61 protein-coding genes (2 of these 61 running past the window's edge) are annotated in these 115,343 nt (G+C 33.6%); 29 read left to right on the top strand and 32 right to left on the bottom strand.

Annotated elements, in window-relative coordinates; genetic code table 11:
• The 18 genes from ACP7AQ_RS05820 to ACP7AQ_RS05735 form a co-directional block, all read right to left on the bottom strand.
• Positions 1-188, bottom strand: partial view of an alpha/beta fold hydrolase gene (locus ACP7AQ_RS05820; RefSeq protein ID WP_426094753.1) — the start only. Its footprint begins 1,750 nt before the window's first position; only the first 188 of its 1,938 coding nucleotides appear in the window; the start codon lies at positions 186-188; its stop codon lies off the left edge, out of view.
• Between the two features lie 39 nt (positions 189-227).
• Positions 228-4,673, bottom strand: a complete 4,446-nt coding sequence (locus ACP7AQ_RS05815; protein ID WP_426094752.1) for an amino acid adenylation domain-containing protein — start codon at positions 4,671-4,673, stop codon at positions 228-230.
• An 89-nt stretch (positions 4,674-4,762) separates the two neighbouring features.
• Complete coding sequence (locus tag ACP7AQ_RS05810) at positions 4,763-6,400, bottom strand: cyclic peptide export ABC transporter (RefSeq protein ID WP_426094751.1); 1,638 nt, start codon at positions 6,398-6,400, stop codon at positions 4,763-4,765.
• Between the two features lie 12 nt (positions 6,401-6,412).
• Entirely contained in the window at positions 6,413-6,772 is a 360-nt protein-coding gene (locus tag ACP7AQ_RS05805; protein ID WP_426094750.1) for a hypothetical protein, read from the bottom strand.
• A gap of 58 nt (positions 6,773-6,830) precedes the next feature.
• The gene (locus ACP7AQ_RS05800) at positions 6,831-7,550 is read right to left on the bottom strand and encodes a thioesterase II family protein (protein WP_426094749.1); all 720 of its coding nucleotides are present in this window, start codon (positions 7,548-7,550) and stop codon (positions 6,831-6,833) included.
• 15 nt (positions 7,551-7,565) lie between these two features.
• Positions 7,566-9,950 carry an outer membrane beta-barrel protein gene (locus tag ACP7AQ_RS05795; protein WP_426094748.1) on the bottom strand — a complete coding sequence of 795 codons (2,385 nt, stop codon included), beginning with the start codon at positions 9,948-9,950 and terminating at the stop codon, positions 7,566-7,568.
• Between the two features lie 167 nt (positions 9,951-10,117).
• Entirely contained in the window at positions 10,118-16,117 is a 6,000-nt protein-coding gene (locus ACP7AQ_RS05790; protein ID WP_426094747.1) for an amino acid adenylation domain-containing protein, read from the bottom strand.
• A 37-nt stretch (positions 16,118-16,154) separates the two neighbouring features.
• Positions 16,155-17,783: an MBL fold metallo-hydrolase gene (locus tag ACP7AQ_RS05785; protein WP_426094746.1), complete on the bottom strand. Its 1,629-nt coding sequence runs from the start codon at positions 17,781-17,783 to the stop codon at positions 16,155-16,157.
• A 24-nt stretch (positions 17,784-17,807) separates the two neighbouring features.
• Positions 17,808-27,989 carry an amino acid adenylation domain-containing protein gene (locus tag ACP7AQ_RS05780; protein ID WP_426094745.1) on the bottom strand — a complete coding sequence of 3,394 codons (10,182 nt, stop codon included), beginning with the start codon at positions 27,987-27,989 and terminating at the stop codon, positions 17,808-17,810.
• A complete protein-coding gene (locus ACP7AQ_RS05775; protein ID WP_426094744.1) occupies positions 27,970-29,349 on the bottom strand; it encodes an aspartate aminotransferase family protein in 1,380 nt (459 codons plus the stop codon). The genes ACP7AQ_RS05780 and ACP7AQ_RS05775 overlap by 20 nt, the downstream gene beginning before the upstream one ends.
• A 59-nt stretch (positions 29,350-29,408) precedes the next feature.
• Complete coding sequence (locus ACP7AQ_RS05770; protein WP_426094743.1) at positions 29,409-36,647, bottom strand: amino acid adenylation domain-containing protein; 7,239 nt, start codon at positions 36,645-36,647, stop codon at positions 29,409-29,411.
• 371 nt (positions 36,648-37,018) lie between these two features.
• A complete protein-coding gene (locus tag ACP7AQ_RS05765) occupies positions 37,019-37,897 on the bottom strand; it encodes an IS3 family transposase (protein ID WP_426094742.1) in 879 nt (292 codons plus the stop codon).
• On the bottom strand, positions 37,894-38,193 hold the full coding sequence (locus ACP7AQ_RS05760; protein WP_426094741.1) for a transposase: 300 nt from the start codon (positions 38,191-38,193) through the stop codon (positions 37,894-37,896). Before ACP7AQ_RS05760 ends, ACP7AQ_RS05765 begins: the two co-directional genes overlap by 4 nt.
• Before the next feature lie 39 nt (positions 38,194-38,232).
• Positions 38,233-42,462, bottom strand: a complete 4,230-nt coding sequence (locus ACP7AQ_RS05755; protein WP_426094740.1) for an AMP-binding protein — start codon at positions 42,460-42,462, stop codon at positions 38,233-38,235.
• Between the two features lie 32 nt (positions 42,463-42,494).
• Entirely contained in the window at positions 42,495-43,271 is a 777-nt protein-coding gene (locus ACP7AQ_RS05750; protein WP_426094739.1) for an SDR family oxidoreductase, read from the bottom strand.
• A gap of 62 nt (positions 43,272-43,333) precedes the next feature.
• On the bottom strand, positions 43,334-48,058 hold the full coding sequence (locus tag ACP7AQ_RS05745; protein WP_426094738.1) for an amino acid adenylation domain-containing protein: 4,725 nt from the start codon (positions 48,056-48,058) through the stop codon (positions 43,334-43,336).
• A 6-nt stretch (positions 48,059-48,064) separates the two neighbouring features.
• Positions 48,065-57,628 carry an amino acid adenylation domain-containing protein gene (locus tag ACP7AQ_RS05740; RefSeq protein WP_426094737.1) on the bottom strand — a complete coding sequence of 3,188 codons (9,564 nt, stop codon included), beginning with the start codon at positions 57,626-57,628 and terminating at the stop codon, positions 48,065-48,067.
• Positions 57,629-57,707: 79 nt separating this feature from the next.
• Entirely contained in the window at positions 57,708-66,398 is an 8,691-nt protein-coding gene (locus tag ACP7AQ_RS05735; protein WP_426094736.1) for an amino acid adenylation domain-containing protein, read from the bottom strand.
• A gap of 567 nt (positions 66,399-66,965) precedes the next feature.
• Between ACP7AQ_RS05735 and ACP7AQ_RS05730 the strand changes: the two genes are divergently transcribed.
• Positions 66,966-67,112, top strand: a complete 147-nt coding sequence (locus ACP7AQ_RS05730) for a hypothetical protein (RefSeq protein ID WP_426094735.1) — start codon at positions 66,966-66,968, stop codon at positions 67,110-67,112.
• Between the two features lie 108 nt (positions 67,113-67,220).
• On the opposite strand, the gene ACP7AQ_RS05725 is transcribed toward ACP7AQ_RS05730, so the two are convergent.
• A complete protein-coding gene (locus ACP7AQ_RS05725; RefSeq protein ID WP_426094734.1) occupies positions 67,221-69,230 on the bottom strand; it encodes a tetratricopeptide repeat-containing sensor histidine kinase in 2,010 nt (669 codons plus the stop codon).
• 109 nt (positions 69,231-69,339) lie between these two features.
• A complete protein-coding gene (locus ACP7AQ_RS05720) occupies positions 69,340-69,579 on the bottom strand; it encodes a hypothetical protein (RefSeq protein WP_426094733.1) in 240 nt (79 codons plus the stop codon).
• 111 nt (positions 69,580-69,690) lie between these two features.
• Here ACP7AQ_RS05720 and ACP7AQ_RS05715 point away from each other — a divergent pair, with 111 nt between their 5' ends.
• The gene (locus ACP7AQ_RS05715; protein ID WP_426094732.1) at positions 69,691-70,365 is read left to right on the top strand and encodes a response regulator; all 675 of its coding nucleotides are present in this window, start codon (positions 69,691-69,693) and stop codon (positions 70,363-70,365) included.
• Between the two features lie 18 nt (positions 70,366-70,383).
• Here ACP7AQ_RS05715 and ACP7AQ_RS05710 read toward each other — a convergent pair whose 3' ends face one another.
• The 5 genes from ACP7AQ_RS05710 to ACP7AQ_RS05690 all read right to left on the bottom strand — a co-directional run bounded on the left by ACP7AQ_RS05710 (position 70,384) and on the right by ACP7AQ_RS05690 (position 78,336).
• Positions 70,384-71,391, bottom strand: a complete 1,008-nt coding sequence (locus ACP7AQ_RS05710; RefSeq protein ID WP_426094731.1) for an IS30 family transposase — start codon at positions 71,389-71,391, stop codon at positions 70,384-70,386.
• Between the two features lie 663 nt (positions 71,392-72,054).
• Positions 72,055-73,485, bottom strand: coding sequence for a TolC family protein (locus ACP7AQ_RS05705; RefSeq protein ID WP_426094730.1), 1,431 nt, complete (start codon positions 73,483-73,485; stop codon positions 72,055-72,057).
• Positions 73,463-76,648, bottom strand: a complete 3,186-nt coding sequence (locus ACP7AQ_RS05700; protein ID WP_426094729.1) for an efflux RND transporter permease subunit — start codon at positions 76,646-76,648, stop codon at positions 73,463-73,465. Before ACP7AQ_RS05700 ends, ACP7AQ_RS05705 begins: the two co-directional genes overlap by 23 nt.
• A 43-nt stretch (positions 76,649-76,691) precedes the next feature.
• On the bottom strand, positions 76,692-77,774 hold the full coding sequence (locus tag ACP7AQ_RS05695; RefSeq protein ID WP_426091436.1) for an efflux RND transporter periplasmic adaptor subunit: 1,083 nt from the start codon (positions 77,772-77,774) through the stop codon (positions 76,692-76,694).
• A gap of 166 nt (positions 77,775-77,940) precedes the next feature.
• The gene (locus ACP7AQ_RS05690; protein WP_426094728.1) at positions 77,941-78,336 is read right to left on the bottom strand and encodes a hypothetical protein; all 396 of its coding nucleotides are present in this window, start codon (positions 78,334-78,336) and stop codon (positions 77,941-77,943) included.
• Positions 78,337-79,508: 1,172 nt separating this feature from the next.
• Between ACP7AQ_RS05690 and ACP7AQ_RS05685 the strand changes: the two genes are divergently transcribed.
• From ACP7AQ_RS05685 to ACP7AQ_RS05595, 19 genes are all read left to right on the top strand, one after another.
• Entirely contained in the window at positions 79,509-80,306 is a 798-nt protein-coding gene (locus ACP7AQ_RS05685; RefSeq protein WP_426094727.1) for a sulfite exporter TauE/SafE family protein, read from the top strand.
• Positions 80,307-80,387: 81 nt separating this feature from the next.
• The gene (locus tag ACP7AQ_RS05680; RefSeq protein WP_426094726.1) at positions 80,388-81,662 is read left to right on the top strand and encodes an FAD/NAD(P)-binding oxidoreductase; all 1,275 of its coding nucleotides are present in this window, start codon (positions 80,388-80,390) and stop codon (positions 81,660-81,662) included.
• 160 nt (positions 81,663-81,822) lie between these two features.
• Complete coding sequence (locus ACP7AQ_RS05675) at positions 81,823-82,407, top strand: TetR/AcrR family transcriptional regulator (protein ID WP_426094725.1); 585 nt, start codon at positions 81,823-81,825, stop codon at positions 82,405-82,407.
• Positions 82,408-82,522: 115 nt separating this feature from the next.
• Entirely contained in the window at positions 82,523-83,062 is a 540-nt protein-coding gene (locus tag ACP7AQ_RS05670) for an ABC transporter permease (RefSeq protein WP_426094724.1), read from the top strand.
• Complete coding sequence (locus tag ACP7AQ_RS05665; RefSeq protein ID WP_426094723.1) at positions 83,059-83,739, top strand: ABC transporter ATP-binding protein; 681 nt, start codon at positions 83,059-83,061, stop codon at positions 83,737-83,739. Before ACP7AQ_RS05670 ends, ACP7AQ_RS05665 begins: the two co-directional genes overlap by 4 nt.
• A 281-nt stretch (positions 83,740-84,020) precedes the next feature.
• Complete coding sequence (locus ACP7AQ_RS05660) at positions 84,021-85,436, top strand: MBL fold metallo-hydrolase (protein WP_426094722.1); 1,416 nt, start codon at positions 84,021-84,023, stop codon at positions 85,434-85,436.
• Between the two features lie 135 nt (positions 85,437-85,571).
• A complete protein-coding gene (locus ACP7AQ_RS05655) occupies positions 85,572-86,240 on the top strand; it encodes a carbonic anhydrase (RefSeq protein WP_426094721.1) in 669 nt (222 codons plus the stop codon).
• Between the two features lie 82 nt (positions 86,241-86,322).
• Positions 86,323-87,723: an MBL fold metallo-hydrolase gene (locus ACP7AQ_RS05650; protein ID WP_426094720.1), complete on the top strand. Its 1,401-nt coding sequence runs from the start codon at positions 86,323-86,325 to the stop codon at positions 87,721-87,723.
• Positions 87,724-87,734: 11 nt separating this feature from the next.
• Complete coding sequence (locus ACP7AQ_RS05645) at positions 87,735-88,052, top strand: rhodanese-like domain-containing protein (RefSeq protein ID WP_426091425.1); 318 nt, start codon at positions 87,735-87,737, stop codon at positions 88,050-88,052.
• Between the two features lie 276 nt (positions 88,053-88,328).
• On the top strand, positions 88,329-88,637 hold the full coding sequence (locus ACP7AQ_RS05640) for a DUF202 domain-containing protein (protein WP_091205548.1): 309 nt from the start codon (positions 88,329-88,331) through the stop codon (positions 88,635-88,637).
• Between the two features lie 67 nt (positions 88,638-88,704).
• Positions 88,705-89,934: an MFS transporter gene (locus ACP7AQ_RS05635; protein WP_426094719.1), complete on the top strand. Its 1,230-nt coding sequence runs from the start codon at positions 88,705-88,707 to the stop codon at positions 89,932-89,934.
• Between the two features lie 10 nt (positions 89,935-89,944).
• Positions 89,945-90,265: a rhodanese-like domain-containing protein gene (locus ACP7AQ_RS05630; RefSeq protein ID WP_426094718.1), complete on the top strand. Its 321-nt coding sequence runs from the start codon at positions 89,945-89,947 to the stop codon at positions 90,263-90,265.
• Positions 90,266-90,328: 63 nt separating this feature from the next.
• Positions 90,329-90,898, top strand: a complete 570-nt coding sequence (locus ACP7AQ_RS05625) for a TlpA family protein disulfide reductase (protein ID WP_426094717.1) — start codon at positions 90,329-90,331, stop codon at positions 90,896-90,898.
• Positions 90,899-90,994: 96 nt separating this feature from the next.
• Complete coding sequence (locus tag ACP7AQ_RS05620) at positions 90,995-91,564, top strand: YeeE/YedE family protein (protein WP_426063946.1); 570 nt, start codon at positions 90,995-90,997, stop codon at positions 91,562-91,564.
• 10 nt (positions 91,565-91,574) lie between these two features.
• Positions 91,575-92,072, top strand: a complete 498-nt coding sequence (locus ACP7AQ_RS05615) for a DUF6691 family protein (protein WP_091205541.1) — start codon at positions 91,575-91,577, stop codon at positions 92,070-92,072.
• Positions 92,073-92,078: 6 nt separating this feature from the next.
• Entirely contained in the window at positions 92,079-93,152 is a 1,074-nt protein-coding gene (locus ACP7AQ_RS05610; protein WP_426094716.1) for a c-type cytochrome, read from the top strand.
• A 16-nt stretch (positions 93,153-93,168) separates the two neighbouring features.
• Positions 93,169-93,594 (top strand): DsrE family protein, encoded by a 426-nt coding sequence (locus ACP7AQ_RS05605; RefSeq protein ID WP_426063944.1) that lies wholly within the window; start codon positions 93,169-93,171, stop codon positions 93,592-93,594.
• Between the two features lie 103 nt (positions 93,595-93,697).
• On the top strand, positions 93,698-95,392 hold the full coding sequence (locus ACP7AQ_RS05600) for a bifunctional metallophosphatase/5'-nucleotidase (RefSeq protein ID WP_426094715.1): 1,695 nt from the start codon (positions 93,698-93,700) through the stop codon (positions 95,390-95,392).
• A 135-nt stretch (positions 95,393-95,527) separates the two neighbouring features.
• Positions 95,528-96,958 carry an OprD family outer membrane porin gene (locus ACP7AQ_RS05595; RefSeq protein WP_426094714.1) on the top strand — a complete coding sequence of 477 codons (1,431 nt, stop codon included), beginning with the start codon at positions 95,528-95,530 and terminating at the stop codon, positions 96,956-96,958.
• 373 nt (positions 96,959-97,331) lie between these two features.
• Here ACP7AQ_RS05595 and ACP7AQ_RS05590 read toward each other — a convergent pair whose 3' ends face one another.
• Entirely contained in the window at positions 97,332-98,912 is a 1,581-nt protein-coding gene (locus ACP7AQ_RS05590; RefSeq protein WP_426094713.1) for a GMC oxidoreductase, read from the bottom strand.
• Between the two features lie 263 nt (positions 98,913-99,175).
• On the bottom strand, positions 99,176-99,622 hold the full coding sequence (locus ACP7AQ_RS05585; protein ID WP_426094712.1) for a TerB family tellurite resistance protein: 447 nt from the start codon (positions 99,620-99,622) through the stop codon (positions 99,176-99,178).
• Positions 99,623-99,990: 368 nt separating this feature from the next.
• Between ACP7AQ_RS05585 and katG the strand changes: the two genes are divergently transcribed.
• Positions 99,991-102,243: a catalase/peroxidase HPI gene (gene katG / locus ACP7AQ_RS05580; RefSeq protein WP_426094711.1), complete on the top strand. Its 2,253-nt coding sequence runs from the start codon at positions 99,991-99,993 to the stop codon at positions 102,241-102,243.
• A 375-nt stretch (positions 102,244-102,618) separates the two neighbouring features.
• On the opposite strand, the gene ACP7AQ_RS05575 is transcribed toward katG, so the two are convergent.
• Entirely contained in the window at positions 102,619-104,199 is a 1,581-nt protein-coding gene (locus ACP7AQ_RS05575) for an NADP-dependent glyceraldehyde-3-phosphate dehydrogenase (RefSeq protein WP_426094710.1), read from the bottom strand.
• A 60-nt stretch (positions 104,200-104,259) separates the two neighbouring features.
• The gene (locus ACP7AQ_RS05570; RefSeq protein WP_426094709.1) at positions 104,260-104,571 is read right to left on the bottom strand and encodes a rhodanese-like domain-containing protein; all 312 of its coding nucleotides are present in this window, start codon (positions 104,569-104,571) and stop codon (positions 104,260-104,262) included.
• A gap of 283 nt (positions 104,572-104,854) precedes the next feature.
• Here ACP7AQ_RS05570 and ACP7AQ_RS05565 point away from each other — a divergent pair, with 283 nt between their 5' ends.
• The 7 genes from ACP7AQ_RS05565 (at position 104,855) to ACP7AQ_RS05535 (ending at position 109,705) form a co-directional block, all read left to right on the top strand.
• Positions 104,855-105,481: a Crp/Fnr family transcriptional regulator gene (locus ACP7AQ_RS05565; RefSeq protein ID WP_426063936.1), complete on the top strand. Its 627-nt coding sequence runs from the start codon at positions 104,855-104,857 to the stop codon at positions 105,479-105,481.
• Between the two features lie 310 nt (positions 105,482-105,791).
• Positions 105,792-107,207 (top strand): MBL fold metallo-hydrolase, encoded by a 1,416-nt coding sequence (locus ACP7AQ_RS05560; RefSeq protein WP_426094708.1) that lies wholly within the window; start codon positions 105,792-105,794, stop codon positions 107,205-107,207.
• 25 nt (positions 107,208-107,232) lie between these two features.
• On the top strand, positions 107,233-107,436 hold the full coding sequence (locus ACP7AQ_RS05555) for a YgaP family membrane protein (protein WP_426091411.1): 204 nt from the start codon (positions 107,233-107,235) through the stop codon (positions 107,434-107,436).
• 1 nt (position 107,437) lies between these two features.
• Entirely contained in the window at positions 107,438-108,274 is an 837-nt protein-coding gene (locus ACP7AQ_RS05550; RefSeq protein ID WP_426094707.1) for a methyltransferase domain-containing protein, read from the top strand.
• Positions 108,275-108,310: 36 nt separating this feature from the next.
• Positions 108,311-108,517 (top strand): hypothetical protein, encoded by a 207-nt coding sequence (locus ACP7AQ_RS05545; RefSeq protein WP_426094706.1) that lies wholly within the window; start codon positions 108,311-108,313, stop codon positions 108,515-108,517.
• A complete protein-coding gene (gene trxA / locus ACP7AQ_RS05540) occupies positions 108,510-108,812 on the top strand; it encodes a thioredoxin (RefSeq protein ID WP_426063931.1) in 303 nt (100 codons plus the stop codon). The genes ACP7AQ_RS05545 and trxA overlap by 8 nt, the downstream gene beginning before the upstream one ends.
• Positions 108,813-108,982: 170 nt before the next feature.
• A complete protein-coding gene (locus ACP7AQ_RS05535) occupies positions 108,983-109,705 on the top strand; it encodes a TIGR00730 family Rossman fold protein (protein WP_426094705.1) in 723 nt (240 codons plus the stop codon).
• 114 nt (positions 109,706-109,819) lie between these two features.
• Here ACP7AQ_RS05535 and ACP7AQ_RS05530 read toward each other — a convergent pair whose 3' ends face one another.
• From ACP7AQ_RS05530 to ACP7AQ_RS05520, 3 genes are all read right to left on the bottom strand, one after another.
• Positions 109,820-111,979 (bottom strand): response regulator, encoded by a 2,160-nt coding sequence (locus ACP7AQ_RS05530; RefSeq protein ID WP_426094704.1) that lies wholly within the window; start codon positions 111,977-111,979, stop codon positions 109,820-109,822.
• 66 nt (positions 111,980-112,045) lie between these two features.
• Positions 112,046-114,067 carry a chemotaxis protein CheB gene (locus ACP7AQ_RS05525; protein WP_426094703.1) on the bottom strand — a complete coding sequence of 674 codons (2,022 nt, stop codon included), beginning with the start codon at positions 114,065-114,067 and terminating at the stop codon, positions 112,046-112,048.
• Between the two features lie 429 nt (positions 114,068-114,496).
• Positions 114,497-115,343, bottom strand: partial view of a PAS domain S-box protein gene (locus ACP7AQ_RS05520; RefSeq protein WP_426094702.1) — the 3' portion only. It continues 4,790 nt past the right edge of the window; only the last 847 of its 5,637 coding nucleotides appear in the window; its start codon lies beyond the right edge, outside the window — the gene reads right to left on this strand; it ends in the stop codon at positions 114,497-114,499.

Here is a 115,343-nt window from a genome sequence, read left to right as displayed (position 1 = left end):
TTACCATCATTAACTCCCCATGTTTCAGGAACAGTGAGGTATCCCCAGCTAATTTTTTTTGGATCAGATTCTTTAAATTGAGGCATAAAAGCGGTTTTTTTCTCAAAAGTCACATTTTGTGCATTTAAATTTCCGATGAGGATTGCAAATAAAAAAGAAATAGTACTAATTGTTTTTCTTAATTTCATAATGGTTGTGTTATATTTTTTTCTGGTATTTATTCAAGTTTAAAAATTGAAACCTATGTCTATTGTTTTTTCTTTCTCAATAGCTAATTTAATGTCTATTGCTCTTAAAGATTGGTTGGCATTTTCTACAATTTCGCGAAGCAATTTCTCGTATTTTAATTTAATTAATTCTATTGTTGCTACTTCATACTTTGTGCTATTATAACTTATTGTTCCTGACAAATTTCCCTCGTTTACAACAAAGTTAATTAAGAAAGGAAGTCTGCTGTAAGAAGTGCTCAAAGGCGCTATTTTCAAATGCAGCTTTTCGTTGATCGGAATGTTTGTGTAGCTAAACGAAGGGTTTTGCAATACCAACAGTACGTCAAATCGCAATTTATTCTGTATGACTTCGGGAAGATCCTGATGCGCATCAATCTGTAACAGATTTTGGTGCGTTTCCTTTAGCAGTTCGCTAAGGCTGTTTTCTGCGTTTATACGATTTCTTAAGGGAACGGTTTTCGCAAACATTCCAAGCTGATTATGCAGTTCGGCGTGTGTTCTCCCCGAATTAATTGTTCCTATACAAAAATCTTCTTCTCCGTACATATTGTGCAGGAGCAAACTAAATGTACCTGCCAAAAGGGTATGAAGCGATATCTTTTGCTGCTGCGCAAACTCATGTAATTCTGAAAAGCTAATGGAGTTGCATACAAAATCATAATCTGTACCTGCATGTTTCTCTTCATAATCATCTGCATCAAAAGGGATGCTGTTTTTCCAGGAACATCCTTCCAGGTAGGCTTTCCAAAATTTTAAATTTGTCTCGGCTGTGTTTTTCTGTTGGTCCTGATGCCATGCGACATAATCCTTAAACTGAAACTTTAATTTGTGATCCTGTACGCTTTTCTGCTGCTCGATTTGTTTGTATTGGGCGACAAATTCCTTTACTAAAATTTCTAAAGACCAGCCGTCCATAATGATATGATGGGTACAAAACACCAAATAAGAGTCTCCGTTTTTTTGATGAAACAACGCCACTTTTAGCAACGTTTCGTTTTCTAAATCAAAGGCTTTGTTTATGTACTCTTGTATCGACTTGATTCGTTCTTTTTCTTCATAGGAGAATTCATCCACTGTTATCTTTGTTTGCTCTGCAGCAGTAATTTTTTGATTAGGGATCCCTTCGATCGCAATAAAATTTGTTCTTATGATTTCATACTTTTTCAGCAATTCTAACAGCACTTGCTCTAACACCCCTTTTTTTATCTGACCTTGTATTTTGAATACGGCCGACATATTGTAGGATATTGATTTTTCTTTCAGTTGCGATGCCAGCCATATGTTGTATTGAGAAGGCGTAATGGCATAATATAGGCTTTCGTCTGCAGGTTCAATAGCTTCATTTTGCTCAATCTCTTTATTTTCAAGATAGCCAGAAAGCGTTTGAATCGTAGGGTAGTCAAAAATGTCTTTTAGAGTTATTCTGTAATACAATTGCTCACTTATACGGTTAATTAATTTTACTGCATTTAATGAGTGTCCTCCTAATGCAAAAAAATTATCTGTAATACCAATTTCTACCTTTATTTCTAACACTTCTTTATAAAATTCATGAAGGTTAATTTGTAGTGTTGTTGTTGGCATTTCATGTAAATCTGTTGCTTTTGCAATAATTATTTTACGCAATGAAAGCTCTTTTCTATCTATTTTGTTATTTGGTGTTAATGGAAATTTGTCTACTTCCATTATTGCATGTGGTATCATATACTCAGGTAATTCTTGTCTCAGTGCGCTAATGATTTCAGCTGCACTAAATTCTTTATTTTCAACAACTACATAAGCAAGTAACAGCGCTTCATGCTCTTTAATTTTTTGAGCTACAACTACTGATGCCTTAATATTACTTATCTGATTTAATTTAGTTTCAATCTCACCGAGTTCTATGCGGTATCCTCTTATTTTTACCTGATTGTCATTACGACCCAGAAATTCTATTTCCCCTTTTTCATTCCAACATCCTAAATCTCCAGTATCATATATTTTTTGATTGGAATCAAACGGACTTTGAATAAATTTTTCATCAGTCAATTCTTGATTTTTAAAATATCCTTGTGCTAACCCATCACCACCAATATAAATAGTTCCTGCACTTCCAATAGGAAGAAGCTGCATACTTTTATCAAGGATATAAAGTTTTGTGTTATTGATGGGTTTACCAATATTAGAAGCTTCGTTTGCTTGTGTTATTTTTTTGCAACTAGACCAGATTGTTGTTTCTGTCGGTCCATACATATTCCATAATTCCCCATTTGTCTCTAACAATTTTTCTGATAATGTTTCGCTTAACAAATCACCACCACATAAAATCTTAATCAACTTATTTCCTTTCCATCCAGCATTGAAAAGCATTTGATAAAAGCTTGGTGTTGCCTGAATTATGGTTGGCTTTAATTCCTTTAATGCACCTACCATTGCCAAGGGATCTGATAAAAGTTCCTCGCTTGCAATATAAAGTCCAGCACCAGCAATTAATGGAGTGAAAAATTCAAGTATTGAGATATCAAAAGATTGTGTCGTAACAGAAAATAGATAGTCGTTCTCTTCGATTTTAGGTTCCTGTTGTATACTTAACAAAAAATTAAGTAATGATTTGTGGCTAATTGCTACTCCTTTAGGATTACCTGTTGATCCTGAAGTATAAATAATATAAGCCGTACTTTGTGAAAGAGGATTCTTTAATACATTCTTATTCAAATCAATTACTTCATTCGAAACTGACTCAATATCTATGATTTCCTTGTTTATTCCTACGCTCTGTTTTAGATCTTGAGTAGAAATAATTTGCTGTACTTCGCTGTGATCAATAATATATTCTAGACGGTCTTTAGGAAAGGATGGGTCTAATGGAATATAAGAACTCCCTGATTTTAAAACTCCCAATAAAGTAGCTACAAGATTTGCAGAACGATTCATCAAAACCGCAATTGGAGCCGGCTTCTCTTTATTCATCTTTTTTTGTAAATGAAAAGCAATCGTATCCGAAAACAAGTCCAGTTCTTGATAAGTAAACACTCTTTCCTGATCTTTTAACGCAATCTTATTTGGGTTTTGGCTTACTTGACCTTTAAAAGCATCTAATAATGTCGCTTCTGAATCATAATCAAATTGTGTCATATTGAATTTATCCAGTAACTGCTCTTTTTCTGTTGCTGTAATGTACTCGTAATCTAAAAGTATTTTTTTAGGATTACCGATTACCTCAAAAAGCAATGTTTCAAAGTGTTCTGCAATCCTTTCAATATCTGCCTGATTAAAATAATTAATGTTATAGTCAAAATCAATTTTTACATCTTCAAGCTGATCAAATTCACGAATATAAATAGCCAAAGCAACGCGCTCTGAATGATGTGATAATGGAATTACTTTTGTTTCGGTATTAATAAAATGATCTGCGTAATTCTGCTTTTCATAAGACAATGTAATATTAAATAGTCTTTGACTTTCCTGAAACAAGCCTAATTCTTTAATCAATTTCCCTAAAGGAAATCTTTGATGACGGTAATCCTGACGCAATTGCTGCCTGATATTTTTAATAAGATGTTCAAAATCATCTTCAATATTAAATTGTATGCGCAATGGCGACACTCCCATAAATAATCCCACCGTTTTCTTGAATATAGATTTGCCTCTGTTTAATACTGGAAGCCCAATAGTAAAATCTGTATTTTGGTGCTTTCTTCCAAAATAAAGATATAAGACTCCTAGTATGACATGAAAGGTTGTTGATCCTAAGTCTTTACTTACTTGCTCTAATTGATTGTAAACTGCACGTTTTATTGTAATTTCTTTTCTTTTACTTTGATTGGGTTTGGCTGTGTTTTCTATTTTTTCTAGTAACTGTTCTGGAAGTTCTTTAAATCTATCCTTCCAATAATTCTTGTCATTCTCATAATCTTCAGATGAAAAATAGATTTGATCATCTATAGAAAAATCCTTATATGTATATGGATAACTCGAAGTTACACCTCCAGTTATCGCAATTTCATTGTAGTTTTTAACTAATCGCTGAAACATTAAAGAAGTTCCCCATCCGTCTGTAATAATGTGATGATACACAGAAAATAAATAATGTTGTGTTTCGCTTACTTTTATCAAAATAAACTTGTGCAGTAACTCTTTCGTGTTCAACTTTATGGAAACCTGAAATTTTTGTTGCATGAATTCATTTGCTTCTATATCGACATTCTCACCAAAGGAAAAATCCATATATTCTAAAAACGAATCATGCTTTTCTATTGTATGGATTACAACCTGTTCTCCAGATTGATTTATAATGCTTCTATAAGAATCATGTTGGTTAATCAGTGCTATATAGGCCTGATTTAATACTTCATATGAAATATCTCCATTAATAGAAATCTTTGCTCCTATGTTATAAACAGGATCACCAGGATACATAAGTTGCTCAAAATAAACATCTTGTTGAGGAAGTGTAAGTTTCATTTTAATAAAAATTAAGGATAAGAATCCCCAGCAAACTTCTAATAAATTAAGTTTGTAAGAGTAATCTCCGGTTAAAGAATTTACTTAAATTAGGCCCAAATGTTTTCGATCAATTCTTCTTTGTTAGTAGTTTTTATTTCTTTGACAATAGTACCATAATCGAATTTTATGATTCGATCTGCCAAATGGAAATAGGAATCATCATGGGTTACTGCTATTATTGTCTTGCCTTCATCTTTAAATTTGGGCAAAAGAAATTCATAAAAATACTTTCTAAAATGTGGATCCTGATCAGCAGCCCATTCATCCAAAACCATAACTGGTTTATTCTCCAATAAATTAAATATCAAGGACATTCGCTTACTTTGTCCCTTAGAGAATTTTCTTCTGATAGAAGCATCCTTATCATCTGAGATAATTCGATCCATCTCCATCGTTTTTAATAATTCGATGTATTCTTTATTGTTTTCTAAAGTATAATTATCATAATTCTTGGAGAACAAGTGATTGTCTGTAAATACAGCTGCAATCAAATCCTGTATGTTCACTCCTTTGTTACCACTTAGTTTATTTTCGTCTATAATTATTTCTCCTGCCGTCGGTTTATAGAGTCCGGTAAGTAAATTTATAAATGTACTTTTGCCTGATCCATTGCCCCCCACTATAAAAATAGTTTCTCCTTTTAGGATATTTAGGTTTATTGGTCCTAATTCAAAAGCAGTATCTTCGTCTTTACTTGGATAAGAAAAACCAACATTGTTAAAATTCAAAGATTCGAAATCATGCAGAGCGACTTTTTTAGATTCCAATTCTTCATCTTCAACTTCAAAATCTTTCATGAAATTTGAAATCCTAGTATTTGCAACAAAAAATCGAGTATAGAGTTGTTGCAGATTAATAATATTATTGATTGGCCCAGATATAAATAAAATAATCACCACATAAGAAATAACATCCTCTCGTGAAAGTAAGCCAAATACTGGCAATACAAATAAAATTACTGCTACAACAAAATACAATCCGTACTGACTAATTAAGTTTATGGACAGGAAAACATAATTTATATTGAAATCCAAATTCATTGCTTCATCCCTGTTTGGTACAATAAATTTGTTCATCAGGTTATCCCTTCTTAAAAAATTAATTTTCAATTCTTTAAAACCTCTTATGACGTCATCCACAGATTTATAATATCCATCATTATATTCCCTTAATTGATTTACTTTTTTAGACATCGTATTCATTACAATAAAATAACAGGCGCCTACCAGAGCAATCAGGGTTATTACTATCAGAGCAGATACTAACGAAAGTGTAAACATATAAATTAGACACAAAACAAGCATGAGCATCGAATTAATGGTATGTGTAACAGTATAGGGCAATAAGGAAAAAGTCCTTAAATCTTCTACAACTGTGTAAAATCGCTGCGATCCGTACTGTTCCAGTTTTAACAATGGCACACTTAGTATCTGTTTAAAAATTTTCTTTTCGTTTTCATAGAGCAAATTGAATGAAAACTTATTAAGTTTTTTTTGAAAGATAACATTGAGCAGATAAGTATACACAAGAATAGAAGTAAATACAATTCCCATATAATCTTTAAGAAAAGCCTTATCCCCAGCCATGACATTATTTATGATATATACTATCGTAAATGTCAATAAGGTATTTGGAATGGCATATAACAGTAAATAAAGAATTTCACTTTTTTTTATTTTTAGCATGGTCATTTACGTTTATGTTAATTTTAGTTTTAATTCGACCCTTTCTTCGTCAATTTGATAAATTCTTTCTTCAATATCTGTCGACTCGATATTGCCTTCAAAAGTTTCAATAATTTTTAACAACAACTTTACTATTTTTACTGCTAAGGACTGTTCTTTCTCAATATTGTGGCTTGCTGACAGCGTTTCATTAAACATAAAATTAAGACTTCCTAAGATATACCTGACCTTCATCGACAGGTTTTCTGAAATTAGGATGTCATTGATGATGATAGGTTGGAGGTCGTCTATATTCTGAATTGTAGTCTTTATACCAAATATATAAACATACCCGCCTGCAACACAATACACTTCTCTTATATTATTATCCATATTTTTTTTAAAATTTTAATTACTAAAGTTTATATGCTAGGAAAGCGGAATTTGCTTTTTAAATTTCCAATAAATTCTTTTTGTTCACTGAAAAAGACTTTTTTAATACTCTTGCTATTTCCTCTGGATGATGATAGATAAAAAAATGATTCCCGTTTAGAACACAGTATTTAAAATCAGAATCTGTAAATTTGCTCCAGTTTTTAATTTCATGGCAAGTCTCTTCTCCAGTTCCCATCATGGCATAAATTGGGGTATTAATTATAATTCCTTTTTCTGAGAAGGAATCCTTTTCAAGACATTCGAAATCAGCGCGTATTATTGGTGCGAAAAAATCATACAATTCATCATCTTTCAGCACTTCTTCGGGGATTCCGCCCAATTCCCTCAATTCTTCTTTAAATTCAGGATCACTTAACAAATAGCGCATAAAATTTTTTTTCTTTTTTATTCCCGGACCAGCGTTTCCTGAAACTATGAGCTGTTCTGGAAAATGGCCCATTTTTTCCAACCGTGAAACCACACTCAATCCTAATGTTGCTCCCATACTATGTCCATATATAACAAAGGGAGCTCCATTTCTTAACTTCACAATTTGATCGCAATAATCATCTATCGCCTCTTCTTTTGACCTGATAAGTTTTTCATCCATTCTTTTGCCTCTTCCCGGTAATTCAAGAGCAATAGACGTGAAATTGTAATCCAATTTCTTTCTAAGAAAATCGAACGAAAATGAACTGCCTCCTGCAAAATGCAAAAGAAATAACTGGTTTTTCATAAAAATCATATTAAATTAATTGCTTCTTTTTCTTTCTTCTTCATTTCCAAAATTCCTTTTTAGAGATTTAATCTTATCATTTCCGAACATATAATTCAGAGAAATCCTAAAATATCTATTGCTTGGATATGAAATGTAATTTTGATGTATACCGTTAACCTCTGAAAACATCTTTCTGACACTGGAGTTAAAAATGTCGAAAATACCGGCAGAAAGATTCAAATTCCTGTATATCGATTTGTATGTAAGAGCAATATCTACAGATGATGCCTGAGAATATTTAAAAAGGTTATCATTATAAGGTGAATTGTACCAAAAATTAACTTCTCCCAGAACTTTTCCATTTTTGTCCAATGTAAAAAGGTTGTTGACAGAACTATAAAATTCCAGACCATTTCTAACCGATGCATTAATATCATTATTTGTCTTATCAGAAACCGAGTAATTAAAGAATATCGTGTTATCTGTTTTCCACCATGAAAAAATTGGTAATTGATAATTTTCGGTTAGAGAAAAACTATAGTTTGTATAAAAATTTTCCTGAGTTACTATTTGCTCCTGTGTTTCCTCATTCAGAATAAAAACAACTCCATAAGCATTGGTCTTTGAAGTAAATGAAATTTTAGTATTTAAATTATCTTTATAAGTATGAGATAATTCAAAGTTATCTATGAAAGCTGGTTGCAAATTAGGATTCCCTTGAGAAGATACACTACTATTAACAAAATAACGCAATGGATTTAACAACGAATAACTAGGTCTTTGGATTCTTTTTCCATAATTAAAACTATAAACATTGTTATCGTTTTTTTGATACGATAAAAATAAAGTTGGAAAAAATTTAAAATATTCATTTCGATTAATCTGATCTAATTTTTTAGATTCTCCCCTGGTTTGAGTATATTCTGTTCTTAATCCAAGCTGAATTTCAATTTTTTGGTTGATTTTTTTATTCCCAGTTCCGTATATTGCCTGAATATTTTCCTGATAATTAAACTGGTCTGAAAGTAAAGGATCAAAAACCGGACTGCCCGTTATAAGGTCTAAATATATATTGTTATTTTCTGTATTAATAAAACTTACTTTAGTACCGTATTGAAAATTCGCAAATTTAGATGGGTGTTCAACATCTATTTTTAAATTATAATTGTCTATAGTTTGATCTACATTTGAGTTATTTGCAAAATCGTTATTCAAAAATTCATTATTTGAATTGTATTTTTTTGATAACAAAAAGCTTTCTACATTTCTGTCGAAATTCAAAGAATCGAAGTTAAAAAGAATCTTTTTTCCAAGTGTATCCAGTTTCTTTTCATAAAATAAATTCACTGAATGATTGTTTTTATTGGCATTTAAATCACCATTAGCCCGCAGATAATAATCAATTTCATCAGCGTTATTAAAAACTCTAGTCTCAATATTGTCTTTTAAATTGGATTTTATAAATGATCCTGAATACTGAATTCCTAACTTATCTTTCTCTGTAATAGCATAATCAAATAAAAATCTTGTAGAAAGGTTGTTCTCATTCTGTGTTTGAATAGTTTTTAACTTAAGAGGAGAATCTGTAAAATAGATTTCCATACGCTGATCGATGTATGTATCACCAAAATCATATCCTGTGCTCAGGGACAAATTGACTTTATCCTTTCTATAACTAAAATTATTATTGATAGACTGTTTCCCAAGTCTCGCCTGGATTTTTGTCCAGGAAATATTGTCACTCCATGAATTCTTTTTTAATCTTTTAAAAATGATATTAACAATCCCGCTATTTCCCTCTGCTTCATATTTAGAAGATGGATTCGAAATTATTTCAACTTCCTTAATATCTGTCGCAGATAGGGTCTTTAAGAAATTTTTTAAATCCTCCCCTGTCAGCTCCACCATTTTTCCTTCGACCATTATTCTAACACCACTTTTACCTAACATCGTAATTTCATCATTTTTCAAAGTCAAGCCTGGAGTTCTCTTTAAAGCATCAAATCCATTACCTGTACTTGCAATTGGACTGTTTTGTACAGAAAAAACAGTTTTATCTAGTTTTCTTTTTATTAGTTTAGCTGAGCTTTTAACCACTACTTCTCCCAATATATTTGCTTTCTTTTCCAAAACAATCCCATTCAGTTCTGTGTCACTTTCTACTGTAAATTCTTTTACATAAGACTCATAATTTGGATGGTTAGCTGTTAATATGTAAGTACCTTTGGAAATTACAAACTCAAAAAAACCATCTTGACCTGTAGTCAATTTTTTAACAATTTGATTGTTATTATCTGACAAAACGATATTTACATTAGCTACCAAACCAGCCTCATCTTTTATGGCTCCATTTATCTTTATTTGAGAAAAAGAATAAAATGGCATTATAATTATAAATATTAATAGTATATTTTTCATCTTATATTTTATTAAGCTTCTCCATAATTGCTATTATACAATGTAACCGGTGAACCTTTGTTAATTTTGCTTTTAGTTAACAGTATCGATTTGTAAAAAGTAGTCCATGCCGTTTCTGTTTAAAAAAACAGCATGGATCTTAATTACCGTAATAGGCCTTTAATAAGTTATAAAGTATTGATTTCGGACTTCTGATTAATTTCAAGCCCTTCTAATAAATCTTGTATAAAGCTGCATAAAGAAATTAAATCTCTCTTTTTTTCATAAATGTCTTTTGGACATATTAATTTTAAGTAAACTCCGTCTTGATAGATTTCACACTCCAGATTGATTCCATAAAAATCTAAGAATTTTTCATCATAAATTTCTCTATCATTAACACCTTTCTTTGAATTTATAAAACCATCTCTTATGAATAAATTTAGATAGCCGCTCATATTTTCATCTATATCATATCCGGTAGATTTCATTATATCTTCTCTTATAATTTCATACGGTATTCTTTGGTAGGTTCTATTTTCAAGATACTTGATATAGGTTTCTAAAATTGATGGCAAATCCAATAAAGAATTATCTTTTTTATATGCAATTGGCAAAGCATTATCAGTAACTCCTAATACTTGATTTACATCCATTCCTTCTATTTCCTGTTCTCTTCCGTTTACTAAAAAACTATAGAGCATTTTTTTATCCATATTGACAGTATTCAATATCATCTCGTAAAAACCAATGAAAAAAGCACTTAATGGAAGGTTATTCTTTTTGGCTGCTTTTTTAATACTTATAAATCTATCATCCGAGATAACTGTTTCCTGTATAACGTTTATAGTTTCTTCATTTTGATTGATTTCACTACTATATAAGGTGGTATTTTGCAATGCAACTTTCCAGTATTCCCTTTCTGTTAGCCCTTCATCAGACAACAAAAATTCTTTCTTCTTAATTATAAAATCAAATGGATGGCAATAATAATTATTTAGTCTTCCGTCTCCTTGAAAATAATTACAAAGCTCTGAATAAACTCTGTTTACTGAATACTGATCTAAAAGTGAATGATGTATCTTTAAAGTTATACTTGCATTATTACTAAATTCGCCTTCTTGTAAAACCAAGCATCTAATAAGCCCTTCATTTATTAGATCGTAAGGTCTTCCTAAAAATTCATTCTCTATTTTTAAAATCTGTTTCTCATCTATTAAAGAAATATCCTGAATTAATATCTCCAATTCCACGTCATTAGGATTAATATATCTTTGATAGATTTTATTATCAATCGTTTCGAGTTTCATAGATAAAGCAGGGATACCTAAAAGGAACTCTCTAAAATCGTTTTCAAAAGAATTTCTATTAAAATTAGACATCGTTTCTTTTATGGTAACACAAGCGTATTGTGATTTATAAAATCTCAATTGATTTGGAGATAATTCCATTAAATCACCAAATGACCATTCAGTATCTATTTTTTTGTATGGTAAAACAGTCGCGGTTTGTTTTTTATCTCCCGATTTTAAAGCAAGCGTTTCAATTAAATATTCTAAGTTTTTTTCAAAAGAATAAAGAAGTCTTGCGATTGTTTTCTCAGAAAATTTCTCGGTTGAATATCCTATTGTCATGCTCAATGAACCAGAAACCAGCATTCCGGACACGTCCAGTAAATTTGTACTTCCTGTATTGGCAACATCTACTGAAGAACCTATACTTTCAGATGCAAATTCAAACATAACTTCATCACCTGATCCTCCGGCATTTGCACCAAAATCTCCTAGGTAATTGAATTGAATACTTGGAACTAATACCTGCTCAAATCGTTTATCTAAATAATTTAAAATACCGTAACCAATCCCTTTGTTAGGAATTTTGCGCAATGCATTTTTTACAGCTACAAGTTCAAATACATCCTGATTCGAAATATCCAGTACAAAAGGATATACACTTGTAAACCACCCCAGGGTTCTTCCTATATCAACTCCGTCAATAATTTCTTCTCTGCCGTGTCCCTCCATTTTTATAACGCTCTTGTCAACTCCAAAAACTTCTTTGATAGCCAAGCCTAATCCTGTTAATAAAATATCGTTTATCTCTGTATTATATACATCATGAACCTGAGTCTGCAGCTTTTCGGTTATCGCTTTATCTAATATAAAACGATTTCTTTTATCAATAAGTGAAGCTTTAGTTGTTTTAGTATGATCAGATGGTAATAAAGGAATTGACTCTCTACTAATTTTTTCCCAATATTGTCTCTCCAATTGCATTTTCTCACCTTTTGCATAATCATTCTGCAAGTCAGCCCATCGTTTAAATGAATCTGTTTTTAATGGCAGTTTAGGTTCATTTTCTGCTTTAAAGGAAATATATAAGTTGGATAAATCTTCTAACAAAATACGCCACGATACGCCATCAATTACTAAATGGTGAATGATTAAGGCTAATCGGTCTCCATCTGACATTCTAAAATGTCCTACATGAAATAAATCTCCTGAACTAATATCAAATGATGATTGCAACTCATTTCCAAGCGTATTTAAAGCTGTTAATTCATCGGCTTCTTCTGTCAAATCATAAAAATCAATTTTATAATGAATTCCGGATGTGTCTTTATTATACTGCGTCCATCTATTGTCAATGTGTTTATATACCATTCTCAATGCATCATGATGTGTCACTAAGGAATCAATAGCATTTTTTAATACTGATGAATCCAGAGCTTCTTTGCTTTTTAACAATACAGACTGATTGTAATGATTTTTATTTGGTATTGTTTCACTCTCAAAAAAGTAATGCTGAATAGGTGTTAATATAACTTCGCCTTCAACTTCTTCTTGGTCTATCGCTATGGTATTTATTTCAACCAGTTTGGCTAAATTTTCTAATACCGGCTGACGTAATATTTGTTCGACTTTTATTACATATCCCTGTTGTTTTAAACGAGAAATCAACAATATAGATTTTATCGAATCTCCTCCTAAATTAAAAAAGCTGTCTTTTACTCCTATTTTATCATATTTTAAGACTTCAGACCATACTGCTGCCAAAACTTTTTCTTCTACAGTTCTTGGAGCAATATATTCTTCTTTTATTAAATCATTTTCAACAACATCCGGAAGTAATTTTCTATCTACTTTTGCACTTGTTGATAAAGGAATTGTTTCTAATTGCACGTAATACTTAGGTATCATATAGTCCGGCAATACCTTACTTAAACCAGCTTGCAATTCTTTTTTATCTAATTCAGCATCAGCAACATAATAAGCAACTAAATATTTATCTCCATCGCTTTCCTTAACGATTACTACAGATTGATTCACGCCATCCTGCAAAGAAAGATTTTTTTCTATTTCTTCTAATTCAATGCGATAACCTCTTATTTTTACCTGCTCGTCTATTCTTCCTGTATATTCAATAGTACCATCTGGCAGCCATCTTCCTAAATCTCCTGTTTTATACATTAATTCGCCATCTTTATAGCTATTAGGTATAAATTTTTCTGCTGTTAATTCCGGACGATTCAAATATCCTTTTGCCAATCCTGCACCTGATATATGCATTTCTCCAATAACTCCTTCCGGTAATAAATTACAATACTGATCCAGAATATAAATTTCAGTATTCGCTACCGGACCACCAATTGGTATAATTTCAGATGTTAATTGAGTGTCTTTTTCTATTTTAAAGATTGTTCCTATAATAGATACTTCTGTTGGTCCATAAGCATTGTAATAGGTTCCATATTGTAAAAATTCTGAAACTTTGTCATATACAGCAGACTCTCCTCCTGTTATTAGGGCCTTAAATCCTTTTAAGCACTGAACATCTAACATTTTTAAAAATGCCGGAGGTAAAATAGCAATATCAACCTCATTGTCGGCTATGTATTTCTCAAACAGTCTTAGATCTTTTCGTGTTTTTTCATTCAAAATATACAACGAATATCCTCCTAAAAGTGAAATGAAAATTTCATAAACTGAAGCATCAAATGAGTAGGAAGAAAATTGCAGCCATTTTGAAGCACCGTGCACTTTAAAAAGTTCTACTTGAGAAACTATCGAATTCATGATACCGCCATGCTTAATCATTACTCCTTTAGGGTTTCCTGTTGATCCTGAAGTGTAAATAACATAGGCAAGATCAGTTGGCAGCAACTCTGAATTTTGATAACCGGTAAGCTTAGGATTAAAATCTAACTCTACATCTATTGAAAAAATATCTCCCTCATAAAAATCCAGATCAAAAATAAAGGTAGTTTCAGTAATCAGCAGTTTTAAATCAGCATCCTGAGCGATATAAAGTTTTCTGTTACCTGGCAATTCAGTATCAATTGGTACATAAACACCTCCTGCTTTTAAGATACCCAAAATAGAAATAACAGACAATTCGCTTCTGGTTAAATGAACTCCGACAAAATCATTTTTTTTGATATCAAAATTATTCTGTAAAGTCTGCGCAAGGGAATTTGATAACAAATCTAATTCTCTGTATGTTAACTTTTTCTCATCAAAGAAAACTGCAATACTATCCGGTGTTTTCTCCACTTTTTCAGAGAACAATTGAACCATTGTTTTTTCAGTTGGATAATCAGCTTTTGAAAGATTGAAATCATGTAGTAATTTTTGATTTTCTTCTTCTGATAAAAAACTAATATCCTTAATTAAAGTATCAGGAGAATTTGAAATTTCAGACAAAATACTACTGTAATGAGCCATGAATCTTTTTATCATTTCAGGTTCATAAACATCTGTATTAAAATTCATTGAGAAAGAAACATAGTCATCCACTTCCTCAAAATGAAATTCAATATCATGCTTACATTTTCCTTTTCCTAAACTTTTAATTGCACCGTATTCTACTTCTGTATTTTTAACCTGCTCTTTTAAATGGCTATCATGAAATGTAAATGAGATATCATAAACAGGTGTTCTGCCCGGATCATGATTTAATTTTAAATCGCTAACCATTGCATCAAACGGATAATCCTGATGTTTAAAAGATGATAATGTATTTTTTTTCAATTCCTTAAAAAAGCCAACAAAACTAGTTTCCGGATCTAAATTATTGCGCAGCACTAATGTTTTGATATAGAACCCAATTTGATTTTCGAGTTCATAATCTTGTCTGTTAGCCATTGGAAAACCAATTGTTATATTTTTTTCATTTGTATATTTATATAAAAGGATTTTTAAAACAGAGAGTAATCCCATGAACAAACTGCCTTCTTCATTTTGAATTATTCCTTTTAATTTTTTTACACTTTTTGCTGCTATATTGGTTTGAAAATGGTCCCCATTATAGGTTTTAAATTTTGGCCTTTTTTTAGTTGACGGTAAATTGAGAACCGTCAACTCATCAGATAAATTCTTTTTCCAGAACTCTCTGTGTTCGTCCATTTCATTGCTCACTAATAAAGCATTTTCCCAAACAGAGTAATCTTTGTATTGAATTTGCAATTCAGGCAAACCTGTCGCAGTATCTGTAAGGTAAGTTTGATAATAGTCAAGAACTTCTTTTTCTAATATACCCATTGACCATTCGTCACTGATGATATGATGCATGTTGTAATAAAAAAAGTATTTTTCATCTGAGATTTGCAAAAGAGCAACTCTCAACAATGGTCCGTTAACCAGATCAAATGGCTTAAATGAATCTGCTTTTAAATAATCTGTAATTTTAGAGTGACTATTACAATCATTCCTAAAATCTTTATAATCAACTTTAAAATTCAGGCTTTTTGAGTCTAAAACAACTTGTTTTAACACGCCGTCTTCTTCTTCCTTAAAAACGGTTCTTAATATTTCGTGTCTCTCTATAACTGAATCTATTGCTTTAAATAGATTTAATTTATCTTTTACTCCATCTAAAATTTTAGACGATGGCATATTAAATGAAATTGACGCCTCTTCATTTTGACAAACAATCCACAGCCTTCTTTGTGCTGAAGAGACTGCGTAACTATCTGATAGCTGAACTTTTTCTATTTTACTACGAGATTCTTTAGTTAAAGATTTTAGAAAAAGAATGATTTCTTCTTTATTATTCTTTATTTCATGAATCATTTCAGAGGGAATTTTACCCTGATCAGCGACAACCTCAATATTACCTTCATTATTTAATTTTAGATATATGTGTTGTTCCTTTAATTTATTAAGCAGATTATTTATATGATTTTTCACGATAAACTTGTTTTAAGGTTAATTTTTAAGGTTAATTTTAAAAAGCATATTCTACTTTTCCGCTATACTCAATGGTTTTTTCTCCAAACAACCTTTCAGCATCAATTCCCCTTTTTATACATTCGTTAACTAGTATATTAGATTCGATAATAGGTCTGGACTCATCTGTATATTTAATTGAACTAATAAATACCAGCCATGGCTCTAATCCCATTGCGTAAACAAATACATTTCGAGGATTAAAAATATCAACAAGCGATAGTCCCTGGTCACTATCACATCCGGCTAATCTTCGTGATAAATCTTTGTCGCGATCTAATTTCTCAGGCATTAAAGGTCCGTAAAGCCATGAAAGAGGAGCTCCTTCGCATTCCATACCTAAAAATAAAACATCAACATCTCCTATAACATCATGAACTCTTTGATATATTTTAGACTCAATATTGCACGAATCAGCTGTAAATAAAATTTTCAAATCATTATGCAATGCAATATGATAACACAGCTTACTTCTAATATCAATATCTGAATGCTCTCCTAAAAACGGAAGTCCTGTAATGGCACAACCTTCCATCTCAATGTTTTCCATTTCGTCTAACTGGATAACATTATTAAACCCAATAGCGTTGAACATCATTTTTATACTTGGATCCTGTAAATTTCCTTTTCCGTTACTTGGCACGATGATATGCTTAATTCTATGTCTTAATTGCAATAATGTTTCAAGTAAAATATGATCCTGATGGTTGTGCGTTATTAACACATAATCAATTTGTTCCGGCAAATCACTAATGGTATACCTGTTGACTTCTTTTTCATAACCGTCATAGCTGATAACAGGATCAACCAGAATAGAAATTTCATTTGTTTCCACTAAAACACATGCATGTCCAAAATATCTTGTTCTAACGCCAGTACCATCATATTTTTTAAACTTAGGCGGCGCTTCTTTTGTGAAAAATTGCTGAAACAATCCTTCCTGTTCAGTACTTATGCCTAAAAGATTTTTTATGGTATCATAATCATTGGGCGTCTCTTTCATTTTAAAGAGTTCATCGATAACACTTGATCTGAATGGTATGTCTAAATGAATCAAATTATCATCATTTAATCTTGGCGTACTTAGAACGAAAGAGCGTGAATCATCAGCCTCAACTAATTGTAATGAAATAGATTGAGCCGTTTCATCGTAATATTTACTTTTATACAATAAATATTCAAAAAACCTGAAATTTGCGTTATTGTTCAAGTCATAATACAACTCAACAAAACCTTTTAGAACATGAGGAACTTTAGCGTATAACTCGTTTAGGGAATATCCTTTTGCTTCTCTTTTTAATATGCCGTTCAGCTCAATAATTGCTTCTCTTAACTCCAGTAAATCTGCTCTTTTTGCTAAAGTTTCTTCATATAAAAACTTTATTTCGTCAACTCTTTTCCCCTTATAATCTATAAATGGACCTCCTAACATTTTAGGATTTTCAACGGCTGCAGCATGTACATTAGGATTCTTTATATAGGATTCCATAATTTTTAAATGCCTGTCTTTTATATTCATTGCCGCAGTTGCAGGTGATATAACGTGTGACCATGCGTACCATTTATCAACTAATGATTCAATTGCTACATTTAATTTCAAGTAATATTCATTTTTATTAAGTTCCATTTTAATTCGATTTTATAGTTTATGTTAAATAATTATTTTATCAGATATGTTTTCCTCGTTCAACTGGTGTTCGTACCATGTTTTATTTGATATTTCCTGAGCAATAGCTTTAATTGTAGGGTTGTAAAAAAACACTTCCAGATCTATTTTTGCATCTAGCATTTTATTAATTCCTCCAATTATCATCATTGCCTTAATACTATTTCCGCCTAAAGCGAAAAAGTTATCATTGACCCCAATTTTGTCAATATCTAAAACCCTGTTCCAGATTTCAAATACCCTCAATTCTTCCGAAGTACCTGGAGCTACGTATTCTTCTCTTATTATGTCATATTCTTCAACATCAGGAAGAGATTTTCTATCTACTTTGTCGTTTGTTGTTAAAGGAATAGAGTCTAATTGCACATAATAACTAGGTATCATGTAATCTGGTAATATTTTACTCAGGTTTGCCGGCAATTCTCTTTTATCCAATTCAACTTCAGAAACATAATAGGCTACTAAATATTTTTCGCCTTTAATTTCTTTGACAATTACAACAGATTGCTTAACTCCTTCTTGTGAAGAAAGATGCTTTTCGATTTCTCCTAATTCTATTCTGAATCCACGAATCTTTACTTGTCCGTCTACCCTTCCAATAAATTGAATATTACCATCCGGTAACCAACGAGCGAGATCGCCTGTTTTATACATTTTTTGACCTGACAGAAATGGATTTTCAATAAATTTTTCATTCGTTAAAGCAATATTGTTCCAATATCCTGTAGAGATTCCGTCACCGGAAATACACAGTTCTCCAATTACGCCAATAGGCTGAACATTTAATTCATTATTTAAAATGTATACCTGAACATTTGAAATTGGTTTACCTATCGGAATGTTTTTATTGAATTTTGACTGACAATCATAATAAGTAGCTACTACTGTATTTTCGGTAGGACCATAATTGTTGTAAATCTTCAGATCACTTTCTTTTGAATAAACTAAAGCTTCTCCTCCTGTCAATAATTTGGTTTCTAATCCATATACATTTTCTTCTATTAAATCCTGACAAATTTTTGACGGAATATAAGAGTGCGTTATCTGGTTCGTTTTCAAAAATGCAATCAGGTTGTCGAGCTGAAATCTCACCTCATCCTTTTGAATAGGAAACAATGCAGCACCAGAAATGAGGTAAGGGAAAATTTCCCAAACAGAAGCATCAAAAGCCACTCCTGCAAACAAAGTACCTCGACTTTGAGCACTAACCTCATACACATCGTTATGCCAGAAACATAAATTAACCAAGCTTTTGTTAGTAATCATTACGCCTTTTGGAACGCCTGTAGAGCCCGAAGTGTAAATTACATACGCTAAGTCTTCACTTGATCTTTCAATAGTTGGCACTTGTGTTGGCAAAGTTTCTTTTGCGTTATTGAAATCACTTATAAATTGCTCGTCTATTATCAGTCTGGCTTTTGTTTCGTCAAGAATAGTATTGATTCTGTTTTCCGGATAATTAATATCTACAGGAACATAAGCTGCTCCGGTTTTTAATACTGCCAAGATGGATACAATCAAATATTCGCTTCTTTCCAGTTTGATTGCTACTAATTCTCCTCTTTCTATTTGCAGATTCGTAAGAAGGAAATTGGACATTTTGCCTACCAAATCATCCAATTTCCTATACGTTAGGTTACAGTCGTTAAAAGATATCGCAATATTATCAGGAGTTTCTTTAACCTGTTCTTCAAATAATTCTATTATTGTTTTATCCTTTGGAAATTCAAGTCCGGTATCATTAAAATCAAATAATATCTTTTGCTTTTCCTCTTCTGTCACATAGTCGATTTCTCCTAATTTTACTTCATCATCTTTAGTAAATTGCTCTACTATTTTTAAAAAATGATGCGAAAGAGTTTCTATAGATTCTTCATCAAAAACCCCTGAATTGTAACTAAAATCAACCTTTAATTCAACATTAGATGGATTTACAATTATTGTAAAATCGTAATTTGTCTGTTCAAAAGTTTTTACCTCCTCTACGCTTATCCTTTGTTTATCCTGTTCTTCAACACTATTTTCATTAGCTTCTTTAACAAAATAATTTTCGAATACCATTAAATTTTTTATCATTTCTCCTCCTAATGTACTTTGAGACTGAACGTCGGATAAATTCATGTAATGATGTGAAACACTTTTTATTGCTTCAGATTGAATTTGTTTCAATAATGATTTTGGCGTATCATCATTTATGTATTGCAGCCTTACCGGTATGGTATTTATAAATAAACCTACCATATCTTCAACTCCTGATAATTCACCAGGGCGACCTGAAACCACTGATCCAAAAACTACATCTTGCGTATTATTATATCTTGACAATAAATAACCCCATGCACCTTGCATAAACGTATTAGGGGTTATACCAATTTCTTGACATAATTGCGTAACTTTTTGATATAGTTCGTCTTTTATTTCAAAATTCCAATGTTTAACTTCGAATTTTGTTGATTGTTCTTTCTTTAAAGGAATATCTATAATTGTTTCCAGTCCATCTAAATAATTTTTCCAGTACTCTAATGATTCTTCTTTATCTACTTTTGACAACCATTTTATGTACTCAGAATATTTTATTGGGTTAGGGAGATTGATTAACTTATCTGTAGAAATAGATTGCAGGATATTTCCAAAATCATTAATCAAAATACTCATACACCAGCCATCCATCAAAATATGATGATGACTCCACATAAATATATATTGGCCAGCTTCCAGTTCTAAAACTTTCAATCTCATCAAAGATGGTTCTTCAAAATCAAATCCGATTTCTCTATCTTCTGTCTTCTTTCTTTCTATCCAATCTTCAATAGTCTCATTTTCATTTTTTGTTATTTTTTCATATGAGAAATTGCCTTCTACAGATTTGTATACAACTTGTAATGGTAATTCTGATAAATTATTTCTAAAGGCTGTTCTCAAAACAGAATATCTGGAAATTAATTCATTAAAAGCCTTTTTAACAGATTCAATAGACAAACCTTCTGCATTCAAACTATAAGACATTTGCTCAAAATACATGTGGCTGGAATTATCTATTAACCAATGATAATACAAACCTTGCTGAAGCGGAGATAACTCATAAATATCTTCAACATTATTATCTTTATTTATTTGAAGTAATTCTTCAAAAGATAAATTCCTATAAGTTAGATCTGAAGGGGATAACTGAGATTGTTTTATCTCTGAAACCTCTGTAATAAGTTCCCTCAGTTTATTTTCATAAACATACATTAGTTTATCTATGGTTTCTTTTGAATATTTTTCACCGGAATAACCTATCGAAATATTCAACTCTCCTGCGACCATCATACCTGAAATATCAAGTAAAATAGTGCTCTGCGAATTATTGACATCTACAGAAGATCCCATGTTTTCTGAAGTAAATTCGAATATGCCTTCATCTCCTGATCCTCCTGCATTTGAGCCAAAATCTCCCAGATAATTGAATTGGATGCTTGGAACTAAAGAAGACTCAAACGGTGTGTCCAGATAATTTAAAATACCGTAACCAATACCTTTATTTGGAATTTTACGTAAAGATTCCTTTACCGAAACTAATGCATGATCTCCTGAAACATCTAGGATAAACGGATAAATACTTGTAAACCAGCCCACGGTACGGCCAATATCAACTCCGTCAATGATTTCCTCACGACCATGACCTTCCATTTTTACGGCAGTTTTGCTAACATCAAAAACTTCCTGAATTGCTAACCCTAATCCTGTCAATAAAACATCATTTATCTCTGTATTATAGATATTATGAACCTGAGTTTGTAATTTGTCTGTTAACGTTTTATCTAATAGAAAACCACTTCTTTTATCTATTGTTACGGTTGTTGATTCTGGATTATAATCTGAAGATAATTGCGGAATTGACTCTTTCGAAATTTCTTCCCAATACCCTCTTTCTGCCTGCATTTCTTTCCCTTTTGCAAAATCTTTCTGTAAGGAAGCCCATCGTTTAAATGAATCTGTTTTTGCCGGTAATTTAGCTTCGTTTTCTGATTTATAGGAAGAATATAAGTTTGATAAATCCTCTAATAAAATACGCCACGACACGCCATCAATAACTAAATGGTGAATGATTAATACCAGACGATCTCCATCAGACATTCTAAAATGTCCTACATGAAATAAATCTCCTGAACCAATATCAAATGTTGACTGTAACTCATTCCCTATTGTATTTAAAGCTGTTAATTCATCAGCGTCTTCTGTTAAATCATAAAAATTAATTTTATAATGAATTCCTGAAGTGTTTTTATTAAACTGACTCCATCTGTTATCGATATGTTTATAGACCATTCTCAATGCATCATGATGCGTCACTAACGAATCAATAGAACTATTTAATACTGACGGTTCAAGTGCTTCTTTGCTTTTTAATATTACCGCCTGGTTGTAATAATTCTTATTTGGTATTGTTTCGCTCTCAAAAAAGTAACGTTGAATTGGAGTTAATGCAGCTTCACCTTCTACTTCTTTCTGGTCAATAACATTTGTAGTTACTACAATAAATCTGGCAAGATCTTCTAATACAGGATTTCTCAATATTTGATCAATCTTCAATGTATAGCCAAGTTGTCTTAGACGAGAAATTATAAGTATGGATTTTATAGAGTCTCCTCCTAAATTATAAAAACTGTCTTTGACCCCAATTTTTTCATACTTCAATATATCTGACCATACTGAGGCTAATACTTTTTCCTCTTCACTACGCGGCGCAACATATTCTGTTTTTATTAAATCATTTTCTTCAACATTTGGAAGTAATTTTCTATCGACTTTACCATTTCCTGTTAACGGAATTGCATCCATTGCAACAAAGAAATTCGGAACCATGTAATCCGGTAAACGCTGTTGTAAATAATGACGAAGTGATGATTTATCAACATCAACATCAGACACATAATAAGCAACCAGATATTCATTGCCATTTACGTCACAAACATCTACTACAAACTGTTTTATTTCAGAGGAATAACTTAACAAAACGGTTTCTATTTCTCCAAGTTCGATACGATGACCTCTAATTTTTACCTGATTATCTTTTCTGCCAATATATTCTATGTTTCCATCTGGCAGCCATCTTCCAAGATCTCCTGTTTTATAAAGTCTGCCTTCTGTTTTAAACGGATTCGATATAAACTTTTCCTCAGTTAAATCCGGACGATTCAAATATCCTCTTGCCAAACCTGAACCTCCTACGTGAATTTCACCAATAACTCCTACCGGAACTATATTTTTAAATTCATCTAAAATCAAACAACTCAGTGTTGGTATAGGTTTACCGATATTTGATTGCCCTAAATCTATTTCATTCTTTCCTATTTCCTTGTATGTAACGTGAACCGTAGTTTCTGTAATACCATACATGTTTATCAATTTTGGTTCGGGATATTTATTGAACCAACTTGACAACATAACAGGATTTAAAGCTTCTCCTCCAAAAATTACATACCTTAATTTAACATCTCGTTTTTGGCAAAGTTTATCACATTCTATAAAATTATAAAATGCAGGAGGAGTCTGGTTTAATACCGTTACAGATTCATTATATACTAATTCTAAAAATTCCGGAGTATTTTGGGCTAATGCTTTTGGGATTACTATTAATTTACCTCCATAAAGCAATGCACCATAAATTTCCCATACAGAAAAATCAAAACTATAGGAATGGAACATTGTCCAAACATCATTTTCATTAAAATCAAACAAAGGTTTATCTGTAAAAAATAATCGAACAACATTTTTATGTTCTAATAATGATCCTTTAGGATTACCTGTTGTACCTGATGTATATATTACATAAGCTAAATTATCAGGACTGATTTTTTTATTGACATTAACGTTTAGGTAATTATTTTTTTCTGAATAAAAGTTTTCTAATTCATTTTCATCAATTATAACTTTACAATTGCTATCCTTTTCAATATATTCTTTTCTGCTTTCAGGATAACTTGGATCTATAGGCACATAAGCTCCTCCAGACTTTAAAACACCTAAAATAGAAACAATTAATTGCTCACTTCTTTCTAACTTTATTCCCAATAAATCATCAGGTTGAATATCATATTTATCTGCCAGATAATTTCCTAATTGATTTGCTTGCTCGTTAAGTTCTCTGTATGTTAATTTTTTACCTTCAAAAACAAGAGCAATATTATCAGGAGTTTTCAAAACCTGCTCTTCAAATAAATCTACGATCGTTTTATACTCAGGGTATTCAACTTTATCATCATTAAAATCAAATAATATCAGGTTTTTTTCTTCCTCTGATAAATAATCAGCGGCTTGAATCTCTTTCTCCGGTTCATCTATCAGTATTGAAAGTAATCTTTCAAAATGAACAAATATTTTTTCTATAAAAATTTTATCGTAGATATCTGTATTATATTCAATACCAAATAACAAACTCTCCGTTTCCATAAAGGCAAAGATCAAATCAAATTGAGCTTTTTTATGAATTACTTCCTGCTCATTAATTTCAAGTCCAATCAATTTATCATTGTTAGAAGTATTTAGTTTCGACTGGCTTTGCAAAACGACCATAATATCAAACAAAGCTGATCTGCTGCTATCTCGTTTTAATTCAAGTTTGTCTACCAATTCATCAAACGGATAACCCTGATGCTCATAACCACTCAGGATTACTTCTTTTTGATGGCTTAATAAATCTAAGAAATTGAAATCTTTGTATATTTGTGTACGGAAAGCCAATGTATTAATGTAAATTCCAATTTGATTTTCTAAATCAGAATGTTCTCTTCCGGCAATTGGAGAGCCTATAATAATATCCTGTTGTCCTGTATATCGGTTTAATAAAGCATTCACACCAGACATTAATGTCATAAATAAAGTGACATCATTTTTTTGAGAAAAAGCGGTTAGTTTTTCTGCAAATTCTTTGGAGAATTCATAACTAAGGTATTTTCCATTATAAGTCTTCACCAACGGACGTTTGTTAAATCCTGGTAATTCCATTACAGGAAGTGAACCTGAGAATTGATTTAACCAATACGTTTCTGATGTTTTATAATGTTGCTGTTGCGCTTCCTGGCTTAACCATCCTGCATAATCTTTATACTGGATTCTAAGTTCCGGTAAGTTTACTTCTTCTGACTGAACCAAAGAATTATAAATTGTTACCATTTCTCTATACAAAACTACAGATGACCAGCCATCTCCAATTATATGGTGCATTGTCATGAAGAAAACATATTCCTGATCTCCTGATTTTATCACCGAAACACGAAGTAATGGTGCTTTTTCTAAATTGAATGAAATCGCGTTTTCTTTTACCAGATAAGCTTCTATAGCTGTTTCTTTATCAGTATTTAAACTGAAATCATTATAGTTAAGGCTAAAATCCAAATCATCCATTGAAGTGATAAACTGACGTGCCTGACCGTTTTCATCCAATTTAAAAGAAGTTCTCAAAGCTTCATGTCTGTTGATTAAGAAACTGAAAGATTCTTCTAATTTTAATACATCTAATTCTCCTTTGAATTTAAGAGGCATCGATAGATTATAGGCTAACGCTGCATCTCCAACCTGACTCAATACCCAAAATCTACGTTGTGAAGCCGTTAAAGGATAAGAATTTTGTAATGCTAATTTTTCAATTGGAATGTATTGTGCTTCTTTTAATTGATTGGACAAGGATAAAATAGTTGGATTTTCAAAGAATGTTTTTACCGAAGTATTTAAACCTAATTCTTTTTTAATCCTGTTAATGGTTCTAACTGCTAACAAACTATGACCTCCTAATTCGAAGAAATTATCTGTTGTTCCTATCTTGTCAACTTTTAATACTTCCTGCCAGATAACAGCCAATTTTTCTTCGGTCTCATTTTGTGGTGCAACATATTCTTTTGTCGCTAAGTCTTCTAATGTGACAGTTGGAAGTTGGTTTTTGTCAATTTTACCATTTTTAGTTAATGGAAAACTTGACATATGAATGAATGCCGATGGAATCATATATTTTGGAAGCTTTTTTAAAAGTTGCTCTTCCATAAAAGCTTTATTAATTTCAGAATCAGAAACATAATATAAAACGATCATTTGCTTATCTGTATGAGCAATCGCTTTAACACTCTTAACTCCTTTAACCTCAGCAGTAATATTTTCTATCGCATCTAATTCAATTCTATGTCCCAGTATTTTAACCTGATTGTCATTTCTGCCTATGAATTCCATAGTTCCGTTGGGCATATATCTTCCCAAGTCGCCTGTTTTATATATTCTTTCCTGTTTTGTGATTCCTTCTATCGGACCTTTCAGAAAAGCTTCTTTTGTACGTTTTTCATCATTAAAATAACCTCTTCCTACGCAAGGACTTGCCAGATAGATTTCTCCCTTAACTCCAACAGGAACTCTTTTTCTGTTTCCATCCAGAATATGAACTTCAAAATTTTGTATTGGTTGTTTCATTACCGGAACAGAATAGCTTTTAGGAACATCGTGCATAATAAAATGCGACATATCATCTGAAACTTCTGTAGCTCCATAAGTATTTACAATCGGTATATTTGCATAGGCATCCAACCACCTTTTAACCATCCCTTTGGTTAAGGTCTCAGCATTTAAGATCAATATATCCAGAGTCAATGCTACTTTTTCGTCTTCACCTTCTATATAATTTAGCATTTCCAGTAAATAGGAAGGTACTAGTTCTAACAGTGTAACTTTATTTTCAGCAATACAGGTTACAAATTCATTTATCTCCAGAATTGTATTTTCATCGTATATTATACTGGTACCACCAGCTACTAATGGTGCAAAAAATTGCCAGACTGAGATGTCAAAAGTATGAGGTGCATTTTGAGCAACCACACTGTCCTGGTTTATACCCATTTCTGTAATTTTAGCCAAAATATGATTTAACATTCCATAATGTTCAATCATGGCACCTTTTGGTTTACCGGTAGATCCGCTGGTATAAATTACATACGCAAGATCCTCTGCTCCAATGATTACACTTAAAGGAAGGTCTGATAAATCTTTTATGAACTGATCAATAGCATTTAAATCAATTACCGGAATTTCAATAGATAATCCTCTTAATTGCTTTACAACGTTAGCATCATCTGTAATTACGGCTTTCAGGTTTGAATTCTCAATAATATGCTGAAGTGCATCATCACCCAGATTTGTTGCAACTGGTACATAAGCGCTTCCGGTTTTCCAGACAGAAAAGATTCCGCTAACCATATTGATAGATCTGGACAACATTATACCAAAAAGATCGTCTTCGCCGGCTGAAAACTCATTTTGAATATATCGCGCCAGTTTATTGGTCTGTTGATCTAATTGTTTGTATGTAATTGTTTGGTTATTGTTGGAAATTGCAATTTTATCGCTTTGGTTCTCGCATTGTTCAACAAGCAATTCAACAATATTTTTATCTAATGAAAAATTAGTTTCCCACTGATTTACCTGATTTAAAACACTTTGTTCTTTATCTCCCTTAAATTCTAAATTACTTATAGGTTCATATAAATTTTGAAGTGTTTCATTCAGTAATTTATTAAAATTATCACCAAAAATATACAATAGCTCATTATCGATAATTTCTCCTTTACAGATTATTTCCAGTGATGGCAAATTGCTTTTAAAATCAAAAACAAACAGCGTTTTTACAATATTACGAATATCGCTGCTTGTTTCTTTTATAGTTATTCCAAATGAAATTTTATTTTTGAAGTCTTCAAAGTTTAAAAAAGAATCTTTAAAAATTTCCAGATCAAAATTATTATCCAGTGATTCCAGTAAAGTATCTTTACTGGCTGAGAAAAGGCTTTTGAAATTTTCAGCCTTATCCAATTGATGTTGTAAAACAAAAAGCTGGTTATGGCTTTCTGCATACTCCTCAAATTGGGATAAAGGCGAAATGAAAAGAGAAGTTTCCTCATATTTATGAAGTAAAATACTTAACGCACAGCAATAAAAGTTATATATCAGGATATCAGATCCGTTACATATTTCTTGTATTTTCTGTAGATCTTTTATCTCCAGATGTAATTTTACATGAGATCCGTTCTCTTCATTTTTTAAATGTACTCCTTCAAAAAATGTATTTGAAGTAGCATTTTTATTTTCATTTAAAAAACGATTTAAAAATTCTTCTGTTTTAGCTTTCTTAAGACTCAATATTTTCATAGCTCAGTGTAGTTTTTTTAATTTCAGACATTACTTCTTTTAAACATTGTTTTAAAACATCAACGATTTCATCTAATTGTCCCTCATTGATTACCAATGGTGGCGAAATTTGAATATGATCTCCTAAAACACCATCAACAGAACCTCTTCCAGGATATAAAACAACTCCTTTTTGAATTGCTTTTTCTCCTATTTTTTTTGAAATAGCCACAGAAACCGGGAATGGTTCTTTTGTATATTGATTTTGTACAAGTTCAATACCGCATAATAAACCAACACCTCGAACGTCGCCTACGATTTCGAATTCCTTCAATACTTCTAGTTTTTTAAGAAACAGATTGCCCATTTTTTGAGCATTTGCAATAATATTTTCTCTTTCTAAAATGTCCATTACCGTATTTCCAACAGCGCAGCCAACCGGATTACAGGCAAAAGTATACCCGCCCAAAAATGGTGTTTTTGTATCTATAAAAGCTTGTGCAACATATGCTGATGCAATTACTGCTGACAAAGGAAAATAACCACCGCTCATTCCCTTTCCTGATGCAATGATATCCGGTACAACATCAAAATTATCCATACCGAAATTTTTACCAGTTCTTCCAAAACCTGTTAAGATTTCATCTGTTATAAATAAGATTCCGTATTTTTTACAGATTCTCGAAATCCCGGCAAAATAATTTGCAGGAGGCGGAACTGCTCCCATAGCAGAAGCAATAACCGGTTCAGCGATAAATGCCGCTATAGATTCCGGTCCTTCTTCGACTATAGTTGTTTCAAATTCCACAAGTAAATTTTGAACAAATTCTTCTTCGCTTAGTCCTGCGGGTTTTCTGTAATTATAAGCCGGTGAAATGTGAGGAAAATTATTAAGCCATTGGCTGTATAACTCACGTCTTATTTTCATTCCTCCAACATCAAGCATAAAAACAGAATTACCATGATAAGTATTCCATCTTGAAATGATTTTATAACGACTAAAATCTCCTCTTATCTGATGAAATTGCAAGGCCAGTTTAACGGCACTTTCTACTGCTTCCGTCCCACTCATAACCGTCCACGCTTTGCTAAATCCTGCCGGAGCAAAAGAAACAAGGCGGTCTAAGTAATTTTCGACTACTTCTGAGTTAAAAGCGTGTGTTGGTAAAACAGATATTTTAGAAACCTGTTGGTAAATTACATCTGCGATTTCGCTTCGGCCATGTCCTATATTCGAAACTGCGGACGATCCTGATGAAGCATCTAAATATTTTTTGCCGCTTTGGTCGTATATATAGACCCCTTTACCGTACTCAATTTTAGGATAAACTTTATTCATATCCGGGCATACTGCCATAGAATGTATTAATGACTTAATCATATCGTTTTATATTTAATGGTTAATTAATATTGCTGTTTTTTAAGATTGGCAAGATTTAGCTAGAAGTTTTCTTCCAGTACAATTTTGTTTTTTGTTTCTTGCTTTTTGTTTTGTAAATCAAAACGAATACTGCTCGTACTGAACTCTTTAAACAGCTCCTGATTATCTATAATCTGATTGATGACCGTGTTGAATCTTTCTATAAAAAGCATAATTTGATTTTTATCATACTTACTGTTATCATACATAAAAACACAGGTAACACCGGATTCGTTATCGTAAAAATCGAATGACATATCATATATAATGCTCACCTCATCTGTAAAAATCGCGTTTGCTATAAACTCTTTTTCTTCTGTTTTTTCGGAATACAAAGCATCTGTATGAGCATGATTATTATGATAATTATATTTTATGCCAAAAACCGTTTCGCTATGATTATAAAAAGTATTGGCTGCTTTTTCGGCTATTTGAAAACCTGCAAAAAGATTATCTTCTATCGTTGTTATCTCACAGTTTAGCCCTTTGTAAACATCCTGTAGCAATTGTTCATTATTAATACGGGTAACAATTGGGAAATAAAGATTGTTCCATTCATTAGGTCTTTCTTCTGGGAAAGAAACGCTCAGGGCAACCAGCTCATTATCAATATATTTTCGGATCGTAATTTTTAATAAGAATAATAATGATGTAAAAAGGCTGCTGTTATTAGATATTGAGAATTTTTTAAGTCGCTTTTTCAGTTTGTTATCGATGCTAAATTGAAACTGAGATCCTGATTTTTCTGATTTTTCTAATTTACCTAATACTTGTTTCTCAAAAGGAAATACAACGGTTGGAATTTCATTTTTAAACAAGTTTTTCCAGTAATTAGCCAATAGTATTTCTTTTTTATCTTTTTGAGAAAGGAATTCTATAGCTGCCAATTTTGTTTCCGGCTTTGCTATTAGTTCTGAAACCAATTTCTCAAAATGAATAAATATTTTTTCTATGAATGATTTTTCATAAATATCTGTATTGTAATTGATGTCGAGATACAAAGCTTCATTGTCTGAAAAACGGAATGACAAATCAAACTGAGATGTTTTATCGTTTGATTCATAAGGTGCGATGCATAGATCTACCAGTTTTTCTTCTTCAAATTTATTTAACTTTGCCTGATTGTGTAAAACAACCACTATATCAAACAGCAACGACCTACTCGTGTCTCTTTTCAGTTGCAACTTGTTAATTAGTTCATCAAATGGGTAAACCTGATGTTCAAAGGCTTCTAAAATTACCTCCTTTTCATGAACCAGCAGTTGCACGAAATTGTATTCCTTATCTGTTCTGGTTCTTAAAGCCAAAGTGTTCAGGTAAAGTCCAATTTGATTTTCTAAATCAGGATGTTCTCTTCCCGCTACAGGAGTTCCAATAATAATATCATCCTGACCTGTATACCTGCTTAACAGCGTGTTGATTCCTGCTGTTAAAACCATAAATAAGGAAACATTATTTTGATTGGAAAAATCATTTAATTTCTTTGTAAACACTTCTGAAAACTCATAGCCTAAATTATCCCCATTATACGTTTTTAATAAAGGTCTTTTTTTTGACCCTGGCAATTCTAATACCGGAAGCTTTCCTGAAAATTGGTTTAACCAGTATTGCTCTGAGATTTTATATCCGTCTTTTTGAACTTCGCTGTTAAGCCATGTGGCATAATCTTTATATTGAATTCTCAGTTCAGGCAAATCTACTTTTCTATCCTGAACAAGAGAATTATAAATAGATACGACTTCACCCACTAACAATTCCGAAGACCATCCATCTCCAATAATGTGATGCATTGATATAAAGAATACAAATTTACCTTCTCCTACCTTAATCAATGAAGTACGCACAAGAGGGGCATTTTCTAAATCAAATCTAATAGCGTTTTCTTTCAAAACATAAGCAGCTACATCTTCTTCTGTTGATTCATTAAGACTAAAATCAACATAATTAATGCTAAAATCCAAATCTTCAATTGGCACTATAAATTGTCTTAATTCTTCTTCTTCATTTAACTTAAAATATGTCCTTAAGCTCTCGTGTCTGTCCATAAGAAAAGTAAAAGACTCTTTATACTTTGGAATTATCAAATCACCTTCAAGTCTAAACACGGTTGACATGTTATAAGCCAGCGAAGCATCTTCAAATTGACTTATTAACCAAAACATATTTTGTGAAGGAGTTACTGGATAGGATTCCGATTCTATTACTTTTTCAATAAAAAAAGACTCCGATTTTTTATCTTTTAACTGCTCCGATAAAGCCTCTATTGTCGGATTTTCAAAAAATGTTTTTACAGATATGTTTAATCCTAATTCTTTTTTAATCTGATTAATAATCCTAACAACCAATAAACTATGCCCTCCTAAATTAAAGAAATTGTCTGTTATCCCTATTATGCCCACTTTCAGTATTTCCTGCCAGATTTGGGCTAATTTTTCTTCCGTTTTATTTCTTGGTGCTACATATTCTTTTCGGATAATATCTTTTTCAGATATTTCAGGTAATGCTTTTCTGTTTATTTTTCCATTAGAAGTTAAAGGCAAACTCTCTAATTCTACATAATGAGACGGAATCATATATTCCGGTAATACGGCAAAGAGATTCGACTGAATTTCATTTTTATCCAGATGTGTTTCAGAAACATAGTAAGCTGCCAAGAACTTTTCTCCGTCTTTTTGCTTCACCACTACAACTGACTGGCTTATGCCTGGAATTAAAGAAAGATTTCTTCCTATTTCTCCTAATTCAATACGGTGTCCTCTTATTTTTACCTGATCGTCAAATCGTCCTTTATATTCTATACTACCGTCCGGACGCTGGATTACTTTATCTCCGGTTTTATAAAGTTTTTTGCCGGTTTTAAGGAAAGTGTCATCTACAAATTGTGCTTCTGTTAATTCTGCATTATTCAGATAACCGTTTGATACACCATCTCCGCCAATGACTAATTCTCCTTCAACTCCTACAGGACAAAGCAAAAAGTTTTTATCTGCAACAAATAAATTTGTGTTTGAAAAAGCTTTTCCAATCGGAATGCGATCGTATGAATTCTTCAGCTCCACTACATGAAGCAATTTTCCTATCGTTGTTTCAGTAGGTCCGTAATGGTTAACAATTGTTATATCCGGTTTTCTGGTTTTGATTTGCTCTACAACATCAATTGTAAGCTCTTCTCCTCCAAAAATAATCATCTTGTTAGGCGATTGTCCTTTTAGGTTTAACGATTTCCAAAAACTTGGTACAATTTTTATACAATCGATACTATTATTTTCAAAATAGTTTTCGATGTAGTTTACATCTATTAAACTGTCTTTAGAAAATAAATGCAACACTTTTCCGGTAAGCAAAGAACCATATAACACTGTATTTCCTAAATCTGTAGCGATGGTAGACATCAGGGCAAAAGAGTCATTATTACTGATTTGAATCTTCGCTGATAAACCAAAAACATAATCGTTTATATTTTGATGACTAACCAGTACACCTTTTGGATTTCCGGTAGAACCTGAAGTATAAATTACATAAGCATTGTCTGAAATCGCTACTTTTTCATGAGTTATGTCAAAAATATTTCCAGATGCTTCAATTTCATCCAATACTATTAAATCGACATCAATTTCATTAAATATAAGAGCATCAATACTGTTTGTAATTACTGTTTTGGCATTGGCATCCTGAATGATAAAATTGATTCTTTCTATTGGATAATCAGAATCTACTGGAACATACACTACTCCTGTTTTTAATATTCCCAATATTCCTGCAATTGCTTTTTCCAGATGACTGTTGAAACAAATTACAACCTTATCTCCTTTTTTTATTTTTCTTTCAAAAAGCTGTGCTGCTACTGAATTTACCTGATTATACAATTCACCATAAGAAACTTTTTTACCTTCAAATACAACTGCCGTCGCATGAGGATTATTAGTTACCTGTTCTTCAAACAGATCAACAATAGTTTTGTCTTTTGGATACTCTACTGCTGAGTCGTTATAATCAAATAACAATTGATTTTTTTCAGTTTCTGTCAGGTAATCTGCTTTATCAATAGCAACAGCAGGCTGAGATATAAGCTGTGTTAACAGATTTTCGAAATGAGGAAATATTCTCTGTACCAAGAACTGATCATAAATATCTGTATTATAAGTAATTGAAAGATTTAAATTTTCTGTTTCGACGAAAGTAAATGTCAAATCAAACTTTGAAAAATTATTTTCAAAATCTACTGATTCTATTTTTATACCGCTTAATTCTTCTGTTGTATCCAGGTTTGTAACTTGGTTTTGGTTTTGCAATACCACTAAAACATCAAACAAAAATGAGCGGCTGTTATCCTGTTGCAGGCTTAATTTCCACACTAATTCATCTAAAGGATAATTTTGATGCTCGTAAGAATCCAGTAATAATTGTCTTTCTTTTGTCAATAAAGAAGCAAAACTTTCGTTCTCATCAAATTTTGTGCGAATGGCAACTGTATTCAAGTAAGGACCTATCTGATTTTCCAGACTCGGGTGTTCTCTTCCGGCAACAGGCGTTCCCACAATAATATCATCCTGTCCTGAATATCTGGCTAATAGTGTATTTATTCCGGCCATTAAGGTCATGAATAAAGTAACATTTTGGGTTTCTGAAAATAATTTTAATTTTTTGGTAAATGCTGCTGAATAAACATGTTCTATCTTATTACCATTATTGGTTTTCGTTAAAGGGCGCTTTTTAAAACTCGGTAATTCCAATGCAGGCAATTCTCCTGAAAACTGGTCAAGCCAATAGGTTTCAGAAACTTTATTTTTTTCTGTATGTGTTTCATTTTGTGACCACAACACATAATCTTTAAATTGAACACTTAAATCCGATAATTCTGATTTTTCGTTATTCAAAAAGCTGTTGTAGGTATTTATTATTTCTTTAAACAAGATCAATGACGACCATCCATCTCCAATAATATGATGCATTGTAAAGAAAAATACATGCTCATTTTCATTTACTTTAATTAAATAAGCTCTTACAAGAGGTGATTTTTCCAGATTAAATGGTTTTGCATTTAAGCTGATCAGATATGGTTTTATTTCTTCTAATGAATTACTATTTGTAAAATCCTTCTCGATAATATCAAATACTACTTCATTTGCTGGTTTGATATATTGGTGAACTTCCCCTTCTTGATTGGTCTTGAAAGAAGTTCGTAAAATTTCATGACGTTCAATTATAGTTCTAAAAGAGTCATTAAATTTTAAAGTGTCTATTGCTCCTTTAAAAAGAAAAGCGTTAGGCATATTATAAGCAACAGAACTGCTTTCAATTTGTGACAAAACCCACATTCTATATTGCGTAGAAGATAAATCATAATATTCCTGAGTATCTGCTTTGGCAATTTGCTCAAAAATTGATTTTTTTGATTCTGCGATTAGTTTTGCCTGTTCTTTTAAAACAGCATTGCTGAACAAATCAAAAATGCTAAGCTCGACATCAAATTTTTGCTGAATTCTAAGTCTTAACTGGATCAGCTTAATACTGTTTCCTCCTAAAAACAGATAATTGTCATCTAACCTGATGCGTTCTACATTTAATATTTCTTTCCAGATCTGGATTAGTTTTTTCTCTGTTTCATTGGCTTCATTTTCGTCTGTAGGTTCGTTACTGCGGGCTTTTAATGTATCGTCAATTATTTTTTTCAAAACAACCGGATCAATTTTACCATTCGCATTAATTGGCACCTCATCAAGAGCTATAAAACGAGAAGGAATTTCATATTGTGATAAATATTCCAGACAATGTTTACGAATTTCATTTTCATCAATACTGGCTGATTTGTAAAAACATACTAAAATAACACTGAGTAAATCCTGTTGATAAGTCAGGCATTTTACCATGCCCACTTCTTTTAACTTCAATATGGTCTGCTCAATTGTATTAATGTCAATTCGAACTCCGTTGATTTTTACAAGCCCATCTTCCCTTCCGGTAACAAAAGTGTTTCTTTGAGCGTCGTACTTTCCGTAATCCCCTGTTTTATAAATAATATCTGTTGAAGCAGTTAACGGATTTTGAATAAATTTCTCTGTCGTAAGCTCCGGGTTTTTATAATATCCTTTTGTTAAAAATGGAGTTTTTATGTAAATACTTCCAACTTCGCCAATTTTGCAAAGTTTATTTTCTTTATTTAAAATTAGTATTACGGTGTTTGATATAGGTTGTCCAACACAAAACACATCTGATAATTCTCCCTGAAATTCCGGTTCTATTCTATAAAATGTGCTAAGTATTGTGGCTTCTGTAGTTCCGTAAAAATTGATAATTTCCGTGTTGCAGCCATGGCATTCTCTCCAGTTTACAACATCTTTCTGGTACAGTTTTTCTCCAGCCAATAATATATATTTCAAATCCGGAAAAGAAAGATTATTGATTTTTCCTTCAGAATAAGTACTCAAAATTCTAAACAATGTTGGTACCATATGTAGTACCGTAACCTTATAATTTCTGATCCAGTTTTGCAATTGGATAATATCTTCTTTCGTTTCAGAATTAATCAGGCAAAGCGTGCTTCCGTTAATTAATGCCATAAAAATAGCCTGGATAGATGCATCAAATGAGAACGAAGGCAGTAAACCAACTTTATCAGATTCTTTTATACCCAGTTCTTTACATTCCCAGTGTACAAAATGACCAAGGCTTTTATGACATCCTAGAACTGCTTTAGGATTTCCGGTTGAGCCTGATGTAAAATAAATATAATTAGAATCATTATCTTCTAATTGAATCTCCGGATTTTCATCAGACAAATGTCCTTTACGTGTAATATCTACGTAAGCTTCATTTGTATGTTTGTATAATTTATGATTTAACGTTCCGTGGCTATCAATTGATAATGTGATGATGAATGGAATATTATATTCGAAAGAATCACTAAATTGGAAAAGTAAAGTTAGATCTTCTGAGGCTGTGATAAAAACTTTGGGTTGTATTGTCTGATACAATTCCTCCCAATGGTTTCTTTTATACTTTTTGTCAATTGGTAAATATATGGCGCCAGACTTGAATGCACCAAGTAATGAGATTACCTGTAGTCTCGGATCAGAGAAATACACAGTCGCTATATCATTTTTTGAAATTTCTGTGTTTAGCAAAAGATGGGCAAGCTTATTTGAATATTGATTTAGTTCGCCATATGATATATTTCCTTTATCACCTTGTAAAGCAATATTGTTACCCTGATTTTCTACTATATTTTCAAACACGGTGTGAATGATCTTTTTATTCATATGTATATAATTTAATTATTAAAGAAACCCTGTTACACAACTCTGAAATGCCGTTTCTATTAAATCACCTAAATATTTACCAATAGATTTTATTCAAAAATAGCAGTAACATCCATCTGGATATTACGGATTTTTCGTAAAAAAATTACGGGCTTTTAAATACTACAGATATGGGAGAAAGTATATAACGAGAGATTTAGTGTATTGAAAATACCTGAAGTTGTGCACGATTAGCGATGTCCGGAATTTTGAATATAAAGAAAGGGTTCAACTTTAGTTAAAAAGTCAAACCCTTATTTTTCAATTAATGTATGTTTAGATTTGTTAGTAAATACTAACTCTGGATCTGCAAATAAAAGGTGCACATTAAGTTAAGCTACATTTTTGTAATTAATTTGATTGTTAAATTCTTCAATAGTTGCATAATTCAAAGCAGAATGTCTCCTTTTTCTGTTGTACCAAATTTCAATGTATTCAAAGATTTCCAGTTTCATTTGTTCTTTAGAAATCAGTTTGTTTCCATAAATCAATTCAGTTTTAAAGGATTTAAAAAAGCTTTCCGCTACTGCATTGTCCCAACAATTTCCTTTGCGGCTCATACTACGGGTTATTTTTTTATAGGAATCAAGAACATTTACAAACTTTTTGCTGGCATATTGAACACCTCTGTCGGAATGAAAAATCAAACCTTCCTCAATATTTCGGTTTTTAACCGCCATTTTCCAAGCCTTAAGCGAGGTTTCATCTGTACTCATTCCATCGCTTAAACTCCAACCTATGATTTTTCTATCGTACAAATCCATAATAGTTGTCAGGTATACAAATCCCTCTTTGGTTTGAATATAGGTGATATCAGAAACCCAAGCTTTTGAAGGTGTTTTTACAATAAACCCTCTGTTTAATATATTTTCAACGATTAAATAATTATGATTTGAGTTGGTCGTTACTTTGAATTTCTTGCTTAATTTACTTCGTAAACCTAGCTGTTTCATATATTTTGCTACTGTAATTCTTGAAATTTTATAACCAATACTCCAAAGTTCTAAGGTTATTCTAGGACTTCCGTATCGTTGTTTGGATTCAAAATAAATCAATGTTATCTTTTCTTTTATGGTGATTTTTCGTTGCTGTCTTGCAGTGATTGTTTGTTTTTTCCATCGGTAATAACTGCCACTACTCACTTGTAGAACTTTGCACATTTTTTCAATCGGGAATACTTGTTCATTGTTTTTAATGAAACCATAAATCATCGACCGCTCTTGGAAAAAATGCCGATTGCTTTTTTTAATATATCACGCTCTAACTCGGCATCTTTGAGTCTTTTCTCCAATTCGTAAATTTTTTCTTGTTCAGGACTTAGTTTTAAATTCCCTTTTCCAGGAAAACTTCCCTCTCCAAACTCCTCGAACTCTTTGCGCCATTTGTACAACTGTGGTGCTGTTACTCCCAGCTCTCTGGCCAGTTCTGATACGTTGGTTCTCTCATAACTCAATTGGACGGCTTTTTCTTTGAAAGCTTTGTCATAAACTTTGCGGACTTGTTTCATAGGTTAAAATTAAGATTATTTCTTAACTTTCTGTGATGGCTAAGTTAGCATGTCCACTCCTTCAATATTTTCAGATTGTAACTGTCCGATAATTAAATTTTTAAGCCAGTAACTTGATAATTTAGGGAAAATGATTCCGTATTTGCTGAAAATTTCATTTGATTCAATACTCAGATACCTGACATTTCTTTTTTGTGAGAGATACCTGTTTACCCAGATATTATAACCATAAATACATTCGTATTCTTTCTCTGAACCTTTGAAGTAAAGTACGGCATTTTTAAAAGTAACGTCATCAACTATTTTGCATGGATAGCCAATTTGATTCATCATGGACGCTATTTCTTTAATAGAGAAATAAGCAGTGTTTTCTAAATGAATACAATCTAAGTCACAAACTATTTTTTGCAGCGCCATTGATGATATTATATTTGAAATAACATCGACATAAGAAAAAGATATTTTTTCATTATAAGAAGCAGGAATTTGATGTAAGGCCATAATTCCCTTTAATACCTGTATGACTCTGTTGTCCTTTCCATTTTTTTGGAATTTACCGGTTACGGAATGCGCACCTATATGCCCTACCCTATAAACCTTACCTTTTAATCCCTGATCAAAAGCAGTTCTGACCATTTTTTCGGCCTGAAACTTTGATTTTTCATATCCTGAAAGGAATTTTTGATCAATATCAAAATGATGTTCTGAAAAATCCTGCCCCGAAGTTGTGGTATAACCGCTTACCGCTAATGTTGAAATATAATGCAGCGTTTTTGGTTTACCTTCTTTGGCAAAAGAAATAATTTGCTGTGTTCCAAATACATTAGTATCATTTAATTCTTCACATGATTTTACAAGATTAACATTGGCTCCGCAATGAATAACAACATCAATATGATTGGTGAGATAAGTGTAGTCCTCCAGATCTAAATGTTTTTTTGATAAATCTCCCAGTATGATGGTATCACTGACTTTCTCTGCCAGCATTTCTCCCGGGAAATAATAATCAAGCGTGTCTTTTAATTTTTGTTTTGCTTTATATAAGTTTTCTGATTTTACCAGGCAAAACACTTCTGCTTCTTCTAAAATTAAATCTCTTAAAACACTGGATCCTAAAAATCCAGTTGCTCCGGTTAACAAAACTGTTTTGTTGCGCTTTTTAGTTTTTTTATGGATTGGAAAATTCAGCATTGTTTTACCAACCGTGCAAACATTATTATAATACAGTTTTGCAAGATCAGCCAATCCATTATTTTTTTCTAAATTAGTATGAACTGCCAAATGACTTAAAAAAAGATTTGCCAGTTTATGTATTTCAGAACTGGTAAAATAACCTGTGTTAAATTGAATATCAAAAATCAGATTATTGCCAATGAATCTTCCTGTAAAAAACAATTTATATTCGCTGTTGTTTTTATCAGATCTTGTTGGTGCTGTGGTATAATGGGACGGAGTTAATTTAAGAGAGGTATTTTCAAAAGATTCTGAAAATTTCCCTAAATAATTAAAACGAATATCAGCTTTAAGTTTTTTAGTATTTGAAAAAATATCCCTGTGCGAATTGATATTGTTTGCATAATTGGCAATAGGAGTCATAAACTCTTTTAACTTCTGAACGGATCTGTGGTTTTCATCAAAAGCAACCGGAATAGTAGTTGACCACCATGAAACAGATCTGCTCAAATCAATTCCTGCATTTTCATCCGGTCTTCCGTGAAATTCAATATCTACAGAACATTCATCAATATTGTAAAAATCAAAAACAGAACTGACAAAGCCACTTAATAAAAAATCCTGTAATTTTAAATGACTTTCTGACATCATTTCCAATTGCTTCAGTTTTTCAGAATATTCATTAGAAACAACGATGGAAACTACAGAATTAGAGCATTCTGAATTGCTTTGATTTATTGGAATCTTTTTAATTTCATTAGTAATCCCAAAAGGCTTATGCAAATATTTCTCACTTTCTGCTACTATTTCATTTTTTTTATAAAAATGATTTTGAATTTGTTCTTTGCCCACAGGCAATAATTTTCCCTGATATAAAGATTCGTATCTCCATAAAATTTCTTCTAATAAAGTATTCCAGGAAATAGCATCAGTGATTAGATGATGGCTCACGAAAAATAGATAATTAAGATTTTTTCCGGTATCTGTAATCAAGGCTGATTTAAACAAAATACCATCTTCTATAGAAATGCTGTTAACCAAATCATTGGTAATTTGCAATAATTGATCTGTAAATAATTTTTCTGAGTATAAATTATACACCAATAAAGGAGGAGCCGGATTTAAATTGTTTTCCGGAAAGAAACTACCATTTACATTTACAAATTTAAGGTTATAGCTTTCATGGGATTTTAAGGATTCTTCGATGGCTTTGCCAAGTAATTTAATATTAAGTTCACCTTCTATATTAAACAATAATGTTTGTGTATAAGAGTTTAAGTCAAGCGATTTATTTTTTAAGAATGATAATTGAGAACTTGTAAACTTCAAATCAGATGACTCAATGGAATTGTTTAGCGAATGGTTTTTCTGCAATTTGTTTAACGCTACAAAATGTTCAAAAGATGGATTATCGTATAAATCTGTTAAGTTCACATCAAATCCGTTTAATTGCAATTTGCCTATAAACTTGATAGCACTTAGAGAATCTCCTCCAGAATCTAAAAAATGGGTATTAGTGCTTTCCATACCAAATACTTCCTGCCAGCAATACAAAACGTTATCCTCCCAGCTGTTTAGATCTAAATCTTTAAAAAGTTTTGCGTTTTTAGCCAAATGTTCTTTTCTTAATGTTTTAAAATCTATTTTTCCGTTTCCGGTATATATAATTTCATTTTGAATATAAATATGACTTGGAATTTTATAGTCCGGCAGTAATTTTTTCAGCCATAATAAAAGGTCTTCTTTTTTAAGCGTTTCCTCTTCAACAACTTTTATAAAACATTCTATAGAAGCGGTCTCGTTTTCATAAAATGTATTTAATCTGCTGTAAAGTATTTTTGGGTTTTTATTTATCGTTGATTCTATTTCATCCAACTCGACACGATGTCCTCTTATTTTAATCTGATTGTCATCTCTTCTTAAGAATACAAAATTCCCGTCGTCTGACATGCTGCAGATATCTCCGGTTTTATAGCCTCGGTTGTTGGTTTCTTCATTAAAAAAGAACTTTTTGCGTGTTTCATCATCATCATTAAAGTAGCCAATTCCAACGCCCGGGCCTTCAATATACAATTCGCCGGTTCCGTTATTTTCATTCACTAAATAAGCTTTTCCGTTTCCGATAGGTTTTCCAATAGGAACACTATTTTCTGTTCCTAATATTTCTGTGATAGGATATACCAAAGCGCCAACAGTTGTTTCGCTAGGACCATAATGATTTAAAATACTGGAAAATAGTTTTAAATCCTTGATTTGTCTGACTAATTTCAATGGGAGTTTTTCACCGCCCAGTATAAGAAAATCTATTTTATACTCCTTGCCAAAATCTAAAAACGGAAGCATAACTTCTATATGAGACGGAGTCGTTTTAATAAAACTAATTTGTTCTCTTTTTAAGATGGAATTAAAAACAAAAGGATCTCTTGATTCATTTTTGTTAAAAATGTAAAGCATACCTCCTGATATTAAAGCCAATAAGAAATTAGTATGCCCTAAATCTGTCGAAAAATTAGTAACATGTGCAACGTTTAAATGTTCCGGTTTCTTTAAAAGTTCATACAGATTAGTTACATAATGCATCACATTAGCATGCGAGATTTCAATCACTTTAGGAATTCCTGTTGTTCCGCTCGTGGTAATCATATAGCAGACTTCGGCTATTTGACACGATTTTAACGGTTCTTCATTTTCAAGTGAATCAATCAGCTCCGACTCATGAAGAATTTGGGTTGCAGATAGCATTTCTTCTTTATCCTTATCCCAATCTCTTACAATAATATACGATGGCTGCGAAGACTTTAGCTTATTTTTAAGTACCAAAATTTCGTCTTCATCGTCTAATAGTATTGGTATTCCTCCGGCATAAGAAATAGCCCAAAATAACAATATAGTATTGGTATCTTTTTTGGTTAAAAGGCCTATTCTGTCATTTACTTTTACTCCTTCTTTCTTTAATCTTGCAGCCAGTTTAAGCCCAGAATTCTGCAATTCAGAATAAGTATAATGATTACTGTTATCCTTAACCGCAATGCGATCAGAATGATTATTTGCTATATGCCCAAATAAATCGGTTAATTTTTTTTGCGTTTGTATCATTTTAAAAAGAGTCAAATGAATAATTAGTTGAATTATGGATAGGACTGTCTGGTTGGCCTAATCGAAATATTATCTAAGTGCACATTTTCAGGCATTTGAACTAAAAACTGTATCACTTTTGCTACATCGTCACCTATTAATACAGGTCCAATTTCCTCGCAGTAGTTTTCAAACCAATCCATATCGTAACCGGCAGATTCCTGAAAATTGGTAGCAACCAGTCCTGGCTCGATAAGTGTAACGCGTATACCTTTAGGTCCTAACTCTCTTCTTAGCGCTTCGGTTAAACCATGGGTTGCAAATTTTGTAGCTCCGTAAACAGAGTTAAACGGAGAAACATTTCGGCCTATTGTTGAGCCTAATACTACAATATCTGAAGGCGTTTTATTTTCCGGATCATTTTCTCTCGAGGCTATCATAACCTGAGAAATTGCTTTTAATTGATGCTGCAGACCCAGTACATTTATACGCCATAAATTTTCCCATTGCATTTCATCAGAAGTAATTAATGTTCCTGGTAATCCTCTTCCTGCGCAAGCTATAAAAAGACTCGGGCTTAAACCCCAATGTGTCTGACAAGCTTCTATACATTTTTCGAGTGTTTTTTTATCAGTAACATCTCCGGCAACGACTATCGCTATTTCTGCTCCTGCATGTGTATTAATTTCCTGTTTCAGCAAATCCAGTTCCTTTTCATTCCTGCCGTTTAAAACAATTTTAAACCCATCAGAAGCGATACGCAATGCTGTATTTTTACCTATGCCTGAACTTGCACCGGTTATAATTCCTACTCTATTAAAATTTTTCATTTCTATTTTTTTTTGTTTAGTAATCATTAAACTTTATCCCAATTTTTTTTTGGTTAAATTGTTTAAAATTCTTCGCTTATTTCTGAAGTTATGGCATTTAAAAAATCTTCCTGTTCTAAAAATTCCTCTTCACTTATAATTAAATTCAGGCAATCATTCAGTGTCAGGGATTGATCTTCTGATACATTTTCCAGTAATTTTTTAAAACCTGTAATTACGTCTTCAATATCGTTTTTATCAAATAAATCGATATTATAGGTAAAACGGCATTGCAGGTTATTTTGAAACAAATCAAATTCAAATAAAAGATCGTATTTACTGGTTGCATCTTCTTCTGTATATTGGCCATCTTTGATTACATTCTCATTGATTTCTTCATATTCATTCAAAGTAAGCATCACATCAAAAAGCGGACTTCTGGACAAATCTCTTCCTGCATTCAAATCTTCTAATAAAACATCAAATGGATAAGACTGATTATCAAAACAAGCCAAAGTGGTTTCTTTAATTGTTTCAACAAAATGCTGATACGGTTGATCTTCTTCTAAAGATATACTCAATGGTAGCGTATTAACATAAAAACCAACCTGATGATCCAAATCCGGATGAATCCTTCCTGAAACAGGACTTCCTATAATAATCTCTTTTTGAAGAGAATTTCTGTATAAAACCATTGCTGCAATACCCAGCAGATTCAGGAAAGGAGTTGTTCCTGTAGTCTTTGATAATTTTATAAAATTTTCAAACGCATTCCCATCAATGAGATACGTCAGCATCGATCCGTTGTATGTTTTAAGATTAGGTCGCTTGTTTGTAAAATTCAGCTCCAACTGTGGTATTTCGCCCTGAAACTGATTTTTCCAAAAAGTTTTCTGCTTCTGGTAATCATCTCCCTTAACTGTTTTTAGCTGCCAGATTGTAAAGTCTTTGTATTGAATGCGCAAATCCGGAAGCATTGGTTTTTCTGAATTTAGAAAAGCATTGTAAAAAGCCATTACATCACTTTTAAGAACTTTGTAAGACCATCCGTCAAAAATGATGTGGTGCAGATTACTATAAAAAACAAAAGTCTTTTCTTCAACTTTCAGCAAAGTAAATCGTACCAATGGCCCATTTTTTATATCAAACGGCTTAAACGAATCTTTATAAACATAATCAAATACTTCGTTATAAGGATTTTTGCTTTGGGTAAAATCATAAGAACTTATTTTAAGATCTAATACTTCAGACGTTTTAACACGCTGGCTGAAATTTCCATCGTAATCTTCTTCAAATACCGTTCTTAAAATTTCATGTCTTTCTACTACTGCATGCAAAGCCTGAATAAAGAAATCCGGATCGTAACCATCTTTCAGTACTAATGTGGTTGGAATATTGTAAGCCACAGAACTTTCTTTTATCTGGCTTAATGGCAATAATCTCCTTTGCGCAAATGAAACCGGATAACCTGACTGCTCGGGAAATACCGGAATCTTATTATTTAAATCAACTTCCAGAGAAGTAATATACTGTGCTTGCGCTAACAATGTAGGTTTGGTGAAAATTTCGCTTATTTTAAAATTAACCTCAAATTCTTCTTTTATTTTTGTAATCAATTTCATAGCCTTAATACTATGTCCCCCTATTTCAAAAAAATTATCGCTTGCTCCTACTTTATCAATTGCCAGAACTTCTTTCCAGATAGCTGCTAGTTTAATTTCGATTTCAGTTTCCGGTGCTACATATTCCGTTTCAATCAAATCCGTATAGGTTATCGCAGGAAGGGCATTTTTATCTGCTTTTCCGTTTGAAGTTAAAGGAATCGAATCAATCTGCATATAATAACCGGGCAACATATAATCAGGCAGTTTTTTTGATATAAATTCCTGAATTTGTTTTTTGTCTGTTTTTTGGTCTGCCACATAATAAGCAACAATATATTTATCGCCTTCCTTTTCATTTATAACGACAACTGATTGTCTTATTCCTTTAAGATCAGCAATATTTCTTTCAATCTCTCCCAATTCTATTCTGTGTCCTCTAATTTTTACCTGGTCATCATTTCTTCCCAAATAGATTACATCTCCGTTGGGCAGCCATTTTCCTAAATCGCCGGTATTGTACATTATTGTCCCGGAAACAAAAGGATTTTCGATGAATTTTTCAGCTGTTAATTCCGGTTTGTTCAGATATCCTCTTGACAAACCGTCGCCTGCTACATATAAAGTTCCTGCAACCCCAACCGGCACCGGCTTAAGATATTCGTCTAAAATATAAGCAGTACTGTTTTCAATAGGTTTTCCTATAGGAATTGAAGTTGTTTCGCTATTTTTAATTTCATGCGTTAAAGAAAATGTGGTGTTTTCTGTAGGTCCATATCCATTTGTTATTTTTATACCTTCAAAAGCACTGAATAGTTTTTGGGTATGTACGGGAGATACCACATCGCCTCCTGCGATCAGATGGTCAATGGTTTCAAAAACACTAATGTCGCTGTCTGTAACCTGACTAAACCATGAAGCTGTCATCCAGAGACAATTGACTTTATTTTTTTTTATGATGGCTTTTAAACTTGTTATTTCTAAAAGGTCATCTTGTTTTGCAATTATTAGTTTCGCCCCATTTAATAAGGTGCCAAAAAACTCTATTATGGTTGCATCAAAAGAAATTGCTCCAGTACTTAAAAGCGTTCTGTTTTCATTCAATGGAAAATAAGCAACCGGTTTTACCAGTCTCACTACACTTTTGTGTTCTACCATTACGCCTTTAGGATTTCCTGTAGTTCCTGAGGTATAAATTACATATGCTAAATCATCAGAGGAATTTACTAATGGCAAATTGTCTTTTGTATTTTCTTTTTTTATGGCTTTAAAAAGATTCCATTCAGCAGTATCAACAATTATTTTGCAACGCGTATCTTCTTCAATGTATTTTATTCTGTCTTCAGGATAATTGGTATCAATAGGTACATAGGCACCTCCGGATTTTAAGATTCCCAGGATAGCAATAATTAATTCTTCACTCCTTCCCAATTTTATTCCAACAAAATCATCCGGCTTAACCTGATAATTATCTCTTAAATAATGCCCAAGTTCATTTGCCTGCTCATTCAGCTCTTTGTATGTAAGTTCTTTATCCTCAAAAACAACGGCAATATGACCCGGTGTTTTGGAAACTTGTTCTTCAAATAATGCTATTATCGATTTATCTCCTGGATATACAACATCTGTGTTATTAAAATCAACTAAAATCTGCTGTTTTTCTTGAGGACTTAAATAATCAATCTGTTGAATTTTAGTTTCGGGGTGCTCTATCATTGCACATAATAGCTTCTCAAAATGAGTTGCTATTTTTTCTACAAAAGATAAGTCGTAAATATCTGTGTTGTAATTGATTTCTAAAGACAAATAATCCGTTTCTGTGAAAGAGAAAACAAAATCAAATTTTGATGTTTTATCCGTTAATTGATACTCTTTAAACTCCAATCCTTCTAACTTACCGCTTTTAAAATTATTAAGTTTCGACTGGCTCTGAAGCACCACAATAACATCAAACAAGGCTGATCTGCTATTGTCACGTTTTAGTTCCAGTTTATCTACCAGTTCATCAAACGGGTAACCCTGATGTTCATAACTGTCCAATATCACTTCTTTTTCATGATGCAATAAATCCAAGAAACTGAAATCCTTATCCATTTTTGTACGCAAAGCCAAAGTATTCAGGTAAAGCCCAATCTGGTTCTCTAAATCCGGATGTTCTCTCCCTGCAATTGGCGAACCAATTATTATATCCTGTTGTCCGGTATATCGGTTCAATAGTGTATTGATTCCGGCCATCAGGGTCATGAATAAAGTAGCATCGTGTTTTTGTGAAAAAGCTGTTAATTTCCCTAAAAACGCATTGGAGAATTGGTAATTCAGAAAATCTCCGATATACGTTTTTACCAATGGACGTTTTTTATAGCCCGGCAATTCGAGTACAGGAAGCGAACCTGAAAACTGATTTAACCAATAATTTTCAGATGCCTTATAACGTTCTTGCTGCGATTCCTGGTTTAACCATCCCGCATAATCTTTATACTGGATTCTTAATTCCGGTAAGTTTATTTCTTTTGACTGGACCAGGGAATTGTAAATTGTTACTATTTCCCTAACCAATAATTCTGATGACCAGCCGTCTCCTATAATATGGTGCATCGTCATGAAAAACACATAGTCCTGATCTGCTGATTTAATCAATGAAACTCTAAGTAAAGGTGCTTGTTCCAAATTAAAAGCAATCGCATTTTGTCTGGCTAGATAATTGGCTACAGCTGTTTCTTTTTCGGTGTCCAGACTGAAATCAATATAGTTTAGGTTAAAGTTTAACTCTTCCGCAGAAGTGATAAACTGATGTACCTCACCGTTTTCATTTAACCGGAATGAAGTGCGCAAAATCTCATGTCTGTTGATTAAGAAAAGGAAAGATTCTTCGAATTTTGACACCTCCAGATCTCCTTTAAGCTTTAAAGCAACAGGCATATTATAGGCCAACGAAGTACCTTCGAGCTGATTTACTACCCAAAATCTGTTTTGTGAAGCCGTTAACGGATAAGAAGCTGCCTCTTTTACTAGTGGAATTTCATTACCGCTGTTTTTTGATAAAATAGCTGAAAAATAAGCGATAATATCCTGTTTGTGTTTTTTGAGTAATTCAAGGGTTTCATCCTCAATATGATTATTGAGCAAAACAATTTCGAGCTGATCATTGTTCAGCTTCAGCGTTACACCTTCTTCTCTTAATCTTTTAATAAATAAACGAACTTCCATATGTTTTTATATAAAAATTTTTGTCGCAGAGTCTTCTAAAACAGCTTCTTCAAACCATTTTGCATTTTCTATGTTTAAGGCAAGAATTTCAATTGTAGGAGACATAAAAATCTCTTTTATGTTAATCAATACATCAAACTGTTTGTTAATTCGATTAATGAGCTGCCCAACAATCAGACTATGTCCGCCTAATTCAAAGAAATTATCAGTTATTCCAATTTTATCAACTTTCAATACTTCTTTCCAGATTTCTACCAGCTTCTCTTCTGTTTCATTTCTTGGTGCTACGTATTCTTTCTTTATAACATCTTCACCTGATATGCCTGGCAATGCTTTTCGGTCTATCTTACCATTCGGAGTCAGCGGCATACTTTCTAATTGCACATAATAACCAGGAATCATAAACTCGGGCAGAACAGCCTGAAGATAATTTCTCAACTTTCCTTTATCAATGTCTTCTGAAGCTACATAATAAGCAGCCAATGCCTGGGTTGATTTTATTTCTTTGGCTTCTAAAATAACCTGTTTTACTGATTCTGAATATTTGGAAATAGTCGTTTCAATTTCACCCAATTCAATTCTATAGCCACGTATCTTGACCTGATGGTCTTTTCTTCCTATAAATTCTATTTTACCATCTGGCAGCCAGTATCCTAAATCACCAGTATCATACATGATACCTCCTTCCATAAAAGGATTGGCTATAAATTTTTCTGCTGTCAGTTCCGCTTTATTCAAATATCCTCTTGTCACTCCTTTTCCTGAAAGATATATTTTACCGGTTACGCCAGTTGGTACAGGAGAAAGCGATTCATTCAGTATCCATGCCTGTGTATTGGTGATAGGACGCCCTATAGAAATAGTTCTGTGATTTTTTGAAGTAATCAAATAACTGGTACTGTACGTAGTATCTTCAGTTGGTCCATAAAGATTTCTAACTTCTATCGATTCTAACGGTAATTGATCTACAATATCCGTAGGCAATATTTCTCCGGCCATATTAAGTACTTTAATATTCCCTAAAGAAATTTTATCTTCTAATAATTTTCTGATTACCGATGGAACTGTATTCAATAACACATTCTTATCACTATGGGAATAAGTGGCTATATCTAATGCATTTTTTAATACTCGTAACGTTCTTCCTGTAGTTAAAGTGAAGAAAAATTCATAAACAGATAAATCAAAACAGTACGAGGTAACGGCATAAACCATATCAAATGAGCTTTGAGCATATTCATCTTTTGACCAGTCAATCAATGCAACAGCATTGCTGTGCTCCACCATTACTCCTTTAGGATTTCCGGTAGTACCGGAGGTATAAATCACATAGGCCAGATTATTTGGTGTATTGTTTTTTTGGATATTCAATGGCGAATATTGCTGCTGTTCCTGATAAAACAATTCCAAAACTGCCTCATCAATAATCAGTTTGCTGTTGCTGTCCTTTTCAATATAGTCAATTCTGGACTGCGGATAGGTAAGATCGATAGGGACATATGCCCCTCCGGATTTCAGGATTCCAAATATGGCTACCATCATACGTTCGCTTCGCTCCAGTTTGATCCCGATAAGGTCATCAGGCTCAATGGCATAATGTTTTCTCAAATACCCTGCAAGCTGGTTGGACTGCTCGTTCAGCGAACGATAGCTCAGTTCCTTGTCCTCAAAAACAACAGCAATTTGATCCGGTGTTTTTTCCGTCTGTTCTTCAAACAGATCGATAATCGTCCTGTCTTTGGAATATTCCGCAAAGGTATCGTTGAATGTTTCTGTTACCTGAAGTTGCTCCTCAGCGGTAATATAGGACAGTTCTTCTACCGTAAGGGACGTTTCTTCCATTGCCTGGGTCATTAAAAGTTCCCGGTGGGCAAACATTCTCTCTATAAGCAAACTATCGTAAAGATCTGTATTGTACTGTATCGTTAGGGATAAACCTTCTTCTCTTTCTATAAAAACAAAGCTTACGTCAAACTGTGAGGTTTTGCTTTTAAACTCGTAATTCCTGATTTCCAATCCTGTCAGTCCATCACCGTTTACCAGATTTTTCAGCTGGCCCTGATTTTGCAGCACCACCATCACATCAAAAAGTGCAGAACGGCTCATGTCCCTTTTCAGGTTCAGGTTTCCGATCAGGTCATCAAATGGATAATTCTGATGCTGGTAGGCTTCCAGTAAGGTCTGTTTTTCCTGGTTTAAGACTTGCCAGAAATTTACTTTCTCCCCAAATTGGGTTCTCACGGCAAGTGTATTAAGGTAAAGTCCTGCCTGATTCTCCAGATCAGGATGCTCCCTTCCGGCTATTGGCGTACCGATGATAATATCATTCTGGCCCGTATATCGGTAAAGAAGTGTTTTTACCCCTGCCATCAAAGTCATAAACAATGTGGCGTCCTGGGTTTTTGAATAGGTTTTTAGCTTATCGGAGAAGGACTGTGAAAAAGTACGGTTGACACTGTCTCCTTTATAGCTTTGTGTTAAAGGGCGTTTGCTGAAACTCGGAAGGTCCAATACGGGAATTTCCCCTGAGAACTGAGACAGCCAGAATTCTTTGGATTGCTGGTGTTTTTCCTGCTGCAGTTCCTGGTTAAGCCAAACGGCATAATCTTTATACTGAATATTTAATACCGGAAGGTCAATTTCGAATCCATAGTTTAAACCATTATAGATTTGTACGACTTCTGAAACCAGTAATTCCAAAGACCAGCCGTCTCCGATAATATGGTGCATCGATAAAAAGAAAACGTGTTTCTGCTTATCAAGAGCCAAAAGTCCGGCGCGAAGCAAAGGTGCCTGCTCCAGGTCAAAGGCAATATTGCCTTGGTTCTGAAGGTAATCCGATACTGTTTGCTCTTTATTATTAACTAAACTGAAATCTTCATGGATCAGTTTAAAAGCAACGGAGTTTGCAGGTAAAATATGCTGGCGTACCAATCCTGAGTCATCGGCTTTGAAACCCGTTCTTAGTATTTCATGTCGTTCGATTACTTTTTGGAAAGAAGCTTCGAATTTTTCCTTATCCAAATGACCTGATAATTCAAGGGCAAACGGAATATTATAGGCCAGTGAACCCCCGTCAAGCTGGCTTAAAAGCCAAAGCCTGTTCTGGGAAGCCGTTACAGGATAACTGTCCTGCAAAGGAGCCTTTTCTATGGATACATAACCTTCTTCTTCTTTGAGTTGCTGTCCAAGACCTTCGATGGTAGGATTTGAAAAGAAATCACTGAAGTAAACTTTTCGGTTTAATTGTTTCTGGATTCGGTTTATAACCTGAGCGGCAACAAGACTGTGGCCTCCAAGTTCAAAAAAGTTATCGGTGATTCCTACTTGGTCCAGTGAAAGAACTTCCTGCCAGATTGCGGCAAGTTCCTGTTCTGTTGCATTTCGGGGTGCCGCATATTCTTTTCGGATTAAGTCTTCTCCGCTGATGCCCGGAAGTGCCTTGCGGTCTGTTTTTCCGTTTGGGGTCAGGGGAAGAGTCTCCAATGCAATATAAAATCCCGGAACCATATATTCGGGTAATTTTCCCTGAAGGTATTTTCGAACAGAAGATTTGTCAAGTTCTTGCGTGCTCACGTAATAAGCAACCAGCACTTTCTCGCCATTGACTTCTTTTACCGCTACGACTGTTTGTTTCAAATCGGAAGTATATTGCAGTAAGGCCGTTTCGATCTCGCCAAGTTCAATCCTGAAACCGCGAACCTTAACCTGATGGTCGATTCTGCCCATGTATTCTATATTACCGTCTGCACGCCAGTAAGCTAAATCGCCTGTATCATACATTCTTTCACCTTCGATAAAAGGATTGTTCACGAATTTCTCTGTTGTCAGTTCCGGTTGATTTACATAACCTCTCGCTAAACCTACTCCTGAAATATATAATCTTCCAACAATTCCAACTGGAAGTGGCTGTAAATCATTATTTAAAACAAACAATTGAATATTTTCAATTGGTTTTCCGATAGGAACCGATAACAGATTTTCTGAACAATTGAAATAGCTCACATCAATTGTAGCTTCAGTCGGGCCGTATAGATTTACTAATGAGACATTTGGTAATTGAATAAAGAAACTGCGGTTTTGGTCAACCGTTAAGGCTTCTCCACTTGCAAATACTGTTTTAAGGCTTTTTAAATTTTGGATTTCATTTTTGTTTTCTTCTAAATAATCTAAAAACAGATTTAACATGGAAGGCACAAAATGAAGGACTGAGACTTTATATTTTTTAATATGGTCAATAATTTCTTTTGGACTTTTTTGTCCGTCAGGTTTTAATACACATAATTTAGATCCTGTAAATGAAAACCAGAATAATTCCCATACAGAAACATCAAATGAATAACTTGTTTTTTGTAGAATAACATCATCTTCAGTATTTGGATAAAAATTTTGCATCCACTCCAAACGATTTACTAAAGCGGTATGCTCCACCATTACTCCTTTAGGATTTCCGGTAGTACCGGAGGTATAAATCACATAGGCCAGATTATTTGGTGTATTGTTTTTTTGGATATTCAATGGCGAATATTGCTGCTGTTCCTGATAAAACAATTCCAAAACTGCCTCATCAATAATCAGTTTGCTGTTGCTGTCCTTTTCAATATAGTCAATTCTGGACTGCGGATAGGTAAGATCGATAGGGACATATGCCCCTCCGGATTTCAGGATTCCAAATATGGCTACCATCATACGTTCGCTTCGCTCCAGTTTGATCCCGATAAGGTCATCAGGCTCAATGGCATAATGTTTTCTCAAATACCCTGCAAGCTGGTTGGACTGCTCGTTCAGCGAACGATAGCTCAGTTCCTTGTCCTCAAAAACAACAGCAATTTGATCCGGTGTTTTTTCCGTCTGTTCTTCAAACAGATCGATAATCGTCCTGTCTTTGGAATATTCCGCAAAGGTATCGTTGAATGTTTCTGTTACCTGAAGTTGCTCCTCAGCGGTAATATAGGACAGTTCTTCTACCGTAAGGGACGTTTCTTCCATTGCCTGGGTCATTAAAAGTTCCAGGTGGGCAAACATTCTCTCTATAAGCAAACTATCGTAAAGATCTGTATTGTACTGTATCGTTAGGGATAAACCTTCTTCTCTTTCTATAAAAACAAAGCTTACGTCAAACTGTGAGGTTTTGCTTTTAAACTCGTAATTCCTGATTTCCAATCCTGTCAGTCCATCACCGTTTACCAGATTTTTCAGCTGGCCCTGATTTTGCAGCACCACCATCACATCAAAAAGTGCAGAACGGCTCATGTCCCTTTTCAGGTTCAGGTTTCCGATCAGGTCATCAAATGGATAATTCTGATGCTGGTAGGCTTCCAGTAAGGTCTGTTTTTCCTGGTTTAAGACTTGCCAGAAATTTACTTTCTCCCCAAATTGGGTTCTCACGGCAAGTGTATTAAGGTAAAGTCCTGCCTGATTCTCCAGATCAGGATGCTCCCTTCCGGCTATTGGCGTACCGATGATAATATCATTCTGGCCCGTATATCGGTAAAGAAGTGTTTTTACCCCTGCCATCAAAGTCATAAACAATGTGGCGTCCTGGGTTTTTGAATAGGTTTTTAGCTTATCGGAGAAGGACTGTGAAAAAGTACGGTTGACACTGTCTCCTTTATAGCTTTGTGTTAAAGGGCGTTTGCTGAAACTCGGAAGGTCCAATACGGGAATTTCCCCTGAGAACTGAGACAGCCAGAATTCTTTGGATTGCTGGTGTTTTTCCTGCTGCAGTTCCTGGTTAAGCCAAACGGCATAATCTTTATACTGAATATTTAATACCGGAAGGTCAATTTCGAATCCATAGTTTAAACCATTATAGATTTGTACGACTTCTGAAACCAGTAATTCCAAAGACCAGCCGTCTCCGATAATATGGTGCATCGATAAAAAGAAAACGTGTTTCTGCTTATCAAGAGCCAAAAGTCCGGCGCGAAGCAAAGGTGCCTGCTCCAGGTCAAAGGCAATATTGCCTTGGTTCTGAAGGTAATCCGATACTGTTTGCTCTTTATTATTAACTAAACTGAAATCTTCATGGATCAGTTTAAAAGCAACGGAGTTTGCAGGTAAAATATGCTGGCGTACCAATCCTGAGTCATCGGCTTTGAAACCCGTTCTTAGTATTTCATGTCGTTCGATTACTTTTTGGAAAGAAGCTTCGAATTTTTCCTTATCCAAATGACCTGATAATTCAAGGGCAAACGGAATATTATAGGCCAGTGAACCCCCGTCAAGCTGGCTTAAAAGCCAAAGCCTGTTCTGGGAAGCCGTTACAGGATAACTGTCCTGCAAAGGAGCCTTTTCTATGGATACATAACCTTCTTCTTCTTTGAGTTGCTGTCCAAGACCTTCGATGGTAGGATTTGAAAAGAAATCCCTGAAGGAAACTTTTCGGTTTAATTGTTTCTGGATTCGGTTTATAACCTGAGCGGCAACAAGACTGTGGCCTCCAAGTTCAAAAAAGTTATCGGTGATTCCTACTTGGTCCAGTGAAAGAACTTCCTGCCAGATTGCGGCAAGTTCCTGTTCTGTTGCATTTCGGGGTGCCGCATATTCTTTTCGGATTAAGTCTTCTCCGCTGATGCCCGGAAGTGCCTTGCGGTCTGTTTTTCCGTTTGGGGTCAGGGGAAGAGTCTCCAATGCAATATAAAATCCCGGAACCATATATTCGGGTAATTTTCCCTGAAGGTATTTTCGAACAGAAGATTTGTCAAGTTCTTGCGTGCTCACGTAATAAGCAACCAGCACTTTCTCGCCATTGACTTCTTTTACCGCTACGACTGTTTGTTTCAAATCGGAAGTATATTGCAGTAAGGCCGTTTCGATCTCGCCAAGTTCAATCCTGAAACCGCGAACCTTAACCTGATGGTCGATTCTGCCCATGTATTCTATATTACCGTCTGCACGCCAGTAAGCTAAATCGCCTGTACGATACATTTTTTCACCTTCAAAAAAAGGATTGTTCACGAATTTCTCTGCTGTCAGTTCCGGTTGATTCAAATAACCTACAGAAAGTCCTTTCCCGCTTATGCAAAGTTCTCCCAAAACTCCTACAGGAGCTAATTGGTTGCTTTCCGGTTCTATAATATATACTTGTCTGTTAGAAACAGGCTTTCCGATTGGAATGGCATTTTGTTGTTCTGTTACGAGATAATAAGTAGCACAAACTGTACTTTCTGTTGGGCCGTAGGTATTGTACACAGCAATGTTTTTCCACAAATTGCTTATGTAATCCGGTTGTAAAACGTCTCCACCACTAATTAGTGTTCTAATTTTAAGATCATATTGTTGATGAGTTCCGTTTAAGTGTTGCAATGCATACGGATTTGTACTCAGAACGGTTATATTTCGGCGTTCACAAAGACGGAATAATGTTTCGAAATCACCTTTTCCTTCATATATCGTCAGAGTTCCTCCACTAATAAGGATCGGAAATATTTCTTCTATCGAAGTATCAAAAGAAATACTGGCCTGTTGCAGGATGCTGTCTTCTGATGACAATTGAAAGTAATCTTTAAAAGTTATTGCATAATCTGCCAAAGAAGCATGGGTTATTTGCACTCCTTTCGGGTTTCCTGTCGATCCGGAAGTGTAAATTACATAAGCTAAATCTTTTAGAGTTATGTCAGATGTGTATGTTCCGCTATAGGTATGGGACGTATTTTTAAATTCTTCCAATACGGCATCAGTGATCGTCAGCTTGCAGCCACTATCCTGTTGTATGTAACTTTTTCTTTCTTCAGGATACGCCGGATCTATTGGTATATATATGGCACCTGTTTTTAATACAGCTAAGATTGTAATTATAGTCCAGGAATTTCTTTCTAACGCAATTCCGATAAAATCACCTTTTTTGACATGAAGTTGTTGTTCCAGATGATTTGCAAGTCTATTGCTGTATTCTTCTAAAAGCGTATAACTTATTTCTTCTTCCTGATAAAGGAGTGCTGTCTGGTTTGGGTTTTCAGCAGCTGCTGATTTTATAAGATCAAGTATTAACGATTTTTCATAAGAAACATTCTTCTTATTAAATTCGGTAAGTATTTTATTTTTTTCTGCCCAAGTTACAATCTCAATTGCATTTATCCCCTGATTTGGTTTTTGCAAACCTGATTTTACAAATCGTTCAAAATGATCCAAAAGACCTGTTATAAAACTTTGGTTATAAATGTCTGTATTGTATTCTACACTTAACGACAGGCCATCTTCTTTTTCTACAAAAACAAAACTGATATCAAGCTGGCTGACTCCTCTTTCGATTTCATTATATTCAGAAGCAACTACTCCATTTATTCCTTTTTGATCATTGATTTCAAGTCCCTGATGATTTTGCAATAAAACCATAATATCAAACAAGGCTGATCTGCTTTGATCTTTAGGAATTGTTAAGTGGTTGACTAACGCTGTAAAAGGATATTCTTTATTTTCGTATGCTTTTAAAAGTGTTTCTTTTTGTTTGTGCATCAAATGCAGGAAACTATCTTCTTTTTCAAACTGAGTACGTATTGGTAAGGCATTAGAATAAAGTCCTATTTGGTGCTCAAAATCAGCATGTTCTCTTCCGGCAACAGTAGTTCCTAGTGTGATGTCGCTCTGACCTGTATATTTGGAAAACAATCCGTTCAGTCCACCCATTAGCAACATGAACAGCGTCATTTGCTGCTCTTTGGCGAATGCATTTAACTCCCCTAAAAACTGTTTAGAAAATTCATGATTGTGTATACGTCCATTATAGGTTTTGATAGCCGGACGTTTTTCCTTAATCAAATCCAGCACAGGAGATTTTGTTTGAAACAGTTGTTTCCAGTATTGTAATTTTACTATATATTCAGGACTTGCAAGCTTTTCATTAAGCCATTCGCTGTAGTCTTTGTATTGTACAGAAAGTTCGGGTAATTCTATTGCCTGCGCACTTGCCAGACTGTTGTAAATAAGCATGACTTCTCTGGTCAGTAATTGCAATGACCAGCCATCTCCTATTATATGATGCAATATAAACAACAGAATATGTTCCTCTTCACTGCTTTTTAATAAGGTAGCACTTAACAAAAGGTCTTTTTCTAAATCAAAAGCTTTTTGGTATTCTTGTTTAATTTGATTGTGAAGTTGCTCAACTGAAAAATGCTGAAACGTTACAGTTTGTAGCTTAAACTCGGTTTTTTCCTTTGTTAGGATATACTGTTGTATTTCTTCTTTTTCATTTTTTCTAAAAATGGTTCTGAGTGATTCGTGGCGTGCTATAACCTGCTGGAATGCTTTTTCAAGAAGCATTTCATTTAGTCTTCCTTGCAGCTTCAATGTTGAAGTAATATTATATGCTCTGTCTCCTCCAAGATATTCATGGGTAAACCACATAAAATATTGCGTTGGAGTTAATGCATAGCTTTCCTTTACCTCAGCTTTAGGAATGGATATACTGATAGATATTAGATTCATTAAATACGCCTTGTGTTCTTTAATCTCTTCTAATAATTCTTTTGTCAATACGCCTTTAGGCGCATTAACTTTAAGGTTACCATCAGTTATTTTCAGCTGAACTCCAAACGAAAGAAGTTTATGTAGAATGTCATTTTTCATAAAAAATTGTTTAACCTGGTATTCCCAGATTTGTATTTTTATTTTTTTTAATGATTAGATTTTCTTTTAAAAAAAATCTTTATAGAACGATTTCGTCTTGATCTTCTTCCTGAAGTATCATATCAAATTCGTTTTTTTGAATTATATAGAAGTTCAGCAAGACTGATAAACCCCGTATATTTAAGGTTTCGTATAGATTTGTTATAGAAAACATTGTATTATATATTTTGTTTATTTTATTAATCAGAACGACAGCCTGTAAACTATTCCCTCCCAATTCAAAGAAATTATCTTCAGTTCCTACTATCTCAGGCTCGAGTTTCAGAACTTCAGCCCAAATATTTACCAATTCACTTTCTATATCGTTTTTAGGAGCTACATAAGGCACCGTTTTCAAATCGGATACATTAGGATTTGGCAATGCTTTTCTTTCTATTTTTCCGGTTCGTGTCAACGGAAATTCTTCCATGGTTATATAAATCGTCGGAATCATATATTTAGGTAATATTTGTCCTAAAAGCATTTTTATTTTAGTCACATCTAAAACTTCCGTTAACCTTATGTATGCCGTTATATAGTTATTTCCCTGTAATTCTTTAAGCAAAACCACTGCCTCTTTTATAAACTCAATTTGCTCCAGTTGATATTCAATTTCGGATAGTTCTATTCGCAATCCATTGATTTTTACCTGAGAATCTTTTCGTTGCAAAAATTCAATTTCCCCGGTAGGAAGCATCTTTCCTATATCACCAGATTTATAAACCCTGCCTTCTCCTGTTATCGGATCTGTTATAAAGACGTTATCTGTTAATTCCTGCATGTTTAAATACCCTAATGAGAGATAGTCGCTTTTGAAAACAATTTCTCCCGTTTGGTAAACACCTCTCGGTCGATTGTTTTCATCTAATAAGAAGATACCAGTTTCCTTTACTGCTTTACCTAGAGGTATATTGTTTCTGGTTAATTGAGACGTGTGCTTTAAGAATTTTTGACTTACAATAGTAGATTCTGTTGGTCCATAATCGTTTACTAAAAAAGCACCTTCAATGAAATGTTTTTTAAATAAATCCAAATCTGACTTATGACATGATTCTCCTCCTAAATCAATTAATCTTACTGTAGGTAACACTAGACCTTCTTCCAGTCCTTTTAAAAAATTCCTGTAGATTGTTGGCACCATATGTATAATTGAAATATTTTGAACGAGCAGCCATTCTGAAAGTTGGTCAAGCCCGTTTTCAACTATATCATAGAAACTAACTTTAGCGCCGTTTAAAATAGCTCCATAAATATCTTTTACGGAAGCATCAAAAGTATAGGTAGAAAAAACACTTAAATTATCATTTTCTGCAATGTGAATATTATTAGTATATACTCTTATAAAATGGAGTACATTTTTTTGATTTTGTAAAACCCCTTTTGGCATTCCTGTAGATCCGGAAGTATATAAAACATAAGCTTCTGCTCCAGCATTTAAACTATTCTCCGGGTTTGGAGTTTCAGGAAGATCATAATTTTCAGATAGCTTTATAACTGATAATTGTGGTAATACTTCCTGTAGCTGTAATGCTTTTTCAATTGTTGTAGTATTACATACCAGCTCATTACATCCTGAATCTTCGATGATATACTGAATCCTGCTCAAAGGACTGTTCGCATCTATAGGAACATATCCGTATCCTGCTTTAAGTACACCCAGCATTCCTATTACACAAGTTTCATTGTGGTTTAAAAGCAGTGCTATTCGTTTCGTTTCCGGATTCGCTTTTTCGTTAATTTGTTGGGCTAAATGGTTGGCGCAATTATTAAGAACTTTGTAAGTAAGTACGGTTTGATTTGATATTACAGCTTCATGATTTGGGAATAACGCTACTTGTTTTTCAAATCGTTGTGCTATACTTTGCTGGATTTCATTTTCTTGAAAAAAACTAAAATCATTAACTGGTTTTAAATCATCTTCATGAGAAATAAAATCTTCAAATACTTGTATGGTTTGTATTTGTTTTTCGTCATTTTCAAGTACCTGATCGATAATAGATAAATAAGCATCTATCCAATATTCAATGGTTCCTTTTTTAAAGAGTTCATGATCGTACACGCAGTTTATACTATATCCGTTTGCAAAACTTTTTATGTAACATTCTACATCAAATTTTGGTGTTGCATCCAAGACTTCATGATTTGGACTAAATTCCGTTATTGTGTCCAGTGTTTTTGAATCAAAATCAACCATGTTTAAAAAAACAGGACTTAGTGGAAAACGATTGTCGTTTTGTGGAACATCGATTAATTCTAATAACTGTTCAAATGGAAAATTTTGATGTGTTAAAGCGGCTATAAGCGTTTCATTAACGTTTTGCAACCATGCTTGGAAGGATATATTTTTACTGATTTTGTCACGCAACATCACCGTATTAATAAAACAACCTACCAGATCTTTTACCTGATAATGATTTCGGTTTGCCACAGGAATTCCGACAACAATATCTTCTTCTGAAGTAAGTCTAAACAATAGTATTTTTAGTGTTGCTACAAATACGGCAAATACGCTTATACCATTTTTACCTGATAATTCTTCTATCTTTTTCTTCTTATCTTCAGTAATGTATATTGTATACGAAGAAGAAGCTTGTGCTTTTTTTAATTTTGAAATATAATCTGATGGCAATTGCAGATATGCTAAAGGTCCTGCAAATTGTTCTTTCCAATAATTGACCTGAACTTCTGACAACTGCAATACTTTATTTTGCCATTGTGCATACTCTTTGTATTGTATTGACAATTGTGGCAGTTCTGCCGTTTTTCCGGCTATTAATGCCGTATAAATAGCCATTAAATCTCTGGAAATAATTCTCATAGACCAACCGTCGCCTATACTGTGATGCATGTTAAAATACAATCTGTAAGTTGCGTTTTGTTTTAAAATGGCTATTTTAAATAACGGTTGTGATTCCAGATCAAACTCATGTTCAAAAACCTCTTTTTTAATAGCTTTTTCCGATTCGAAATATGGGATTGATATCTGTAAATTCGATAGTACTTTTTGTTTCGGAATACCTGCTTCTTCAGCAAATATGCTTCTTAAAATCTCATGTCGCTGTAAAAGTGCATTAAACGCAGACTCAAAAGCGGTAACATCCAAATTAGCCGGTAAATCAAACGTACTGTAAATATTAAATTCTCTGGATTTGCCCTGTATTTTATAAAGCAGCCAATATCGCATTTGCGAAGGCGATAAATCATAATATTCCTGAGAAGCTAATTTTTCAATCTCATATACTTCCTCTGCTGAATCATTTAAAAGCAACGCATGGCTTTTGAGGCTTGTATTGGTATAAAGTGTCTTAAGATCGAGTGCTATTTTAAATGTTTTCTGATATTCGTTTAATAATTTAGTCAATAACAAACTATGTCCGCCAAGTTCAAAAAAATCATCGGTAACACCTATTGTCTGATGTCCTAAAAGGTCTTGCCAGATTTCGGCAATTTTTGTTTCCGCTTCGTTTTCTGGAGCCACATATTCTTTTTTCAGTATATCATCTTCAGAAATTGTTGGCAGTTTTGAAAGATCTACTTTACCGTTTGCATTCAATGGTAATGTTTCCAGCGCGATGTAATAACTGGGCACCATATAATCTGACAACCTCTCTTTTAAGTAATCTCTAAGTGATTTTTTTTCTATAGATACCGCCGCAGTGTAATAGGCTATGATGGCCAGCTCTTTGTTTATTTCTTTTACTAACACCAAGGCGTTAGATATTGTAGGCTCATACTCCCTAATAGCATGCTCTATTTCTCCCAATTCAACCCTATTGCCTCGTATTTTTACCTGATTATCTTTTCTCCCTATGAATTCAAGATTCCCATCAGGCAACCATCGGGCTAAATCCCCAGTTTTATATAGTTTTCCTTCTACTGTAAATGGGTTTTGAATAAATTTCTCTGCCGTAAGTTCCGGTTGATGCAAATAGCCTTTTGAAAGTCCTATTCCCGAAATACACAATTCTCCAATAACTCCAATCGGTTGTAATTTTAAGTTTTCAGAGAGGATGTAAACTTTGGCATTAGTTATTGGTTTTCCAATGGATACCTTTTCTTTTAAAGCTTCTTTACAATCATAATAAGTCGTTACAACTGTATTTTCCGTTGGACCATAGTTATTGTATACCTGCAAGGAAGTATTTATCGAATAATTTAAACGCTCTCCCCCAGTAAGTATTGTAGTGGATAATTCTAAGCTGTCATCTGCCATTATATCCTGACAGATTTTTGAAGGCAAGTACGCATGGGTAATCTCATTTTCTTGCAAAAAGGACACTAACATTTGTGTTTCCAGGCGTATTTCTTCTTTTTGGATGGGATAAAGTGTTGCTCCTGATATCAGATAAGGATATATTTCCCAAACTGACGCATCAAATGCAACCCCAGAAAACAAAGTCCCTTTACTGGTTTCATTAACGCCATAGGTTTCTTTATGCCAAAAACACAAGTTTGCCAAACTTTTATGCGTAATCATAACACCTTTTGGTTTTCCTGTAGATCCAGAGGTATAAATTACGTAAGCCAAGTCCATACTTTCGTTTTTTATTTTAGGTTGAATAGAAGATAACTGTTCTTGACAATAAAAGTCATCCAAAAAAGTATCGTCTATTACTACCTTGGCTGCAACTTCATCCAAGATATCCTTAATCCTTTTTTCAGGATAGTTCGAATCTATTGGTACATAGGCAGCTCCCGTTTTTAAAACTCCCAGTAACGATATCAGTAGGCGTTCTCCTCTCCCCAATTTAACAACTACCAAATCATACTTAGCGATCTTATAATTTTGAATAAGATAATTCGCCAATCTATTGGATAATTCATCTAATTCTGTATAACTTAAAGCCTCATCATTTGCTATTACAGCCTTATTTTGAGGTGTCTTCGCTACTTGTTCCAAAAACAAATCTATTATTGTTTTTTCAGTATCAAAATCTACACTAGTATTGTTAAATGTATGTAATAAGGTTTCTTTTTCACTTTCGGAAACTAAATCTATTTCTTCCAGAAGTATTTCAGGTTTTGTGACTACCTGATAGAAGAGATTCTCTAGATGCTTAATTATTCCCTGAATAAAATCGGAGGTATAAAGATCTGAATTGTAAAGAATTTCTAAGTGAAGTGCTTCTTTTTCTGTAAAAGTAAAAACAATATCAAACGGAGCTACATTTCTCTCTATTTCAAATTCTTCTATAGCAATATCAGAAGAAAATTTATTTTTAAAGTTTGATACCTGATACTGATTCTGCAAAACAACCATAATATCAAACAAAGGTGATCTTGAAGTATCTCTGGAAATTTTTAATTGTTCTACTAAAGCATCAAATGGAAAATTCTGATGCTCATAAGCTTCTAAAAGTTGTTTACCTTCTCTTTGAAGTAATCTCGAAAATCCTTCTTTTGGGTTTATTAATGTTCGTATTGCAAGCGTGTTTATATACAAACCTATCTGATGTTCCAAATCCGGATGCTCTCGTCCGGCTATTGGAGTTCCTATAACAATATCGTTCTGGTTGCTATATCTTGATAACAATGTTTTTACTCCTGTTATCAACACCGCAAATAGTGTTACCTGAGAACTTTTAGAAAGGTTTTTTAATTCGGTAAGTAATTCTGTTGCGAAAGTACAACGAAACTGACTTCCGGTATATGTTTTTACAACTGGACGGTTAGTATAGCCTGGTAATTGAAGCACTGGTATTGTTTCTTCAAATTGTTTGAGCCAAAATTGTTTTGCAATTTGATATCGTTCTTTTTTCTGCTCTTCGAATTGCCATATTGCATAATCTTTAAATTGAACAGAATTTTCGGACCAAGTGATTGTTTCTCCTGTTTGTAAAGCATCATAACATTCTAAAACCTGAGAAGTCATTACTTTTAGAGACCATCCGTCACTTATAAGGTGATGAATTGATAAATAGAAGACAAAAGCATCATCAGATGTTTTTAACAATAAAGCTCTAAATAAAGGCGCTTCAGTAAGATTATAAGTCAGTTTGTCTTTTTCTGCAATATAATCTTGTACATGATGATAAGGTGATTTCTCAGGAGAAAAATCTTTGGTTTCTATCGCAAAATGAAATTCGTTATTTGGAACAATAAATTGCTCCACAACGCCGTTTTCATCTTTCTTAAAGAAGGTTCTCAGAATTTCGTGACGTTCAACAATCTGATTGAATGCTTTAGTAAAGTTAACGACATCAACATTTCCTTTTAGTGTTACCGCTCCTGAAATCTGATAAGCTTCATTTCCGCCTTCCAATTGGCTTAATAACCACAATCGGTTTTGTGAATGTGTCAATGGATATGATTCTGAATAAGGAGCCAAAGGGATTGCTAAATATTCCTGATTCTTCAATACTTTTCTTAAATCACTGAGAGTAGGATTGGTATAAAATACTTTATACGGAACACTCTTATGAAGTTTTTTGTAGATGGCATTAATGATTTGCGAAATCATTAGACTATGGCCTCCCAATTCAAAGAAATGATCGTTCATACCTATGGGCGAAATTTCCAAGGTTTGTTCCCAAATTTGAACCAATACTTTTTCTACAGCATCGACAGCTGCTACATATTCTTTTTTAACAATAGTAGTATCTGCTATTTCAGGAAGGGCATTCTTGTTTACTTTTCCGTTAGGAGTTAGTGGAACCTCCTCTACTTTTATGAAGTATGAGGGAATCATGTAAGCTGGGAGCTGTTTTTCTAAGTAAGCTCTTAAATGTGTTTTATCTACGGTGGTGTTTTCAATATAATACCCCACTAAAGCATCTTTGCCCTTATTCTTTTTAACGGCAACAACTGCTTGTAGTATGTTTTCAGAAAACGAAAACATAACATTTTCTATTTCTCCAAGTTCAATGCGATAGCCTCTGAGTTTTATTTGATGGTCTTTTCTCCCTAAAAAGGCAAGATTTCCATCAGGCATCCATTTTGCCAAATCACCTGTATCATACATCTTTTCACCTTCTTCAAAAGGATTTTCTATAAACTTTGCTAAGGTTAGTTCAGGCTGATTGAGATAACCTTTGGCAATTCCATCTCCCGAAAGATATAATTTCCCCATAATACCCACTGGCACTAATTGCAACTCTTCATCTAAAATATAAGCTTGTGTATTGGTAATAGGTTTACCAATAGGAATGGTCTGATATATCTTTTCTGAAGACAACTGGTAACAGGTACTATAAGTTGTATCTTCTGATGGACCGTATAAGTTTCTGATTTCGGCATTGGTTTGTAACAGCTTTTTAGCTATATCTACCGGAAAGGGCTCTCCTGCAAGATTAATTACAGTAACGTTTTCAAGAGAAAAACCTTCCTCTAAAATATTTCGAATACTCGAAGGAACTGTATTCAATAAAATCTTATGATCTTTGGCTAATTCTGTCCCAATCTCTAAAGCATTATTTAATATTTTTATTTTTTTTCCAATAGAAAGCGGATAAAACATCTCATATACAGAGAGATCAAAACAATGTGATGTAGCAACATAAACAATATCAAAACTTTCCGTATTGAATTCCTCTTGTGCCCAATGAATTAAAGCTACGGCATTTTGATGCGTTATCATCACGCCTTTAGGATTACCTGTAGTACCCGAAGTGTAGATAATATAAGCCAGATCACCTGATTTTCTGTTTGATGATGGATTTTCTTTAGAGTATTTAACTTGGTTTTCCTGAAAATCACTGTATACTGCAACATCAATAACCAGCTTGGACTTAATGTCTATTTCTATGTAGGCAATTCTTTCTTCTGGATAATTAACATCTATTGGAACATAAGTAGCTCCCGCCTTTAAAACAGCCAATATAGCTATAAGCAGTTTTTCGCTTCTTTCCATTTTAACCCCAACAAAATCACCTTCGGAAATGCCATGCTCTTTAATAAAATAATGGGAAAGCTGGTTTGCCTGTTCATTAAGTGATTCATAAGTCAGTGACGTTTCCTTACAGACAACAGCAATATTTTGAGGTGTTTTATTTGCTTGTCTTTCTACAATTCCAGCTAGCGTTATAGTGCAGTCGTATTCGCATTTCGCACCATTCAACGTATGCAATAGGACTCTTTCTTCCTCTTTGGAAATTAAAGGAATCTTAGATGCCGATACATTAATATTTTCTTCTAATTCTTCAAGCCAGCTTTTAAAATTCTTTAAAAAATGTAGGGCAATATTACTTTCTGCAAATTTCTCAGAATAATGTAATGAAATCCTTAAATCTTTATTTTTAAGCCTTTCAATATGAAATGACAATCCGTAGTACGATTCATGAGGTCCATTATCCACTCCATAATTAAACTGAAAAGGAATATAATTTACACTGGATATTTGTTCAATAAGACGGTCTTCAAAATAATTAGCATATTTATATACCTCTTGAACTTCTTTTTTAGCTTCTTGGATAAACTCCTTTATTGTTTTTTGACCAATCGATTGAAACTCATAACACAACAGCACTTGTTGAGAAGACGAAAATGATTTTGAAGACATAACATTACAATCTTCAAAATACCGCTGAAGCAGCATATTATAAAGTGCAATTAAAACAGTAAATTCTGCAACGGTATTTTCCGCTGTCAATTTGTAGAAGTAAGAAAGTTCACGGGCATCAACTATAATAAAATCTATAGAAGAACTTCCTGAAAAACCTTCTATAGAATGAACAATCCTACTGTTTTTTTTATACCAATAATCTTTAGCTATTTTGTCGTTGATGTGATTCATTTTATTGTAATTATTTTATACCATTAGTTTATTAAACAAGCACCTAGACGAGATAGTCGCGGTTATGTTTTGTTGCAAAGATTCTATATGAGCAATGATTTCATATTCATTATATACTTTTACAACTTTGCAATTCAAGCCGCAAAGCGATTAAAGCACAATAGATTTTGTGCTAAAATAGCAGTAACATTCATCTAAAAATTACGGGCTTTTGATATAAAAATTACGGACTTTTCCGCACAAGAAACAAACCATTAATAATGTACTGAATAAATACACGGATTATTATTTTAAAACATTTTCTTCCTTTAAAACCCATAAAAAAGAACATCACTAAGTCTTGTTAAATAAATACATATGTTTATGCCGTTTCGACTCAGATATCTTTCGAGAGCTGAGGTAAGGTCTTTTGGATTTTAATAAGTTTGGATCAAATACTAAAACACATATGCAGTTACAACTCCCCTCCTATGATGTATTAAGGCAGGATCATATAATGTGAATTTATTTGTGCTTTTTTTTGGGATCTAAATCGAATGGATTGAAAAATTATATTAGTCACAAAAAATGGCAACAAAATTATTTTTTCAAGAGTTGGATATTCCGGATCTAACTGGAAAATCGAGTAAAAGTTTAATTGGAAAATTAGGAAATAAAACATGCATCGAAAATACTATTTCAAAAAAATTACATGAGATTGGAAAATGTATTTGAAAGATCGATTTGAACTTTATAAAAATATAAAGAAATACTAATGAAGCGTAAAATATTGTCAATCCTCTGTAAACGCATCTTCAATCTATCCATTTTTGAATAGTTTATTTAGGTTGGTGTCTGAAAATAAAATATAACTTCAATTTTTGTTCCTTCTCCAATTTTTGATTCGATATTCAATTGACCTTTTAAAGAATTCGCCCTTTCTTTCATATTGTTTAATCCAATGCCCCTTTTTTTATTTTTAATATCAAATCCTTCCCCGTTATCACTAATGCTTAGTTTCAAAAGATTATCATTCTTCTTCTGAATTCTTATTTCACAATTTTTTGCATTTGAATATTTATTAATATTTAAAATAGCCTCTTGAATTATGCGATATACATTTATCTTATATATATTTTGAATAGTTGCCCATTCAAACATTTCATCATTTAAATATGTAAACTGAGTACTACTTATATCTTTTTGATTTTCAATTAAACTTGATAACAACACATTAAAATCATTGCCGTCAAAAAAAGAACTTCGATTTAAGTCATGTGATATAGTTCTTATCTCATTCTCAATATTTTGTAATTCAAAAATATATTCTTTCCTTTTCTCAATTATTTTTGCGCCAATTTTAGAATTGAAAAAACCTAAATTCATTCGAACACCATAAATTTTATTCATTACGCCATCATGCAATTCTTTTGCTATTTTAGTTTTCTCGCTCTCCTTTGCAATATCAATTTTTTTATGTTGCTCAGTCAACAGTTGGTATATTTCTTCATTAGCTTTTTGCTGTTGCTGCAAAAACTGTAACTCTTTATTTTTATACTTTAAATATCTTAAAACAATAATTAGTACTAGTAATAAAATTAGTCCAAATGAAATAATTAAAATATAAAAGTTATTATTGGTCAAAACTTTATTTTCATCCTCTATCTTAGACGTTTCATATTCAATTCTTGCATACTTATTATGAGTATTTTTTTGAACTTTATTAGTACTGTCACTTACTTTAATATATTCATTTGCATAAAAAAACTTGTTCTTTTTATCAACTTTGGAGAGTAATTTTAATGAAGTTAAAATTTCATTACCGTTCTTAATTTTAATTGCTAATTGATTCGCTTGTTTTAAACTTTGAATTGATTTTATTGTATCCTTCTGAGTCAAAAAATATTCCCCAATATGTATCTTTTTGTATAAAATATCAGTCTCTATTCCAATACTATCAACAATTTTCAAGGATTCAAAAAACATTGATTGAACATTTTTGTAGTCTCCATTTTTCATCTTGGAATAAGCCAAATTACTTAAGACATTGGCATATAATCTAGGCCATTTTTTTTTTAAATCTTCTGATAATAAACCTCGTAAATCTTTTATAGACTTCGAAAACTCTCCTTTTAAATCATATAAATTACAAATATTAATAATAGAAGTTACATTGTAATTATTTATTTCATCTTTATCATTATCATTAATTTTCATTTTTTCAATTTCACTCAATGCTAATTTGTGATACAGTAATGCTTCATCATAATTAGCCAATTTCTCTAAACAAATACCCATTAAATTATTACAAGTATAAATCAAATAATAATTTTTAGATTTTTTTAAATACTGTAATGCTTTAGAAACTTCAACTTCACATTCTATATAATTCCCCTCATAAAACAAAACATAGGCTTTATTGAATAGCATTCGGCCAACATTGTCATAGTCATGAATTTTTGCGTATACTTTTTGAGCCTGCAGATAATAAAAGTAAGCACTATCTTTTTTTGAATTTTCATAAGAATCACCCACGTAATATAATGACTTCGCCATTCTAATACTATCATTTGATTGTTTTGATAATTGCAAAGATTGCAAACTAATATTTAAAGATTTTTTAGAATTATTGATGTAATAATACTCCGAAGCTACCTTTAAATATAAATCCCTGATAATGGAATCATTTTCTTTAGATTTTAATAAATTAACTATTGAATCTAAATATTTCTCTTTTTTATTTACCGATAAATCATTAATATGACTCTTATCAAATAAAACGGTTACGTTTTTTTTACAGGAAAAAAGAAAAAACAGTAGAAAGAAGCCAACAATTTTAGTAGGAGTAATCAAAATGTAATTATTATTTTATAATTTCAAATATAGTATTTTGAAACAAAGAAGACTATGTAATTACAAATAATTCACATAGCCTATCTTTAAATAATTAAGGTATCAACAGTTAGCCTTTCGGTGGTTTTGGAATACTTGGATCTCCTTCAATAGTGTTTACTTCAATACTAAAAATTACTTTAGTTGAATCAATTGTTTTTTCTTTTAATTCATTTTTCAAACCAGCCTGAGGTGTAATTTTAAAATTATTGTTTTTAACTTCTGGCATTTCAAAATCATTATCATTTGAACATGAGTAAGTTAATAAAGAAATAGAAACAAGTCCTGCAATATATAATTTGCTTTTCATAAAAAATTAATTTAGTTTAATTTTATTTAGTGCAAAAAAACAGTTATGATTTGTTTCAATTGTACGGTATATCCGTAATATTTAATTAGTTTTGTGTGAAATTGGATAAAAATGAATACCTGCCTTAATATTTTGATAGTCGATGATCACCCAATGACAGTTGATAGTTATATTAACCTGCTATCTGATACCGATTTTCAAAAAAACGACCCGACTTTTATAAAGAGCTATAATTGTGAAGATGCTTACAACAAAATAAATTTTCAACTAAAACAAAATATAAAAATTGATTTTGCTTTATTAGATATTAGTCTTCCTCCTTATATAGACTTTAATATTAATAATGGCATTGATTTGGCTATACTCATTAGAGAAAAATTCGCAAATTGTAAAATAGTTCTTCTTACAATGCATAGTGAACCCTTAATTGTAGATAAAATCATTAAACAAATAAAACCTGAAGGATTCATTTCAAAAAGTGACATTAACTTTGAATTATTCCCGATCATTTGTAAAAAAATTATTGAAGGAGATATATTCCGAAGTAATACAATAATAGAATCTCAAAGAGCATTATTTAAAAAAAATACAAATTGGGATAATCATGACAATCAAATTTTAATCTTAATTTCTCAAGGAGTTAAAACTGTTAATCTTCCAAATTACATTCCGCTTTCTATGAGTGCTATAGAAAAAAGAAAAGCAAACATAAAAGATCAGCTTTTAAAAGGAAAAGGCAGTGATAAAGATCTAATTGGTAAAGCTAAAAAATTAGGATTATTATAAATTATAAAAAAGCTGTGTTCAACTCATAAGTGCAACAAACTTATTCTTTAGAGTTTCAATAGGATTAAGGTAATTGAATTTTCTAATGGGTCTGTTATTAATTGATAATTCTACTTGTTTAATTTTTTCATTAGTTACAATTCGTAAACCAGTTTTCTTTGGAAAAAATCTTCTAATTACACCAATTCTATTTTCTACAGTTCTTTTTTCTTGCGAAGTATATGGTGTTGTAAAATAGGTTTTTAGCTTAAATTTATTGGCAATTTCAGTACGTCCAGCAAACTCTTTTCCGTTGTCAAAAGTGATTGTTTTGACGTAGCTGGAGTTAAATCTGGAAAGCCTTTCAATTATTTTCTGTGTGACTTCTAATGATGTTTTTCCCTGCAACTTATCTATCATGGTAATTAATGTAGTTCTATCTGTAAGGACTAGCAATGCTGATTTATGGTCTTTTCCCATCATTAAATCGGCTTCTAAATCTCCGATTCTTTTTCTTTGTTCAATAACAGCTGGCCTCTCACTTATATGTTTACGATTCAGAATTGCTCCTCGAGTGTCTTTTATATTCCCTCTTTTTTGTCTCCTTTTACCATGTTTCAATTCTTGGTAAAGTGTCTTAAAAGGTTTATTCTCTATCCTGTTGGTGTGCTTAGATTCCCATATCCATTTGTAAATTGTTTCATGACTAACTATTGCTTTGCCTTCTAATTTCCAACGTTCTGAAATTAACTCCGGACTCCATTTGTCCAAGGTCATTTTATCGAAGATAGCTTGCTTCAAATCAGGTGTTAATAAAACTATTTTATACTTTTCTTTATGACGATTACTTGTTTTTCGCTGTGCGTTTAAAGCACAGTATTCTCCAGAACCTCTTCCTCTTTTTGGTATAGATCGTTTCAGTTCTCTACCAATAGTACTGCGATGAACACCTAACTGATCTGCAATTTTCGTTTGATTAAAACCAGCTTGTATAAGAGCTTCGATTTGGTATCTTTGTTCTACGGTTAATTGTTTATATTTTTTCATGCAAGACAAATTTAGGCTTTTGACCTTAAACACTTGGGGGATAACTCCAAGTGTTTTTAATTTATCTGTTGCACTTATAACTTGAACTTACATAAGAAAAAAAAGCTTAACAAATCATTTTTTTTGGCTTTTGACTTAATATTTAAAATCATAATTTCAAGCTCTCAAAAAAAGTTAATATCGGAATTAGGTGTTCGATTGTGATCCCGCTCAGTCCACAAAAAACCCTGTAATCATTTGATTTACAAGGTTTTTTTTATGCCTAAATCCCAATACAACCAAAGCTTGACGAGGGGTTAGATTGCAAAAAATAAATTTTACAAAAACAAACATAAATACTTCATATTAAAATAGTTACATACTAAAAAATGATTATGGTCACAGTGAAAGTCGAACAGTTTTTATTGAATTATAAGGTTAAAATCATACAAATACAACTTACCCTAAATAAAAACCACTCCTCTCATAAATTCTAAATTATATTTTAATGGCTCCTTTTTAGATTCCGAAAAAAAGACCTTTAAGATGATAGCGGGATCAAAACCAAATTTAAATCTGTTCTTATAAAATAAAAAAACAGTAGTAAACTTGTGCTCACTACTGTCTAAAAATGTTTTTTATATTTAATTCGTAACGTACGATTTTTTAGAAACTCAAATTAATTTATTTCCAACCGCCACCTAAATCCTTGTAAATATGAACTACTGCGTTGAGTTGCTCTTTTTTGGTCTCTAAGAGTTCGAGTTTGGATTCCAAAGCATCGCGCTGAGTCATCAAAACTTCAAAATAATCCACTCTGGCGGACTTGAATAAATCACCTGCTACCGCAATCGAACGATTCAAAGCATCTACTTGCTGCGCTTTCAGTTGATACTTTTTTTCCAAATTATTAATTTTAGAAAGCTGACTGGAAACCTCGAGATACGCTTTAAGAATCGTACGCTCATAGTTATACAATGCCTGAATTTGTCTGGCATTCGCAGAACTATACTCCGCTTTTATTGCATTCCGGTTAATCAACGGTGCTGCAAAATCTCCCGCTAATGAATACAATAACGATTCTGGAAATGTAAACAAGTAAGTAGCTTTAAAAGCATTAACCCCAACCATTGCTTTAATATCTAATGAAGGATAAAACTCAGCACGCGCTACTTTTACATCTAATTTTGCTCCCTCCAATTCCATTTCGGCTTGTTTAATATCAGGGCGATTCGCTAATAATTGAGAGGGAATTCCGGTATGAATTACCGAAGGCAACCTACTAGTGAAATTTGTTTTATCTCTCCTTATTTCCTGCGGGTATTGCCCTAACAAGAAATTGATTTTATTCTCCGTTTCTTTTATATTTTGAAGAATCTCAAACTCCATACTTTTCGAAGCCATTACCTCAGCCTGGAATTTTTGAACAGCCAATTCAGTCGATCTAGCCGCTTCTTTCTGAATTTTTACAATTTCCAAAGCGGTGCTTTGCAAGGCAATATTCTGTGTAACAATATCCAATTGGTTATCCAAGGCCAGCAATTCGTAATACGAATCAGCAACCTCAGCGATAAGATTGGTTATTACAAAATTCTTTCCTTCAACGGTTGATAAATATCTACTTACGGCTGCTTTCTTAGAATTCCGTAATTTTTTCCATATGTCTACTTCCCAATTGGCATAAGCGGCTATTTTCAAATCGCCTAATGGTTCCGGCATTTCTAGGCCGGGTCTTATTTCAGTGGAAGCATCTCCGGCACCCTGGCTGGTATATCTGCCCACTTTTTCAACCCCTGCACCTGCGCCGATACCAACTTTTGGCAAGAGAGCTCCTTTACGGACACGAATATCGTTTTTAGCAATTTCAATTTCCTGCAAAGTAATCTGTAATTCCTGATTGTTTTTTAAAGCAATTTCAATCAGGTTTATCAAATTAGGATCTTTAAAATAAGTTCGCCAAGGCGTCCCGGCTATATTGGTAGTATCCGTACTCTTGTCGAAAGATTCTGGAACTGCTTTGGTTTCAACCAAAGGCGCTAACGCTGGAGCACAACTTGCCAACGCCAGACAAATACTTAGCGGGACAATATATTTATAATTCTTTATTTTTTGCATGATTATTATCAAATTCTTCGGTTAATGGATTCTCTTTTTCATTTTTTACCAGTTTGTATTTTTCAGCAATTCTGCCAAAAATATAATAAAGACCAGGGATAACAAATACTCCGCAAATAGTTCCGATCAGCATTCCTCCTGCCGCCGCTGTACCAATAGTTCGGTTACCTATTTTACCGGGACCCGTAGCAAATACCAGTGGAATTAAGCCTGCAATAAACGCAAATGAGGTCATCAAAATAGGACGGAATCTGGCTTTTGCGCCTTCCATTGCTGCTTCAAGCACGGTTCTTCCGGCGGCATGCCTTTGAATTGCAAATTCGACAATCAAAACTGCATTTTTACCCAGTAAACCTATCAGCATCACCATGGCTACCTGTGCGTAAATATTGTTTTCTAAACCTGTTAATTTCAATAAAAGGAAGGCTCCAAAAATACCTGCTGGTAAAGAGAGTATTACTGATAACGGGAGAATGAAACTTTCGTACTGTGCTGCTAAAACAAGATATACAAAACCTAAACAGATTAGGAAAACCCAAACGGCTTGATTTCCTTGTGAAACCTCATCAGCAGAAATACCCGCCCAATCAATACCAAAACCTCGGGGTAATTTTGACTCTGCTACTTCCTGTACAGCTTTAATAGCGGCTCCACTACTGTATCCTGGCGCAGCTGATCCACTAATTTCAGAAGAATTATACATATTATGTCGGGTGATTTCCGATAGTCCATACACTTTTTCCAACTTCATAAAAGCGGAGAAAGGCACCATTTCTTCCCGACTGTTCTTGACATATAATTTCAAAATATCTTCAGGTAGGGCACGATATTCAGGAGCGGCCTGTACAATAACTTTGTAATTAAACCCGTATTTGATAAAACTGATTTCGTAATTACTACCCACCAATGTTGATAAAGTGTTCATGGCGTTTTCAATGGAAACCCCTTTCTGTTGTGCCAAATCATTGTCGACTTTCATCATATACTGGGGGAAACTAGCACTGTAAAAACTAAACACGGATGCTAATTCCGGACGTTTATTCAATTCCTTGACAAAATCATTATTAACGCTTTCCATTTTCTTGTAATCTCCTGACCCTGCTTTATCCAGCAGACGAAGTTCAAAACCTCCTGCGGCTCCATATCCTGGCACCGCTGGCGGTTGGAAAAACTCAATATTGGCACCCGGAATATCTTTGGTTTTCTCTTCTAATTCGGTCATTATTTCCTGTACAGAATGCTTTCGCTCGCTCCATTCTTTAAGATTAATCAAACAAGTTCCCGCATTGGCTCCCGTACCTTCCGTAAGAATTTCATACCCTGCCAAAGCTGATACCGATTGCACACCGTCTATAGTTTCCGCAATTTTCTGCAATTTTTCAGCAATATTATCTGTTCTTTCTAAGGAAGAACCAGGAGGCGTTTGGATGATAGCATAAAACATTCCTTGATCTTCATTAGGAATAAATCCTGAAGGAACAGTACTGCTGATAAACCAAGTTCCCGTGCAAAAACCTATAAGCGCAATAAAAGTGATGGTTCTTCGGCTTACAATGCGACTTAAAACGCTTTGATATTTCTCAGCAGTACTATTAAACGTAGAATTAAAACCATCTAAGAAGCGATTTATTGGCGTTCTTTTTCTAGGTTTGCCATGATTGCTTTTCAACATCATCGCACAAAGTGCCGGCGTAAGCGTTAGTGCCACAATACCCGAAAGAATAATAGCAGTTGCCATTGTAATCGAGAATTGACGATAAAAAATCCCTACGGGTCCAGACATGAATGCCACCGGAACAAATACTGCTGCCATCAAGAAAGTAATCGCTATAATAGCACCCGCTATTTCATGCATTGCTTTTTTAGTAGCTTTTAAAGGTGAGAGATGTTCTTCCTCCATCTTAGCATGAACGGCTTCAATGACTACAATAGCATCATCGACGACTACTCCAATGGCTAATACTAGTGCAAATAAAGTAATAAGATTTAGTGTAATCCCGAATAATTGCATGAACATAAAGGTTCCAATAAGGGAAACAGGAACGGCAATCGCCGGTATAATAGTTGACCTCCAATCGCCCAAGAAAAGAAATACTACTAAACCCACTAAAATAAAGGCTTCGACCAGAGTATGAATTACTTTTTCGATGGAAGCATCCAGAAATTTAGACACATCATAACTGATTTCATAATCCATTCCTTTTGGGAAAGAATTTTTCTTGATTTCAGCTAATTTTAATTTTACATCTTTAATAACCTGACTGGCATTACTTCCGTAAGATTGTTTCAAAACAATTGCAGCAGAAGGTTTTCCGTTTAAGTTTGAATAAATATCATACATAGAACTTCCAAACTCAATATTGGCGACATCTTTTAATCGTAAAATTTCGCCGTCAGGATTCGACCTAAGTACTACATTTCCATATTGTTCTTTACTTGTAAATCGGCCCGAATATTTCAGTACATATTCAAATGCTTGCGATCTTTTACCAGAACTTTCTCCTGTTTTACCTGGTGAAGCTTCTAAACTTTGATCTGCCAACGCTTCCATAATTTCCTCCGCAGAAATTTTATAGGATAACATTCTGTCTGGCTTCAGCCAAATTCTCATCGCATATTCCCGATTACCCAAAACATCAGCAAATCCTACTCCATTTACCCTTTTTAACTCAGAGAGAATATTAATCTCTGCAAAGTTGTACAAAAACTTCTGATCCGTGTTCTTATCTGTACTGTAAAGATTCACATACATCAACATACTCGATTCTTCACGCGTAATTTTCACTCCTTCTCTTACCACTAATGGCGGTAATTTATTGACTACAGAGGCTACACGGTTTTGAACATTTATCGCTGCCTGATTCGGGTCGGTACCCAAATTAAAAATTATTTGAATACTAGCTTCTCCATCATTACCAGCATCTGAAGTCATGTATTTCATTCCGGGAACTCCATTGAGTGCTTTCTCAAGTGGAATGATGACAGCCTTGATCATCAGTTCTCCATTAGATCCTGGATAATCTGCTATCACATTTACCCTTGGTGGCGAAATAGAAGGAAATTGAGTCACCGGCAAATTGGTTAGTGCCAAGACTCCCAAAAAGACAATTATGAGCGATATTACTATCGACAAAACTGGTCTTTGAATAAATTTATTAAACATTATATTTATTTTTTATGGTTAAACCAAATTGAAAATTATAAACCTATTCCGTTTTTAATCGCAAATGGGCGATGACGTCTTTCGATTTTATAAAATCATACTTTATCTTTTCATCGTCCTTAACTTTCTGAATACCTTCCAGTAAAATCTTGTCGTTTTCAGTAAGACCACTCGAAATCACATATAAATCCGGGATTTCACCAGTAATAATAATTTCCTTTGATTCCAGTACATTGTTTTTATTTACCAAAAAAACATATTTTTTATCTTGAATTTCATACGTAGCTTTCTGCGGAATTACGATAGCATTTTTAAGCGGAACATTCATTTGAACCAATCCAGTTTCACCGTGCTTCAGTAATTTGTTTGAGTTCGGGAATCGTGCTCTAAAGGCAATGTTTCCTGTTTCATTATTAAACTCACTTTCAATCACCTCAACATTACCTTTAAACTGAAAAACTTGGTTATTGGCCAATAGCAGACTTACTTTATTAGTGGCACGATCTTTTACATTGCTCTGATATTCTAAATACTCCGGTTCTGAAACATTAAAATAGGCAAACATTTGACTGTTATCAGAAAGACTGGTCAGTAAAGCTCCTTCATCTATTAAACTTCCTAATTTTAATGGAATGCGATCAATAGTTCCGGCAAATGGCGCTCTGATTTCAGTGAATGATAAATGTAGTTTTGCCAAAGCCACTTCAGCTCTTGCCTGCTCTAATTTGGCTTGAGCCAAAGACTGCTCGTTTCTGGAAACTATATTTTTGTCGGCAAGGGTTTTGGCATTATGTAATTCAATCTCAGCGCCTTTTGCTTCTGCTTGTGCCTTTAGCAATTCTGCCTGATACATTCCCGGCATAATTTTAAATAATAGCTGACCTGCTTTTACATATTGACCTTCATCTACATAGATGTTTTGTAAATATCCTTTTTCCTGCGATCGAACTTCAATGTTACGTACAGAACGAATTTGCGAAACATATTGTTTGGTAAACGAAGTATCAATTTTTATGGGATTGGTAACAATAAATTTCGTCTCTTCTTCTTTTTCTTCTTTTTTTGTTGTACAACTTGTTAGGCACAACAAGGCAATCAAGCCCGTGAACACGAGTATTTTATTCATGATGTAAAATGAAAATTAAGCGATTAAATACTTGGAATTGGGAATTCCTTAGAAATAAAAAGTCATCAGTTTTCAAAAATATTGGAACTGGCATACTATAAATGAAAGCTTAAAGCGTTCAAAAAGTAAGCAACCTCAAAAATTTAGTAACTGATTTCAGTATTAATCAAATTCTTAATACCTGCTGAATAATATAAATAGGATATGACTGGCCACAAAATGGCGCGAAGATTTTAAAATTTTTATTACAATAGTTTAAGACAGACTGACAAGAAAATGTCTGATACCAAACTTTTGAAACGCCAAATTTTTCGGTAACATTTTTATTTAAATTTCTTTTTTTAAGAGAATCGCTGTTGGAGCATTCCTCTTCTAGATCAAAACCACCAGCATTAATCATAATACTGCCCGAAATCGTCTTAGCAAATTTTACTTCATCCGAATGTACAAGTTTGGAAATTAATGAGCTGTAGATGTCATTGTCATGCGAGGTAGCATGAACATAATTTCCTCCGCATTGCAGATAGAAAAACAGATATAGAAAAAAAACAGTTAATCTCATTTGGAAGCCAAAAGTAATAAAAGTAATGAAAGAAAAAACAATTTTAATTAAGTTTAACAAGTAAAAGAAAGCGAAAACGATTGCAGTTCTTTCAAAAAAACATTAATGAAGAATAAACACAATTTTAATTAATTAAACGTTAAGCAATAGTAAACTACTTTTCCACATTTATAAAATGGCTTGTATCTTAATAATTAGAAACAAATTTCTCTAATCTCATAACATCTGGTTTATTAAAAGTTTTAGCACTTTTACCTACATTTATAAAAGTATCAATCAACGCAGCATTATTAAATTAAATTCATTGATCAGCACATAATTCCTGTACCTCAATTAATCCATTGCTTTGCCCAAGATTACTAAATAGCGAATATCTGATTACTTTTCTTCATAGTATTCCTTCATGAATGACTCAAAATAAAATGTTCATCGAAAAACTATAAAAAGTACATTAAATAAATGTGTTCGACTGTCGAACACCAAAATCATATTTAAGGAGTAATTTTTATCTTAAAAAATTGAATTTTTACAATAAAAGATAAAAAACAAAAGAAACAATTGATAAAAAAAAATGATTTTAAGAATTGAAAACAAAAATAAAAAACTCATATAAACAAATGTATCTAAAATTATTTCTCGAGTTTATCTATAAACATTGATATAGGAGTTAGGTGTTCGATTGTAATCCCGGCGACTCCAAAAAAAAACCTGTAAATAATTAATTTACAGGTTTTTTTAGGACTAGACAACTACTTTCCTCAAAACTTAACAAGCTATTTTACTGCTATGGCGGTAATTTTAAGGAATCTACTTTCTATTTACAACACGATTTTGTACCAAAAGATAGATTGCTACAAACAATCTGAAATTATTTCATACTTCATTAAGTATTCTACTGTTGAACTTCAGACATCGAATTTGATACCAAACAAATTTCTCAGATAATCAAAAAAAGCTTCTATTTTAGCGTACTTTTAAAATATAATCTTAAAAAATCAAAAAATTAATGGCCTGTAACATCTTGCTTCCTACTGCCTCAAAAGATGACATAAAAAGGATTTCTATACTTGTTTGGAAAACCTATTATAATTTTAAAAAAAATCCTCTGTGTGATAAATGTTACTGTAACTAAAATTTAAACTGACAATATTTGCATCATAAAATTTAAAATTATGGAATATTTAGGTTATTTTGCGTCAATACTTATTGGCGTTGCATTAGGACTAATTGGAGGTGGTGGAAGTATTCTCACGGTACCTGTATTGGTTTATTTATTTGCAGTTGAACCCGTGATCGCAACAGCCTATTCATTATTCATTGTTGGTTTAACAAGTGCCGTGGGTAGTGTTGGATATTTCAAAAAAGGATTGGTAAACATCAAAACTGCCATTGTTTTTGGTATTCCGTCCATTATTGCCGTTTTTACAACAAGAGCAGTAATAGTTCCTGCAATTCCTAAAGAACTGTTTTCTATTGGAAACTTTATCTTGACTAAAGACCTTTTTTTAATGCTGCTTTTCGCTGTAATAATGATTATTGCTTCTTGTAGCATGATTAAAAAAGACAAAAAACTAGTTTCTGAAGAACCACATGAACAAAAATTCAATTATCCACTGATACTTATAGAAGGAGCACTTGTTGGAATAATTACCGGACTTGTGGGAGCTGGTGGTGGATTTTTAATTATACCGGCTTTGGTTATTTTGAGTAAACTTAGTATGAAAGAAGCGGTTGGGACTTCATTAGTAATCATTGCTGCCAAATCTTTAATCGGTTTTTTTGGAGAAGGTGGAGAAAACGTTATCGATTGGCAATTCTTATTTACCATTTCAGCATTTGCAGTTATTGGAATTTTTATTGGTACAGCATTATCCAAAAAAATTGATGGCAACAAACTGAAACCTGCCTTTGGTTGGTTTGTTTTAGTGATGGGAATTTATATTATAACTAAAGAACTTTTTCTAAAATAAAAACCCTCTGTGACATAAGTCACTAAATAAGAATGAAATACTCAATACTATTGGTCGTTTTATTATCTTAAAAATCAAAAAATGTCAAATCATTATAAAATACTTGTCATAGGTGGAGGAAATGCAGGACTTTCTGTAGCCTCACAGTTACTTCGTAAAAGAAGTAATTTAAACATTGGAATCATTGACCCCTCTGAAAAACATTATTATCAACCCGCATGGACACTGGTTGGTGCTGGAATTTTTGACATCAATAAGACCGTTCGAAATGAAAAAGACGTTATTCCAAAAAACACTACCTGGATCAAAGAAGCGGTGTACGAATTTATGCCAAATGAAAACAAAGTAAAATGCCGTTCAGGCGCTGTACTCACTTACGATTACTTAGTAGTTTGCCCAGGGATTCAATTGGATTGGAATAAAATAAAAGGACTGGAGGAAACTTTAGGAAAAAATAACATCAGTAGTAATTACTCTTTTCAACACGCGCCATACACTTGGGAAATGATTGAAAATTTTCCGGGTGGCACAGCGGTTTTTACAAACCCAACAACGCCTATAAAATGCGGAGGAGCACCACACAAAATTATGTATTTAGCGTGCGATTACTGGCGCAAAAAAGGAATTTTAGATAAATGTGATGTTCATTATATTTCTGGAGCAAGCGTAATATTTGGTGTCAAAGAATATGCGGAGACTCTACTAAAAGTGATCGCTAAATATAATATTCACGTTCATTATAACGCTAATGTTACAGCAATTGATGGTAAAAATAAAACAGTTGAATTTGAAACTAAAGAGATTGATGACAATTTAACTCAAAAACTATCTTCTGAAAATGCAGGCTATTACGGCATTGTCGAAAATGACGGCGTGGAAGAATTTAAAAAAGTAACTTTGAACTTTGATTTGTGTCACGCAGTTCCACCGCAATCAGCACCCGATTTTATAAAAAACAGTCCATTGAGAGATGCACAAAATCCTTTGGGATATGTAGAAGTTGACAAAAACACACTGCAACACACTCGTTTTTCTAATGTATTTGCTTTGGGTGATTGTATCAATGCGCCTTCTAGTAAAACAGGTGCAGCAATACGGAAACAAGCCCCAGTTGTGGTTGAAAACCTTTTGGCAATCATGGATAAAAAGACCGTTACAGCACAATATGACGGCTATAGCGCCTGCCCTATTCCAACACAATACGGAAAATTAATGCTGGCTGAATTTGATTATTCTAATACGCCGAAAATGACTTTTCCCATAAATCAGGCAAAACCAAATTGGGCCATGTGGATTCTTAAAACTAAAATTCTGCCTTGGCTTTATTGGAATAAAATCCTAAAAGGAACTGCCTAATCATTAATACCTAGATTTTTAATTTGTTATCCCTTTCAAGTCAAACTGAAAGGGATTTTTTTATTTTGGCTTAAGTGACAATTATCACTTTTTAACGGAATTAGTATTCGGAAATTTACAGAGTGAACATTCACTTACTTGTATTAAAAACCAATTTAAAATGAAAATGTCAGACAAACAACTGGAAATAATCAAAGCCACCGGAAACATTCTCACTTCGTCTGGTGTCAGTGGTTTAACCATTAAAAAATTGGCCGTAGCCATGCAATTCTCTGAAAGTGCTATTTACAGACATTTTGAAAGCAAAGAGGAAATAATCTATGCATTGCTTGATTTTCTGGCTACAAATATGGACGAAAGATTAACAGCATCTCGTTCGATAAAAGAAAATCAAAAAGAGCAATTTGTTCTATTATTTCAGAATCAGTATTCGTTTTTTAAACAAAACCCACATTTTGTCGTCGCAGTTTTTTCTGATGGATTAATGGAAGAAAGCCAGCGCATCAACGAAATGATTTATAAAATAATGAGTGTAAAAATTAAACATTTAAAACCACTGCTTATTGAAGGTCAACAATCAGGTGTTTTTACCAATGCCATTTCTGCAGATGATTTAACGCACATCGTAATGGGAACTTTCCGACTCCAAATATATAAATGGCGCATGGCCGAATTCCAATTTGACATTGAGATCGAAGGAAATAAAATGATACAAGCTATGTTAACATTAATCCATTTAAAATGAAAAATACATTCCGAATTTTATTAGTGCTACTGCTCAGTTTTGAGCTGCAAGCGTAGGAAAAACTTTCCTTCACAAAGATTGATGCCGTTTTGCTCTACGCCGAAAAAATACGACAGTGCTTAAAATTTCGAACGAACAAGTAGCATTGTCAAAGTACCGAACTTTAATTTCAAAAATAAATGCGTTTAATCCACGAGGAAATGCCACGGCTTCGGCAACAGATAATTTACAGTTGCCTACTAATTATTTGCCGGCACAAATCTTTGGCGGTGTTCCCGGTACTTTTAAGGAAACACAATTTGGACATTTTGGTATTTACAATATTTTGAATATGACCATTATGGAAAAACTGAATGATATTGCGATTCTAAAAGCCATTGGTTTTTCGGGCAAAGATGTCATCCAAATTTTTGTAAAAGAAGCCATTGTTATTGGATTAATCGGGATTGTATTTGGTTTGTTGTTAGCGATGATTTTAGTAAAAGTAATGGGTAATATGTGGGTTGGCGGTGATATAGGGTTTTTCCCGATTCGGTTTTTTCCAAAATTCTTTGGCTTGGGAATTGGATTTGGATTAATCGTAACCACATTGGCGGGTTATATTCCGGCCAGAAAAGCAGCGAAATTAGATCCTATAACAATTTTTAGAAAATGATACAATCGGAACTATTATTACAGGCAAAAGAAGTTAGTAAATATTTTTACGAACCCGATAAATTTAAGGTTTTGAACGACATCTCTTTTGACATTCACAAAGGGGAATTTGTAACCATGGTTGGAAAATCAGGTTCTGGAAAATCGACTTTGTTATACCTTCTTTCTACAATGGATACGGATTATGAAGGCAATATTATTTTAGACGGTGAAAATTTAACCCAAAAAACAAAAGAAGAGTTAGCTGCCATTCGCAACGAAAAAATAGGTTTTGTTTTCCAGTTCCATTATTTATTACCTGAATTTTCGAGTTTAAAAAACGTAATGATACCGGCACTCAAATTAGGGAAATATTCCAAAGAAGAAATTGAATCGAGAGCGTATTCCATTTTAGAAAAATTGGATTTGAAAGACCAGGCATTAAAACCAACTTCCAAACTTTCGGGAGGACAACAACAGCGTGTGGCCATTGCCAGAGCATTAATAAACGACCCAAAAATCATTATGGGCGATGAACCAACAGGGAATTTAGACAGTAAAAATGCAGCAATTGTTTTTGATTTGTTCAAACATCTGACAACTGAGTTTAACCAAACGGTGATTGCGGTAACCCACGACAATGATTTTGCAAAAGCGAGCGACAGAATTATTGAAATGGCGGATGGAATTATTCTATAAAAAAAAAAGAAATTTTAAAGAAATAGCTGTGCCAAAACAACACGAATTTGGTAGTTCTAACACATTAATCTGCATTTAAAAAAACACAGAAAAGACCTTCGTATTTGGAAGTATTTTTTTTGCCTGTACCTTGTAATGCATTCAAATTCAAATTGCTATGTGACATTTATCACATACTATAATTAATACGAAAATAATTATTTTCTTATGATAATTATCACTTTAGATTAAAAATGTGCCCCCTAATTTTGCCCTATCAATAATTAAAAAAACATAATATTATGAAAATCGAACAAATTTATACCGGATGTATTGCTCACGCAGCCTATTATTTAGAAAGTAACGGAGAGGTTGCCATTTTTGATCCATTACGCGAAGTACAGCCTTACATCGACAGAGCGTTTGCAGACAATGCTAAAATTAAGTACGTTTTTCTCACTCATTTCCATGCTGATTTCGTTTCGGGACATTTGGATTTAGCCAATAAAACAGGTGCTAAAATTGTTTACGGTCCAACAGCGAAACCGGCTTATGAAATTATTACTGCCAAAGACGGACAAATTTTTGAAATTGGAAACTACAAAGTAAAAGTGATTCATACACCGGGACACACCATGGAAAGTACTACTTTTCTGTTGATAAACGAGAACGGAAAAGAGCATGGAATCATAACTGGAGATACCCTGTTTATTGGAGATGTAGGCCGTCCCGATTTAGCGCAACACGTTGTGGCTGATTTGACCCAAGACAAATTGGCCAGACATCTTTACCAATCCTTACGAAACAAAATCATGCCTTTGTCTGATGATTTAATTGTATATCCCAATCACGGAGCGGGTTCCGCTTGCGGAAAAATGATGAGTAAAGAAACTACCGATACGCTGGGTAACCAAAAGAAAACCAACTACGCCCTGAACCCAAAAATGAACGAAGATGAGTTTGTTACTGCGGTACTAACAGGATTAACAAATCCTCCGGGCTATTTTCCGGCTAATGTTTTAATGAACATCAATGGGTACGAAAGTTTAGATGCTGTGCTTAAAAAAGCAAATAAACCTTTAAATCCGGAAGAGTTTGAATTAATTGCCAATGAAACTCGTGCCTTAATTTTGGACACCCGATTGGCATCAGAATTTGCAAATGGATTTATCCCAAACAGCATTAACATCGGTTTAGACGGTAATTTTGCCATGTGGGTAGGCAAAATGATTCCCGATATTAAACAAGAAATACTGTTAGTTACCGAGCCGGGAAAAGAAGAAGAAAGTATGGTTCGTCTATCTCGAATAGGCTACGATAGTACAATTGGATACTTAAAAGATGGTTTTGAATCATGGAAAAAAGCGGGCAAAGAGGTGGATACACTCACCCGAATTACTGCAACAGAATTGGAACAAAAACTAAAAAACGAGGAAATTCCCGTTTTTGATGTCAGAAAGAAAAGCGAATATTTATCGGAACATTTGGTTGGAGCAATAAATATTCCGTTAAACGAAATCAACAGTCACTTGGCTGAATTTCCAAAAGAAAAACCATTCATCCTGCATTGCGCCGGAGGTTATCGTAGTATGTTGGCGGCATCAATTCTAAAAATGCGTGGTTGGGATAATTTTGTTGATGTTATTGGCGGTTTTACAGATATTACAGAAACAAGCCTCCCAAAAACGGATTATGTATGTCCGACAACATTATTATAAAACAAGTTTTGTTCTATATAAAGAGAGAGAGAGAATCTGAAAAGGTTCTCTCTTTTTTTTGCTCCAAAGTGATAATAGTCGCTATCCAAAAGCATTGCTGTCAGTATTTTTGAAAAAATTAATAGATAAAGGATAATGAAAAAAATAATTTTAGTCTCCTTCTTGATGTTGCTCGCTGCAACCGGATGTGATAAAATCGATACAAAAAAATTGGAAGAAAATAAAAACCAAACTCCATTAGAAAAATTAGTTTCAGGGAATCAACGCTTTTTAGAAGAAAAAACAATTCATCCCCATCAAAATAAAAAATCAGTTTTAGAAAATCAAAACGTACAACATCCTTTTGCCGTTGTAGTCACTTGCTCAGACAGCAGAGTTTCGCCTGAAATTCTGTTCGATCAAGGGATAGGCGATTTATTCGTAATCAGAAATGCTGGAAACCTAATTTCTGATATTGATATGGGGAGCATTGAATATGCCGTTGAGCATCTCGATGTTAAAATAATCGTCATTTTAGGACACACAGAATGTGGTGCTATTAAAGCGTACATTGGTGATAAAAATAATGATTACAAAAAGCACCTAAATCACATTGATGACATTGTGGAAACTATCGCAGAGGAAAAAGAGGAACAGGAAGCCGAAAAACAAACGCCAAAACAAGACAATGTATTAGGTTGTATCAATGCTAATATTGAACATTCAAATAGGCTTGTTCAGGAAAATTCAATTGTAAAAGAACATAAAATTAAAATTATTTCCATGCGCTATGACGTGCATACAGGCAAAATAATTCAGTTGTAAACCGCTATGTAACATTAGTCACCAATTTTAATAAAATCATGACCTAATTTTGTCCAATAAATTAGAAATTAAAAAAAACGATATGTATTTTCAACACATTTACGACAAGAGTCTTGCTCAGGCAAGTTATTTTATTGGCTGTCAAAAAGCAGGTGTAGCCGCAGTTATCGATCCTAAAAGGGATGTTGACACCTACCTTGAAATTGCCAAGCAGAACAATATGAAAATTACTCATATTTTAGAAACACACATTCATGCTGATTTCCTTGCTGGTTCCAGAGAATTAGCCGCTTTGACGGGAGCAGAAATGTACCTTTCAGCGGAAGGCGGGCCCGATTGGAAATATGAATTCCCTCATGTTGACGTGAGAGATGGTGATGTTCTAAAAGTAGGAAACTTAAAAATCGAAGTAGTTCACACGCCTGGACATACTCCGGAAAGCATCAGTTTTCTGTTAACAGATACTCCCGCAAGCGATGAACCCGTAATGTTGTTTACCGGTGACTTTGTATTTGTTGGAGATATAGGAAGACCCGATTTGCTTGAAAAAGCAGCAGGAATGAAAGGAACACAAGACATTGGTGCCAAACAAATGTATCAATCCATTAATAAATTTGATGCATTGCCTGATTATATTCAAATCTGGCCAGGTCATGGAGCAGGTTCTGCTTGTGGAAAAGCATTAGGAGCCGTTCCAAGCAGCACTGTAGGATATGAAAAAATAAGAAACTGGGCTTTTCAGCATAAAAATGATGAAAGTGGATTTGTAAAATATTTATTGGAAGACCAACCGGAACCGCCAAAATATTTTGCGATGATGAAAAAACTAAATAAAGTTGATCGTCCGCTTCTTACAACTGTTCCAAAATTAAAACAACTGGATTATAACGAATTAACAGCAGCTTTAGAAAAAGGAATCAAATTGATTGATGCAAGAGATAAAACGGAATTTTCTAAAGGATTTATTCCGGGAAGCATCAACATTCAGGGGAATAATTCATTTGCCACTTGGGCAGGATGGTTTCTTACGTATGAAGAACCTTTTATGTTGCTTGCCGATGAATCACAATTAGATGATTTGACCAGAAAACTAATGCGAATTGGATTAGACAACATTCACGGGTACATTCCTTCTACGAAAATATGGGAAGAAAATGGCGGTTCTTTAGAGAAAGTAAATCAAATTACAATAGAAGAATTTAAAGCCTTACAACAAGAAAAAGATGTTCAAGTTGTTGACCTTCGAGGTGTTGCGGAATACAATGCAGGTCACATCAAAGGAGCTGACAATGTATTTGTAGGTACTTTGGTAAATAATCTGGACAAAATAAGTAAAGATAAAAAAGTATTAATCCATTGCCAAGGCGGTGACAGGGCAGCAATTGCCTATTCATTATTAGCGCGAAATGGTTATAAAAATGTGCTCAACTATTCTCGGGGAATGAATGAGTGGATGAGCCAAAATAATCCTATTGAATACTAAAAACCTCAATTATGTTCGGAATTTTTAAAAATATATTTTCAAAAAAAGACACCACACAAATGGAAAAAATAATAAAAGAAGGTGCTTTCCTAGTAGATGTTCGCACACCGTCAGAATTCGCAGAAGGTCACGTAAAAGGTTCAACGAATATTCCTTTGGATCAAGTGGCGAGCCAATTGGAAAAATTCAAAGAAAAAGATCATATCATTGTTTTCTGCCGAAGCGGTAATCGCAGCGGTCAAGCCAAAATGATTTTGGAGCAAAATGGTTTCAAAAACGTTACAAATGGCGGTACTTGGCAAGATGTAAACGAAGCTATAAGTAAATAAACAACGATAGTTTTAAAATAGTGTGCAGTTTAAAATAAGAGATTTTTTGTTTTAAGCTGCATCCTTATTTATGCAGCAGCAGAGATTTAAGCGAAATTAATGCGATTGAATTGGTAATTGGTTTAGTAAATATCTTTAAAACATTTGATTTTTCAAATTGACTTAAATAAAGAGTAAATTTGATAGTCTATTTATAAAAAATTAATGATTTTTAGCTTTTTAAAAAACAAAAACGACTTAACTACTTTTTGCAAACAATTACACACATACAATGCTATGGAAGAGAAAAAACCAGCAAACAAAGACTTAATTTTAAGAGAAAAATTAGCGTTGCAACGAACAACTTTGGCCAATCAATCCACATTTCTAGCCTTTTTGAGAACGTCAATGTATTTTTTGATTGCAGGTTTGAGTTTGAGAAATCTGCTCAAAATTGAAAATAGTTTACTGATTGAAATCGCACTTTTTGTCACTTCATTTATCATTTTTGTTTTTGGAACCGTGAACTATTTTAAACACAAAAAATCCATCGCAGAAAATAAAAAACACATCGGTGACTACCAATTAGAATATTACAAATTATAAGAACTTACCCTTTTTTGTTCCTAACTTCTTTTCCAAACGAAGATTTTAAATTAATAAATTACCTCAATTGAAAACAAATACAACCAAACTTGGACTGAAAGAAAATTGGAAACAGTTTACTATTTTGGTTATTGTCAATGCCTTTGTCGGCGGAATGATAGGAATGGAACGAACCATTATTCCAAAATTTGCTGAGATTGAATTTGGCATTGCTTCAAAAACAGCTATTCTCTCTTTCATCGTTGCCTTTGGAATTACAAAAGCCATTACCAATTATTTTACAGGCAAACTGGCGAACCGTTTCGGGAGAAAAAATTTACTTTTATTCGGTTGGATTCTGGCCATTCCCATTCCTTTTATTTTAATTTATGCAGAATCTTGGAACTGGGTGATTTTTGCCAATATATTATTGGGAATTAGTCAAGGACTTACTTGGAGCAGTACAGTGGTGATGAAAATTGATTTGGTTGGAGAAAAAGATCGTGGACTTGCGATGGGACTCAACGAGTTTGCCGGTTATTTTGCCGTTGGATTAGTTGCTTTTCTGTCAGGCTACATTGCACAAAAATATGGCATTACGCCTTACCCTTTTTATTTGGGAATTGGGATTTCGATAATTGGTTTTTTATTGACTTTGTTTTTTGTGAAAGACACCAGAGTATTTGTTCACCAAGAAAACACAACGAATAAAACTGAAAAATTAGATAATATTTTTCTTGAAACCACTTTCAAAAACAAAACATTAAGCGCCATAACACAAGCAGGATTAGTCAATAACCTGAATGATGGCATGATTTGGGGACTGTTACCCATTGTGTTGCTTTCTTTGAATTATGATTCACAGAATATTGGAATTATAACCGCTATTTATCCTACCGTTTGGGGTTTTGGACAATTGGTAACCGGAAAAATGTCAGATGTTTATTCGAAAAAAAAGATGTTGTTTTGGGGAATGTTACTTCAGGGAATTGCGATACTTTTTATTCCTTTTGCTGCAGCATTCTATCAGTTGGCCGCCATTTCAGCATTTTTGGGTTTAGGAACGGCGTTAGTTTATCCTACTTTTTTATCCGCCATTGCACAGGCAACAAACCCGCATCAGAGAGCAGAAAGTATTGGTACATTCAGGCTTTGGAGGGATTTAGGATATGCGATAGGCGCGATTATTTCAGGAATAACAGCTGATTTATTCGGTGTAAATTATGCCATTATATTGATCGGAGTTATCACCATTGCATCATCAGCAATAATCAAAGTTCGAATGCCAAAAGACCATTTACAAAAAACAACTAACTGATTCAAACGACATGAAAGAAATAGATAGCTCCTCAAATGAATGCATTCAAGTTGCAGTAGTAAAACAAGCGCTTCAGCAAAATGAAAAAATACAGATTATTGATGTCCGTTCCAAAGAAGAATTCGAAAGTAATCATATTCCGGAAGCCAGAAATATTACTTTGGCAGAAATTGAAAACCAAATACATCAAATCAAAAAAGATTGTAAAATTATTACAGCTTGTGGAAAAGGTAGAGGAAGATCGATGGATGGAGCTAAACTTTTAAAAGAAATGGGATACAATGCAAACTGGCTTTGCGGTGGAACAAATGAATGGTTAAATTTAAAATAAAGTATAAAGCTAAAACCAAGAGATTCTTTCTTTTCAGAAAGTAATAATTCAAAAAAATAAAAAATGAACTGGAAAACACCAAAAAAATCCACTATCCAAAATATTGTTTTTATCGTATTAATAGCATTGCTTCTGTTCAGTCCGTTGGGCACTTTTGTAAAAGTACAACTGAACCGATTAATTGCCTTTTCACCCAAAACAATTGCGGTAACAGATCAAAAAATGCTTTCCAATTATCATTGGCAATTAAAAGACGCCACCGGAAATACGGTGTCATTGGACGCATACAAAGGAAAAATTATATTCATTAATTTCTGGGCTACCTGGTGTCCGCCTTGTATTGCCGAAATGCCAAGCATTCAAAAATTATATGTTGATTATCAAGATAAAATAGTCTTTTTGTTTGTGACAACGGATTCCTTCGAAAAAGCAAATGCTTTTATGATTAAAGAAAATCTGACGCTTCCTGTGTATCAATCGGTAACCAATCCTCCATTAGAAATGGAATCGGCGACAATTCCGGCAACTTATCTTATTAATCAATCAGGAAATGTAATCGTAGCCAAAATTGGAACAGCAAATTGGAATAGTGATTCGTTCCGAGAAATGCTAGACGAGTTATTAAAAAAATAAAATCATTGTCATTTTTTACTTTTTTTTTCTTGTGTGACAAAAGTAACATAACTACTCATTTATAAATTTAATCTTTGTGGTTATAAAAAAATAAATATGGAAATTTTAGAATTAATCAGAGAGCCTTGGCCTTGGTATATTGCAGGCCCATTAGTTGGACTTACAGTTCCGGCTTTGTTAATCATTGGAAACAAATCATTTGGAATTAGCGCCTCATTACGTCACACTTGCGCCATGTGCTTACCGGCAAACATAAAATTTTTCAAATACGATTGGAAAAAAGAAATCTGGAATATGTTTTTCGTTTTCGGTATTTTATTGGGTGGTGTGATCGCGTACAGCTCTTTGTCAAATCCAAATCCAATTAATATTAATGGAAATCTAAAAACCGAATTGGCAGGCTACGGCATAACTGAAATTTATGGAATGTTACCGGAACAATTATTCTCGTGGGAAAGTTTATTTACACTCAGAGGCTTTTTTATGATGGTTATTGGTGGCTTTTTTATTGGTTTTGGTTCTCGCTATGCGGGAGGATGCACCAGCGGTCACTCTATTTCCGGTTTGTCTAATTTACAAATGCCATCGCTTATAGCAACATGTTGTTTCTTCATTGGAGGATTGATTATGGCAAATGTTATTTTACCATTTATTCTTTCACTTTAAGTTACGAATTATGAACATTAAAGATCAAAATACAGATTTCGAAACGCGTTCTTTAGATACTTCTTGTATCAATGAGAGTCAATTAGAACATAAGTGGTACCACAATTTAAAATATTTAATCATTGGTATTTTGTTTGGTATTGTTTTCATTAAAGCAGAAATTATCAGTTGGTATCGCATTCAGGAAATGTTCCGTTTCCAATCTTTTCACATGTATGGTGTAATAGGAAGCGCCGTTGTGGTGGGTATAATATCCGTTTTTCTGATTAAAAAATTCAATATTAAAACCATTTATGGAGAAAAAATCGAGTTCCATGACAAAACTTTCAACAAAGGTCAAATCTACGGAGGACTTATCTTTGGATTGGGTTGGGCAGTAACAGGAGCTTGTCCTGGACCATTATTTGCACAAATTGGAACGGGTGCCACAGTGATGATTGTTACTCTGTTTTTTGCAATAGTAGGAACTTGGGTATATGGTTATTTTAGAGATAAACTTCCTCATTAATACTTTATGAATCCAGAAAAACAAAATATAGTCCAATTTAAATCGCTCGTAAAAAGGCTAATTTATCTGTTTACAACCATTATCTTCCTGGTAATGGCTTTGTTCGTCGTTTTGTTTTTTAATACATCAATCACTGCTTGGTTTCAAAAAAATGATACGCAAATTGATTCCCTTTATGTCGATGCAGAGACAAAAGTGATTTTGCAAAATGAAACGGCAAAATTCTGGAAACCGGCTGACATTGCTCTGATTAAAGATTCAACTTTAAAACAAGAAGTAGAATATGGCAAAGATCTAATTGCGCATACCGCTAAATACTTGGGTCCAAATGGCAGTTTGAGACAAATCACTAATGGGATGAATTGCAACAATTGCCATCTGGATGCCGGTACAAAACCGTGGGGAAACAATTATGGTTCCGTATATTCGATGTATCCAAAAATGAGAGCGCGAAGCGGCCAAGTGGAAAATTTATACAAAAGAGTGAATGACTGTATGGAAAGAAGCTTAAACGGTCAACCGCTAAAAGAAGATAATAGGGAAATGAAGGCCATGATAGCGTACATTGAATATATTGGCAGTAAAGTTCCTAAAGGAAAAGAAGCAAATGCTTCTGGAATTTATGATTTGGAGTATTTAGATCGCGCCGCTGATCCTGTAAAAGGAAAAGCACTATATGATGCCAAATGTGCCAGCTGCCATCAAAAGAATGGTGAGGGGATTTTGGCAGCGGATAAAAAAGAATACACGTATCCACCACTTTGGGGTAAAAATTCGTATAATAGTGGTGCAGGATTGTTTAGAATCAGTCGTTTTGCAGGATACATAAAATTCAATATGCCATTGGGCGCCTCCTATGAAAACCCTCAATTATCCGATGAAGAATCTTGGGATATTGCTGCTTATGTAGAAAATCTGGAAAGACCGTCGAAAGATTTAAGGCAAGACTGGCCCAATATTTCCAAAAAACCGGTGGATCATCCTTTCGGTCCATTTTCAGATTCATTTACGGCAACCCAACATAAATTTGGACCTTTCAAACCAATAAAAGCCGAAAAAAAGAAAAACGAAAAAAAATAATCTTAAAAACCCAATTATGAAAAACCTAACCATTTTATTTGTTCTTGCATTGAGTATGATTTCCATTGTTTCGATGGCACAAAAAAAGCCAAACAAACACAAGATCGTTTTTCAGTTTACCAATGCTGCTGATACTTTACAACAAAAAGCATTGATAAACCAACTGACAAACCTAACAACGCACTGGCCAAAGTCAAAATACGAGGTGGTGATTCACAGCATGGGTTTACCATTTGTAATGTCAGGGAAATCAAAGCAAATACAAGCAATAAAAGCACTTCGGGCTAAAGGCGTTCGTTTTTTAGTATGCGAAAACACTTTGAAAAGTCAAAAAGTAACAAAAGAACAATTAATTTCAGAAGTAGAATATGTTCCAGTAGGAATAGCAGAGATTGTAGAAAAACAAGAACAAGGCTGGACGTACATTAAAGGTGGATTCTAAAGTAAAAATGTAAATTATGTTTTGTACCCTGCTACACCATGAATTTGGCTGTAGTTTTTCCTGTAAAAATCTGCTAAAAACCAAACCTACAAACCTAAAATAGATGAGCAATAACCGAAGAAATTTTCTAAAATCAGTAGGGACCTTAAGCCTGGGTGCAGCGATTATTTCACCTATTTCCGCTATAGCAAATTCTAATCAAATCGACGAACTTAAATTGGATGCAGCAATCGGCCAAAGCAAACCGCAAACGATTACTATTCTTCAAACCACTGATGTGCATTGTCAGATTCATCCGCATGATGAGTTATTTTGGGAAAATGGGAAAGCTGTTTTTAGAAAAACGGGCGGTTATGCCTACATGGCAACTTTACTGAAACAACTCAAAAAGAAAAACCCAAATACCTATACCATTGACACTGGCGACATGTTTCAAGGAAGCGAATTAAGCGTAGAAACTACCGGTGAGGCTTTTGTTCCAATTTTAAATGCGTTGAATTACGACTTATATCTTCCAGGGAATTGGGAAGTAATTTATGGAAAAAGAAAGATGCAAACGTTGTTAGGTTCTCTTGATGCACCAAAAATCTGTACCAATATGTACCATGATTTAGGCGAAGGGAAACGTGGCGAACTTATTTTTCAGCCGTACACCATTTGGAATATTGCCGGAGCAAAAATTGGTTTTTTAGGCTACACCGACCCTGTAGTGCCGTTGCGACAAAGCCCAAATTACAGTAAAGGAATTTTATATACCAATCCCGAAGAAAATCTGGCTCATTATATAGATGTATTACGAAATCAGGAACAATGCAGTTATGTAATTATAATTGCACATTTAGGTTTATCGCAGCAAATAGCATTGGCAAACCGACCGGAATGTGAAGGTGTAAACTACATTTTGGGTGGCGACACACACGAAAGAGTTCGTAAACCAATTATTTGTAAGTATTCAAAAGTGGTGGAACCGGGAGCATTTGGTTCATTTATTGGAAAATTAGATTTGACTATTCTTAACGGAAAAGTCATTGATGACAACTATGAATTAATAGAAGTCGATTCTCCAAAAATAAGACCCGATGCTAAAATCGAAAAATTATTGAAAGAAAAAGAATCCATTTATTCAGAACAAATCAATAAGGTTATTGGATACAGCACAATTCCTTTGTACCGCTATTTTGTGGTCGAAAATCCTATTGATACTATGATTCTGAATGCCTTAAACTGGAAATTCCCTGATATTGACATTAATCTTTCTAATGGCTTCCGCTTTTGTCCACCAAAAACTACACCAGATCAAACCGGAAATATTGCTATTACAAACGGATTTATTTTTGATATGTTACCAGTTGACAGCACCGTAAGAACAGCCAAAGTAACCGGAAAGCAATTGAAAAACTGGCTGGAAAAAGAATTTAACAATGTTTTTGCTGAGGACGCTTCTAAACGCTTTGGTGGATGGGTGGTTAAATTCAAAGGAATGGAAGTGCGCTTTAATGCTTTTGCCGAAATGGACAAAAGAGTTCAAAGTATTACGGTGAAAAATATGCCATTAGATCCTGATAAATTGTATTCAATCATGGCCTGTGAGCGTGACGGAGATCCTGTGGACGTGCTTTGCAGAATGAAAGGAGTCGTGGATGCCAAAAACACAAATGCAACCTTGCATTCGGTGATGAGGGATTATTTAAAACAAAATTCTCCTGTTACACCTACACCGCAAAAAAACGCAATAATTCTTGATGCTCCTGAAACACTATTATCTCAAGTTACCGGTGTTGATTATACTTTCAGATAGTAGTTAAGTCGTAAAGTCAAAAGTCATAAAGTCGAATGTTTAAACATTCGGCTTTATTTTTTGGCCCAATGTGATAAAAGTTACCTCCCATTTATAGGAATCAGATTATTTTTGTAAAAAATTAAATACTTAAAAATGAAATCTTTTTTCTCTATATTAATCTTAACTTTTTTACTTTTAATAAGTTTCCATTCCTCGGCACAACATCAGGAAATTTCAGATAAACCAAGCGTTTGGAAAGAACAAAATAATGAAAAAATCGATTCCACCTCGATTTTAAATGCTTTCAAAAACGGAAACTTCAGCGGCCATTTTCGCTATTTTTTTATGAGTACCAACAATGAAAGTGGCTTATCTGATTATTATGCCAATGCTCTTGGTGGCGGCGTAAAATTTGAAACGGCTAAATTTCATAATTTTCAATTTGGGGTCAGCGGTTATTACATTTATGATATCGTTTCTTCTGATTTTTCTAAAAAAGATCCTGTAACAAATTTATCCAACAGATACGAAGTAGCGCTTTTTGATTTTCAAAACGTATCAAGTAAAGGCAATTTAAGCAGGTTAGAAGAATTATATTTAAAATACAACTACAAAAATTCTAATGTAACCCTTGGAAAACAACTGCTGAATACGTCTTTCATAAATCTGCAGGACGGCAGAATGCGGCCTACTGAAGTCGATGGAATATGGATCGATTTTAATGAACTCAAAAAAACTAAAATAAATGTAGGTTACCTATACGGAATTTCACCACGAAGTACCATGAAATATTTCAGAGTTGGAGAATCCATAGGAATTTACCCAGCAGGCGTCAATCCCGATGGAACAAAATCCGATTATGCAGGGAATTTAGACAGTGACGGAATTTATATTGTTGGTATACAAAATGAATCGATAAAAAATTTAAAAACACTTTTGTGGAATCAATACGTAGAGAATATATTCAATTCGGCACTATTGCAAATGGACTATAAATACAATTTAAATCCAAACACAACAATGCTTTTCGGATTTCAGACAATTTACCAAAATGCCTTAAATTTCGGCGGAATTGAAAATCCACGCAAAACCTATTTTGAAAAAAATGGCAATTCGCAAACTTTTGGCGGAAGATTAGGCTGGCAGAATAAAAAAATAGAAATTACTTTAAATTACAACCGAATAACTGCTAAAGGAAGGTATTTAATGCCCCGAGAATGGGGACGAGACCCGTTTTACACCTTTATGGCCAGAGAACGGAATGAAGGTTTTGGGGATGCGCATGCGGTAATGACCAAAATACAATATACGAATCCTAAAAAGACATTCAAATCTAATTTGGCAGTAGGTTATTTTGACTTGCCGGATGTGAAAAACGTTGCATTAAATAAATACGGATTGCCTTCTTATGTGCAGACCAATGCTGATTTTCGCTACCAATTTCAAGGATTGCTAAAAGGGTTTGATGCGCAATTATTGTATGTACACAAGTTTAATGCGGGTGAAACCAATCCTAACAAAAATTACATTTTGAATAAAACGAATATGAGTAATATAAATTTTATACTCAATTTCAATTTTTGAAACACTTCTTTTTTTTTATTCCAAATGATAAAATTTCATTATCAAATAATTGATGAGGAAATAAAATATCGTTCCTGCCACTGCAAATGTTATAAAAAAGCTAATAAGGTTTAGCACGATGTTAGGGATAAACTTCAATCGGGGATGTGTCAAAATCGGCTCCCGATGCAGTCTTTCGTGAATATTTTCTTTCGCTATTTTGATTTTCTTTTTGATAATTGAATTGTTTTAAAGACGCTTGCGGCCCTGAATTAAAATAAAATTATGTTGCTGCTTAAGCACTCTAAATTAGGCAATTAATTTAATAATGAAACATTTGGAAGAAAAAAATAATAGGGATTCATTTATTAACTCCTCTAGTTAGCGTGAAATTTCAAAAATCCACTCTTTCAGCAGCATAAGGAATCTGATGCATGGCTCGTTCTGCAATTGCAGTGATGGAAAGTGACGGATTAACTCCCGGATTTGCAGATATCATAGAACCGTCAATGACCAACATATTATGGTATCCAAAAACTTCATTGTTTTGATTAATTACCCCTACAGAGCGGTCTTTCCCCATAACAGCACCTCCCAATACATGAGCAGTTGACGGAATTCCTGCTACGGATTCTAAAATAAATGAAGTTGCTTTACCATTAATTATTTTGCTGTATTTTTCTGTTAAAGCAATAGACTCCGGAATGTAAGCTGACGGTTTTAATCCAGTACCTATAATCGAAGACATTCCGCCAAAATAGTTGTTTCTAAATTTTAAAGTACTGTCTACTGATTGCATGAATAATAAAACAGTAGTACTTTTTGACCAACTGTTTACCCAATAAATTTTGAAATAGGACAACGGATATTTTACCACTTGCCGCGTCATGTTTGCCATTCGTTCCAAAGTGTTTTTTCCATTAGACAAAGGCAAATGAAATAATTTCCAGAAACCAGATCCTTCCGAATACCTCACAATTTCAAGATGGCTATTGTCATCCGTGCGCAGAATACTGCCGATAGCTACTCCTTTTGATAAATTTTTAGTTTTGTCTAACGAGGAAACACTAATTAGCGTTTCATTATTGGTTCGTATATCAGCGCCGAGTTTATCTGACAATAACGGAAGTGATTTCGTCTTTAATTTAAGCAGTAATTTAATAGTACCTAATACTCCTCCTGAAAAAATTACTCCTTTTGAAGTAAATTGTTTTTTAGATCCAAAAAATTTTGTGCTCGATTTTACAGCAATTTTATAACCTGTAGACCCATCTTTATTGTCAATTGGCAAAACATCATAAACCTCATTTTCGGCGAGGATTTCAGCACCATTATTTTGTGCTAAATAAAGATAATTTTTATCAAGTGTGTTTTTAGCATTATGTCTGCAACCCGTCATGCACCCTCCGCAAAAATTGCACCCAGCTCTTTCAGGACCTTTACCATCAAAATAGGGATCCTTTACTTTCACCCCTTGTTTTCCAAAAAAAATCGCAACATCAGGATGTTCAAATTGATCTTCTTTCCCAATTTCTTTAGCCAATTGTTTTAATGCAATATCACCGTCAAACAATTTGGGATTTCTGGACGCGCCAAGCATGGTGAGCGCTTTTTGATAAAATGGTTTTAGTTCAGTTTCCCAATCTTCTAATTCGCTCCAACTTCCTGATTTATAAAATGCGGATTTTGGTATGGGCAAAGTATTCGCATACACTAAAGAACCACCACCAACCCCTGTTCCCGATATAATTACAATATGCCTGAAAATACTCATTTTCATGATACCAAAGAAACGTAGAGAAGGCATCCACAACCATTTCCGTAGGTTCCAATTAGTTTTGGCAAAATCTTCGGATTGGTACCATTTACCTTTTTCAATTACTAAAACTTTGTATCCTTTTTCAGAAAGTCGTAAGGCACTTACTGAACCTCCAAATCCGCTTCCTATTATTATGTAATCAAAATCGTAATGCATCTTTTTTTGTGTTATATCCCAAAAATAAGCAATTATTTTGAATAATATGCACGCATACTAATTTACCTAGAAAGGATTCTTTTGACAGCAAAAACATCAACTTGTAGTGACCCTAATCGGATGCCGATATAATAAACGATTTGATGTAGATCTGTTTTTAAATGAATAAGAGCATTTCAAATTTGAAATGCTCTTATTCATTTAACCTAACGGTAAAATAGATCTGACTGGCTTTTAGTTATTAATGTGGTAGAACTGTCAATTTATATTCCTTTAATATTCCCTTTATTTTTCAGGAAAATCACCTCAATTATTTTACTGGTCATTCCAGCTTCTATTTTTAAGTGATTGGATAAAACTTCTATTACGTTTTTTTCTTCTTTTTCCAATGTTCCGTCGGCAAGTAAAACTTCCAATGCAAGAGCAAATACTGTTTCTTTATCAGCTTTTTCAATTAATTTACAACAGGCTGAAATGTAGTTCAATTGTCCCATTTCCGTTCTTAAATGGTATGATTTTGCATAAAGAGAAGCGATATCAATTCCGATAAATTTTTGTTTAGAATGCAATATTCTCGATAATGTTGCGGTTTCTGAATCGGTAATTTGATTATCGGCAGAAAGGCACGAATATAAAATTCCAACCCAAGCTTCAATTTCAGAAGTTATGGAATTTTGGTCATTATTGTTTTTAGCTTCAAATAAACTCATATTTTTTTTGGTTAAAGTTACTGCTAACAGCTTATTGGATTACTAGGATTTAGTACTAAATTATGATTTATTTTTAAGTTTTCAGGAAACTTGGGAAAACAAGCCCTTTATTCTTTAAGAATGATTCAGCATTTTATTCCTATTTAAAAAAAATAGTAAAAGTCAACAGTATAATTATTACGAATTTATAAACTTCATGTGATGAAAAAATAACATTACCGACTCATAATCAATTAATTAAACGTTTTTGGTGTGTTTATGCATCACTAACACTATAATTCGTTATAGTTTTTATCTATTGAAAATAAAATCAGATAAGGATGGTTTGTAGTAAATTCGCATTCAAGTAAATAAAAATCAAGTAAACTATGGAAAATAATTCAAATCCAACCACATCGTCTTATAATGTGAACAGCGAAAGCAAATGTCCATTTAATCATGGTGCCAGCGCTGGAACTCACGCAAAACAAGGCGCCGGTTCTGCTCCGGCAAACCGTGACTGGTGGCCAAATCAATTGAAATTAAATATTTTGCGTCAACACTCTGCAGCGTCGAACCCAATGGGAGAAACTTTCAATTACGCAGAAGAATTTAAATCGTTAGATTTTGCTGCATTGAAACAGGACATTACGGATTTAATGACAACTTCACAAGACTGGTGGCCAGCCGATTATGGATCCTACTGTGGATTATTCATCAGAATGGCTTGGCACAGTGCAGGTACATATCGTATAGCAGACGGACGTGGTGGTTCTGGAGCTGGAACACAACGTTTTGCTCCGCTAAACAGCTGGCCAGACAATGCTAACTTAGATAAAGCTAGGCTACTGTTGTGGCCAATTAAACAAAAATACGGCAGAAAAATTTCTTGGGCTGATTTATTAATTTTAACTGGTAACTGTGCCTTAGAGTCGGCTGGTTTTGAAACTTTTGGTTTCGCTGGTGGACGTGAAGATGTATGGGAACCAAACGAAGATATATATTGGGGTTCTGAAAATGAGTGGTTGGGCGACAGTCGTTACAATACTGAACGCGAACTGGAACAACCTCTTGCTGCGGTTCAAATGGGATTAATTTATGTGAATCCAGAAGGACCAAACGGAAACCCAGATCCAGTATTGGCAGCTCATGATATTCGTGAGACATTTGCCCGAATGGCAATGAATGACGAAGAAACTGTTGCATTAAGTGCAGGTGGACACACTTTGGGTAAAACCCATGGTGCTGCAGATCCAGAAAATTATGTTGGTGCAGAACCTGCAGGAGCGAGTATCGAAGAACAAAGCCAAGGTTGGAAAAACAGCTTCGGCACTGGTAATGGTGCAGACACAATTACTAGTGGTTTAGAAGGCGCATGGACTACCACGCCATCGAAATGGAGTAATAATTATTTCGAAAATTTATTTAATTATGAATGGGAATTAACCAAGAGTCCAGCAGGTGCGTTTCAGTGGAAACCAAAAGATGGAGCAGGTGCTGGTTTAGTGCCAGATGCTCACAATCCATCATTAAGTCACCAACCTTTTATGTTGACTACCGATTTATCATTACGATTTGACCCTGCTTATGAAAAAATATCAAGACGTTTTTTAGCGAATCCCGCAGAATTCAATGCTGCGTTTGCTCGAGCTTGGTTTAAGTTGACCCACCGTGATCTAGGTCCAAAAACCCGTTATTTAGGACCAGAAATTCCTGCTGAAGATCTGATCTGGCAAGATCCTATTCCTGCAATCAATCATCAATTAATAGACGATCAAGATATTGATTTTCTAAAAGCAACAATATTAGCTTCAGGATTATCAGTTTCTCAACTGGTATCAACTGCATGGGCGTCAGCATCTACTTTCCGTGGCTCTGATAAACGTGGTGGCGCAAACGGGGCTCGTATTCGTTTAGAACCTCAAAAAGATTGGAAAGTAAACAATCCTTCTCAATTAGCACAAGTTATTGAGACATTGGAAGAAATTCAAAAAGAGTTTAACATCGCTAATACTGGTGGCAAGCAAGTATCAATTGCGGATTTAATTGTTTTAGGTGGAAATGCAGGAATTGAAAAAGCAGCAAAAAATGCTAATCATGATGTTAAACTTCCGTTTACTTCAGGAAGAACAGATGCTTTACAAGAACAAACCGATGTGAACTCATTTGCAGTACTTGAGCCTCAAGCAGATGGTTTCCGTAATTACGTTAAGACAAAATATACGGTTTCAGCCGAGGAAATGCTCATCGATAAAGCGCAATTGTTGACATTAACAGTGCCAGAAATGACAGCTCTTGTTGGTGGTATGCGTGTGTTGAATACGAATTTTGATCACTCTCAAACTGGAATTTTTACAAAACGTCCAGAAACTTTAACTAATGATTTCTTTGTAAACTTACTTGATTTAGGCACAACTTGGAAAGCTGTTTCAGAATCTGATGATGCGTTTGTAGGTACTGACCGTAAAACTGGTACAATTAAATGGATTGGTACGCGCGTAGATCTTATTTTTGGTTCAAACTCTGAACTGAGAGCTATTGCTGAAGTTTATGGCTGTGTCGATTCGCAAGAAAAATTTGTTAAGGACTTTGTTGCAGCTTGGACCAAAGTGATGAACCTTGACCGTTTCGATCTGGTTTAATTTTAGTATTTTTAATTTGTTTAAAAAGGTGGTCTGGCAACAGATCACCTTTTTTGTTTTTTATAATTTAAAGTACAAAACAGATTATCCCAGTTATAAAGTCACACTAATCCATCCAAATAAGAAAGCTTCGTGCCACTAAATAGCTTTTGCTAAAGCATAGATAATTAACCAAAAATCTAAACCAGCATATCTAAAAGTTTTGTTTTTCATTAATTTACCATTTCCTGTAAAACTATCTTAATTTTTTAATTAGATATAAATCAAAGTATTACTTAACTTTTTTAGAATAAAAATCTCATCTCCAACCTCAACTCCAAAAAAAAACCATCTCGAAAAAAACGAGACGGCTTTATTTTTCTAATTAAAATAGATTTACATTGTATAATCCGTATTAACAAAATTGGATTCTTTGCTGTTTAATAATTCCTGCAAAATAGCATTGTTGTAGTCATTGTCTTTCGAAGCTACAAAAGTTCTGATAGAGAACGAGCGCAAGGCGTCGTGAATACTCAACGTTCCCACAGCTGAATCTTTTCGTCCTGTAAACGGATATACGTCGGGACCTCTCTGGCAAGAACTGTTCAAATTTACTCTGCACACTAAATTTACCAAAGTATCAATAAGTGGCGCAATAGTTTTGATATCGCTGCCAAACAAACTTACTTGTTGACCGTAATTTGATTCGGCCATATCGTTTAAGGGTTCCTGAATATCTTTGAAAGTCATTATTGGTACCACTGGACCAAATTGCTCTTCATGATACACTCGCATTTCTTTATTTATTGGAAACAAAACCGCAGGAAATATATAATTAGCAGAATGATTTCCACCTTTTTCATTGATGATGGTTGCGCCTTTTTTGACAGCATCGTCAATCAATTCCTGAATATAAGCCGGTTTATCTTTTTCCGGTAACGGAGTTAGCATCACTGATTGGTCCCAAGGATTTCCAAAAACAAGCGAATCTACTTTGGCAGCAAAACGTCTGTTGAATTCATCGGCAATCGTCTCGTGAACGTATAAAATTTTCAATGCTGTACAACGTTGCCCGTTGAATGACAGCGTTCCTGCGATACATTCCTGAATGGCCAAATCTAAATCGGCGTCCGGTAAAATAATAGCTGGATTCTTAGCTTCTAAACCTAATATCAAACGTAGTCTGTTTTTGTTTGGGTGTTGATCCTGCAAGGCAATCGCTGATTTGCTGTTTCCTATCAAAGCCAAAATATTAACTTTTCCGGACTTCATAATTGGCGAAGCAACCTCACGCCCTCTGCCGTAAACAATATTAATGGCTCCTTTTGGAAAACTACTTCTGAACGCTTCCAACAAAGGGGAAATCAACAGCACGCCATGTTTTGCGGGTTTAAAAATAACGGTATTCCCCATAATCAATGCCGGAATTAGCAGTGCAAAAGTTTCGTTGAGCGGATAATTGTAAGGTCCAAGACACAATACAACTCCAAGAGGTCCACGACGTACCATAGCATTTACACCTTGGCTTTTGGTAAAACGGGAACTATTTCGGTCTAATAATTTATAATCTTCAATAGTATCGTAAATATATTCTACAGTTCTGTCAAATTCTTTTTCGGAATCCGGCAATGATTTACCAATTTCCCACATCAAAAATTTAACAACTTCGTTACGGGTCGCTTTCATTTGAGTGACAAAATTCGACATACATTTAATACGGTCTGAAACTTTCATTGTAGGCCACAATCCCTGACCATTGTTATACGCTACACTAGCCGCATTGACTGCTTCCAAAGCCTCAGTTTCGCCCATAAACGGGATTGAACCGAGGATTGTTGGGCCGTATGTTTCCGTAGATGAAATCGTTGAAAAAACTGCGGTAGTCTGGCCTTCCCACTTTTTTAATTCGCCATCCACTAAATACGTATCTTGATTTAATAATGTGGTTATCTGAAATTCTTCTGGTATTATGTTCATACTGTTGGATATTATATTTATAGTTTAAATAAATAAAAGACGCGATTGTCTCTTTCCGTTTTATGGTTCAATGATCTCGCCGTCCCATTCTGTAATGCCGCCAATAAGATTATAAGCATTTATAAAACCCAGCTGATTCATTATTTCACAGGCTTTTGCACTTCGCATTCCGGAGCGGCAATACACATAATAATTTTTATTTTTATCCAAAGCTTCTATTTCGGTTACAAAATCCTGGCCTCTGTGAATATCAATATTGATAGCATTTGCTATAAAACCTTCGTTAAATTCGTCTTCGGTTCTCACGTCCAGAATCACTGCATTTTCATCAGCTTCAAATTGAGAAACCCAATCTTCTTGTGTTAAATTCATAATGATGTTTTTTGTAAAAATACAACGTTTTTACCAAACAATAAATGCATCAATTGTTAATTAGATAATATTAATAAGAAATCGTTTTCGCAAAACATTAACAATCAAGAAAATATAAATTAAGCTTTTATTTTTGCGAAAAACAGTCTATTAAATCCATAGATAATATATAAATAATAGACGCTTAATCAAGCACTTGTATGCCGTTTTAGTCTAATAAACAACCTGCTTTTTGAGTTTTTTAAACTACTTTTACAATACAAAAAAGTGAAAAAAAATTATAATGATTGATCCGATAAAAAAAATATTTCCTTCCTTTTCTACTGAATTAGTCAAAGATGTTGATGCCAATGCGGCTATACAATCCTTCAAAACTGGTGATGTAATCATGCGAACTGGTCAGTACATAAAAAATACGGTACTGGTAATCAGCGGCAAAATAAAGGTTTATCGAGAAGATGAAAATGGCGGCGAGTTTTTTATGTATTATTTGCAACCGGGGCAAGCTTGTGCCATTTCTTTGATTTGTGCCACCAAAAATGAAAAAAGCCAAATCATGGCCAAAGTCGTTGAGGATGTTGAATTAATCATGGTGCCCTTACCATTGATGGATAAATGGATGATGCAACACCGCAGTTGGTATGAATTTGTAATTGACACGTACAGAAGTCGTTTTGAAGAAGTCTTGGAAGTTATTGACAGCATTGCTTTCAGAGCGATGGACGAGCGATTGGAGTTTTATTTAAAACGTCATGCTGATGTTTGTGGTTGTAAAGAATTGAAGCTTTCCCATCAGGAAATTGCCTCCGAATTGAATACTTCCAGAGAAGTGATTTCCCGTTTGTTAAAAAAAATGGAACAGCGCGGCATAGTTGCTTTACACCGCAATAATATTGAACTTTTAAAATAAATTCAACTGATTCACTGAGATAATCCGTTTTTAAAAACCCTTTTTTTTGTCCAAATTTTTTATACCATTTAATTAGTAACTGTTTTTCAATACTTTAGATTCTTGTTTTATAAAAAATTCACTTTGTAAAATGAACACTAAACTTAATTTTTGATTATCTTTAATATTGTTTTTTTGTTTAATATTTGAAACAGAAGCATACAATCCAACCAATCATTTTTCTTATTCCAATAATAGTAATGTAACAATTGTCACTGTTTTTCTTAAAAAACAGAAATACATTTGCACTGTACATTTAAAAAACGCAATCATGCAAATAGAACAAATATACACCGGATGTTTAGCACAAGGTGCTTACTACATTACTTCAAATGGTGAAGCTGCCATTATTGACCCGTTACGGGAAACCCAACCTTATCTCGACCGACTAAAAAGAGATGAGGTGAAATTAAAATACATTTTCGAAACCCATTTTCACGCTGATTTTGTTTCCGGCCATGTCGATTTAAGCCGCCAAACTGGTGCTCCAATCGTTTATGGTCCAAATGCTACCTGCGAATTTGATTGCATTTCTGCAAAAGACGGACAGGAATTCACCATTGGAAACATCAAAATAAAAGTACTGCACACTCCGGGACACACCATGGAAAGCTCCACTTTTTTATTGATTAACGAAAACGGAAATGATCACGCTATTTTCTCGGGAGACACTTTGTTTATAGGCGATGTGGGAAGGCCGGATTTAGCTCAAAAAGCGATACACATGACGCAAGAACAATTGGCCGCTACCCTATTTCATTCGTTACGAACAAAAATCATGACTTTGGCAGATGATGTCATGGTTTATCCCGCGCACGGTGCAGGAAGTGCCTGTGGAAAAAATATGAGTACGGAAACCGTTTCGACCATTGGCGACCAAAAAGCAACTAATTATGCATTACGTGCGAATATGACAGAATCCGAATTCGTACAAGAGGTGACGGAAGGTTTATTGCCGCCGCCCGCTTATTTTGGTATGAATGTGGCCATGAACAAAAAAGGATACGACAGTTTCGAAAACGTTTTGAATTTAGGAATGCGTGCTCTCTCCCCTTCAGAATTTGAAGTGGCCGCTGAAGAAACCGGAGCCTTACTTTTGGACACTCGTAACAACGGAGAATTTGCCAAAGGATTTATTCCGCAATCTGTAAATATTGGAATTGATGGTGATTTTGCTCCTTGGGTAGGCGCTTTAATTGCCGATGTGCAACAACCAATCCTAATTATTTGCGAACCAGGACAAGAGGAAGAAACCGTTACTCGCTTGAGCCGTGTGGGATTTGACAACTTGATTGGTCATCTGGCAGGTGGTTTTGATGCTTGGGCAAAAGCAGGAAAAGAAATTGATACCGTTAATAGAATTTCAGCCGAACAATTTGCCGAGGAAGTAAAAATTGGCGAAAGCAAAATAATTGATATTCGTAAAGAAAGTGAATACTGCGCAGAGCATGTTGAGGAATCCTACAGTAAGCCATTAGCGGCTATTAATGAATGGGTTAAAGATATTAATCCAAAAGAACACTTTTACCTGCATTGTGCCGGTGGATACCGCAGTATGATTGCCGCTTCAATACTAGAAGCGCGTGGTTTTAGAAATTTTACTGAAATTGAAGGCGGTTTTAATGCTATTGCAAAAACGGATATTCCAAAAACCGATTTCGTATGCCAAAGTAAAGTTTTGAAATAATTAATAACCAAATAAAAAGTATACAATGAAAAAAAACATGGGTTCAACAGACAAAATTATCCGGATCGCCATTGCAGTAATAATTGCAATATTGTATTTTACCAATACTATCAGCGGTGCGCTTGCAATTGTTTTAGGAGCATTTGCAGTTGTTTTTATAATCACCAGTTTTGTGAGCTTTTGCCCATTGTATGCCCCGTTTGGAATTTCAACCGCAAAAAAAATATAAAATGTCCGATTTAAAATGTTGTGTCGTTTCTTGCGATAGACCGCTGAATGCAGCCTATTGGGAAGCGCAATATGAAGCCAAAACTACCGGTTGGGATTTAGGCCAAGTATCACCGCCCATACAAATGTATGCTGATACGGTTGCGGATAAAAATAGCCGTATTTTGATTCCCGGTTGTGGCAACAGCTATGAAGCGGAATACCTTCTGAAGCAAGGATTTTCAAATATTACCGTTATTGATATTGCACCCACACCAGTCTCCTTTTTAAAAGAAAAATTCAAAAACCATCCTACTATTCAAATTCTTTTAGGTGATTTTTTTGAACATAAGGGAAAATATGATTTGATTATTGAGCAAACTTTTTTCTGTGCTTTGGCTCCCACAATGCGTCAAAAATACGTTTGGAAAATGCACCAACTTTTGGCTGAAGAAGGAATTCTGTCGGGATTACTATTCAATAGAATGTTTGCATCAGGACCTCCTTTTGGCGGAAGTAAAGAAGAATATGAAACGCTTTTTACGGCCGCTTTTCAATTTATAAAAATGGATTTATCCGAAAATTCAATTGCACCAAGAGCCGGTTCAGAATTGTATTTCGAATTGAAAAAGAACAGGCAGGTTGTTGTAAACCTTTATGCACTGGAAGGTGAACTATATAGCGAATCGATGGAAACGCTTACTGAAAAACTACTGACAATTGACGGCGTTTTAAACGTTAGCATCAACGGTAATTTTGCTGATGTATTACTTGTTAGCAAAAATGAAATTACAATCGAAACATTACAACAGGTAATTGCTTTCGATGAAAAGTATACCATCAAAAAAATAAAAAACTAAATTCATACCCCTTTTTGAGAAAAAAAAAAAAAAAAAATGAAAGCACTATTATTTACAAATTGGCATGTTATGCGCTGGGTTCGCTTGTTGCTTGCCTTATTTTTATTTGCACAAGCCTATATCCTAAAAGAAAACATGTTCATTGGTCTTAGACTATTTTTCTTCGTTCAGGTAATTTTCAATTTAGGTTGTGGCGCGAATGGTTGCAGTATTCCTAACAATAAATATACTAAAAATGAGTAATTTCGATACCATTATCCAGTCCGAAAAACCAGTCTTAATAGACTTTTTTGCCACATGGTGCGGCCCTTGTAAAATGCTTGGTCCCGTTTTGAAAGAAGTAAAAGAAAGTTTGGGAGATCGCGTTTCCATCATCAAAATTGATGTTGATAAAAACCAGCAAATATCGAGTCAGTATCAGGTTCGTGGTGTTCCTACGATGATTTTATTTCAAAACGGAAAACAGTTGTGGAGACAATCTGGTGTTTTGAGTAAGGAGGAAATCATTAAAACTATTTTGGAAAAAAGCAATAAATAGCCAAAATAATAACAATCGAAAAACTTTTGTTTTAGTTTGAGAATACGTGCGACTTTTCAAAGATTTTAACGGAAAACTACTTCAAATTCTAGAACTAAATTAGTACTAAATTCATTTATTGGGACAGAAAAATAAATGCAACCTGATATTTTCCTATATTAGTGATCACTATGGAAAAGCCACGCCAATACAGACTTTCAAGATCTGAATCTTTATTTGTAAGAGGACCTTTGACCCGAGTGAAAAATTTAGTTTTCATTTTTAAAGTACTTTACAACTTCATCAGAGCGTTTCAAAAAATGCCTTTTATTGGTCCTTGTGTCACTGTTTTTGGTTCCGCTCGTTTTGGTCCGGAAACAGCGCATTACAAAAATGCAGAACGTATTGGTGCCGAAATAGCTAAATTAGGATTTACCGTAATGACCGGTGGCGGACCTGGAATTATGGAAGCTGCGAATAAAGGTGCTTACGAAGCCGGCGGTTATTCTGTGGGTACAAATATCGTTCTTTCAGTAGAACAAAAACCAAATCCTTATCTGCACAAATGGATTTATATTCCCTATTTCTTTGTGAGAAAAGTAATTTTAATAAAATATTCTTATGCCTTTGTGGTGATGCCCGGAGGACTGGGGACTTTGGATGAATTATTTGAGGCATTGACTTTGATTCAAAATAAAATGATCAACAATTTTCCCATTGTTATTTTTGACTCTGTTTATCATAAAGAATTGTGTCATCACATTCAAAGAATGATTTACAATGAAAGTATCAGTCCGGAAGATATGAAGCTTTTATTTGTGACAGACTCTGTTGAAGAAGTGACAGAACACATCAACAAACATGCTATCAAAAAATTTGGATTAAAAAAATATGAATATAAAGCCAAACAGTAACTTGTTGGGAAATATATATTTTTTCATTCGTACTTATCAACGATAGTTATAACCAACTGTCTTATTTTACCGTTAATTATGGATTACAAAACTATTTTCTTATATTTTATTATTTTAATTTGACGGGGTTTTTTTCAACCATTTATATAAAACCTCTTCTAAATCACATCTGATAATTGGTTTAGAAACATAATCATCCATTCCGGATTCCAAACATTTTTCTTTTTCCCCTAACATAATTCCTGCTGTTAAAGCGATTATAGGAATGTTATTGTATTTTTTTAGGTGCTTGATTTCGGCAGTCGTTTGATAACCATTTTTGTGCGGCATTTGAATATCCATTAAGATGAGATCCAGCTTCTCTTTTTTGTACATTTTGATCGCTTTCTTACCATCTGAAGCTTCTAAAACAGTGCTTCCTGGAAGTATCGATTTGAGCAACGTTTTTACCAAAAGCATATTAATTCGATTATCCTCAACCACTAATATTTTCTTGTCCTTGAAATCACCCGAAGAAATCGTTTGGTTTTCGATAGTAATTTCTGCGTCTTGGTTTTTAGCAGCAATTTCATGATGAGATTTTTTTAATTGCACTGTAAAATAAAATTCACTTCCTTGACCAAATTTACTTTTCAATTTTAATTCACTATCCATTAAACCTAAAAGCTGATTTGAAATGGCTAATCCAAGTCCTGTTCCTCCAAATTTACGTGTTACCGAACAGTCCTCCTGAATAAAGGATTGAAACACTTTTGCTTGATTTTCCTGCTTGATTCCAATTCCGCTATCCTTTACCGAAAAATATATAATACATTGATCATCTTCTTCAGAAATAATTTCAGAAGTGATGTCCAATTGTACAAATCCTACTTTCGTGAATTTTAGAGCGTTCCCTATTAGGTTTACTAAAATCTGTTTCAAGCGAATGGAATCTGCAAACACAAAATCAGGAACGTTATTTTCGATATTCAAAATGAGATCTATTTTGTTTATTATTGCTTGGTATTTGAAAATATCAATTACGTGATGCGTCAATTCATAAAGGTTGATTTCCTCAATATTGAGTTCTAATTTTCCGGATTCAATTTTCGAAAAATCTAAAATATTATTGATAATTTCGATTAAAATAGTTGCTGATTCATTAATTGTATTCATGAATTCCTTTTGGCTTTCATCTAAATTTGTTCTCATCAATAAATCAGTAAAACCAATAATTCCGTTTAAAGGAGTACGAATCTCGTGGCTCATATTTGTTAAAAAACTGGATTTTGCTTTATTAGCTGCTTCGGCATGTTCTTTGGCTTTTGTTAGTTCAATTTCTAACTTTTTCAATGCTGTTATTTCGATAAAACTGATGACAACTTCAGCGATTTCTCCGCCGCTGCTCATAATGGGAAAACCGTTCAATAAAAACCATTTAACATCCCTATTATCCATTTTGTTTATTCCAAAAATAAAATTATTAATTGCGCTTTTATTTCGAATAATGAGGTTAACGGGGTAATTTTCTGGCGATAAAGATTTGTTGTCATCATTAACAAATTCCCAATTTTGTTTAGAGCCATCCCCTTCTTTTATTTGTTCCTCACTCAAACCAATTAGTTCAGAAGCTTTTGGATTAGAATAAATAATTATGCTGTCCCCATCATGCACAATTATTCCAACATCAAGATTGTTAAGCAAATCCCGATAGCGAGCTTCATTTTCTCGCAAAACAGTTTCAGGCTTTTGAAGTTTGGAAATATCTATAATGGTAATAAAGGCTTGCTCTTTATTTCCTGAAAGAATTCCTGTTAGAAATACATGCACTGTGGTTGCATCGTCTAAAAGTAATTTTACTTCACAGCATTCTTTATTATCCAATCTGAATACATTTTCTAAAAATTGATTAAAAACCGGTTTTGAATCATCTGAAACAAAAAAGCCAAATTCACTGTTTTTTAGTTTTGATCTTTCTTTCCGCAAAAGTTGGGAACCGACAAGATTTAAATCGAGTACTTTACCTGAATTTGTCAGCGTAAAATAGCCCGTAGGTGCAAAATCGTATAAGTCTGAATATTTTTGCAAAGCATTTTCAACCTCATCTTTAGCAAGCATGAGCTCTTCTTTTTGCATCTCCAACTCTATCTGATGAACTTCTAATTCATGGATAAGTTTTGATGTTTCCTCTTCTGAAAGTTTAGGTCTATATTTTGATTCACTTATTCGCTGTAATTCTTCAGCTTTCTGCCTGATAATGTGATGATTTGTGGTTTTATTTTCAATATTTTCCATAAGCGCAATCGATTTAAATACTACTATTTAATTGTTTAAAATTGGAAATTATGCAACCTTTATTAACTATAATCTGTTCTGTTCTGCTAATTCGTACATATAAAATTGATTGTTTTTTGATATTAAAGTATTTGAAACTGTTTCGGCAATAGCTGGAATATCCTTAAAGACAATCATTATCAATCCTTTTATTGCATCGGCACTTTCTATTTGCTGTACCGTCAAATTGAAAAGATGGAAATTTTCGTTTTCCGCTATTTTTACATTATCAATATGCACCGGTTCAAAACTTAGCACAGCTTTACGAAATGCTTCCCGCAATTCTTGTTTTAACCCTTTCCGTTCCATTACATGAACATTCCAGTTTGCTTTGCATGCTGCAGATTCTAAATATTTTCCGGTTCTCCCAGTATCGTATATAATATCAACTTCATTATTTACAACTATGCTTAAAGGCGAAAAAAGAGTCATTATAATTTGATTCGGAAGGGTCTGTAAGTTTTCAACGGCCTTGGTTTCCTTTATAATGTAAATGTTTATTCTTCTTGTTTGGGAAAAGGTATTTGGAAAATTCATTAATCCACGAGAAACTGATTTAGAAATCCGTTTATAATACTTCACTTTAGAATCTAATACTTCAAATCCTTTGATACTGCTTGCGATTATTTCGGCAGTTCCAAGCATCATTAACTTGCCTTGATTCAGGCTGTAATTAAGTAGCATTATAAATTTATTTTGCAGTTGTGGCTCCATGTAAATCAGCATCTTGTTATTAGTCAATTGGTCTAACTTTGTAAATGAAGAATCTTTGATTTCGTTATGGGGTGCAAAAACTCGTAGTTCGCAAATGGAAGTATTTATGCGATAGCCGTAGTTTTCCGGTGTGAAAAATTTATCAATCCGCTCCTGAGAAACGTCATTTATTACGCTGGAATAAAAAAATCTTTTTCTGGGTTTGTCAATAGATAAAATATCTACATCAGTAGCAAAAATTTGTAATTTAATATTTCGTGGCTTTTTTAATTTAGACAAAACCACATCAAAAACGATTGCCAAAAAATACGCTTCTTCCCCAGTGGAATATACCGGACACCCAATTTTTACGGTTTGCCCGTCAGAAATTTCTTTTAATATATTGGGGATAATTTCCTCTTTCAGCTTTGTCCAAACATCAGTATCCCTAAAAAAATTAAAAACCTCTTTTAATAAATCTTTAAAAAGCACTTCAATCTCTTTCTGGTTTTCCTGTAAAAAATGCACATTCCTTTGTATTTTATCAATCTGATTTATCCCCTTTCTTCGTTTAATCCGCCGTCTTAAAGTATTTTTATTGTCCGTCAAAAAATTAAGTAGAGTTTGTTCCCGCGACATCATACTAATTTTATTAATACTACTTTTAGTTTTGATAAGGAGCTCTGACTCTATATTTATTTCTGGTGAATAATGAAATACATAAATCCGTTTAGCAGGTAATTTCTTTACGGGAACCACAATATCCGGCACAATCGATTTTATTGAAGTGCGCAGCATATCATCAAGCTTCGATGAAGCTGGATCTTGTACTGCGGCAATGTCATTTTTTTTCACAATGGCTTTCAATCCTAAACTTCCACCTGAACCCATTCTGGAAAGATTAAGTCCAATACTTTTTTCCATACGGTCCATGGCCAATGACTCTAAGAAAATAGCCACCGATAATTGAAGGCGACTAGATTCTGTTGGAACAAATAAATGTATCCTTTCGTATACTATTGATAAGCTTATATCGGGTGGAATTACATAAATACAATTGCGTCGTTTTACTTTGAGCGTGTGAGCTGCCTGTAAGACTTTCATTTCCGTCATTCTTAGTGATAATTCTGGAATTATTTCAATATGGGTCGAATCAGTATGTTGAATTACTGTGAATGACAAGCCGCTGTCGATAGACATATTTTTAAAAAACAAAGCAAGTGCTTCTAATCCACCAGCTGACGCTCCAATATCAATAATTGGAAAATCATTGGTGCCGGCTTTCGATAAGCTTAAATTTGATTTCAAATCTAGAACTTTACCCTCCCCAAGGCTGATTTGATTCTTTTTTATCATTACAAAATTTGAATTTTTTATAACTATAATTGTTTAGTAAAACGTTCGTATCATACTTATTCTGAATTCTTAATTGACTATTTTGTATGCTTTTGACAGCATTATGATTTTTTTCGAAATAAAAAATGGAATAAAAATGGTTTTCTGGCAACTATTCCACTACTTTTATTTAACACTTGTTTAATTTTTATTTAAAAAAGTTTAAAAAAAAATTAATTTTAAAAATCAATTATCTGCATAAAAAATGTCTCTATATTATTGTTAATCATTTTTAATTAACTGATTAACAACTAATAAAAGTTAAATTTAGTAAAATAAATGCGTTTTTACAAGTAAATTAAAGATTAAAAAAACATAAACAAAATGTAAAGAATTTGCACAAAAAAAGTGTTTGAATCAACAAACACTTTTTTAAATTTTGAACTAAAATTAAATTTCAACCAGCCAAATATGAAGCATTTTTTCCAAATCTGATTGAATAACAGGTTTAGGTAAATAATCATTCATTCCCGCTTCCAGACATTTTTCTTTATCTCTAACCATTATTCCTGCCGTTATCGCAATTATAGGAATATGTTCCGCTCTTTTTATTTGCCTAATTTCAGCAGTTGCTTCGTACCCGTTTTTATTGGGCATTTGGATATCCATTAAAATAATATCAGGTTGCTCTTTTTTATACATTTCTATTGCTTCATTACCATCTTTTGCTTCAATAATGGTGCAATTCGCTATAATACTCTTAACCAATGCTTTAGCCAAAAGCATGTTGACTTTATTGTCTTCTACAATTAAAACCTTTTTGTCCGCCAGCTTGGCAACCAGAAGTAATGCATTGTTTTTATCTCTTTTAGAAAGCAGTTGATGTTTATTCTTGATTTGATTTGTTTTTTTGAATTTTACAATAAAATAAAAGTCGCTACCATCACCGTATTTACTGATCAATTCTAATTTACTGTCCATCAGGGCCAAAAGCTGATTTGAAATCGCTAAACCTAATCCAGTACCTCCAAATTTCCTATTGGTTGAATTGTCTTCCTGAACAAATGAATTGAATATTTTTTCGGTGTTTCCTGATTTTATTCCAACACCTGTATCTTTTACCGAAAATTTGAGAACAGACCATCTCTGATTTAATGTATCCATTTCATCAATATCTAAACGAATTTCTCCAAAGTTGGTAAACTTTATTGCGTTGCTCAAAAGATTGACCAATATTTGCTTCAATCGCACTGAATCCGCATGAATATACTGTGGCGTATTTTTGTTGATGTTTAGA

Source organism: Flavobacterium sp. DSR2-3-3 (assembly GCF_049896585.1).
GTDB lineage: Bacteria > Bacteroidota > Bacteroidia > Flavobacteriales > Flavobacteriaceae > Flavobacterium.
This window is presented reverse-complemented; position numbering and strand designations above follow the sequence as displayed.

Excerpts from the sequence above, each read along its gene's own strand:
- ACP7AQ_RS05815 (WP_426094752.1), bottom strand. The coding sequence starts at position 4,673 with ATGAAACTTACACTTCCTCAACAAGATGTTTATTTTGAGCAACTTATG.
- ACP7AQ_RS05810 (WP_426094751.1), bottom strand. The coding sequence starts at position 6,400 with ATGCTAAAAATAAAAAAAAGTGAAATTCTTTATTTACTGTTATATGCC.
- ACP7AQ_RS05805 (WP_426094750.1), bottom strand. The coding sequence starts at position 6,772 with ATGGATAATAATATAAGAGAAGTGTATTGTGTTGCAGGCGGGTATGTT.
- ACP7AQ_RS05800 (WP_426094749.1), bottom strand. The coding sequence starts at position 7,550 with ATGAAAAACCAGTTATTTCTTTTGCATTTTGCAGGAGGCAGTTCATTT.
- ACP7AQ_RS05795 (WP_426094748.1), bottom strand. The coding sequence starts at position 9,950 with ATGAAAAATATACTATTAATATTTATAATTATAATGCCATTTTATTCT.
- ACP7AQ_RS05785 (WP_426094746.1), bottom strand. The coding sequence starts at position 17,783 with ATGGAACTTAATAAAAATGAATATTACTTGAAATTAAATGTAGCAATT.
- ACP7AQ_RS05780 (WP_426094745.1), bottom strand. The coding sequence starts at position 27,989 with ATGAAAATATTGAGTCTTAAGAAAGCTAAAACAGAAGAATTTTTAAAT.
- ACP7AQ_RS05775 (WP_426094744.1), bottom strand. The coding sequence starts at position 29,349 with ATGATTAAGTCATTAATACATTCTATGGCAGTATGCCCGGATATGAAT.
- ACP7AQ_RS05770 (WP_426094743.1), bottom strand. The coding sequence starts at position 36,647 with ATGAATAAAAAGATCATTCACACCGTGTTTGAAAATATAGTAGAAAAT.
- ACP7AQ_RS05765 (WP_426094742.1), bottom strand. The coding sequence starts at position 37,897 with ATGATTTATGGTTTCATTAAAAACAATGAACAAGTATTCCCGATTGAA.
- ACP7AQ_RS05760 (WP_426094741.1), bottom strand. The coding sequence starts at position 38,193 with ATGAAACAAGTCCGCAAAGTTTATGACAAAGCTTTCAAAGAAAAAGCC.
- ACP7AQ_RS05755 (WP_426094740.1), bottom strand. The coding sequence starts at position 42,462 with ATGATACAAACGCAAAAAAAATTAACCGATTTATTTGGGCATATAGCA.
- ACP7AQ_RS05750 (WP_426094739.1), bottom strand. The coding sequence starts at position 43,271 with ATGAAAAATTTTAATAGAGTAGGAATTATAACCGGTGCAAGTTCAGGC.
- ACP7AQ_RS05745 (WP_426094738.1), bottom strand. The coding sequence starts at position 48,058 with ATGGAAGTTCGTTTATTTATTAAAAGATTAAGAGAAGAAGGTGTAACG.
- ACP7AQ_RS05740 (WP_426094737.1), bottom strand. The coding sequence starts at position 57,628 with ATGAAAAATGACATTCTACATAAACTTCTTTCGTTTGGAGTTCAGCTG.
- ACP7AQ_RS05735 (WP_426094736.1), bottom strand. The coding sequence starts at position 66,398 with ATGAATCACATCAACGACAAAATAGCTAAAGATTATTGGTATAAAAAA.
- ACP7AQ_RS05730 (WP_426094735.1), top strand. The coding sequence starts at position 66,966 with ATGGCAACAAAATTATTTTTTCAAGAGTTGGATATTCCGGATCTAACT.
- ACP7AQ_RS05720 (WP_426094733.1), bottom strand. The coding sequence starts at position 69,579 with ATGAAAAGCAAATTATATATTGCAGGACTTGTTTCTATTTCTTTATTA.
- ACP7AQ_RS05715 (WP_426094732.1), top strand. The coding sequence starts at position 69,691 with ATGAATACCTGCCTTAATATTTTGATAGTCGATGATCACCCAATGACA.
- ACP7AQ_RS05710 (WP_426094731.1), bottom strand. The coding sequence starts at position 71,391 with ATGAAAAAATATAAACAATTAACCGTAGAACAAAGATACCAAATCGAA.
- ACP7AQ_RS05705 (WP_426094730.1), bottom strand. The coding sequence starts at position 73,485 with ATGCAAAAAATAAAGAATTATAAATATATTGTCCCGCTAAGTATTTGT.
- ACP7AQ_RS05700 (WP_426094729.1), bottom strand. The coding sequence starts at position 76,648 with ATGTTTAATAAATTTATTCAAAGACCAGTTTTGTCGATAGTAATATCG.
- ACP7AQ_RS05695 (WP_426091436.1), bottom strand. The coding sequence starts at position 77,774 with ATGAATAAAATACTCGTGTTCACGGGCTTGATTGCCTTGTTGTGCCTA.
- ACP7AQ_RS05690 (WP_426094728.1), bottom strand. The coding sequence starts at position 78,336 with ATGAGATTAACTGTTTTTTTTCTATATCTGTTTTTCTATCTGCAATGC.
- ACP7AQ_RS05685 (WP_426094727.1), top strand. The coding sequence starts at position 79,509 with ATGGAATATTTAGGTTATTTTGCGTCAATACTTATTGGCGTTGCATTA.
- ACP7AQ_RS05680 (WP_426094726.1), top strand. The coding sequence starts at position 80,388 with ATGTCAAATCATTATAAAATACTTGTCATAGGTGGAGGAAATGCAGGA.
- ACP7AQ_RS05675 (WP_426094725.1), top strand. The coding sequence starts at position 81,823 with ATGAAAATGTCAGACAAACAACTGGAAATAATCAAAGCCACCGGAAAC.
- ACP7AQ_RS05665 (WP_426094723.1), top strand. The coding sequence starts at position 83,059 with ATGATACAATCGGAACTATTATTACAGGCAAAAGAAGTTAGTAAATAT.
- ACP7AQ_RS05660 (WP_426094722.1), top strand. The coding sequence starts at position 84,021 with ATGAAAATCGAACAAATTTATACCGGATGTATTGCTCACGCAGCCTAT.
- ACP7AQ_RS05655 (WP_426094721.1), top strand. The coding sequence starts at position 85,572 with ATGAAAAAAATAATTTTAGTCTCCTTCTTGATGTTGCTCGCTGCAACC.
- ACP7AQ_RS05650 (WP_426094720.1), top strand. The coding sequence starts at position 86,323 with ATGTATTTTCAACACATTTACGACAAGAGTCTTGCTCAGGCAAGTTAT.
- ACP7AQ_RS05645 (WP_426091425.1), top strand. The coding sequence starts at position 87,735 with ATGTTCGGAATTTTTAAAAATATATTTTCAAAAAAAGACACCACACAA.
- ACP7AQ_RS05640 (WP_091205548.1), top strand. The coding sequence starts at position 88,329 with ATGGAAGAGAAAAAACCAGCAAACAAAGACTTAATTTTAAGAGAAAAA.
- ACP7AQ_RS05630 (WP_426094718.1), top strand. The coding sequence starts at position 89,945 with ATGAAAGAAATAGATAGCTCCTCAAATGAATGCATTCAAGTTGCAGTA.
- ACP7AQ_RS05625 (WP_426094717.1), top strand. The coding sequence starts at position 90,329 with ATGAACTGGAAAACACCAAAAAAATCCACTATCCAAAATATTGTTTTT.
- ACP7AQ_RS05620 (WP_426063946.1), top strand. The coding sequence starts at position 90,995 with ATGGAAATTTTAGAATTAATCAGAGAGCCTTGGCCTTGGTATATTGCA.
- ACP7AQ_RS05615 (WP_091205541.1), top strand. The coding sequence starts at position 91,575 with ATGAACATTAAAGATCAAAATACAGATTTCGAAACGCGTTCTTTAGAT.
- ACP7AQ_RS05610 (WP_426094716.1), top strand. The coding sequence starts at position 92,079 with ATGAATCCAGAAAAACAAAATATAGTCCAATTTAAATCGCTCGTAAAA.
- ACP7AQ_RS05605 (WP_426063944.1), top strand. The coding sequence starts at position 93,169 with ATGAAAAACCTAACCATTTTATTTGTTCTTGCATTGAGTATGATTTCC.
- ACP7AQ_RS05600 (WP_426094715.1), top strand. The coding sequence starts at position 93,698 with ATGAGCAATAACCGAAGAAATTTTCTAAAATCAGTAGGGACCTTAAGC.
- ACP7AQ_RS05595 (WP_426094714.1), top strand. The coding sequence starts at position 95,528 with ATGAAATCTTTTTTCTCTATATTAATCTTAACTTTTTTACTTTTAATA.
- ACP7AQ_RS05590 (WP_426094713.1), bottom strand. The coding sequence starts at position 98,912 with ATGCATTACGATTTTGATTACATAATAATAGGAAGCGGATTTGGAGGT.
- ACP7AQ_RS05585 (WP_426094712.1), bottom strand. The coding sequence starts at position 99,622 with ATGAGTTTATTTGAAGCTAAAAACAATAATGACCAAAATTCCATAACT.
- katG (WP_426094711.1), top strand. The coding sequence starts at position 99,991 with ATGGAAAATAATTCAAATCCAACCACATCGTCTTATAATGTGAACAGC.
- ACP7AQ_RS05575 (WP_426094710.1), bottom strand. The coding sequence starts at position 104,199 with ATGAACATAATACCAGAAGAATTTCAGATAACCACATTATTAAATCAA.
- ACP7AQ_RS05570 (WP_426094709.1), bottom strand. The coding sequence starts at position 104,571 with ATGAATTTAACACAAGAAGATTGGGTTTCTCAATTTGAAGCTGATGAA.
- ACP7AQ_RS05565 (WP_426063936.1), top strand. The coding sequence starts at position 104,855 with ATGATTGATCCGATAAAAAAAATATTTCCTTCCTTTTCTACTGAATTA.
- ACP7AQ_RS05560 (WP_426094708.1), top strand. The coding sequence starts at position 105,792 with ATGCAAATAGAACAAATATACACCGGATGTTTAGCACAAGGTGCTTAC.
- ACP7AQ_RS05555 (WP_426091411.1), top strand. The coding sequence starts at position 107,233 with ATGAAAAAAAACATGGGTTCAACAGACAAAATTATCCGGATCGCCATT.
- ACP7AQ_RS05550 (WP_426094707.1), top strand. The coding sequence starts at position 107,438 with ATGTCCGATTTAAAATGTTGTGTCGTTTCTTGCGATAGACCGCTGAAT.
- ACP7AQ_RS05545 (WP_426094706.1), top strand. The coding sequence starts at position 108,311 with ATGAAAGCACTATTATTTACAAATTGGCATGTTATGCGCTGGGTTCGC.
- trxA (WP_426063931.1), top strand. The coding sequence starts at position 108,510 with ATGAGTAATTTCGATACCATTATCCAGTCCGAAAAACCAGTCTTAATA.
- ACP7AQ_RS05535 (WP_426094705.1), top strand. The coding sequence starts at position 108,983 with ATGGAAAAGCCACGCCAATACAGACTTTCAAGATCTGAATCTTTATTT.
- ACP7AQ_RS05530 (WP_426094704.1), bottom strand. The coding sequence starts at position 111,979 with ATGGAAAATATTGAAAATAAAACCACAAATCATCACATTATCAGGCAG.
- ACP7AQ_RS05525 (WP_426094703.1), bottom strand. The coding sequence starts at position 114,067 with ATGATAAAAAAGAATCAAATCAGCCTTGGGGAGGGTAAAGTTCTAGAT.